Raw genomic sequence first — 94,678 nt, forward strand, 5'->3', positions numbered from 1 at the left:
ATTGCTGCAATTTGCGAACGCCTGCGAAATAACCGGCAAGAAAATCCGCATGCAGTTCCACCCGTTTGACGGTGGGCTGCCCATCGAGGAGAATTTCGTCCACCCCCACCTTCCACTGCAGGACATGTCCAAACTCGTGGGCGCAGATGCCGGCGACCGCGGCATCTCCCGCCTCGGGATCTGCCATCAATTGCTTCAGGAGCCGTTGGCCGAACAGCACTGTGCCATCGGTCCCGGCCACGCGCTTCTCCCGCAACGCAAAGGCATTCGGCGAGTCATGGTCGTCGAAATAGGCGAAGCTGGGCGTGACGTTCAGACAATCGGAAATCCGGACCAGCGTCTCCGCCAGCGCCCGGTCGAAATCCTTGTCGCCCGACTTGGGTATCGACGGCATCTCGCGCACGTTGCCGCCATCCTGCTTGTCGCCGAGAATGTTGCTGGCTTCGCTCGCAGTCAGACTGCAGCCATAGGACGGATTGTGGCGAGTGTCGGCGGCCCGTGCGCCAATGCCGCCGAAGAGAAGAAGGCCACAGCCCGCGATGCAACATCGTCGTGTCAGCATCTGCATGTCTCCCTAGCAGAGATTTGGAAACCGCTTACAAGCCTCGGAGGTGCCGCTGGTCTGGGGCGGGGGGTTCGCCGGCGGATTTGGCACGCTTCCGGGAGTCGGAGCCGCGGTTTGCGGAAGCGGCACGGGCTGGGCCGGCAGTTGCTGGGGCGTGGAGCCGATGTTGAAGTTCGCGTATTCGATCCGGTTGGTATAGAGGCTGATGCCCAAGAGCCAGGTCGACACCCCCTGCTGATGCTGCGCGACCATCGAATAGACCGGTCCCGCCGGGAGCTGAGTTTGCCCGCTCAGGACGACATTGGTCACCTGCCCGAGCTGAACCAGCGGCATGTAGACGCCGCTGTTGTTGGTCTGCATGGCGATGGTCTGCCAGAGCTGGGGACCGTACCAGGTTGGATTCGGCGTGCCCGTCTGCAATTGCTGGATGACAGCCGTCAGGATTTGCCGGGGATCCGCCTGCGCCGACGCCGTCCGCGTCACCGGCACCTGAAGCAGGCAGGCCAGCACCACCGCGATCAAGAACCGAATCGATCCCTTCAACATCATCTGCATTCCCCCTGACACTCACGCTGCGAAGCCAAAGCCGCCAAATGCTCGATGCCCCACCGGCACCTCGATCGGTCAGTCAGCCGATCACCTGTTGATCTGTCCGGCCGAGCTCCTGATATCCGGCACCGTCGGCGGCACGACGATCGGCCGCTCCGGGACTGGACGATCGACATCAGGGGCAATCCTGAACGTACTCGACCCGCCGCCCGTACCGGTTCCCGACCCAATGTCGGAGCATTGGATCCTGCACGCCATCTTGCTTCGGTCGCAGTTGCAGCCTTCGGCGATCCGGCTGGACAGCTCAGCGCGGGGCAGCGGAAGCGCGATCAGCGCCAGGCTGGCCAGCATCAGTGTCTTGCGTGTGCTCATCCTTCACTCCACAGGCCTCAATCGAACGCTCTTGAAACCGACCACGACCGGGCGCGGCAGCAGCGTATCCGGCAGCAGCACGTTCGACGTCGCGCGGCGCTCGAAGGCGATCGCCCCGCCGGGCGCATCGTTCGGGCCGGCCTGCGGCGTCGGAGCGGGGGGCTGCGGCTTGCCGTCGCCGCTTGCGCCTGCAGCCGCCGGGGCCGCCTCCGCTGCGGCCGCCGGCAATACAGCCTGCCGGTTCACCCCCACGTTCCCCCGCGTACTGCCATCCTCGCCCATGCTGGTTTGAATAGAGCGGGCCAGGAACACGCGGCTGACGAGCGCGAGCTCCACCGAGAAGCGCGGCCGCTCGACGCCCGTCGTCCGATCTTTCACCTTGTCGTCGATCCTCTTGCCGATCAGGATCGAAAGCTGCTTGCGCAATCCTTGCTGCGAGCAGAACCCTTTCGTTGCGTCGTCTTCGCAGAAGTCGAGCAGCCGAAGCTCCGCCGGCACCGCCGGAACGCCATAGGTCTCGGTGGCGGAAAACCTGACCTCGACCGTTTCGGTCGAGCTGGCGTCGGCACCGAACCCGCCGCTCAACAGCTGGGACATCGCGCTGGCGCTGCCGCTGGCCCGCTTCACATTGGTGATGGTGAAGCGCGGAAACAGCACGAGCGGAAGGGTGGTCCGGGTCGCGGGCGGCTTGAACAGCGATTCGGTGGAGTTCGCTTGCGGCCAGATCTGTCCGTCATGCTCAGGCCGCACGTTCGTGGCAGGAAACTGATAGACCGCCCGATAGGCCTCCTCGATTTCCGGAGTCAAATCGAGATGCAGCAATTTGATCGAGCGCCCCGCGAACGGCTCGTCCGTCGCCGAATCGCTGACCGCATCGTCGGAGATCATCGCAAAGATGTCGCCGACCTGGATGTCCTCGACGGGTGGATAGACCGGCTCGAAGCCGAGCTTCTGGATCGCCTCGTTCCATTGCTTCGCGACCGAAAGCTTGGGCTGCTCGCCGGTCCCGGTCCAACGCACCAAAGCGAATGTCGCGGCGGCCGCAACGATGAAGCCCGCCACCACAATCCAGCTCTTGCCAATCAAGGTCTTGAGACCCTTCTTTGCCGGGGCGGGCGCTTCGTCAGCCGGGGGAGTCACTTCGCCGGGAGGACCACCCATGATCCAACTCTCTATTCCGTGATGCGGCGCAGCCTGCGGCTGGAACGCCTTGCCAATACATTTTCAGCGAGCCCAGCCTTGCTGGTGCTCGCTCACGACGGCCGCTCCATCGACAATCAATCTCGTCTCGGGATGCCGCTTCGTTCGCGAAAAACACGCCTTCAAACAATACGCGTCACTAAACATGAAACCCGTGCTGGTTGCCACTGGCAATTCGCACAATTCCGGAATTGGCGATGCTGCCGCGCGGCTGGGCGCCGGGTCGTAATGACGCACACAGGACCAGCCGTCGTCGCGGCTGTATCGCCGGCCTGCAGGTCCCATCTCCGCGTGGGAAAGATGGGGGCTCCGCAACGATGCCTTGCCGGCGCGCACCGGCGGCAGGCGCCAAAGACGTTTGCCCGACGCCTGAAAACATCAGCCATTTCAATACGATCCATATCCATCCATGCCGGGCCGACATGGTCGGTCATTGCGCGGCGGCGCTAACATTCCGATCGACGGGCACTACATGTGAAAGCCCAATGCGCATCCCCTCACCGGTAGCCTCCCCATGATCCCCTTCTCCGTGCTCGACCTCGCACCGATCCGCCAAGGCGGCGACGCCGCGCAGGCGTTCCGCAATTCGCTCGATCTCGCCCGGCACGCGGAGACCTGGGGCTACAAGCGCTTCTGGCTGGCCGAGCATCACAATATGACGGGCATCGCGAGCGCGGCGACGTCGGTGGTGATCGGGCATATCGCGGGCGGCACCAGGACGATCCGCGTCGGCTCCGGCGGCGTCATGCTGCCAAACCATTCGCCGCTGGTCATCGCCGAGCAGTTCGGCACGCTGGAATCGCTCTATCCCGGGCGGATCGATCTCGGGCTCGGCCGCGCGCCGGGCACCGACCAGTTCACCGCGCGGGCGCTGCGCCGCGACCTTGCCACCACGTCCGAGAATTTTCCGCATGACGTGCTGGAGTTGCAGGCGCTGCTCGGCGACGTGCAGCCGAACCAGGCGATCCGCGCCGTGCCCGGCATGGGGACCAAGGTGCCGCTCTGGATTTTGGGATCGAGCACCTTTGGCGCGCAGCTTGCCGCGATGCTTGGGCTGCCGTTCGCCTTCGCCTCGCACTTCGCGCCGCAGATGATGATGTCGGCGCTGCGCGAATATCGCGCGCGCTTCGAGCCGTCGGCGCAGCTCGACAAGCCCTATGCGATGGTCGGCGTCAACGTGTTCGCCGCCGATAGCGACGCGGAGGCGCAGCGGATGTTCTCCTCGCTGCAGCAGCAGTTCATCAATTTGCGCCGCGGCACGCCGGGGCCCCTCCCGCCGCCGGTGGACGACATGGATGCGCTGTGGTCGCCGGGGGAGAAGGCCATGGTCGGCCAGTCGCTGTCCTGCTCCGCGGTCGGCTCGCCTGATGTAGTCGAGGCAAAGCTGAAGGCGCTGCTCGCCGAGACCGGCGCGGACGAATTGATCACCACGGGGCAGATCTACGACCACGCCGCACGGTTGCGCTCGTTCGAGATCGCGGCAGGGGTGCGGGATCAGCTGGCGAAGCAGCCGGCGGTGTGAGCGCGATCGAGCGCCCCGCCAGAAGTACGCCCTCTCCCGCAGGCGGGAGAGGGCGCGCACCGCGTTTGTGGCGACAATTCGAATTCTAATCCGGAAAGCCGAACAGCTTTGCCGGATTGTGGACGAGAATCTTCTCCAGCTCCGCCTGGTCGGGCGCGTAGCGGTACATCAGCTCGAGCAGATCGGCATCGTTCGGCGGCTGCTTGACGGAGACCGGATGCGGCCAGTCGCTGGCCCAGACGCAGCGGTCGACGGCCGCCTCGATATAGGCGCGCGCGATCGGGATCACGTCGTCATAGGGCGCGCCGGCCTTCGAGGTCTTCTCGCCGAGCGACAGCATCACCCAGAAATTGCCCTTCTCGAGCAGCTCCAGCATCTTGCGCAAATTCGGATCGCTCTTGCCGGCCTCCGGATCAGGGCGCGCCATGTGATCGATCAGCACGGGGACGTCGAGATTCTCGTATTTGGCGACGCTCGACATGATGCCGTCCTTCTCGGGCTGGATCTTGACGTACCAGCCGAGCTCGCGGATGCGGGCGATCGCACGGGCGAAATCGGCATCCGACAGCACGGCGCCGAGCTCCTGGCGGAAGCTGAAGCGCGCGCCGCGCACGCCGGCGTCATGCAGCTTGGCGAGATAGGCGTCGTTCGCCTCCGCGAACACCAGCGCGTTGGCGCAGCCGCGATAGTTCGGGCCCATCGCGGCGAGGCCGTCGAGCACGACGGCATGGTCCGCGCCATAGGTCGTGGTCTGCACGATGATGCCGCGCTCGATGCCGAGCGTCTTGTGCACGCGCAGCGCAGCCTCCCAGGTCGCGGTCGGCATGCGGTAGGCCGCGCCGGGGCGCTCCGGATATTTGTCGATCGGGCCCAGCACGTGGAACTGGCTGTCGACGGTCTTCGGCGGCGGGGCCTTGACCGGGCGGCGCGGATTGGGATCGAACGGCAAATAGGTCGGCATGCAACGCTCCTTCAGTCGATCACGGCGGTGAAGTCGCACTGCACCAGCGCGCCGCCGTCCATGTTGTCCATCGGCAGCGCGTGGCGCGCCGGGCGCGAATGCTCGTCCGGAAACATTTTTAGCCACTCGACATTGACCGGGCCGCGCTGGGTACGGTCCTTCAGCCAGACCGTCATCTTGATGATGTCATCCGTGGTGCCGCCGGCCGCCTCCACCGTCGCCTTCATGTGGGCGAACATGTTGGCGCATTGAGCATCCAAGCTCTCCGGCATCGCGTTGGTCGCGGGATCGCGGCCGAGGATGACGCCCGACATCACGAGATTGCCGATGCGGCAGGCGTTCGGAATCGGATTGACGTGCTTGAAGCCGCCGATGTGGATGCTCTTGCGCCGCGTGTGACCACTCATGGTGCGCTCCCTCTTGCTTATTGCTTCAGACGAACTGGCACGACACCGAGCCGAACGGGCCGTAGTCGGCATGGAACGTGTCGCCGCGGCGGATGTCGACAGGGCGCGTGAACGATCCCGCCAGCACGACTTCGCCGGCCTTGAGATGCTCGTCATGCGGCGCAAGGCGGTTGGCGAGCCAGGCGATGCCGCTGGCGGGGTGATTGAGCACGCCGGCGGCAAGCCCGGTCTCCTCGACCTCGCCGTTGCGGAACAGCAGTGCGCCGATCCAGCGCAGATCCGCATCCATCGGGCGGAACGGCCGGCCACCGAGCACCAGCGCGGCATTCGCCGCGTTGTCCGAGATCGTGTCCATGACCTTTCGCGTCTTGCCGGTCTCTGGATCGACGCGGTGCATGCGCGTCTCCAAAATCTCGAGCGCGGGCGTGACGTAGTCGGTGGCGTTGAGCACGTCGAAGATGGTGCAGTCGGGCCCACGCAGCGGCGCCTTCAGCACGAAGGCGAGCTCGACCTCGATCCGCGGCGCGTGGAAACGGTCGAACGGGATCGGCGTGGCGTCGGCATAGAACATGTCGGCGAACAGCACGCCGTAATCGGGCTCGTTGATGCCGACCGCGTTCTGCATCGCTTTCGAGGTCAGGCCGATCTTGTGGCCCTTGATGATGCGGCCGCGGCCAAGCTGCAGCTTGGTCCAGGCGTGCTGGACGGCGTAGGCATCCTCGATGGCGAAATCGGGATAGTCCTTCGTGAACATCGGGATCAGCGTCTTGGTGCGCTCGGCTTCATCCAGGCGCGCGGCAAGCCGTTCGATCGTGGCGGCATCCAGCATGGTCTACTGCTCCGCCGCGACGGTGTTGCGCAGCACGCCGATGCGGCTCGACTCGACCTCGACGACGTCGCCAACCTTCAGCCAGCGCGGCGGATCGAAGCGAACGCCCGCCCCCGTCGGCGTGCCGGTCACGATCATGTCGCCGGGCTTCAGCGTCGCGAAGGTCGAGAGATAGGAGATCAGATAATCGAACGGGAACATCAGCCGTTCGGTCGTGTCCTGCTGCCGCACCTCGCCGTTGACGCGCGTGGTGATGTCATGAGGCCCGCGCGGATCGAGCTCGTCCGACGTGACGATCCACGGACCGATGCTGCCGGAACGATCGAAATTCTTGCCTTGCGTGACGTTGAACTTGCCGTGACGCAGCCAGTCGCGGATGGTGCCCTCGTTGCACAGCGTCATGCCGAAGATATGCGACCACGCCTTCTCGCGCGGGATGTGGCGGCCGCCCTGCCCGATCACGATGACGAGCTCGCCTTCATAGTCGAGCTGATCGGAAACCTTGGGCTTCTCCAGCGGCTGACCGGAGCCCGATATCGACGACATGCTGCGCACGAACAGGCTGGGATATTTGGGCAGGTCCGAATTGTCCTTGTACTCGGCATTGCGCTCGGCGTAGTTGACGCCGATGCACCAGAGCTTTTCCGGCGCCAGCACCGGCGGCAGCAGGACGAGATCGTCGAGCGCATAGTCCGGCTTTTGTCCGGCGACCGCTTCCTGCGCATCGGACAGCGCGTTGGCCGCGATCAGTGCCTTCACGTCGGAGAAGTCACGGCCGATCCGCCTGGTCAGATCGACGACACCGCCTTCGACGGCCGCGCCGTAGCGCGGCTCTCCGTCCACGAGATAGCTCAGGAGTCGCATGGTCGTTCTCCAATGGGTATCGGGCAGCGCGGCGGGCGGCGCGCTCAGTCCTTCGATTTGGGCGTCTGGAACACGGTGTTCAGCGTCACGATCTCGCCGAGGCGGGCATAACGGGGACCGCCGATGCGCGCGATCGGATCGAGCGCCTTGGTTTCGACCTTGCCGTCGTTCACGAGGCCGTCGCGCAAATGGAACATCACGACCTCGCCGACGATGAGCCGGCTCTTGGCATCACCGAACTCGAGGCACTGGCGGAAGCGGCATTCCATCGCGACCGGCGCGGCGGCAAGCCGCGGCACCTTGATGCGCTCGCTCGCAAGCGTCTCCAAACCGAGATGCTCGACCTCGCTGATCTCAGGCGGATGCTCGACGGAACTGTCGTGCACTGCCTTCATGAGCGGCGTATCGGCGATGTGGATGACATATTCCTCGGTGTCGAGGATGTTATGCGCGGTGTCCTTGTAGTCGGCGCCCTTGCGGCCGACGCTGATGGCGAGCATCGGCGGCTTCTGCGAGACGAAGGTGAAGGCGCTGAACGGCGCGAGGTTGAGCACGCCCGTGGCTGACAGGCTCGTCACCCAGGCGATCGGGCGCGGCACCACGATGCCGGTCATCAGGCGGTAGATGCGCTCGGCGCCGAGCTCGGTGGGGTCGATCCGCATCGATCAATCCGCCTTGATGTTGGCCTTGCGCACCACTGGAATCCACTTGGCGTCCTCGCGCTCGAGATAGGCCTTGAACTCGTCCGGCGTCATCGGCGTGGCTTCGCCGCCGAGCTTTTCGAATTTGTCGACCACGGCAGGGTCCTTCAGGATCGCGACCAGCGTCTCGTGCAGCTTGTCGATGACGGGCGCCGGCGTGCCCGCGGGCGCGAACAGGCCCGTAAACGTCTGGCCATCGAAATCCTTGTAGCCGAGCTCGGCGAAGGTCGGCACGTCCGGCAGCGATTTCAGCCGGTGCGGGCTGGTGACGGCGAGCGCGCGGAACAGGCCAGCCTTGATGTGCTGGAGGCTGACCGTGAGCTGGTCGAACGCGAACTGCACCTGGCCGCCGAGCAGATCGTTGATCGCCGGCGCGTTGCCGCGGTAATGCGCGGTGACCCATTGCAGCTCGAGATTCGACTGCATCAGCTCGCTGAGCAGATGGTTGGTGGTGCCCGGGCCGGGCGAGGCCATCGTCAACTTGCCGGGCTCGCGCTTGGCGAGCTCGATGAATTCCTTGAAAGTGTTGGCCTGCACCGACGGATGCACCTCGAGCACCAGCGGTGTCATCGAGATGGTCGAGATCGGCATGAAGTCCTTTTTCCAATTATAGGCTTCGCGCTTGTTGATCTCGGTTGCGAACAGCACCGGGCCGTTGGCGCCGACGAACAGCGTGTAGCCGTCGGGCGCGGATTTCGCGAACGCCTCGCCCGCGATCATGCCGCCAGCGCCGGCCTTGTTCTCGATGATGAAGGGCTGGCCGAGCTTTTCCTGAAGCTTGTCGGCGACGATGCGCGCGGCGCTGTCGACGTTGCCGCCGGCCGGATAAGGCACGATCAGCTTGACGCTGCGCGCCGGCCATTGCTGGCCCGACGCAGGCCCTGCCAGCATCGCGGTGGCGGCAGCTATGGCAATCCAGATTAATCTCATGTTAACCTCCCGGCAGCGCTTCCAATTCCATGTCGCGTGCGGCGATGCGCGCGGCAGCTCGATCGGGCCGCAATCTCCAGATGCGCGCTTGTCCTGTCGAGTGAATTGTGGCGTTCTTGTCCATATTATGGACAGACCCAAATTCGCCCGTCACGCGACATCACCGCGGCAGGGCGCGCAGGCGATCCGGCGCGCGCTCGCCGTGCTGCGCATTCTCGCCGCAGGCCGCGAGGCCGGTGTGCCATTGGCCGAGGTGATCCAGGCGACCGGCCTCACCCGTCCGACCGTGCACCGCATCGTCCACGTGCTGATCGAGGAAGGCATCGTCGAGCGGCACGAGCGGACCGGCCGCTACGCGATCGGCAATCAAGTTCCGGAACTGGCGCTGGCACGGCCGCGGCCGTCGCGGCTCTTGATCGCCGCCAATCCGTCGCTGCAACGCGCATCCACCGAGATCGGCGACACGCTGTTCCTGACGGTGCGCACCGGCAACGACACGCTGTGCGTCGATCGCAGGATCGGAATCTATCCGATCCAGGTGCTGTCGATCGAGGTCGGCGCACGCCGGCCACTCGGCGTCTCCAGTGCGGGCGTCGCCATCCTCGCCGCGATGCCGGCGCAAGACGCGCGAAAGATCGTCGCAGCCAACGAAAAGAGGTTCGAGGCTTACAAGACCGATGTGGCGACGGTCCTCGGCGAGGTCACCGCCGCGCGACGGCTGGGATACGGCCTGAGGGAGACTGGCCTCGTGCAGGGCACGAAATCGATCTCGACCTGGATCAAGACCCCGGATGGACAGCCGGCCGCGGCGATGACGGTCTCCGCGGTGCGAACGAGGCTCGGCCCCCGCCGCGAGCAGGAGGTCGCGGAGATCCTGCTGCGGGAGGCGCGGATCATCGAGCAGGCGATCGGGGGCTAGCTTCGCTTCAATACCACATCGTCATGGCCGGGCTTGTCCCGGCCATCCACGCCTTTCCCCATGGCATTAGAACGTGGATGCCCGGGACAAGCCCAGGCATGACGACCTCTTGCGGTGAGCTGTCAATGGGCTGACTTCGTGCGCATTTTTATGGCACAACGCCCCCATCGCCGACCGACCAAACGAGGCCCCGCATGCCCGCGCCAAAACCGCCCGCCTTCGAGACCCTGAGCCTGCATGCGGGCCAGCATCCGGATCCCGCAACCGGGGCCCGCGCGGTGCCGATCTACCAGACCACGTCCTACGTGTTCCAGGATTCCGACCACGCTGCGGCGCTGTTCAATCTGGAGCGCGCCGGCCACATCTATACGCGCATCTCCAATCCGACCACCGGCGTGCTGGAGGAGCGGCTCGCGGCGCTGGAAGGCGGCGTCGGCGCGATCTGCACCGCGAGCGGCATGGCCGCGCTGCATCTGGCCATCGCGACGCTGCTGAGCGCCGGCGACCACATCGTGGCGTCGAGCTCGCTCTATGGCGGCACCATCAACCTGCTGGCGCACACGCTGCCGCGCTTCGGCATCACGACGACCTTCGTGAAGCCGCGCGATCTCGACGCGTTCCGCGCGGCGATCAAGCCCAACACCAAGCTCGTCATCGGCGAGACCATCGGCAATCCCGGGCTCGAGGTGCTGGACATCCCCAAGGTCGCTCAGATCGCACATGAGGCGAAGATCCCGCTGCTGATCGACAACACCTTTGCCACGCCCTATCTCAGCCGGCCCATCGAGCTCGGCGCCGACATCGTCATGCATTCGGCGACCAAATGGATCGGCGGTCACGGCATCGCGATCGGCGGCGCCATCGTCGACGGCGGCCGCTTCGACTGGCGCGGCTCCGGCAAGTTCGCCGTGCTGACCGAGCCCTATGGTGGCTATCACGGCATCGTCTTCGACGAGCAGTTCGGCACGGCGGCCTTCATCATGCGCGCGCGCACCGAGGGCCTGCGCGATTTCGGCGCCTGCCTGTCGCCCACCAACGCGTTCCAGCTGTTGCAGGGCGTCGAGACGTTGGGCGTGCGCATGGACCGCCACATGCAGAACACGCATCTCGTGCTGGAAGCCCTGAAGGCCAACAAGGCTGTCGACTGGGTGCTGCATCCCGCGCTGGAGACGCACACGGACTATCAGCTCGCAAAGCAGCTGCTGCCGCGCGGCGCCGGCTCGATCATCTCCTTCGGCATCAAGGGCGGGCGGCCTGCAGGACGCAAGTTCATCGAATCGCTGCGCATGATCAGTCACCTCGCCAATGTCGGCGATGCCAAGACGCTGGTGATCCACCCGGCGTCGACCACCCATCAGCAGATGGATGCCGAGCAGCTTAGGGACGCCGGCATCGGCGAGGAGCTGGTGCGGCTGTCGGTCGGCATCGAGACGGCCAGCGACATCATCGACGATCTGGCGCAGGCGCTGCGCATCTCGCAAAAGGTCTGACACCATGAAGCTCTCCGTCAACGGCCTTGATGTGTTCGCCGCAACCGGCGGCCGCGACTTCGACAAGTCGCTGCCCGCTGTCGTCTTCATCCACGGCGCCGGCTTCGACCATTCGACCTGGGCGCTGCACACGCGCTGGTTCGCCCACCACGGCTTTGGCGTGCTGGCGCCGGACCTTCCAGGTCACGGCCGCTCGGCCAGTCCCTCGCTCGGCAGCATTGCCGCGATGGCCGACTGGACCGCGGCACTACTCGATGCGGCAGGAGCCGCGAAGGCGCATCTGATCGGCCATTCCATGGGATCGCTGATCTCGCTGGAGACGGCGGCCCGTCACCCCGACAAGGTCTCGGCGCTGAGCCTGATCGGCACCGCAGCGACCATGACGGTCGGCCCGGATTTGCTGAAGGCCGCCGAGGCCAACTCACAGGATGCCAACGACATGGTCTCGATCTGGGGCCTCGGCTTCAACGCGGAGCTCGGCGGCAGCCTCGCCCCGGGCCTGTGGATGCATGGCGGCGCGCAGGCGGTGCTGAAGTCTTGCGAGCCGGGCGTGCTGTTCAGGGATCTCTCGGCCTGCAATGCCTATGCGAATGCGCTCGCCGCAGCCGCGAGCGTGAAGGTGCCGACGACATTGATTCTCGGCGAACGCGACATGATGACCCCGGCGAAGGCGGGCAAGGCGCTTGCGGCCGCCATCCCGCATGCGAAGACGGTCGTGGTGCCTGGCGCCGGCCACATGATCATGGCCGAGCGCCCGGATGAACTGCTGGCGGCGCTGAAGGGCTAGGACTCGCCCGGCCTCAGGACCCCGGCGTCCACTTCCAGACGATGTCGGAGACGTTGACCGGCTTCGGGATCAGGCCGAGCTTTGCAAAGCGATCGGCGACGGCCTGCTGGGTCTTGATCACCTCGGCGTCGAGCGGCACCACGCTGTAAGTCGATCGATTGACGAAGCGGCGGACGGCCTCGATGTCGACACCAGTCGCCTCGGACTGCGCCTTCGCGACCTCCTCGTGATGTGAGTTCGCCCAGGCGCCTTCGGAGGCGAAGCTGGTGTTGAGCCTGGCGACCAGCGACGGATATTTTTCGACGAAATCCGTGTTGGCGATGTAGTAGGCGTTCGGCTTGTGCACGTCCTTGTCGAACGCGATCACCCGCGCGCCCTCCTTCAGTTCGGCGAGCGCGAGATAGGGATCCCAGATCGACCAGGCGTCGACCGAGCCCTTGACGAAGGCCGCGGTCGCATCAGCCGGCGCGAGCGGTGCCGGCGTAATATCGGACCAGGACAGCCCCGCCTTCTCGAGCGATGCGACCAGCAGATTGTGCGCGCTCGATCCCTTGCCGAAGGCGACGCGCTTGCCCTCGAGATCGGCGAGCGTCTTGATCGCCGAATCCTTCGGCACGATGATCGCCTGATTGTCGCCTTCGGACTTCACAGCCGCGACGTAGCGGATCCTGGCGCCGCCCGCCTGCGCGAATATCGGCGGTGTATCGCCGACGAAGCCGAAATCGACGCTACCGACATTGATGGCCTCCAGCAGCGGCGGACCGAATTGGAAGTCGATCCACTTGACCTCGATGCCGAGCGGCCTGAAAGCGTTCTCGAGCGTCTGACGCTGCCGCACCGCCGGGAAGAAGCCGCCCTTCTGCGTGCCGATCCGGATTTCCGCCGGCTTGTCCTCGGCGTGCGCGGACACATTGAATGCGGTCGCGACGAGCAGCGCTGCGGTCAGAAGATAGCGTCGTGCAATCATGTTGCGTTCCTTTGCGTTGGATTCAGTTGGCGAAGAGTGAGGAGTTCGCGCGCCGGCTCCGCTCGGAGAGCACCGCGCGGGCCGCGCGCTCGGCCTCTCGCGCCGAGCGGAACTGACGGCCTTCGAGGCTGTCGAACAGGCGCTCGGAGGAGAAGAAGCGGAAGCCGCGGGCATCCCTCGTGACGATGCCGGCGGCACGGTCGTGGATCTCGATGATGTAGGCGTTGGACTGGGCCTGAGACATGACTGCTCGTTCGCCGGAATTCCGGCGCTCCTGACTTGCAAATTTGCGGTGTGGATGTTGCTAGGACGCGGTCAGCAACAGCAACAGGCGCCCGTCGCCGCCGAGAAACAGCGCCGCGTCATGCACGCATGCATGTCATTGGAATTGCGCTGGCGATCGGTTCTCATGGTGCGGCTTGGACTCGAGGAGCAGCTTCGATGTCGCAAATATCCGGCGATTGCCGCGATTGGTCAATGAAATGGCTATCCATATTTGCGGGCCGCGCGCGAGCGCGCTTCTCCCGTGACGAGCGGGGACAGCCGGATTCATCTCGCGCGATCAACGATCGTCGTCTGCGAGACGCCGGGCTTTCGTAGGGTGGGCAAAGCCGAGCGTGCCCACGATTTCTATCGCAGAGTTGGATAGGTGGTGGGCACGGCGCAAACGCGCCTTTGCCCACCCTACGATTCCGGACTTGCTGAGCGTACGGTGCTCACCACATCGTCGCAGCAGCCCGTTCCGGCCAGATGCGATCGTACTCTGCGCCGCCGACCTGGTTGTCGCTCATCTCGGCGAGGATCTGGCCCGGCGTCGGCAGCGTCTTCGGATCGATACGCTTGTCAGGATTCCAGAGGTCGGAGCGAACGATGGCGCGGGCGCACTGGAAGTAGATCTCGTCGACCTTCATCACCATGACGCTGCGCGGCGCCTTGCCCTCGACCTTGAACGAGGCCAGCAGCTCGGGATCGACCGAGAGATGGGCGCGGCCGTTGGCGCGAACCGCATTGCCGGAGCCGGGGATCAGGAACATCAGCGACACCCTGGGATCGCGCACGATGTTGCGCAAGGAGTCGACACGATTATTGCCGCGGCGGTCCGGCAGCATCAGCGTGTTGGGATCATGGATCCGGACAAAGCCGGGCAAGTCGCCCCGCGGCGAGCAGTCGATGCCTTCCGGCCCGATGGTGGCGAGCGCGGCGAACGGCGCCTTCTCGATGAAGATGCGGTAGAGCGGCGTGACATGGTCGGCGACTTTCACGGTCGAGGCGTCGTTGGTGGCACCGTAGATGGCCTCCAGCTGTTCGATCGTTTCGATCACCGACATTCCATTCTCCCTGCTGCAGTGGCTAATCGCGCCAGCCTTCGTTCCTGATCACGCGCACGAGCTGGCGGGCGTGATACTCGGCGCTGCCGGCATTGAGGATGGTGACGTCCGCCTGCGCCGACCTGTCGTCCACGCTGCGGTTGAGGCGTTCGGCGATATTGCCGTCGCTCTGTCGCGCGCGCGCGGCCAGCCGCGCGGCCAGCACATCCGGCGGCGCCGTGATCGCGACGACGATGACGTTGGCGTAGGTCTGGCGCAGCGCGCCGATCACCATGCGCGAGACGTTGGCGACGACCGTGCGACCGGCGCGGATATCCTCGTTGATGTCGAGCGGCAGCGCATAGGAATGCCCGTGGGCGTCCCAATGCACGGCGAAGTCGCCATGCTCGCACGCGCGGCGGAATTCGTCGAAGCCGAGCGCGACATTGTCTTCGTCGGCGGAGGATTCGCGCGTCACGATTCGGCGCGGGAAGACAATGCCGTGATCGTCAGCACAGGCCGCCTGCGCCAGCCGCAGCAGCGTGTCCTTGCCGGCGCCGCTGGGACCGACCACGAGCACGAGCCGGCCGGGACCGATCGCGCCCGCATCGTCCTGCGCCATGGCCGGGATCTCGTTCATGCGACGCGGCTTCCTTCGCGCCAGACGCTGCGGACGACGGGAACACTGCCGGCAACATGCACGCGAATGAGGTCGGCGCGCTTGCCGATCGCGACCTCGCCGCGGTCGGTGAGGCCCACCGCTTCCGCGGGCGCCTTCGTCACGGTGCGGATCGCCGCGGGAAGGCCGATGGCGGGCACATGCTCGGGCAATTGCAGCGCGCCCATCAAGAGGCTCGACGGAATGTAGTCCGACGACAGGATATCGAGCAGGCCCTCGCGGGCGAGATCGACGGCGGCAATGTTGCCGGAGTGCGAGCCGCCGCGCACGACGTTGGGCGCGCCCATCAGGATGTCGATGCCGGCCTCGTGCAAGCCGCGCGCGGCCTCCAGCGTGGTCGGGAATTCTGCCACCGAGACGCGGTCGCGTACGGCGTCCGCGACGTTCTCCTCGGTGGTGTCGTCGTGGCTGGCGAGCGGAATCTGGTACTGATGTGCCAGCGACACGATCTCGCGCATATTGGTCGCGGCATATTGCTTCTGGTACTCGAAGCGCTTTGCGAACAGCTCGTCGAGCTCGGCATCGGTCTTGCCGCCGTTCTTGCCGCGGTAATAGTCGCGCAGCTTGCCTTCATCGCGAAACTGGCGCTGACCGGGCGTGTGATCCATCAGCGACATCAGCTTGACGTCGGGGCGGTCGATCAGCTCCCTGGCCTCCTCGACCACGCTCGGCATCGGGATCTCGCAGCGCAGATGCAGGAAGTGGTCGGCGCGCAGCAGGCTGGCGTCACGCGCGGTCGTGATCGCGGCGGCGAGCACGCCGGCGCGGCCGTCCACTTCCTCGGCGCCGTCCTCGCGCCAGACCCGGAGCGAATCGAACACGGTGGTGATGCCCGACGTCGCGAGCTGGCCGTCATAGGAGATCACGGCAGCAACCGGATTCCAGAACACTTTTGGGCGCGGCACGTAATGGGCTTCGAGATGATCGGTGTGCAGCTCGATCAGGCCCGGCATGATCAAATCGCCGCCAGCGTCCTCGGCACCCGCAGGCGCCCTGCCCTCGCCGATCTCGGCGATGCGCCCGTCGGCAAGAGCGACCCAGCCCTGCTCGATCACCCGGTCGGCCAGCACGATCCTGGCGTTGGCGATCACAATGTCCTTCGGCTTGGCGTTCATATCCATTTCCCTCAGGCCGCGGCGGCGAAGCTGGTGACGTCGACGATGCGGTCGGCAATCAGATGACGGATTTCGTCGTCATGGACAATGGCGACCATGGCGACGCCCTGGCGTTTCTTCTCGGCGACCAGCTCGACCACGACGGCGCGGTTGGCGGCATCGAGCGAGGCGGTCGGCTCGTCCAGCAGCAGGATCGGCAGGTCCGAGATGAAGCCGCGCGCGATGTTGACGCGCTGCTGCTCGCCGCCGGAAAAGGTCGCGGGCGGAAGCTGCCACAGGCGCTCGGGGATGTTGAGGCGGTGCAGCAGGCTGCCGGCGCGCTGCTGCGCCTCAGTGCGGGCCATGCCGTTCACGATCAGCGGCTCAGCGACGACGTCGATGGTGGCCACGCGCGGCACCGCGCGGAGGAACTGGCTGACATAGCCGATGGTGGAGCGGCGGACGTTGAGGATCTGCCGCGGCTCGGCGCTGGCGAGATCGATCACCGCGCCGCGATGGCGGATGCCGATACGGCCGCTATCGCAGCGGTAGTTGCCGAAGATCATTTTCAGGATCGAGGACTTGCCGGCGCCGGATGGCCCGGAGAGCACGACGCACTCGCCGGGATTGACCTGGAAGGTCACACCGCTGACGACAGGCAATTCGATGCCGCCCTGCAGGTGCATGGTGAAGGTCTTGTTGGCGTTGGCGACGTCGATCATGGCGGTCATCGGGCGGCTCATCTGGGAAATCTCATGGCGGCAGAATCGAGGAGACGAGGAGTTGCGTATAGGGCTCGCGGGGATCGTCGAGGACCTGATCGGTCAGGCCGGTTTCGATGACGCGGCCGCCCCTCATCACCATCACGCGGTGCGACAACAGCCGCGCGACCGCGAGGTCGTGGGTGACGATGATGACGGCGAGCTGCAGCTCGGCGACGAGGCTACGCAGGAGGTCAAGCAGGCGTGCCTGCACCGACACGTCGAGGCCGCCGGTCGGCTCATCCATGAACACCAGCCGCGGCTCGGTGACGAGGTTGCGCGCGATCTGGAGACGCTGGCGCATGCCGCCGGAATAGGTGCGCGGCGCATCGTCGATGCGCGCGGTGTCGATCTCGACGCGGGTCAGCCAGTCGGACGCAGTCTGGCGGATGCGGCCATAGTGATTCCAACCCACCGCCATCAGCCGCTCGCCGACATTGGCGCCGGCCGAGACCGCCATGCGCAAACCCTGGGCGGGATCCTGATGCACGAAGCCCCAGTCGGTCCGGTACAGGAAGCGCCGCTCGGCTTCGCCAAGCGAGGCGAGATCGCGAGCGACACCGTCGCGCATCCGATAGGACACATGGCCGCCGCTGGCCGCGAGCTGGCCCGACAGGAGCTGCAGCAGCGTCGACTTGCCCGAACCTGATTCGCCGACGATCGCCAGCACTTCGCCGGGATAGAGCGAGAACGACACGTCGCAGCACGCGGCGATGCGGCCGAAGGATTTGCTGAGGGATTTTGCGACCAGCAGCGGCTCATCGGTCTCGCGCATGTCTTGATCAGCCATTTGATTCCCCCTGCGCCTTCTCCTTGTACGGCGCGGCGCTGAGGCTGCCGTGATGGCCGGCGGCCTGGCGGCCCTCGCAATAGTCGGTGTCCGAGCACACGAACATCCGTCCGCCCTTGTCGTCGGTGACGATCTCGTCGAGATAGGAATTTTCAGCGGCGCACAGCGCGCAGGGCGCGTTGAAGCGGTAGGGCTCGAACGGATGATCCTCGAAATCGAGCGACACCACCTGCGTATAGGGCGGGATCGCATAGATGCGCTTCTCGCGGCCGGCGCCGAACAATTGCAGCGCCGGGCAATTGTCCATCTTGGGATTGTCGAATTTCGGCGTCGGCGACGGATCCATCACGTAGCGCGCGTTGACCTTGACCGGATAGGCGTAGGCGGTGGCAATGTGGCCGAAGCGGGCGATGTCCTCATAGAGCTTCACATGCATCAGGCCGTATTCGGCGAGTGCATGCATGCGCCGCGTCTCGGTCTCGCGCGGCTCGAGGAAACGCAACGGCTCGGGGATCGGCACCTGATAGACCAGCACCTGGTTCTCGTTCAGTGTCGTCTCGGGGATGCGGTGGCGGGTCTGGATCACGGTTGCCTCATCCGTCGCCGTGGTCGTGGCGACGCCCGCGGTCTTGGCGAAGAATTTTCGGATCGAGATCGCGTTGGTGGTGTCGTCGGAGCCCTGGTCGATCACCTTCAGCACGTCCTGGGGACCGAGGATCGCAGCGGTGACCTGCACGCCGCCGGTGCCCCAGCCATAGGGCATCGGCATCTCGCGGCTGGCGAACGGCACCTGATAACCGGGAATCGCGATCGCCTTCAGGATGGCGCGGCGGATCATCCGCTTGGTCTGCTCGTCGAGATAGGCGAAATTGTAGGCGGGCGCGTTCATTCCGCGGCCTCCTTCATGGCGTCAGGCGCCTGGGCATCGGAAAATTCCTGGCGCAGCTTGCGGAGCAGGCCGAGCTCGGACTGGAAGTCGACATAATGCGGCAGCTTCAGATGCTCGACGAAGCCGGTGGCCTGGACGTTGTCCGAATGCGACATCACGAATTCTTCATCTTGCGCCGGGGCCAGTGCCTCCTCGCCCAGCTCGCGGGCGCGCAGCGCGCGATCCACCAGCGCCATCGACATGGTCTTGCGCTCGCTCTGGCCGAAGGCGAGGCCATAGCCGCGGGTGAAGCACGGCGCCTCCGTCGCGGAGCCCTTGAACTGGTTGACCATCTGGCACTCGGTGAGCTCGATCGACCCGAGCGGCACGGCGAAGCCGACGTCTTCCGCCAAGAATTCCACCTCGACCTCGCCGAAGCGAATCTCGCCGGCGAAGGGATGGTTGCGGCCATAGCCGCGCTGGGTGGAATAGCCCATCGCCAGCAGGAATCCTTCGTCGCCGCGCGCGAGGTTTTGCAGGCGCAGATCGCGATCCGCCGGGAAATTCAGCGGCTCGCGGGTGAGATCGCCGACGCTGGCGCCGTCCTCGGCCTGCGGCGAGGATTCGATCAGCCCGTCGCGGCCGAGAATGTCGGTCACGCGCGGCGTCGGCGCCGTCGACGCTTCCGCCATTGCCGGCGCCTCCGGCACAAAGCCTTGCGCGAGCGCGGGATCGAGCAGGCGATGGGTGTAATCGAAGGTCGGCCCGAGGATCTGTCCGCCTGGAATGTCCTTGAAGGTCGAGGACACCCGCCGCTGCACGCGCATGGCGCCGGTGTCGACCGGCTCGCTGGCGCCGAAGCGCGGCATCGTGGCGCGGAAGGCGCGGACCAGGAAGATCGCCTCGATCAGGTCGCCGCGCGCCTGCTTGATCGCGAGCGCCGCGAGCTCGCGGTCATAGAGCGAGCCTTCGCTCATGACGCGGTCGACGGCGAGCCCAAGCTGTTCCGAGATCTGGTCGAGCGTGAGCTCCGGAACGCCTTGGTCGCCGCGCCGCTTATCTGCGAGCAGGCGATGGGCGTTCTCGATGGCGCGCTCGCCGCCCTTCACTGCGACATACATGCTTCTAGCTTCCCTTGCTCACGATTCGCGTGGTGCGGGGGATCGCGACCACGGCGTCGTCGGCGACCAGCACCACATCGATGCCGCGCGGAAACAGCGCCTCGTTGACCCGCAGGCGCTCGAACAGATCGAACGGCTTGACCGACGCCTGGAGCATCGCGGCGCCGTCGATGCCGGGACCGCGCAGCTCGAAGCTGCGGCCTGCGTCGAGGCTGTCGACCTGGAGGATCAATGTGGTGGATCGATCCGGATATTCGCTGGTCCCGAGCGCGAAGCGTTCGAGCGGCGGCAGCGCACCGCCGTCACTGATCAGCGCAAAGCTCGCGATCGAGGAATCCTGCACCACCGGCGCGCCGGTGTGAAACTTCAGCCATTTCACCACGTCCGAGCTCTCCGCCATCCGCGCGTCGAGCCAGAGCGGCGTGTCGTGGTCGAACAGCGTCAGCGCGATCGCGGCGGTGCCGCGCATCATCGTATCCGGCTTTCCAGCCATCGGGACGATGCGCTGGACCGAGCCGGGCCGCGCCATCGCGTCCATCACCGAGCGAAAGGTCGATTGCGCCGACAGCACCTTGTCGGCGAAACCCGGTGGCAGTTCCGCAATCGTGGTCATGATCTCACCCCTCACCGCGCACCATGGTGTAGAAATCAACCTTCGTCGCAGCGGTCTCGGCCGCCGCCTGCTTGCGGCGAATCATAAGCTGCTCGCGCAACGGCGCGATTACGTCCCGCTCGACCGACGCGCCGAAATCGCGCGACTGCGCCAGCGCGTCGCACAGCGCGATCAGCCGCGCCTTCTCGCCGTCGCGCCCGAGCGTGTAGCCGAACCCGACCTCGCCGCTGGCCAGCCGGACCGCGGCGCGCGACACGGTCGCTTCGCCGAGATTGAAGGGCGCGCCGTCGCCGCCGACCCGGCCACGCAGCATGACGAGGCCGTTTTCCGGCGCCCGCAGGTCCTGATGGTCCGGAAGAGCCAAGTCGCGGAGGCGGGCGGCGATCTCGCCCGCCTCCGCGTGCGCCAGCACGGCCATGGCGGCCTGGCGCTGGGCTTGCTGGTTGTTGTGCTGGGTCACTTGATCTACCGAACTTTCCGACGAACTTGCCGCATCGAAGTTGTCTATGATAATAGACAACTTCATACGGAAGCGCCATGACTGTTTCGTGACAAAGGCGCGATTTCTGGGCTAGGCTGACCGGCGATATGAGCATGCAAGACACTGCGTCGTCCGGCGTCGCGCTATGGCGCCTCGTTGCCGACGGCATCGAGCGCGGCATCGCCGATGGCCGCTTTGCCGCCGGCGACAAATTGCCGGGCGAGATGGAGATCGCCGAGACTTATCGGGTGAACCGCCACACCGTGCGGCGCGCGCTGGCGGCCCTTGCCGAACGCGGCCTGGTGCGCGCCGAGCGCGGCAGCGGAACCTATGTCGAGGCTCAGAAGCTCGCCTATCCCTTGCGCTCGCGCACCCGCTTCTCCGAGATCGTCGGGGCCGGCGGCCGCGAGCCGCGCGGTCAGTTGATCGAGGCCACGGACGATGTCGCGACCCGCGAGCTGGCGCGCGAGCTCGGCTTGAAGGCCGGCGCGCCGCTGGTGCGGATCGAGGCGATCCGTCTTGCCGACCGCACGCCGATCTGCGTCTCCACCACCTGGCTGTCGGCGGAATTATTTCCAGGTGCCGGCGCCGTGTTCGCGGCGACACGCTCGATGACGAAGCTGCTGGAACATTACGGCGTCCGCGACTATCGCCGCGGCGCGACCCGAATCACCGCCGGCATCGTCGACGCAACCGACGCCGCCCGGCTCGATCTGGCGCTGGGACGACCGATCCTGGTGGTCGATGCGACCGACCACGATCTCGACGGCAAGCCGCTGATGACCAAGCATTCGCGCTTCGCGGCGGAGCGGGTTGAGTTTCTGGTGGAGCAGTAGGGTGGGTTAGCCTTGGGCTGCGCGAAGCGCAGTCCGGAGGCGTAACCCACCTCTTCTGTCTCCGCGGAGATAAACAGTGGTGGGTTACGCCTTCGGCTAACCCACCCTACGGCACCTTTGATCAGGCGACCGCCCTGCGCCCGATAATCGCAAAGCGCAGCTTGCCCGAGACGAAATCGATCGCGGCGACCGCGACCAGGATCATCAGGATCAGGAACGACACCCTCTGCCATTCCAGCACGCGGATCTGCTCGGCGAGCTGGAGGCCGATGCCGCCGGCGCCGACGATGCCGATGATGGTGGCCGAGCGCGTGTTGGATTCGATGAAATAGAGCACCTGGCCCGCGATCACGGGCAGGACCTGCGGCAACAGACCAAAACGGATCTCGTGCAGCGCGCTGCCGCCGGAGGCGCGGATGCCCTCGACCTGCTTCTGGTCGGCGCCCTCGATCGCTTCCGAGAACAGCTTTCCGAACGCGCCGAAATCCGACACCGCAATGGCGAGCACGCCCGCGAACGGGCCGAGCCCGACGACGTTGATCCACACCAGCGCCCAGATCAGCGTGTCGACGCCGCGGATCGAATCCAGGAATCGTCGCACGGGAAAGCGCAGGAGCTTCGACGGCACCACGTTGCGCGCGGCCAGCAGGCTGACGGGGAGTGCGAAGACGGCGGCGAGCGTGGTGCCAAGCAGTGCAATCGACAGCGTCTCGCCGAGTGCCTTCAGGTAGACTGGCAGCGACGAGCCGGGATCGGGCGGGATCATCATCAGGCTGATCCAGCCGAGCTGGCTGAGACCTGCGAAGAACCGCGACGGCGAGAAATCGAGATCGACCAGGCCGTAGACCAGGATCGCGAACGCCGCGACGATCATCGCCGGTGTGGCAAGCCGCGCCGAGGCCGGCCGGTCGAACACATCGGGGTAGCGCGCGCGAAGCGCTCGCGTGTCGACCGCTGGCTGCCTCGTCACGTCCGCGCCTCCTTGCCGAACAGGCGGCCGCGCAGCCAACCGGTGCCGATGTCGATGATGAAGACGGTGACGATGATCGTGAGCAGGATCGCGCTGACGTCGGAGTAGTAGAATTTTCGGATCGCGACGACGAGCTCCTGGCCGATGCCGCCGGCCCCGACGAAGCCCATCACCGAGGCCTCGCGGACGTTGATCTCGAAGCGCAGCAGGGCATAGCTGGCATAGCCCGCGGTCACCTGCGGCACGACGGCAAAACGCATGCAGGCCAGCCAGCTCGCGCCGGTCGAGCGAATGCCCTCGACCGGCTTCATGTCGGCGTTCTCGACGATCTCCGAGAACAGCTTTCCGAGCGCGCCGGTGGAATGGATCGCGATCGCCAGCACACCCGCCATCGGTCCGAGCCCGAAGGCGATCACGAAGATCAGCGCGAACACGATGCCGGGAACGGTGCGGGCAAATTCGAGCAGGCGCCGTACCGTGAAGCGCAGCCAGGGTGCGGGCGAGGTGTTCTCAGCCGCGAAGAAGTTCAGGCAAAATGCGAAGGTCGCGCCGATCAACGTGCCGACATAGGAGATCAGCAGCGTCTCGCCCAGCATCCTCAGCCATTTGCGCCAGCCCCAGAGCCACTCGCCGACATCGGTCCAGACGCGCTGGCCGTTGTCGAGCGTGAGGATGCGGTCGAAATAGCTGATGAAATTGCCGAAATAGGTGAAGAGCGTGCGCAGATTCACTTCCGCGCCGACCGCGGCGAGAAGCAGCGCGGCGGCGAACACCACAACTCCAAGCAGGAGACGGAGCCGCCTGCGCGCGACCGCCTGGCCATAGGCGGCGTTCAGCGCAGCCAATTGCTGCTCGGGGAGGATCGAAACCGCGATGGTCATTGGTCAAAGAGGACCCGTCAAAAGAGAAAGAGCCGGGTCCATCGACCCGGCTCCAGTGCGTCGTCCCAGAGAATCAGGACGCCTTCTTCTTGCGCAGCGCATCGACGAACTTGATCAGCTCGATCGTGCCATCCCAGTCCTTGGTGGTGGCGGGATGAAAACCCTTCTTCTGGCCGTCCTGGAGGCGATCGAAGGCCGCCTTGTCCTTGGCCGGCGCGTCGAAGAACGCCTTCGCGATCGCCGCCTTCGCCTCTTCGGGCAGGTCGGAATTGTAGGCGTAGGGGCCGTTGATGATCGGCGCCGACTTGTGGATGATGCGGAAGTCGTCCTTCTTCATCGCCGAGCCGTCGGCATTCTTCAGCATGCCCTTGGTCAGCATCTGCGCCAGCGTCGAATCGTCGTCGCTGGTCCACTGGTTGGCGGCGACGTCGACCGTGCCCTGCGCCAGCGCCAGCATCGCGTTCTCATGGCTGCCGGTGAACACGACCTTGCTGAAATAGGTGTCGGCATCCGCGATGCCCATCTTGTCCAGCTCGAAGCGCGGCACGTTGTTGCCGGAGGTCGAATTCGGGTCGACGAGGCCGAGGTTTTTGCCCTTGAGCTGATCGACGCTCTTGTAGGGGCTGCTCGCCTTGACGAAGAACACCGAGTAATAGCCGGTCGAGCCGTCGGCGTTGATGTCGTTGGCAAAGGCATCGGTCTTGACGCCGGTCAGGCGGGCGCGGGCGAACGAGGCCGAGCCGTAGCTCGCGATGTGGATGTTGCCCGCGCGCTGGCCCTCGATGACGGCGGCGTAGTCGTTGGCGATGCGCAGCGTGACCTTCACGCCCAATTCCTTGGACAGATAGTTCATGAACGGCGCCCAGCGCTCGGTGACGCCCGAGGCGTTTTCGGCCGGAATGACCGCGAAGGTCAGCTCGGGATATTTGGCTTTCCAGTCTTCGGCGAAAGCCGACGAGGCGAAGGCGAGCGCCGCGGCGCCGGCAAGAACGAGTCTACGAGTGATCATGATACCCTCTTCATCGGTTGGGGTCGGTTGACGCAAAAACTTGCAACTCAAACAGGCGCGGCTCAGGCGGCGGCCGCCGTTCCAAGTGCCGGGACGCCCGCGGGCGCCGGGACAGGCTTGGTGCCCATGACGTCTGCGGCTTCGAGATCGTAAAGCTCGCGCGCGACGTGGTCGGTCAGTGCGGCCGGCACGCCGTCGAACACCACCCGGCCCTGCGCCATGCCGATCAGGCGGTCGCAATAGCTGCGCGCCAGATCGAGCGAATGCAGATTGCAGATCACGGTGATGCCGAAGTGCTTGTTGATGCGCAGCAGCGCATCCATCACGATCTTGGTGTTGCGCGGATCGAGCGAGGCGATCGGCTCGTCGGCGAGGATGATGTCGGGCTGCTGCACCAGCGCACGCGCGATCGCGACGCGCTGCTGCTGGCCGCCGGAAAGCTGGTCGGCGCGCTGGGCGGCGAGCGATGCAATGTCGAACTGTTCGAGCGCCGACATCGCCAGCGCCTTGTCCTGCTCGGGCCACACTTGCGACAGCGAGCGCCAGGCCGGCATCGTCGCAAGCCGTCCCATCAGGACGTTGGTGAGGACATCGAGCCGGCCGACCAGGTTGAACTGCTGGAAGATCATGGCTGAGCGCGCCCGCCACTGCCGCAGCTCCTTGCCGCGCAGCGCGGTGACGTCGATGCCATCGAACAGGATGCGGCCCTGCGTCGGCGTCACGAGACGATTGATGGTTCGCAGCAGCGTCGACTTGCCGGCGCCGGACCGTCCGATCACACCGACGAAGCCGCCGGGGGAGACTTGAAACGAAGCGTCGTCCACCGCGGCTTTCGCGCCGAAGCGACACGTCAGACCTTCCACCACCAGCATGCAGGACTCCAGATTAGCTGGAGCCAACCGCTAACGCCCGTGCTTGACACTTGTGTGACACGGGCGTTGCAGTGCGGCGATGCTACACACCTCATCCCCTGTCATCACTGCGTCACGACGTTGTCATCAAGCCGCTCGAAGAGGAACGCCCGCCCTCGCACTTCCGGACGCAACATGGCCGCCAAAACTCTTTCGGTCCAGCCGACCATCGATCCCTCGGCCAAGCTGCATGAGACCAGGCTCGGCGCCTATACCGAGGTCGGCGCGCGCACCATCCTGCATGAAGTGGCGATGGGCGATTACTCCTATGTCGTGAACGATGCCCAGATCACCTACACCACCATCGGAAAGTTCTGCTCGATCGCGGCCATGACGCGCATCAATCCCGGCAATCATCCGATGCACCGCGCGACCCAGGCGCATTTCACCTATCGCTCGAGCGCCTACTTCGAAGGCGAGAATGACGACGCCGAGTTCTTCGAGTGGCGGCGCCAGCATCACGTCCATATCGGCCACGACGTCTGGATCGGCCACGGCGCGATCGTGCTGCCGGGCTGCAACATCGGCACCGGCGCGGTGATCGCGGCCGGCGCCATCGTCACCAAGGACGTGCCCGCCTACACCATCGTCGCCGGCAATCCGGCCCGCATCGTGCGGCGGCGTTTCTCCGAGGAGATCGCCGGACGGCTTGCGCGGCTCGCCTGGTGGGACTGGGATCACGACAAGTTGCGTGAAGCCCTGCCCGATTTCCGCAAGCTCGGGATTGAAGATTTTCTTGCGGCATACGAAGCACGGGCAAGCTCCTCAACCAGCAAACGAAGCGCGGTCGCGTGACAGACATTTTCCTTGAAGGCGGCCGGGCCCTGATCGGCACCGAGCTCGTCGAGACCTCACTCAGCGTCTCCGGAACGGACATTGCAGAGGTCGATGCTTCTCGCGGCCGGGCGCGGCTGACAATCGATTCGCGCAACCTGCTGGTGCTGCCCGGCATCGTCGACCTGCACGGCGATGCCTTCGAGCGGCAGATGATGCCGCGCGCCGGTGTCGACTTCCCGATCGACGTCGCGCTCGCCGACAGCGATCGCCAGGCGATCAGCAACGGCATCACCACCGTGTTTCACGCCACCACCTGCTCGTGGGAGCCGGGCCTGCGCAGCGCCGACAATGCGCGCGGCCTGATGGAGGCCATCGAGCGGCAGCGTCCGCAATTCGCCGCCGACACCCGCTTCCACCTGCGGCACGAGACCTACAATCTCGACGCCGAGGCCGAGATCAGCCTGTGGCTCGACGAAGGCCGCGTCGATCTGTTCGCCTTCAACGACCACATGGACGGCACCGTCGCCGACATGGCCAAGCCGCGCAAGCGCAACCGCATGGTGGAGCGCACCGGGCTGTCAGCGGAGGAATTCGACCGGCTGGTCGAACGCGTGGTCTCGCGCGCCGACGAGGTGCCGGCTTCGGTTGCGCGGCTGGCCGCCGTAGCACGCTCGGCCGAGGTGCGGATGCTCTCGCACGATGACGCAACGCCGGCGATGCGCCGGGAGTTTCGAGAGCTCGGCGCTGATATCGCGGAGTTTCCGGTCAACGAGGAGACGGCGCAGGCGGCGGCAAGCCATGGCGATGCCATCGTCTACGGCGCGCCGAACGTCGTGCGCGGCGGCAGCCACACCGGCTGGACCAAGGCCGCCGACATGATCGCCAAGGGGCTCTGCTCAGTGCTGGCGTCGGACTATTATTATCCCGCGCAGCTGCTCGCCGCGTTCCGCCTCGCCGCCGACGGCGTGCTGCCGCTGACGGAAGCCTGGAATCTGGTCTCCGCCGGCCCGGCGCGTGCCACCGGCCTTGCCGATCGCGGCGTGCTCGCGGAAGGTTGCCGCGCCGACATTCTGCTGGTCGACGACAGCGTGAAGCTGCGGCCACGGCTGATCGCGGTGATCGCAGGCGGAAAGCTGGTCCATCTCACCGATGCGGCGCGGCTGCTCACTGCTGTGGCGACGCCGCGCGAGGCTGTCGTCGCGGCCTAAATTGGTTATGCTGAGGCGATGACAGGTTTTCCCCGCTACGCGATCTATTTTGCCTCCGGCAGTGACAGCGCGCTGTCCCGCTTCGGCGCCGAGTTGCTCGGCTACGATGCCTACACCGGCAACGAATTGCCGTTCCCGCATGATGCGCTGCATGTCGCGCCGGACTGGCGCGACGTCAGCGCCGATCCACGCAAATACGGCTTTCACGCCACGCTGAAGGCGCCGATGGCGCTCGCATCAGACAGGACCGAAGCGGAACTGATGGCCGCCTGCGCCGCATTCGCCGGCAAGGCACGGCCGCGTCCCGTGATCCGGCCGATCGTGGATTCCATCAGCGGCTTCATCGCCGTCATTCCAGCCGAGCCGGTCGATGCGCTCCAGCGGCTCGCCGCCGATTGCGTCCGCGACTTCGATTCCTTCCGCGCCGCGCTGTCGGCGGACGATCGCGCGCGACGCAGACCCGAGAAACTCAGCGAGCGGCAGCGCGACTATCTCGACCGCTGGGGCTACCCTTACGTGATGGAAGAATTCCGCTTCCACATGACGCTGACGGGGCGGCTGGATGCCGAGCGCCGCGGACCGATCCTGGAGATGCTGAGGCCGCGGTTTGCGACGCTCGGTCTCGAGACGCTGACGATCGACCGCATCGCGCTGTTTCGGCAGGACGACGCGTCGGCAAGATTCCACATCGTCGACGAGTGGCCTCTGGCACAGTAGACCTCAGCGCCAGCTCGCGAGATTCAAGGCGAGCGCCACCGCGCCAACCAGAACGAGGCTGGCCGCCCAGACTGCATCCAGATTGAACCAGCTTCGCGAGACGAACCTCAATCCAAGATGGCGGTAGACCAGCCACGCCAAGCATCCGCCGGCGCCGACCATGGCGGCAACGTGCACCAGGGACACCAGCACCGCCATCCCCAGACTTGTCTTCATCAGCGCGCCCGCCGCCTCATGACCGGCATCGAATTCGAAGGCCTGGCAGAGCCCGAGATAGATCGGCACGAGCATCAAGGCGGCGCCGTGAGCAATGGCGACGGCAAATGACCAGAGCGCCAATTGCGTCGGCGGAATTCGTGCCAGCGTGCGCGGATGACGCCGCGCGATCAGCCGATAAACGCCGAAGCCGATGACGAGAAGGCTCGCGCCTGTCTGGATCGAACGCTGCCACTCGGCCAGCACGAGCAGGAACGCGAATGGCAGCAGCACGAGAAATGTTGCCAGGAGATGCCCGGCCGACAGGGCCCACAACGCACGAAAGAGCGCGCGCGGGCTCTTGTCCATGAGTCCGGCCGAAACGGCGAGCGGCCATCCCATCCCCGGATTGACTCCGTGATAGAGGCCGCTCGCAACAAGAGCGAGCCACAGCCAGCCAAGCGCCGGGCTCGCGTGCCCACCATCTAGACCGACGGGTAGCAAAAGGAGTCCGTCGAACAATCGCCGCCCTCCAGCCTGATCTGGTGCGCACGATAGCCGTCCGGGAAGCTCACGAAATAGTCCTTGTCGAGCTCGAGGCCGCCGTTGCGACCGACATTGGCCATGACCTCCACGCCCGGAACGCCATCGGGATAGAACTGGTCGTCCCAGGTGGAATAGAGCGAATTGGTCCAGTACACGCGCCGGCCGTCGCGGCTGATCTCAACCATTTGCGGGCCGGCCGCAAAGGACTTGCCATTCGGATGCGCTGTACGGCGTGCGATGCCGCCGATGTGGACGGAGCCCGCAAGCTTCGGCTTTCTGGGATCGGTGACGTCGTACTGGCGCATTTCACCGGTGCCCCAGCACGACACATAGAGAAACCGGTCATCCATCGACAGGTCGATGTCGGTCACCAGCGGCGGCACGGCGCCAAATCCCTGCAGCAGCGGCGGGAGCTTCTCCTTTGGCGCGGGCTCGGGCGGGATCGTTGCCGTCTTCTCGGCATGGAATTTCCCGCCTTCGCGCCACCAGGTCCAGATCGATGCTTCGAGATTGGTGGTGTCGACCACGACGCCCACGAAGCCGTATTCGCGAACCGGATCGTGCGCAGGCCGCACCTCCAGCGCCATCTGATGATTGGCGCCAAGGTCGATGGTCTGCACGTTGCGCCGGGCGCGAAGATCCCAGAAGTGGAGACGATGGCCATATTTATTCGCCAGCAGATCCTCCGGGACGATCCCGTTCTCGAACTGCGGCGGCAAGGCCCATTCGCTCGTCACCATGTAATCGCGCGGCAGATTCCACCAGAAGTCATAATGCAGCGTCTGCGGACCGCGGTCGATCTCCCATCGTCCAAGGACCTCGAACGTCTCGCAATCCATGATGAAGACGCCTGGCGGCCCGTTGGTGCCGTCCTTGCCGCCGCCACCCAGCGTGCTCACGTAAATACCGTCCGGCCCGCAATGGATGGTGTGCGGCCGCGAATAGCCGGTCTTCTTGAAGATTTCCTCGGGCTCGATGATCTTGTGGATCTTGGCTTTGGTCGGATCTGGCTTGGTATCGATGATGTAGATCCGCGACGAACGGATTCCGGGGATGATGAGATAGCGCCGCTCGATGAAGGCATGGCCGGCGAGCGGCGACAGAGCGGAAGAGCAGGCATTCCAGCCGAAGTGGTGAAACTCATCGCCCTTGTTGGGCATCGTCACGGTGTGGACGATCTGGCTGTAGGTCGGCGATCCCGGCTTGACGTCGATGACCGCGAGAGCATCCGGCTTCGAGAAATCCGGACTGAGCAGCAACGTGTAGGCGAAGTTCTCCGCAGGTGCTTCCATCGCAAGCCTGGGCGATGCGTGAAATGTGGGATCCGGCCTCATCGTCATGGCACTGCCTCCCTGTTCTGTCGGTTCGCGCAACCTGGCTCGGGATAACGGCATTATGAAGAGGTGTTACACGATGTCTCGAGATGCTCCGCGGGGCCTGGTTGGCGAACGTACCCTACTTCATCGCAGGGCTGCGGGAAACGGCCCGAACCGCGCTAATTCGACGCCTCCAGGCGAAATGGGCCGATGAGATGAGGCGAGCGCGCACCTCACCCTCCGTGTCGTCCCGGCCTAGTGCGCAATTGCGCACGGGGGGCCGGGACCCATAACCCCAGGGAGAGGTTATGAAACGAGCTGCCGACTCCAAGTCTTCGCCACACTTCTCCCTGTGGCTATGGGTCCCGGATCGGCGCGCGCTTAGGGCGCGCTTGTCCGGGACGACAGTGGGGCTTACTTCCCCCACCGCAGCGCCAGCGCGTCGCGCTCCTTGGCGAGTTCCAGCAAGCCCGCGCGCGTGGCCGGATGCAGCGGCTGCAAGGGATGGCGCACCGCGTCCGACTTGATCACGCCGCCGGCCTGCATCATCGCCTTGCAGGCGATCAGGCCGCATTGGCGGTTCTCGTAGTTGATCAGCGGCAGCCAGCGCTCATAGGCGGCCTTCGCTTCCTCGCGCTTGCCGGCGAAATAGGGATCGACGATCTGGCGGATGCCGTCGGGATAGCCGCCGCCGGTCATCGCGCCGGTAGCGCCGGCATCGAGATCGGCGAGCAGCGTGATCGCCTCCTCGCCGTCCCAGGGGCCCTCGATGTCCTTGCCGCCCGCCTCGATCAGGCTGCGGAGCTTTGAGGCCGCGCCGGGCACCTCAATCTTGAAATAGCGGATGTTGGCGAAGTCGCGCGCCAGCCGCGCCAGCAGCTCGACCGACAGCGGCGTGCCCGCGACCGGCGCGTCCTGGATCATGATCGGAATGGTGATGGCGCCCGACAGCACCTTGAAGAATTCGACGATGCCTTTCTCAGGGACCCGGAAGGTCGCGCCATGATAGGGCGGCATCACCATCACCATGGCGGCGCCCGCGGCTTCGGCCTGCTGGCTGCGCGCGGCGCAGACGGCCGAGCTGAAATGCGTGGTGGTGACGATCACGGGAACCCGGCCCGCGACATGCTCCAGCACCGCATGCATCACGGTTTCCCGCTCGGCATCGGTGAGCACGAACTGCTCGGAGAAATTGGCGAGGATGCAGAGGCCGTTCGAGCCGGCGTCGATCATGAAATCGATGCAGCGGCGCTGGCCCTCGAGGTCGAGCTCGCCGCGCTCATCGAAGATGGTGGGCGCGACCGGGAACACGCCGCGATAGGGGCGCGGAGCCTTGTGTGGGGTGACCGGCATCGAACTCTCCATCCCTGATATGTCTTACGTCTGGCGCCGCATAGGTGATGCGGCGGCACAGATGTAGCCGCCGGAGGGACCTGCGGCAATGCCGAACGCGCGACGTCAGATGGAGAAACTGATGCGAAACTACGCGGTCTTGACCGCGCCCAAAAAGCCCTCGACCGCGACGCGGAGGCGATCGGCGTCGGCCGACATCTTCTTGACGGATTCCGACAACACCGTGCCGGCGTTGCCGGTCTCCTGATTGAGCCTGGCGACGCTACCGATGGTGTCGGTGACTTCGCGGGTACCCTGCGCGGCCTGCTGGAAGTTGCGCGAGATCTCGGTGGTGGCCGCGCGCTGCTGCTCGACCGCGGCGGCAATCGCCGTCATCTTCTCGTCGATGCCGCTGATGGCGCCGCCGATGGCGCGGATGGCGGTCACGGCCTGACCGGTGGCGCCCTGGATCTCCTCGACCTGACGCGAGATCTCTTCCGTCGCCGTCGCCGTCTGGGCGGCGAGGTTCTTGACCTCGCCTGCGACCACGGCGAAGCCCCGGCCCGCTTCACCGGCGCGCGCGGCTTCGATGGTGGCGTTCAAGGCCAGAAGGTTGGTCTGGCCGGCGATGGCGTTGATCATCTTCACGACCTCGCCGATACGGCTCGCGGTCTGGTCGAGGATCTCGACCGTCGCATTGGTCTGCTCGGCCTGCGACACCGCTTCGCGCGCCTCTCGCGCACTCGACTGTACCTGCGCGGAGATCTCGCCGACGGATGCGGAGAGCTCTTCGGTCGCCGCCGCGATGGTCTCGAGATTGTTGGTGGCCTGCTCCGCGGCGGAGGAGACCGCCGCGGTCTGGCTGCTCGATTCCGACACCAGCGAGCGCACGCCGGTTGCGGTGGCATCGAGCTCCCGCGTCGAGGCGACAACGCTGTGGATCACCGCCTGCACGGTGTCGTCAAAACTGCGGCAGGCCTCGTCGACGGTACCGGAGCGGGCCAGCTGCAAGGCCTGCTGCGATTCGCGCTCCCGGCCCAGGCGCTCGGCGGTCGCCGCGCTCTCGCGCAGGCTTTCGAGCGCCGCGGCCATGGTGCCGAATTCGTCGGGATGCCGGGATTGCGGCACCGGCGTCGCGTAGTCGCGCGCGCTGATGCGGGCGATGGCGTCGAGGATGGCGCGAACCGGGCGCATCAGGCGATTGCGCACCACGTATACGCCGGCCATGGTCACCGCGAGCGCGAGCAGGAAGGCGAGCGACTGCACGACGAGATTGGTCAGAGCCTTGGCCTGAACGGCCTCGGCACGCGCGATCGACTGATCCAGCGCCTTGGTAGCGACGCCGACAATGAGCGCGAACGGCGACTGGCAGAGCGTATTCCATTCCGCCGCGGGGAGCGCCGGCTTGCCGCTGCCGTCGAAATTCCTGGTGAGCTCGTTGATCTGCTTGAGGACGCCGTCGGTCTTGGCCTTCGCGTCCGTCGCTGCCGTGACCAGTTCCGCCGACACGTCGGGCGCGGCCAGCAGCTCGGCCATGCCCGTCCAGGCGGAGGTGATGGTGCCGTCCCATTGCGCCACCGACCGCTTCTGCGCGTCGTCGAGCGGCTTGCTGCTGTTGACGTTCGAGCGCAGCGACGAACAATGGATGCCGTAGCGGTCGCGCACCTGCCAGGCGAAGCGGCGGACCTGGATCATGCGTGCGATATAGGGATCGTTCATCCAGGCGCGGTTCGACACCGCGGTGGAGGCGAGGTTCGCGGTGTCGATGACCTTGGTGACGGCATCGTACCAGGCGTTGGTCCGCTCAATCTTGCGCTCGGCGCGCGGACGCTTGGCCTCGTCGTAAAACAGCTGGAATTGCGGCGCGGCCTCGCCCCAGCGCTGCTTCAGCGTGCCGGCGAGCTCGTCGCGGCGGGCGAAGTCGACGGTCGAGAGCGCGGCGCCGACCGCCTCATAGCCGGCCTGCTCGGCCTTCTCCGCCGCTTCGAGCTTGGCGCGCGGATCATCCTCGCCGAGCAGCGCACTCTGCGCGTCGCCGCGATTGGTCCGCAGCGACAGCACCCCCTGGAAGATCGCCTTGTCGGCAGCGGCAAGCCGCTCGGTCTCGAGACTCTCGCTGTAGCGGCCGAAGGCGCCGGCCATCTGGAACGCCGTCGAGGCCAGCGCGCCGACGGCCAGCAGGGCCATCAGAGTCAGGAGAAGCGAGCTTACCGATTTCTTAAACATTGCCATTTCTTGGAGATTGCCGTGGGTCGGGGGCCTGCTCTTCACGAGCGACCACCTTGCATCGCGACATGCCAAGGTTTGGTTAAGACTTTAATCAAACACCTGCGGTTGTGCGCGGCCGCACCTCCCGGCAGGCCGCATCCCCTCACGCGACCCTGGTGAAATCGGGCGGACGGCGCTCGGCAAAGGCCGTGAACGCCTCGCGAGCCTCGGCGGTGCGCAGGCGCTGCGCGAACTGCTCGCCTTCGGCCTGCATCTGCGCGACCAGCGCCTCGCCGTTGCGCATCAGCTTCTTGGTGGCGGTGAGCGCGCCGGCCGGCTGGCGGGCAAGACGCTGCGCCAGCGCCAGCGCCTCGGCATCGAGCTTGTCGAGTGGCACCACGCGGTTGGCGAGGCCCCATTCCAGCGCGGCCTTCGCCGGCACGGTCTCACCCAGCGCGAACATCTCGTAGGCGCGGGCATGGCCGATGCGCGCCGGCATCAGCAGGCTGGAGGCAGCCTCCGGCACCAGCGCCAGGCTGACGAAGGGCGTCGACAGTTGCGCGTTGTCGGCGAGCACGACGAGGTCGCAATGCAGCAGCATCGTGGTGCCGACGCCGACGGCGCGGCCCTGCACCGCGGCAACCAGCGGCCGGGTGCAGCGCGCCAGCGACTGGATGAAACGCACGACGTTGCGGCTGCCCTCGGACTTGCCGGCTGCAACCGCGGCGAATTCGCCGACGTCGTTGCCGGCAGTGAACATGTCGCCCTCGCCGCGGATCAGGATCACGCGGGTCGACGGATCGAACTCGGCGGATTCGATGGCGTCGGCGAGCGTGCCGTACATCGCATCCGTCAGCGCGTTCTTCTTGTCGGGACGCGCCAGCGTGAGGGTGAGGATTCCGCCATTGTTCTCGATCCGGACGTGCTCTGTCATCGATCTCTCCTTTTATTCGTCTGAAGGTCTTGTTTCTGAAGATCTTGGAAACTTGTCCTGAATGCTGGTCAGCCAGCGCGCGACGATGTCGATCTCCGCAGCCGTGAATCCGTCCGTCAGCGCGGCGTTGACCTCGGCCGCGCCTTCTTTCGCCTGCGCCAGCGCGGTCCGTCCCTTCGGCGTCAGCCAGATGCGCCAGGCACGCCCGTCCTCGCGATCGGCCCGCCGCTCGATCAATTTCGCCGCCGCCGTGCGGTCGACGAGGCCGGAAATGCCGGCCGGCCCCATGTCGAGCGCCGCGCCCGCCTCGCCCATCAGCACGCCGTCCTGCCTGCCGAGGATGAACAGCAGCCCCGCCTGCGCCGGCGTCACCTCGTTTTCCGGCCGCGCCGCCATCCAGCGCTGCAAGCGGCGCTGCGCGACGCTGAGCAGGTAGATCAGCCGATGATGCCGCGCGTCGGCCGTTTTATTTCGCATGCGAAGTAGATAGCCGGGCGCAAGCTTGTTGTCAAACGGGCCGCCTCGTTTACGGCGCGCAGGTGAAGCTCGCCGCCTCCGTCACCGCACCCGTCTTGTAGTGCGGCCAGGCCGGCCAGCGGCACAGCGGCAGCGCGCGCAGCGTCGCGAATGAGGGTGCCTCGACCTTCTGCTCGGCAACTTCGAGGTCGCCGGGCGCCTTGCCTTTCTCGACCCAGTCGACCAGCACGCTCAACATATCGACATTGGCCGGTGCGCCGGAGCCGACATGGTCGACGCCGGGTGCGGTGTAGAGCCGCGCGAACTCCGCCGTCTCGGCCTTGCCGAGCTTGCGCTCGACGCTCTCGAAATAGCGAATGCCGGCATAGGGGCTCTGTGCGTAGTCGGCCATGTGCTCGAGCATGATCAGACGGCCGCCGCGGGCGCGGAAGCGGCCGAGATCGGGATCGGTCGAGTCCATCAGGCTGGAGACCTCGAGCAGCCGCGCCTTGTGCTCCTCCACCTTGTAGGTGGTGACATCGAGCTTGGGATCGCGCGCGAAGACATATTGAATGCCGCCGGCGCCGTAGATCCAGGCGATGCCGTTGTTGGGCGCAGGCGGCTGCGCCGGCGGCGCGGTGCCGAGCCACCACGCCACCCAGCCGCCGGTCGGGCCGATCGCCGGCGTATCCTCCCCCGACACGCCCCAGCCGGGATAGTCGTCGAGACCGTTGGCAAGCGTGAACGGGAATTTGTAGGTCCCGTGCAAGGTATCGATCGCCTTGATCTGCGCATCGGTCAGGCACTGTTCGCCGCTCTGGCCAGCCGCGCAACGCAGCGTCTCGACCTTGAATGCCGCCTTGCAGGCGACAGGGTCCTGCACCAGCGCATCGTCGGAGCCGTCGGCCTTGTCACAGGCCGCTCGCACGGCCTCGCCGACGAGCTTGACCTGCGCCGGATTGATCCAGCCCGCACCCATGGTGACGAGACCCGAACGCATGCCGGCATGTTGCAGGCCGACCCAGTTGATCACGGGCACGCGTGCGAAGATGCCGTCGAAATCATCGGGATAGCGTTGCGCCATGGTCAGGCCTTCGCGGCCGCCCTCGGACGAACCCATGAAATACATCTTGTCCGGCTTCTTGCCGTAGGCGCGCTCCATCAGCCCAACGGCCGCATCGCGCACCTTCTTGTAGGCACGGTGAGCAAAATTCTCGAAGGCTTCGTCATTCAGCGCAAAGACCTGCGGCGGCTCGCCTTGCCTGGTCTCGTGGCCCGAATCGGTGCCGTAAGTGACGAAGCCGCGCGCCAGCGGCGACGGCTTGTCGAACGGATAGGCCGGCGGCAGCGCAAGGCCGGTGATCAGCACGCCGTTGAAACCACCGCCGCCATATTGCAGCGAGCGGCCGTTCCATTCGACGGGAAGGTTGACCTGGAATTTGATCGGCGGCGCCTTGGAGTCGACCGGATCGATATGACCGAGCACCTTGCAGAAGCCGGGGTTGGCCGGCGTGACGCGCCCGGACGGCGTCGGCCCGCGTTCGGCGACGGCAATCGGCGTGGGCGCCTGCAAGGTCGCTGAGTCGATCTTCACGGCATCGGCGCCGCCGACGAGACCCTTGCAGACCGCATCGGCGTCCTCTGCCAGCGTTGCCGCCGACGCCGTGCCTGCACCCAGTGTCGCCATCGAGCTTACTAGCAATGCACACAGCTTCGCTTTCTTTCGCGTCATCGTTTCCACCCGGCTTTCTCGATTTGTTGCGTCGACGGCTGGCCGCATTCAATGCAACCTTCGCCCTCGCGTCAATCGCGCACGTCGAACCGTCCGTCAGAATGATCCGAGCACGCTCCCCAAGGCGATCACGGCCAGCAGCGCCAATAGCGACGTCACGATGCCCACCATCACAATGTCGAGATAGCTGTCGCGATGGGTCAGGCCGCAGATCGCGAGCAGGCTGACCACCGCACCGTTGTGCGGCAGGATGTCCAGCGTCCCCGAACCGATCACCGCAACGCGATGCATCAGCGCAAGGTCGATGCCGCTGCGCGCGGCAATCTCGACATAGGTCTGGCCGAGCGCGTCGAGCGCGATCGTCAAGCCGCCGGATGCCGAGCCGGTCAGCGCGGCCAGAATATTGGTCGCAACCGCGAGCGAGACCAACGGGCCACCTTCGATCGCGAGCACCCAGTCGCGCACCGTTTCGAAAGCCGGCAGCGCCGCGATGACCGCGCCGAATCCGACGAGGCTGGCGACGCTGAGCGCCGGCAGAACCGATGCATTGGCACCGGCGTCCATGGTCTGCCGCAGAGAGGGAAGCCGGGCCCAATTGAGAAAGATGGTCGTGGCGATGGCAGCGGCCAGTGCGGTGCTGACCGACCACACACCAGCGACCGCCGCCAACGATGTAGCGCCGAAGCGCTGCTCGCTCAGATACGAGACATCGAGCCGCGGCAACACCAGGAGCGACATCACCAGATTGACAGCCACGACGACGGCCAGCGGCAGGATGGCACTCACCACCGGAGCGGACATCTCGCTGCGCCGTCCATGCCGGATCTCGGCCGGATCGAACTCTCGTGCGGTGGTGGCGTATTCGCGGACCAGCTCGTCATCGACGGCACGTTCGGCCGCACCCTCCATGTCCCCGCCATAGCCTTCCCCCACACGGCGAGCCGCGGCTTCGGCGCGGCGCAACCACCATAATCCCGCGCCAACCATGATGAGGGAGGCGATGATGCCGAGTCCGGGCGCGGCAAAAGGCGTTGTGCCGAAGAACGGCATCGGGATCGCGTTCTGGATCGATGGCGTGCCCGGCAAGGCCGACATCGTGAAGGTCGACGTGCCCAGCACGATCGTAGCCGGAATCAACCGCCGCGGAATCGCGGCGGCACGAAACAGCGAGCGGGCCATGGGGACGATCACGAAGAATGCGACGAACAGGCTGACGCCGCCATAGGTGACCATCGCGCCGGCGAGCACGACCGCCAGGATCACGCGGCGCTCGCCGAGCCGTCTCGCCATGAAGGTGGCAACCGACGTGACCGCCCCGCTATCGTCCATCAGTTTCCCGAATACGGCGCCAAGCAGGAAGATCGGGAAGAACTGCGCCAGGAATCCCGCGGCATTCACCATGAAGATCTGCGTCAAGTTCGCAAGCAGCGGCTCGCCGCCGAACAGCGCCGCGACGAGCGCGGCGAACGGCGCCAGCAGGAGAACGCTCCAGCCGCGGAAGGCGAATAGGACGAGAAGGCCGAGCCCGACGAGAATGCCGAGAAGCCCCACGTCTCAGCACTCCGACAGCAGGATGTCGAGATCGGCGGTCGAGCGCTGACCGATATCCGCGCCGTGCTCGTCGAGGAACGTTTCGGCCGCCCGACGTCCTTCGCCGTGCAGCATCGAGACGAATTCCCATTCGGCATTGAGCTTGGAGGAGGCGCCGAACTTCGCCAACATGTCGCTCTTGACGCGGTGGGTCCGCATCTTCGCCCAGCGCGCGCCCTCGCCGCTCCCCGGGTCCGCCGCCTGACGTAGCAACGCGATCATACGCAACTCCTTCATCAGCGGTGAGTTGAACGAAATCTCGTTCAGCCGATTGAGGATCTCCGCAGCAGTCCGCGGCTCTTCCTGCTTTTCGGCCGGATTGATCTGCACCAGGATGGTGTCGTGCGCGTCGCTTTCGCGAATGAGCGGTGTGATGGTCGGGTTGCCGGCAAAGCCGCCATCCCAATACGGTTCGCCGTCGATCTCGATCGCGCGGAACATGGTCGGCAGGCAGGCCGACGCGAGCAACACGTCAACCGTGATCTCCGCGTTGCGGAAGATGCGTCCTCGCCCGGTGCGCACCCGCGTCGCAGTGATGAACAGCTTGATCGGCGAGCGCGCGAGGCGCTCGAAATCGATGCTCTCGGCCAGCACCGCATGCAGCGGATTGTAGCCGGTCGGATTGAGGTCGTAGGGGGAGAGCACCCGCGACATCAGGTCGGTCAGGATGTAGGCCGGCGACGTATCGAGCGTCCAGCGCCCCATCAGCCGGTCGAGCGGCGAGCGCTGGAGCGGGCTGAAGGCCGCGGCCTTCGAAACGCGGCGCCAGTATTGTTCGAGCGCGTCACGCGCACCCTCGGCGCCGCCGGCCGTCCACCCATCCGCCAGCACCGCTGCGTTCATCGCGCCCGCGGACGTCCCGGAGATCGCGGCGATCGTAAGCCGCTTCTCTTCCAGCAGGCGGTCGAGCACGCCCCAGGTGAAGGCGCCATGCGAACCGCCGCCTTGAAGCGCGAGGTCAATCAGTACGGTGTCCGGTTCCATCGCGGCACTCACGCAACTGAAGCTCAAATTCGACGCGATTTGTCACGTGCGCGTCGAAGTCGATGGCGTAGTGTAGAGAGCCTTGGCGGCGGAATGCAACCGGAACGTGGGCCCCTCGCCGTCTAAAGCGCGATGCGATTAGGATGAATCGTCATCGCGCTTTAGGTCGTTGTTTAAGCATGATCTTTTCGGAAAACCGCTGCGCACTTTTCCGGATCATGCTTTAGTGCTCGAACACCAGCCGCGCGCCGACCGTGCCGTCGAGGCTGCGGATCTGCTGGAGCAGCGTTGCGGAATCCTGGCCGCCGAGATCGGCATCGAGCACGACGTAACCGAGATCGCCGGCCGTCTCCAGATATTGCGCGGCGATGTTGATGTCACGCTGGAGGAAGACCTCGTTGAGACGCCGCAGCATGCCGGGCACGTTGCGATGGACGTGGCTGAAGCGCGCGCCGGAGGGACGCAGATGCAGCTGCACTTCGGGGAAATTCACCGCGCCCATGGTCGATCCCGTGATGAAATAGTCGACCAGCTTGCGCGCGACCTCGCCGCCGATGCGCTCCTGCGCCTCCTCGGTCGAGCCGCCGATATGCGGTGTGAGGATGACGTTCTCGAGGCCCTGCATGGGGCTCTTGAAACGGTCGGAGTTCGACGACGGCTCGACCGGAAACACGTCGACGGCGGCGCCGGCAAGATGGCCGTCCCGCAAAGAGCGAGCGAGCGCATCGAGATCGACCACGGTGCCGCGGCTGTTGTTGATCAGGAACGAGCCCGGCTTCATCGCCCGCAGCTCCTTCTCGCCGATCATGCCTGATGTCTCCGGCGTCTCCGGCACATGCAGGCTGACGACGTCGCTTTGCGCCAGCAGCTCTTCCAGCCTCTCGACCGGCTCGGTGTTGCCGTGGCGGAGCTTGTCGGTGCGGTCGAAATAAATCACGCGCATGCCGATGGCCTCGGCGAGCGTCGAGAGCTGCGAGCCGATATTGCCGTAGCCGACGATGCCGAGGGTGCGGCCGCGCACCTCGCGGCTGCCGGTCGCCGATTTGTCCCAGCCGCCCTCATGGGCCGACACCGAGCGCGGGAAGATCCGCCGCAGCAGCATCACGATCTCGCCGATCACCAGCTCGGCGACGCTGCGCGTGTTGGAGAACGGCGCGTTGAACACGGGAATGCCGCGCTTACGCGCTGCCGCAAGATCGACCTGGTTGGTGCCGACGCTGAAGCAGCCGACGGCGAGAAGCTGGTCGGCGGCCGCGAGCACCTCGTCGGTGATCTGGGTGCGCGAACGGATGCCGAGCAGCGACACGCCCTTGAGCGCGCGCCGCAGGTCCTCGCCATCCAGCGCCTTGGTCAGCCGCTCGACATTGGTGAAGCCCGCGCCCTTGAAAAGGTCGACAGCGCTGTCATTGACGCCTTCGAGCAGCAGCGCCTTGGCACTCCGCTCAGGGCTTTGGCCTGGGGCTGGCATGGTGTCTCCATAGATGATGAGCTTTGCCGCAGCTCATAGACCGTGGACGGTGCGCGGCACAATAGGGGTCGGATACGGGGAGAAGATGGCGGGTGGTAGATGTTTACAGCGCCGGGCCGCGGCGGCCGTCCCGTCATCCTGAGGTGCGAGTGGCGCGATGCGCAGCATCGCGCCGGGAGCCTCGAAGGATGGACGGCCCCGATACAGCCGCGCGGAGGGAGCCGGGCCGTCGCCCTTCGAGGCTCGCCGAAGAGGCGAGCGCCTCAGGGTGACGGATAACACCGTCAAATCACATAGAACCCGTGCGTACCGTCACGGCGGAGCTGCTCGACTAGGCCGTATTCCCAGTCGAGATAGGCCTGCATCGCGGCTTGCGCGACGTCGGTGCCTTCATAGGGCCGGCGGTAGCGGTGGGTCGGATCGGGCTTGGGCAGCACGCGCGGCGGGCCGATTTCGAGCGCGGCGTCATAACCGCCCTCGCGCACATAGACCTCCCAGCCCATCTGCGCCAGCCACGACGCCGTCATGTCGGCACGGACGCTCCTGTCGTCGGTCAGGAGAATGCGCGCGCCGCGCACGGGCGCGGCCATGTCGGTCTCCTGCACCAGTTGGCCGCCGGGATAATGCCGAAAGCCCGGGAGATGGCCGGCCGCATACTCCTCGGCGTCGCGCACGTCGAAGCGATAGAGCGTACGGTCGGTCTGCGCGACAAGCGCAGCCATCTCGCTCGCGCCGATATGGCGAACGCCGGCGCGATAGGCGACGTCGCGCGCATTGGCCGGGCCGCTCTCGAACGAGCCGATCGCGCCGCGCCTGTCAGCGCCGTGATCGAGCGTGTGTCGCGCCAGCGTCCAGCCGATGGTGCCGTTGCGCAGCGCCCGGACCTTGTTGGGCACGCCGGCATTGATCAGCGACTGAGTGCCGATGATCGAGCGGGTGCGGCCGGCGCAATTGACGATGATGGTGGTTTCAGGATCGGGTGCGGCCTGCCCTGCCCGCAGCACCAGCTCCGCACCGGGCACGCTGACCGAGCCCGGAATGTTCATGGTCGCATATTCGTCGAAACGGCGGACGTCGAGGATGGCGATGTCAGCCTTGTCCGCGATGAGTTTCGCCACCTCGTCGGCGCTGAACGAGGGCGTGTGCCTGCGCGCCTCGACCAGTTCGCCGAACGCTTTGGAATAGGAATTGACGTCCTCGAAGACCTCATAGCCCGCCGCCCGCCAGGCTTTCAGCCCGCCTTCGAGCGCGCTGATATCGGTGTAGCCGAGCGCGGCAAGACGCTCCGCGCCGGTCGCGACAAGTCCCTCGACGTCATCATAGAGAACGATCGGCACGTTCTTGCGCGGCAGCCTCGTCTCGGCCTCGATCGCGATCCGGTCGACGGCCATGTTGGCGGAGAACAGCGGATGCCCCGTCGCAAAGCCTGCCTCGTATCTGAGATCGAGCAGCGCGATCTCCTCGCGCAGCAGCAGTGCGCGGCGGATATCGGCGGGGGTGACGGTCGGAAGCTTCATGGCATGGACCTCGAGAAGAGAGCCGTGAGCTTTTGAACCATTGCGGCGGCGTTGGCCAGCGATATTGGAGAACACGAGATACGCTCGGAGATCAGGCTAATCGCATTCGTATGTGGCGACGACCCGCGAGAAGTCGCGTTGAGCAAGCGCATCGCGGTCGATCCAGAAATGAAGCACGCCGCCGATATCCGAGTGCCAGTTGAAAAAGGCAAGATCACCCTGGATCTGAAGCAGCAACATGTCCTCCAGGTGCTCCTCCGTCGCATCCTGCGGCCCGCTGCCATATCCCAGCATCTGATGAATCGCCGTTCTGAAATGGCGGCGCTGCCCATCTTCCGCGGTCGGCGTCGTCCAATGATTTTGTCGCGCGAGATTCGCAACGTAGCTCAAAGGCGCGTCGTCGGGAGCGTCGACATCATGCGTCGCCATGCAGCGGATCGTATGGTTGATGGCATTGCCAAGGTCTCCCGCGATTTCACCCGCATAGGTGCCCACCTGCCCTTTCATCCTCTCGTAGGCCTGCACGATGTCGAACCACCAGGACCTGAAGGCTGCCTTCGTGTCCGCATCGACATCATCCATTGGGGTCAACGCCCGACACCGCTCGAGCCACCCGATCGCAGCGGCGCGAAGACGTTTCAATTCCACGGCTGCTTCGTCGGTGAGCGGCTTGCCGCAATATCCAAGCTTCAGATCGCGCTGGACGAACGATAGTACGGACCGAACCACGCAAGCGACCAGCAGCCAGTTGAAGGGCCAATCCTCGTCCTTCTCGTACTCGGGCACGCTTCGAAATTGAAGCAGATCATTCTCCGGCCGCTCGCCCGGCCCCAGCGCCTTACATAATTCCTTGATCATGAGCTCGCCTCCGACGGCATCCTCGCGGAAATAGAAGTCGCGGAACGGCCGGAAGGACACCGGATATTTGAATTCGACCTTGGAATGAAAATCGAGGTTCGGGTCGAGCCATTTCACCTGGCGGTCACCTTCGTTGCCCGCCAACGGCATCAAATCCGGCGGTGGCGCGCGGTCGGGATACGCATTGCCGTCCGTCGGGCTATAGAGGACGCGACAGGGTGGATGTCTCTCGCCAACGAACACGGAGCTGCAGAAGAAGTAGAGCGTGCCCCGCGTCGGAAGTGGCGACCAGCCGGCACCCGGCACTTCAGCCAGGTCCATCTGGGCCACGAATGTCAGCGCAACGGTCTCTAATGTTTCACAGGCCGTGACGTCTGCCGTCGGCCAGTCGACATGCGGAGGCAATTTGGGAAGCCCCCCGAAGAAACTTCGCGCCGGGTGAGCCAGCGGCACGGGCAGATCACTGCGTCTGACGAGCACCGCAGGGAGCGCCGTCTCTTCAAGTTCGTCTCGTTCAGACATTGCTGGAGAAGTCTCCCACCGACCTGAGCGTGTGGAGAGGATCGAACCATTCCAGAGCGTCCCAGACAAGAACTTCTTAGGCCGCAATGGGACGCCTTGGAGTATCCAGGCCTCGACCGAAGAGACGAGCTGTCTTCAGGCCTCTCGCCGGCCGCCTCGCCCGCTCACTCGCCGGGAACGAGCCGTCCGAGCGGCTTCTGTGCCGGACGCCGCAACCTGCGGCGCGACAGATAGAGCAGGATGCCGGTGACCGCGAACAACGGCATCAGAATCGCGGCCATCATGAAGGCGAGCTTGCCGGGCCAGCCCAGGATCGCGCCGCGATGGATGTCGTAAATGGCCGCAACGATCTTTTCGCCGAACGTCTTGTCGGCATAGCGCTCCGCGGAAACCAGCTGGCCGGTGACGGCGTCGATACGGAATTCGTCGCGCGTGGCTTCGAGCGTCATATCTTTTCCCCACGACCGGATCCGGATCACCGTGCCCGGGCCGCCCGGCAGCGTCAGCAACGCCCTGGAGAAACGGCCACCCTCCTCGCGCTGGAACGTCGTCCATGCGTGATCGAATCCGATCGGCTGAGTCGGCTCGGGACGGCCGGCCGCACGCGGCGGCTTCGCAGGCATCTTCGCAGCAGTGACTTGCGGCCGCGCCAGCAGCCAGGTCACGCCGTCCTTGTACCATTCGAAGGAGAACGATGGCCCGGTGAGCGCCATCGTCAGATAGATCGGCAGGACCCAGGTGCCGATCACGGTGTGCAGCGACCGGTGCAGTCCGCGGCCGCTGAGCCCGAGATTGGGCCTTAGCCACATCTTCACGCTGCCGGCCCGACGCGGCCAGCGCAGCACGAGGCCCGACACCAGCATGACGATCAGGCCGAGCGCGATCGTGCCGGTGATCGGACGTCCCCAGCCCTTGCCGTCGCCGGGAATGAGCAGCCAGCGATGCAGCCGGCGCACGGTCGCGAAAAACGCTTCGCCGCGCGGCGAGCCGAGCACGTTAGCGTCATAGGGATCGACATAGAGCGAAGTCGGCCGGTCGCCCCGATCGTCACGGGCAAAGCGGACATGAACCGCCGCAGATGGATCGCTCGACAACGTGACAGCGGCGACCTTGCCGAGGTCCCGCGCCGCCTTCAGCCGCACTACAAGTTCGTCCGGCATCAGCGCCGGCGTCTGGCGCGGCGCGACCTGCATGATGCCGGCGTTGAGATGATCGACGATCTCGTCCTCGAAACTCATGATCGCGCCGGTCAGCGCGATCAGGGACACCAGCAGCGCGAGAACCAGGCCCACGATGGAATGGACCTGGAACAGGACCGCCTTGATCGCGTGTCCCAGCCGCGCTGCCATGGCTAGAACTTCACCGTGGCCGACAGTGACACACGCCGCGCATCGCCGATGGCGACATTGAGGGCGTTGCCGGTGGTGGATGTGTAGTAGACCTTGTCGAACAGGTTCTTGACGTTGAACTGATAGGTCACCGGCAGATTGTCGACCTTCGTGTCGTAGGTCGCAAAGATGTCCGCGACGGTATAGGCCGGCATGAAGAACGTGTTGGCGGCGTCGCCCGGCCGGTCGCCGACATAGCGCGCGCCGCCGCCGAGCCGCAGACGTCCGGCGAGCGCGTCGCCGAAATCGTAGACGAGATAGAGTGAGGCCGTGTTCATCGCGACGTTCAGCAGTTTTGCGTTGCCGACGACGGGATCGTTGATCAGGCGTGCGTCAGTGTAGCCGTAACTTCCGATCATGCTCCACTGGTCGGTCAACTTGCCGGTCACGTCCAATTCGACGCCGCGCGACCGGGCCGCGCCGGAGGTGCGCGCCGCCGACTTGCCGTTGCCGATATCATCGAGCACCAGCACGTTCTTCTTCTCGATGTCGTAGACCGCCAAGGTGCCCGACAGCCGCTTGTTGACATCGAACTTCAGCCCGGTCTCCCATTGCGTTCCCTCTTCGGGCGCAATGGTGGAGTCGACGACGAAGCCGGTGGTGAACGCCGCGATGGTCGATGTCGGCTTCAACGACTGCGTATAACTCACGTAATAGGAGAGCTGATCGCTCAGCTTGACGATGACGCCGCCGAGCGGCAGCACCTTGTCGCCGGATAGGTTGGTGTTGGTGACGAAAAGAGGCCGACCTTTGCCTGCGAGCTGCTCGTATTCCATCCAGCGCACGCCGCCAACCACGGACAGCCAGTTGGTCAGATGGAACGTGTCCTGGGCGAAGAAGCCGCGGGTGCCGAGCTTGTCGGTCTGCTCGCTGTCGGTTGCCGAAACGGTCGTGCCCGGCACGACCAGTCCGTAGACCGGGTTGTAGAAATTGAAGCTCGGCGTCGCATGGCGGATCAGGTCGTGGCGATCGATGGTGCGATAGAGCGCCTCGCCTCCGAGCAGGATCTCGTTGCGGAAGCCGCCGACCCAGACGTCGCCCTGCAGATACGAGGTGCCGTAACTGGCATTGCTCAGCGAGTTGCGGGTGCCATCGTTGCTGCGGGTCTCGACGCCGGTCGCAGCGTTGACGCCTGTGATGCGGAGCTGATTGGCGCTGAAGGTCTCGGTGTTGTAGCTGTAGGCCGCGGTGACCTTCCAATTGTCGTCGAGCTTCTGCTCCACCGAAGCCTGCACCAGGTCGGAGGTGCCCCACATATTGTTGAAGGGCTCGTCGAGCCGGCGCGTCGCCGGGATCGCCAGCGGCGCCCCCTTGACGAAGGACGTGCCGCGGTCGAACGGAGTGATGAACTCGCGGTGCTCATAGGTGAGCTGAACCGTCGTCGTGTCGCCGTACCAGGCCAGCGACGGGTTCACCAGCATTTCCCTGTGCCGGCCGAAATTGCGCCAATAGTCCTCGCTGACGCCGTAGCCGACGAAGCGATAGGCGAGACCGCCGTCGCCGATCGGGCCGGTGATGTCGAGCGTGCCGTCGGCGCCGCTGCGGTTGTTCGCGTAGGTCGAGCCGAGCAGCGTGACCGAGCCGTGCTGGTACAGCTCCGGACGCTTGCTGATGGTGTTGACGATGCCGCCGGGATCCATGATGCCGTAGAGCAGCGAGGCCGGTCCCTTCAACACCTCGACGCTTTCGACCGCGGCATTGAGGCTGCGCCCCTGCACCAGCGGCATGCCGTTGCGCATGATCGAGCCGTCGCGATTGTCGCCGAAGCCGCGGCGGATCACGGCGTCCTGGGTGCCGGCGAGCGTGTTGGTCTGGGTGATGCCGCTGATATTGATCAGCGCATCGTCGATATTGCGCGGCAACTGATCCTTCAGCACCTGCTCGGGCACGACATTGACGGACTGCGAGGTGTCGAGCGGCGAGGCGCCATTGCGCAGCGTGGTCGCGCTCGGCATCGCGCGGTAGCCGAGCTTTGCGGCCTGCTGCGCGGCGGCTTCCGCCGCCGCGCGCTCCAAAAGCGTCGGCGCTGCGGGTGCAGGGGCACGATTGGGCTGGCGCACGGCGGTCTGCGTGCGGCGTGACGGCTGGTCGGATGCACGCACCGGCTTCGGCCGCTGCGCCGGCGCCTCAACCGTCACCGGCGGCAGGGCCGATTGCGCCTGCGCGGTCGTCATGTTGGAGGGGCATTCGGCGAGCAGCACGGCTGCTCCGATGAGAAGACCCGCACGGCTCTTGCCGGCATGATTTCGATGGCTGCTAACGCGTTGGCCATCCAGATGAGCACGCACGTTCGATTCACTTCCAGGTCAGACACGGCATTGAAGCTGGCGCGTCTAACAGTCGCGGCGATTGAAGAGAACCGCAGGAAGAGTTGAATCGCTCTAGTGTTGAATCGTTCTAAGTAGGGATCGGCACCGGACGGCAATCTCCAATTGCCGGCCTGCCGGCCGCAACACGCAACGCGCGAATTTGCGGCGGCGTGCCGCGATCTCGCGCGGGCTCACGCGATGGCAGGAGCCGTCAACTCGTCGAGCTTCCGCTTGAACGCGGAGCCGTCGGACGATGCGCGGAGCGGCGGGCGCACGCGCAGCCAGGCTGCATCGCCGGTCTGTGCCGCCAGGATCGCTTTCAGCGTCGCGGTGAACGAGGGCGTCTTCAGCACGACGTCGATCGCAGCCTGCATGCGCGCCTCGACAGCCTTGCCCTCGACCATGCCTTTGACCAGCTCGGGCACGACATTGGCCATGCCGCAGATGGTGCCGGCGCCGCCGGCGGCGATGGCGCGGGCGATATCGGCCTCATTGCCGACGGTGATGGCGAGCTCGGGAGCCGCGGCACGGAAGGCCTGGAACTGCTTGAAGTCACCGCTGGAGTCCTTCAGGCCGGCAATCACCTTGCCGTAACGCTTGCGCAGGCTCGCGGCGACCGCGGTGGGGATCGCAACGCCCGACATCTGCGGGATGTGATAGAGATAGGCGCGCAGCCGATCGTCGGCGACGCCGTCGATGATCGCGGCAAAGGCATCCTCGATGCCCTCAGGCGCGACGCTGCGGTCGAAGTAAGGCGGCAGCACCAGCACGTGGTGCAGGCCGAGACCGAGCGCGGCGCGCGAGAGTGCGATGCTGTCGGTGATGGCGGGGAAGCCACCGCCGATGCCGATGCGTTCCGGCGCAATTCCAGCTTTGAGCACGGCTTCGATGGTCGCAATGCGCTCGCTGACATTGAACGAGGTGCCCTCGCCAGTGGTGCCGAACAGCACGACGCCGTCGACCCCCTTGCCGAAGAGCTGCTTGGCGTGAGCCGCGAGCTTGGCCGAGTCCACGCTGCCGTCGGCCGCCAGCGGCGTCGCCGATGCCACCCAGAACCCGCGAATTGCCTCCGTCATCTCACCACCCTCTAAGCTGCGACCTCGGACCAAGCCCCTGATCTCGCAATGGATCTCAAAGGGCTTTCCGAGCCTTGTTTTTGCTTTACTTTCCATCTTGTACCTTACATACAAGAAAGAGGCAAATCCTTTCCACCGTCACGGCGCGCGTAGGCGCGGCCAGATTTAGGGAGGTCTCGCATGAACATGGTGACCCCGGTCAAGCGGCCCGACCAATTGCTCGGCGCCCTGCGCGACAAGCTCGGCGCAGCCGCCGTCCTGATCGGCACCGACGTGCCTGCCCGCAATTGCAACGACTGGAGCGCGAGCCTGCCGCAGACGCCGCTTGCGGTGATCCGCCCCGTCGATGCGCAGGGCGTGGCCGATGCGATTGCGACCTGCCGGCAGGCGCGTCTGCCGTTCGTGCCGCAGGGCGGGCTGACCGGGCTGTGCCGTGGCGCTTCGCCCGAAGCAGGCTGGGTCGCGATCTCGCTCGAGCGGATGAGCGGCATCGAGGAGATCGACCGCGCGTCGATGACGATGACGGTGAAAGCAGGCACGCCGCTGGAGACGATTCAGAAGGCGGCGGATGAAGCCGGCTTCTTCTTTCCGCTCGACCTCGGCTCGCGCGGCTCCTGCGCGATCGGCGGCAACCTCTCGACCAATGCCGGCGGCAATCGCGTGATCCGCTACGGCATGACGCGCGAGCTGGTGCTCGGTCTGGAAGTCGTGCTGCCCGACGGCACCATCATCACTGGCCTCAACAAGCTGATGAAGAACAATGCCGGCTACGATCTGAAGCATCTGTTCATCGGCTCGGAAGGCACGCTCGGCATCATCACCCGCGTGGTGCTGCGGCTGTTTCCGAAACCGCGCTCGACCATGGCCGCGCTCTGCGCGCTGAAGGACTATGCCGCGGTGATCGCGCTGCTCGATGCGGCGCGCAGCGGGCTCGGGCCGCTGCTGTCGGCGTTCGAGGTGATGTGGCCGGACTATTGGGACGTGATCACGAATCGTGCCGGCGTTAAGCCGCCGGTCGCCGCAGGTCACGGCCTCTATGTGCTGGTCGAGGCGCAGGGCACCGACGAAAGCCTGGACGCGCCGCGCTTCCAGGCCTGGCTCGAGGAGCTGATGGAGCGCGGGCTGCTGGCCGATGCCGCGGTGGCGCAATCGCTGGCGCAGACGCAGAGCTTCTGGCGCGTGCGCGACATCTGCGCCGAATTCGGCCAGGTGCTGGGCCCGCACATCTCCTACGACATCGGCCTTGCGGTTGCCCGGATGGACGAATTCGTCACGCGCTGCAAGGCGGCACTCGCTGACGGCATCGCTGGCTGCGAGAGCGTCTATTACGGCCATATCGGCGACGGCAATCTGCACCTGGTCTCCTGGGTCACCGGCCTCTCCGTCGAGCAGCAGCCGAAGGAAGAGATGGACACGATCATCTACGGTCTCGTCCGCGAGCTGGGCGGCAGCATCTCGGCCGAGCACGGCATCGGCACGCTGAAGAAGAAGTGGCTGGGCCATGCCAGGAGCGATACCGAGATCGCGCTGATGCGGACGCTGAAAGCCGCGCTCGATCCTGATCATCTGCTCAATCCCGGCAAGGTCGTCTGAGACAGCGAATGCGGTCACTCAAGCTCGATACGCCGAAATCGCTGTCGCAGCGGGTGATGCAGCGGCTGCGGCAGGCGATCATCGACGGCGAGTTCGCGCTGGGCGCCGCCATCTCCGAGGAAATGGTGGCGAATTCCTTCGGCGTCAGCCGCACGCCGGTGCGCGAGGCGATGGGCCAGCTGCAGGCGCAAGGCCTCGTGGTGATCCGCCCGCAGGTCGGTAGCTTTGTGTTCACGCCGAGCGCGGAGGACATCAACGCGCTCTGCACCTTCCGGATCGCACTCGAACCCAAGGCCGCCGAGCTCGCCTATCGTTGCGATCGCGACGGTGCGGTCGCCGCGATGAGCGAGGCCATCGCGGCGATGGAGCCGGCGGTCAATGCGAAGGACAACATCGCCTATGGCCGCGCCGATGCGGCCTTTCACGAGGCGCTGTTCACCCATTGCGGCAATCGCTACCTCGCCGAATCCTATCAGCTGGTCTCCGGCCGCGTCGCGGCGCTCCGCACCAATCTGACCTCACCGATCGACGTGCGGACCCGCACGTCGTTCGACGAGCATCGCAGGCTGCGCGATTTGTTCGCGCGCGGCGAGTTCGCCGCCTTCGAAGAATTGATGACCACGCATATCACCAATTCGGGCGTGGTTTACGCCAGGGCGTTGAAGGTGGAGGCACTGAGGGTGGAATGAGGGCTTCTAGCGCCCTTCCCTCGGTCCCGGCCTGTCCAGAAAATCCAGCGCGGTATTGATCTGCTCGAGCTGGTGCTCGATCCTGTCGCGGTCCTCGACCGATGGCACCTTTTCGAGCTGCTCCACGAGCTTCTGCTTTCGCAACAGCAGGTTCTCTATGACTGTACTCACAGCTCCCCCATCGCCAGAGGCGAACATCGCGAGCGCGCGCGAGGCGGGCTCGCGGCAACCTCCATCAGAATGTCCACGAAGGCCGATGGTTCCTGCGGGTGAACCCGGACGCATGCGGATGGAACTAGCGGCGCAAACTGGCCCAGACGCCACCCAAAATCAGCAAGCCGCCGAAAAGATGGATCAACTGCGGCGGTTCGCCGAGGATGGCGAAAGACAATAGCGCGCTTGCGACCGGCCCGAGATAGAGCACGAGCGAGGTCCGCACCGAGCCGAACTTGCCGCCGAGCCAGGCAAAGCCGGCATAGGCGAGCAGGCCGGGAACGATCCCGGCGAAGACATAGGCCGACAGCGCCTTGGTGCTGAAGACCTCCGCCGGCGTCGCCCACATCTCCATGGCCGCGAGCGGCAGCGAGAACAGGGCGCCGGCGCCCGAGAACAGGCTGATGCGTGCCAGCAGCGACGCCTTTGGCGCGGCGCGCGATTGCAGCAGCGTGTAGCCGGACCAGCCGAGCATCGCGATCACGACGAGACCGTCGCCCGCCGCGGTCTGCAGCTCGATCAGTGTCTGCGGATGGCCGCCGGAAATGATCAGCAGCGCACCTGCGAGCGCGAGCGCCGTTCCGAGCCATTGCAAGGGACCGACATGCTCGATGCCGCGCAGGGCCGAAATCAGCAGCACCGTGATCGGCGACAGCGCCATGATCAGCGCGATGTGGATCGCCGTCGTCGACACGCCCGCGGCATAGACCGGACCGCCGCACAGGAACATGCCCATGAAGCCGGCGGCGAGGATCGGCCAGATGTTTCGGCCGAGCGGCACGCGGCCGCTCTGGATCTCCTTGAGTGCGATCGGCGCCAGCCCGATGGCGACGATGCTCCAGCGGAAGAAGGCGAGCGCGAAGGGCGGGACGGAGCCGGCAAGTCCGCGCGCCAGAATCTGATTGGAGGCCTGCGCAGTCGCCACCAGGATGAAGCCGATCAGCGCGATCGCGCCCAGCCAGGCGCCCGTGGACGGCGATGCGCCGCCGACCGCGCGATGACCGCCGTCAGAGGTTTCCTTGCCCGTTTCCTTGCCCATGGATCAATCGGATATCCGATGACGGCCGCGGTGAGAACCCCGAGGACGGCTCACCGACATGCATATGCGGCACGCGCATCATCCCGGGGGGCGCGGCGATGCTCGCGAGCAGCACCGGCACGACAGGGGTGCGGCTGAGCGAGACCGAGAACACCGCCAGCAGCGCGCACAGCATGCAGAGCCTCATCCGCACCGTCCGGCGATCGGTGATCGGCAGGAACAGGAAGAACAACATCGACAGGATCAGCAGCGCATCGACCAGAAACATGGGGCTCTCCTTCAAGACTGGAGAGAGCATGACGCGACGGCACCGGTCGGACTGTGGGGGGCGTCACACCCCCATGGCTGGCGCGGGTCACGCTGGGAGAGGACGAAGCGGCACGCGCTCGACCCGATAACGCGACCCGACTGCGGCCCGGGAACCTCGATCTTTCACGCGTCCGTCGGTTGTATTCAGGAGCGTGGAGTCCTATGCGTAGGCGCCATGGACACCCAGATGATCACCGCCGCAAAGCCGCTGATGGCCAAGGCGCAGCCGCGCAAGCCGGCACCGTTCCTCCCGATGAGCCGCGCCGAGATGGATGCGCTCGGCTGGGACGCCTGCGACATCGTGCTGGTGACCGGAGATGCCTATGTCGACCATCCGAGCTTCGGCATGGCGATCATCGGGCGCTTGCTGGAGGCGCAGGGCTTTCGGGTCGGCATCATCTCGCAGCCCGACTGGCACTCGGCCGAGCCTTTCAAGGCATTAGGCAAGCCAAAAGTGTTCTTTGGCGTCACCGGCGGCAACATGGATTCCATGGTGAACCGCTACACCGCGGACCGCCGCATCCGCAGCGACGATGCCTATACGGCGGGCGGCGAAGGCGGCAAGCGGCCCGACCGCTGCACCGTGGTCTACGCCCAGCGCTGCCGCGAGGCGTTCAAGGATGTGCCGATCGTGCTCGGCGGCATCGAGGCCTCGCTGCGCCGGATCGCGCATTACGACTACTGGTCCGACAAGGTGCGCCGCTCGGTGCTGGCCGACGCCAAGGCCGACCTACTGCTGTACGGCAATGCCGAACGCGCCGTGGTCGAAGTGGCCAACCGCATCGCGGCCGGCGAGACCGCGCGCGAGCTCGACGACATCCGCGGCGTCGCGCTGTTCCGCAAGGTCCCCGAGGACTACACCGAGCTGCACGCCGACGATCTCGATTCCGCCGACGAGGGCGCGACGCGCCAGAAGGGCAGGGCCGTGATCCGCCTGCCGGCACTTGAGCAGGTCGAGCAGGACAAGGAGGCCTATGCCCGCGCCTCACGCGTGCTGCACCGGGAGAGCAATCCCGGCAATGCGCGGCCGCTGGTGCAGCGTCATGGCGATCGCGACCTCTGGCTCAACCCGCCGCCGATCCCGCTGACCAGCGAGGAGATGGACGCGGTCTACGACCTGCCTTACGCGCGCGCCCCGCATCCGTCCTACGGCGAAGCAAAAATCCCCGCCTGGGACATGATCAAGTTCTCGGTGACGATCATGCGCGGCTGCTTCGGCGGCTGCACCTTCTGCTCGATCACCGAGCACGAAGGCCGCATCATCCAGAACCGCTCGGAAGGCTCGATCCTGCGCGAGATCGAAAAGATCCGCGACAAGACGCCGGGCTTCACCGGCGTGATCTCCGACATCGGCGGCCCCACCGCCAACATGTACCGGATGGCCTGCAAGGACCCGAAGGTCGAGGCGGCGTGCCGGCGGCCGTCCTGCGTCTTCCCCGAGATCTGCCCGAACCTCAACACCTCGCATGACGATCTGATCCGGCTCTATCGCAAGGTGCGCGAGACCAAGGGCATCAAGAAAGTCATGGTCGCATCCGGCGTGCGCTACGACCTCGCGGTCGAGAGCCCCGAATACATCAAGGAGCTCGTCACCCATCACGTCGGCGGATACTTGAAGATCGCCCCCGAGCATACCGAGCGCGGTCCGCTCGACAAGATGATGAAGCCGGGCATCGGCGCCTACAACAAGTTCAAGCGGATGTTCGACGCCGCGGCCGAGCAGGCCGGCAAGAAATATTACCTGATCCCCTATTTCATCGCGGCGCATCCCGGCACGACCGACGAGGACATGATGAACCTCGCGCTCTGGCTCAAGAAGAACCGCTATCGCGCCGATCAGGTGCAGACCTTCCTGCCCTCGCCGATGGCGACCGCGACCGCGATGTACCACACCGGCGTCAATCCGCTGCGCGGCGTGCGCCATGGCGGCAGCGACAAGGTCGAGGCGATCAAGGGCCTGCGCCAGCGTCGCCTGCACAAGGCCTTCCTGCGCTACCACGATCCCGACAATTGGCCGGTGCTGCGCGAGGCCTTGATCGAGATGGGCCGCCGCGACCTGATCGGCTCGCAGCCCCACCAGCTCGTCCCCGCGCACCAGCCGCCCGGCACCGGCAAGGCCGCCGGCACGCGGCGCCCGGTGCGTCCGGGCGAGAAGACCCAGCGGTTCACGACCAAGGGCCTGCGGGTGATGAAGTAGCGGGCGCCGCTCGCCTGCTACAGCGCGAGCACCACTGCCCCTGACACGGCATCAGTCACACCGCGTCCGTTGCCCTGGTCTTCGAGCACCGACCTGAAACTGTCGAGGGTCTTGATCATCGCCGATCGTGCCGCGACCATTGCCTCCTGGCTGGCCCAGGTGCCGATCAGGCAGAAGGTCTGCTCGCCGGTCTTGATGATGACGCCGTGCTCCAGGCCAGGCCATTTCGCCTTGCCGTTCCGGTGCGCGTCGAGGAAGGCGGCCTCCTCACCCGGCTTCACCTTGAACCTGACCACATTATAGACGTGCATGATGCGCCTCCCAAAAATGGACTGATGAAAACGGGCGCCGCGCGAGGGACAGGACGAAAAATCCATACGGTCGCCCGGGCCAGATGGTGCTCCTCGCGCGCAGGGGCGTCACCGTGACAAATCGGCATGGCGACCTCGGTTGCTTGGGACTGCCAGAACAAAAATGTCGAAAACAACCCCATGCACAGTAGACGGCATGAGCGGGATCAATGGCTTAGGGGACGTGCGAACGCTCGATGCGCGGCGCAAAGGACAGGTTGCTCCGTCGGGCAAAACAGGGGCATGGCGGGATCATCGGAAGCTACGTGCGTAGGCTCAGCAAAGTCGCTTGACCTTTTCGTCATCACGTAACATATAAAGTTACATGAAACGAGATTCCCGCCTTTCCGGCGTGCTGCACGTTCTCCTCCACATGGCGCAGCAGCCTGGGCCGTTCACGTCCGAGACGCTGGCGAAGGCCATGGACACCAACCCCGTGGTGATCCGCCGTATCATGGCGGGTCTGCGGGAGATCGGTTACGTGCGCTCCGAGAAGGGGCATGGCGGCGGCTGGACCATCGCCTGCGACCTGTCGAAGGTGACGCTGCGCGACGTCTATGCCGCGCTCGGCAATCCTCCGCTTCTGGCGATGGGCAACCGGACCGAGGCGCCCGGCTGTCTGGTCGAGCAGGCCGTCAATGCCGCGCTCGATCAGGCCTTTGACGATGCCGAGGCGCTGCTGCTGGCGCGGCTCGGCGAGGTGACGCTGGCGATGCTCGGCGAGGACCTGCGCAAGCGGATCGGGTCTCGAAAGATCCACGACATCAGCGCGCATCGCGCCTGAACGGCTCCATTCACGGGGACAACATCATGACGGACATTCAAGCCGCATTCTCCGATCCGCAATTCGTGGCGAGATACACGGAGGGGCCGCGGCGCTTCGTGCCGGGCTATGACGCCATGCAGTCCATGACGGCGATTCTGCTCGCCGAAAGTGTCCCCAGCGATGGGCAGGTGCTCGTCCTCGGCGCCGGTGGCGGCCTGGAGCTCAAAGCGTTTGCGCAAGCGCATCCCGGTTGGCGCTTCGACGGCGTCGATCCGTCCGCGGCGATGCTGGCGCTGGCCGGGCAAACCCTGGGATCGCTCGCACCACGTGCGCGCCTTCATCAAGGCTATATCGATGATGCGCCGGAGGGACCGTTCGACGGTGCCACCTGCCTGCTGACCCTGCACTTCGTCGGCGTCGAGGAGCGGCGCCGCATCGCCTCGGAGGTCCGCCGCCGCCTCAAGCCGCGCGCACCGTTCGTGGTCGCGCATCTGAGCGCGCCCAATGGCGAGCAGGAGCGCCCGCTGTGGCTGGCGCGCTACTCCGCGTTCCTGGCTGCGTCCGGCGTCGAGCCCGAGCAGGCGGCAGCCGCGCGGAACGCCGTCACCAACCATCTGGAGATTCTCGCACCCGCGCAGGACGAGGTGATCCTGCGCGAGGCCGGCTTCACCGATCCCACGCTGTTCTACACCGGCTTCGCCTTCCGCGGCTGGGTGGCCTACGCCTGAGGCGCCACCACGCCGGGCAATCATGCCAGAGCCGGATGCGGCAGGGTCTGTGGACATGATTCATTGCTCCGCAAATTGGGCGGTGTTCGCTTTGCCTTCAAAACCGGACATGGCCGGTTTGCCCCTGCCGGCAAAGGGCAAGAAACGGACATCCCGATGCCGTCCAACCTTGGTCCGTGACGAGCCAGTCAGCCGCCATTCTGGCGCTTGAGGCATAGGACAGATAGGGGCCCAGAAGCGGACCCCATCGAGGTTACGGTCGTTGGACGGCGGGGGCAGAGCGAACATGCTCCGCCCTTCCGCGATTGGCTGCTAGCGTCAAAACAGATTCATGCAGGTCGCAATTCGTCGTTCGGCACCACGGGATGCTTCAACCGCGCTTGGCTCTCGATACGTAACCGGCGGTAACCTCATCTTTGTGGCTGGCGAACGCAGCCAGCACTTCGGTCTTCTCGCGCTTCGGGACCTTGGCGAAGTCAAGTGTCCGCCCGAGTTCAGCAGCGACCTCGTCGAATTCCGCCGGGGAGATCCGCAACGCCCGGTGCGCCTCCTCAAGGCCAAGGGGCGTCGTCCCCGGCCTGGTGGCCTTGAACTGGAACGGCCCACCCGAAACGTCACAGACCCAAAGTGTTCGCATGAACTTGAGACCAGGCAAGCGTTTCAGATTTTTGGTGTGCCATTCCCTCAACTGCGGATTTTTTGACTTCTGACCGACGACGGCGTTCTTTACGACAGCGTCGCTGAAGTGATCCACGACCGCTGCAATGGCGAAGACGCCGCCAAGTCGTTCATACAGGCTTTGATCCGGAGTGGTTTGCTGGGCCTGCGCACGCACTTGATTGGCTCCAGCCAAAGCGACGGGGGCGGCTGTCAGCGCCAGTCCTGCGACCACACTTCGTCTGCTGATGGAAGTCGAACGAGGCCTTGCCATGGGTACCTCCTTACATCGGTTTCCTGAGGCATTGCAGCCAACATCCCGCGCAACTGCCGCCGTGCGCGCGTTGCCGTCCGGAGGCGCTGCCGGTGATTGCGGCACTCCCGTTGGATGGGTCGGAACGGAAATGGTTCCCGGAAGTTTTGAGCTAGACGCAGACCCATGCGCACCAAACTGCGAAGAACTTGGTATGAGCAAATCTAGTCCGCCATGCCCCTGAGAGCTGACGTCGAGCCAAGCGTCGAACGCGGACGAAAAGGGCCAGAAGCGGTCTCACAAGCTAATCGCACCATCCACTGCCGGATCGCTTCGCTTGATATGCAAGCGCTTCAGCAGATACCTCGTCGTATTGAGTTTTGCTGATCGGGAACGAAGCGAGCCGCCGAATGCCATCTTCCATAGTGTAGATTACGACCGTGTACTCTCGGCACCATCGATTTGGTGAGCCAGGGACAGCGATGTAGTGCCGGCCTTCGCTGCGCCTCCCTAGGAAGACATCGAGCACTTGGCCCACTTCGACCTTGCCCCTGAGAGCCTCCGTGACCTTCAGACGGGCAAACCAAATATCGTTAGTGCAACCCTCGCAATGACGGCCACCCATAAAAAACACAGGTTGCTGCAATCGGACCTTCGCGACCACAACGTCCCTAGCGTCGGGGGGCAAATCCGTTAGTGCTTCTTGAAGTGCGCTTGGCGGCCCTTCAGAAAAGTACGCAATAGGAGCGCTCTGATCGTTCGCCGCAGAAAGGGGCAAACCCAAAGTGATCGCGCTCATCACCGCAACAAGAGCCAGACTTCGCTTTACAAGTTTCATGCAGGTTGCTGCGCTTAGCGGTTGCACCATCAATCTAACCCAATCTGGCGGAATTGAATAGAGAAGGTCCGCCTTGGGTCAAACTGCGAAGAACTCTGGCCGAGCAAATCCCGTCCGCTGTGCCAACATGAGCTGACCTCAGCGCCCAGCGGCGTCACTTCGCTTTCAGGGTCAAAGCTACCATCGGACCACCATGGCCCATCGGTCCAGTCTGACTCGGGAAGCGGACCCCCGCGCGCTGGGCTGAAGTCAGCCACTGGCCACTTCCAGACGCCCGCATTGCAAAAGGAAACGCTATGCGGTCCTCAGCGGTGCGGTGAGCGCCAGCGCAGCCACGGCATCCGCTATTCCCGGCGAATCTGCATAGGTAACCATGTGACCGGCATCCTCGACCAGATGTAGCAAGGAGCGGGGCAACGCCTCGTGCAGGCGGCGCGACTGGTCGGCCTCGATGAGCCGGTCACCCTTTCCGTGCAGGATCCTAACGGGACACCGGATGCCATGATACTGAAGCTGCAATTGCGCGGCAGCTGGAATAAGGAACGCGCTCTCCTCGGCGGCCGCCCTCAACTGCTTGGGCCGGAGAGCCAACGAGATCGGAAATTCATTCTTGAATTTCGGCGGAATGGCACGCGGCGCGAACAGCGTGCGCATCAGCTTCGGCGCAATAGCCCACGATATGATCGGCGAGATCGTGTAGCGCATCAGATCCCCGAGCAGCGGCAGTGCCGGACCTGACATGAGCCAAAAGTCCATCCTTGAGGTTGGAAAATAGTAGCCGGACACAAGCACGAGCCCACTCACGGCATAACCGCTTCGCAGAGCCAGCGCGATTGCCACCAGCGTTCCCCAGGAGTGGCCGAGCACCACGGGATTGCGCGCTCCAAGCTGAGCAAGAGCCTTCGCGAACAAGGAAGCTTGCGTTGTGGGCGTCCAGATGCGCGTGCGCGGACGGTCGCTGTAGCCAAACCCTGGCCGGTCGAAGCAAACGACGCGATAGTCGTGGGCCAGGCGGTCGACCAAACCGCTCAGGACGAGATCCTGAATCATGGTGCCGTTCCCGTGAAACAGGACCACGCAAGGCGCAGCGGCATCGCCCCGTTCGATATAGTGAAGGCGCACTCCGTCGCAATCCGTAAAGACGCCGATAGGCGGATTCTTTCGCTCCGCTGTCACCTGAAACGCGATGTTGCCGAGGATCAGGACGACAAGTCCCGCCAAAACGATCAGCAGAACGGCTTCTGTTGTGGACATCGTGTCAGCCTACATTCCTGATCGCGGGTCCCTCGGATTGGCGGCACCGAGCCCGCTCTGGGTTGTTGTGAGCCGCGCTCCCCAGCCGAAAGCAAGCAACCGTGATCGGCGCGTGCGTGATTCGCGTTTGCGTCCATCCTTTGCCGCAGCGGGTACGGCTTGCAGTTATCGTCCCGGCAGAGCCGTGAGCTCTGGGGCCGGCTTGATGCGCCAGAACGGATAGGCCGCCAATTCCTTCGAATGCTGCCCGAACATCTCGGCCCGTCTGCTTGTAAACTCGGTAATGACGGCGAAAAATTCAGTTGGTGACCCGATTGTCGCAAGTCTCAGGCCGAAATCAAAAGTAAACTGCACGTTGGCCTGGGCTATCTCAAGAAGCTTTGCTTGGTACGCCTGCATGTTTGCCGTGGCTAAAGCGAAGCCTTTCATTGGATCGCTGTCGATCATTCTCTGACTGAGGTCATCTGGCAAAGCATCCACCCGAGGCTCAATGATAGGAACCTCGTGTCCAGGATCATCGTGAAGCTTAGGAGGCGGTTCAATCGAGTCTGCCGCAACAGAGCGAAGAAATTCCTCTTTCGGGCTTCTAACAACGGCCTGCTTGTTCCGTTGGGCCCGCGCGGCCATTTTCGGATTGCGGGCGCGCTTTGACGCTGGTGCCGGTTTGCGTTTGCTCATCTGGCGCTCCAAGAACATGAGGGTGCGACCACAACGGTCATTTCTGAACGGACAACAGGCTTCGTGATGTGGCGTTCCAAACCCGCGCATTGTTGGAGACCCGCATGAACTGAGATCAATCGCACGTTCTGCGACTGGACGATGATTTCAGGTAGCAACTCCAACCAACAAACGTCTAGCTGGCGATCTTCCAGACCTATGTTCGACGGGCGTTGGCCTGAGAACAATTAGCTCTTCGCTCGTTGTGCTCTCCAAAGACCGCTTTAAGTTGCGGCGACTACGCAAGCAGTCATGCCTTGATCGCGAGACTTCCTCGAAGCGAACCTTCGGAGGTCAGCATCGGCCCTTGATAGACCGCATCGCTGGAGCAATTTGAATGCTCTGGTCACTAGCAGTTCGTGGTGAAGGCGAGAGGAAGGGCACGACGTCATCCGTGTGACTGACGGCCAGGGCATGGTGCGCGCGGCGAGCCGCCGACGTCTCATCACGGACCTCAAGCTAAACGGGGCATTGACGGATGGCAGATCGCCGAACGTTGCCGGGAGGATGATCCCAAACTCCCGGTGATCTTTGAGACCGATTTCTCGCCCGTCGCGCCCCGCCCGGTACCCCCTGATGTTGCGGCAGCCCTATCGTCCGGAGGACGTTGTCGGTGCCGGTAGCTTCGGATCGGGCGGTGAAGCCAGATTACCCACCGAGCGAATGCTCGAGGAAGAAGCGCAGCATTTCCCTCGTCGCATCCGGCCCCTGCGGATCAGTGTAGGTCCCGGCGGGACTGCCGCCTGACCACGCGTGTCCAGCGCCATCGATGTTCCAGTGTTCGGAGATCGCCCGACCGGCCCCGTCGATCAGGACGGTGCGAGTATAGGCATGGCCGTGGGGTACGCGTCCGCGAAGTACCTTCGTCGTCGGCCTCGTTGCCCTGGTCGACTGCTCGATTATCTGATCGCCATTCTTTGGATGCACCGTGGTGTCGCGATCGCCATGGAAAACGATGGTCGGCACAGAAGTTTTGCCGTCCGCAATTGCCTTGGAGCCGCCTCCCTGCCGCATGGCGACGAACGCGGAGGGAAGATCGCTCGCGGCTCCGCACGCGAGGCCTGAATGAATACCGACCGCCGCGTACAGGTCGCTATACGTTGCGCCCATGATGGCGGCGGCGGCCCCGCCGGCCGACAGACCCGCGACGTATACGCGCTTCGGATCGATCGCATGGTCGCGCATGATCTGGCGGGTAATGCCGGCGATCATCGAGGGCTCGCCCCCGCCGCGGCGCTGGTCGCCCGTGCGAAACCAGTTCCAGCACTTCGATGGGTTGGCTCCGTTCGGTTGCTCAGGATAGACCACGAAGCAATTCTGCTCTTCCGCCAAGAAGTTCATCCGGGTGCCGGCCGCGAAATCGTCGGGCGACTGGGTGCATCCATGAAGCATGACGATCAGCGGAAGCCGTCGTCCCTCACAGCGGCTTGGGATGAACAGCTTGTAGGTCCGGCTTCCCGCGGCGTTACTGAAGGTACCGGCGATAAACCGTGTGCCCTCGGGCACCATGTCCGACGGGGACAGAGGAGCGCGTGCGATCGGACTTCGCAGGCCGAGCCCGGAAAAATCCCGCATGCCGTCGAGCGGTGAGGAGCGCCTGCGTCGCTGATCAGAGCGGGCCGGCGAGATCTGCGGAGCTTCCCGCTCCTCGACGACGTCGGCCGTAGCGTCGATGGTAAGCGGATCGAGCCCCGGGAGCCGAGCCTGAGCGGCGTTGCGATGCTCTGGTTTTGGAGCGCTACCGCCGTGGAGCATGCGCTGCAGGAGCGCGGTGGCCTCGACCAGTTGGCCGGCACGCGTGAGGCGGGTTGCTTCGCGGATTATGACTTGATTCAGCATCGTTCACCTCGTTCTGTCGGCGAGAGCGGCCTTGACCGCGGGAGTGGCGTGAAGGGCCCCCAGCACCGAGACCGACGCGATTGTGGCGCGAGCCAACTCGGGAGTGACGTCCTGGGCGATGGTGGCTAAGCCCAAAACATTGATCTGCAGCATTTCGCCGGCGCGCCGCGCCGCTTCGAGATCCTCGCGAGTGTAGTTGCGCAGCCCGAGGTCCAGGTTCTTCCGGGCCGTGGATTGTCTGACGACCTCTACGTGGCGCTCGAGCTGGTTCCGGATTGCTGTCCGGATAAAATCGGTCCGGTTCGAATAGAACCCTTCCTGCACCATGAGATCGACATGACCGAGGTCGACATAGCCAAGGTTGATCGTGATCTTCTCGGTGTCGGGGGCCTTGGGTCGCAGCTCGCGCACATTATCGGCCATGGGTACATCCATTATTACCATCCCCTTGGATGGTCTATGGATGTTATCTAGATGCTCCCGGGCGCCTTTCAAGGGCGTGGCGAAGGACCGCTTTGGGTCACAAGCAGCGCCCGCCTATTTGGTCAGGCGGCGTCCGGCTTCCCTCAAACAGGAGACATGACGATGGCTCTCTTTGTGCTCAGGTCGCGGCCGCGAACACACCATTTTCCGACGACGAAGTACGGTCTGCAGAAGCAGCACCGACGTTAACCCTGTCGGCAAATGATTCGCCGGAGATCGGCAATCGCCGACAAGTTGCCTTATTGCAGCGGAGAATTTTGAGCGGCACTAACCCCGGGTTAGAGGCGCTTTATGCTGAAAATGGCGTTGTTGGGCCTCCTCATCCTGTTGAGCGCAGGCGTGCTGTCGGCAATGGAGCTGAGCGCTCCACCGCGTCGCGCCGTCGCGATCGCCCCGCCGCTTGCCGAGCAGAGCGCAAGCGTCTCTGCGTCACATGACGCGTTGCCGAAGGCCGATCGCCTCGAGGTTGCCGCTGTGAGCAGCGCGATGCCGACACAAATTGCTCCGGTCGAGAACCCCGTTGCTCCGCAAGACATCCAAGTCGATTCGACCGCGCCGAAACCGATCGTCCGTCATCGGCGCGATGCGAAGACGATCGCGACCGCCGAACGTCCCAAGCCGAAGCCAAAGGCAATTGTTGCCAAGCGAGCTGCCAATGCTCAGCGTGCAAAGGCCGCCGGCGAGACCGAGCCCTGTCGACTGAAGGCGTTCGGCGGCCTACTCAAGGCATTGAATTTGACCGGCTGCGAAATCTGAGGCCGCTTCCCCGGTACGGCAGATCGAAGTCGAACGACCTGACGTCGTGGTGCGAACCCGGGCCTGCTTCCTCCTAGAGGCACTTACGGACACACGCCTTGCCGCCATTTTTCCCTCGGCCAGCGTCTCGCAAATTCTTCCGGTCATGCATACCTAGCCCTCATGAAAAAGATCGGATTCCTCTCCTTCGGACACTGGACCCCCTCGCCGCAATCGCAGACCCGCTCGGCCGCAGACACGCTGCTGCAATCGATCGAGCTTGCGGTCGCGGCCGAGCAGCTGGGCGCGGACGGCGCCTATTTCCGGGTGCATCATTTCGCGCGCCAACTCGCTTCGCCCTTTCCGCTGCTCGCGGCGGTCGGCGCCAGGACGAGCAGGATCGAGATCGGCACGGCCGTGATCGACATGCGCTATGAGAACCCGCTCTACATGGTGGAGGACGCTGGCAGCGCCGATCTCATCGCCGGCGGCCGGCTGCAGCTCGGCATCAGCCGCGGCTCGCCCGAGCAGGTAATCGACGGCTGGCGCTACTTTGGTTATCGGCCGGCCGACGGCCAGAGCGATGCAGACATGGGCCGGCGCCACGCGGAAGTCTTTCTCGACCTGCTCCGGGGCGAGGGTTTTGCCGAGCCCAACCCGCAGCCGATGTTTCCCAATCCGCCCGGGCTGCTCCGTCTGGAGCCGCATGCGCAAGGCCTGCGCGAGCGGATCTGGTGGGGCGCCGGCTCGAACGCCACTGCGGTGTGGGCGGCAAAGCTCGGCATGAATCTGCAAAGCTCGACGCTGAAGAACGACGAGACCGGCGAAGCCTTTCACGTGCAGCAGGCCGCGCAGATCCGTAGCTTTCGCGCCGCATGGAAGGAAGCCGGCCACGCCCGTGAGCCCCGCGTCTCCGTCAGCCGCAGCATCTTTGCGCTGATGGACGATCGCGACCGCGCCTATTTCGGCCGGGGCGGCGAAGGCGAGGACCAGATCGGCTTCATCGACCCGCAGACCCGGGCGATCTTCGGCCGGAGTTATGCCGCCGAGCCCGATGCGCTGATCGAGCAGCTGCGCCAGGACGAGGCGATCGCGGAGGCAGATACGCTGCTGTTGACGATCCCGAACCAGTTAGGGGTCGATTACTGCGCGCATGCGATCGAGGCGATCCTGAAGCACGTGGCCCCGGCGCTGGGGTGGCGGTGAGGCGGGCGGCAGTCCGATCATCAAGACGATTCACAAGAACCGGGCCGATCAGAGCGCGTCAAGCTGGCGCCTCTGACCTGCGCACGAGCTTGTTCGGGTTGCTCTTTTCCAGATGAGTTCAGCCGCCGCCGAGGCTGTGGCTGATCCGCGTGACAACGCGGTCCCATTGCCGCTTTTCGGCCGCGGGATAATTGATGAGCACGCAGTGCACATAGCCGCGCGAAAAATTGCAGCGGTCGTACCAGATCTTGTCGCGCTTGATGCTGGAGACGACGAAGAAATTCGGGGCGACACGCTTGTAGATGATGCCGGACGGCGGACTCTTCGTGGCCAGGAATGCAGCCGGCGAAAGACCCTGGCTGTTGGAAACGGCCTGTACGGTGAGATCGGCTCTGCCGTCGGAGGTGCGAAATTGCTGGCCGAAGCCGTCGGGCTTGCCTGCCAACTCCGTGAAGAGCGAAACGGGAATGTCCACCGATGTTCCGGACTCGGCGATGCGGTAGGCCGTCCAGCTCTCTGCCTGGGCGGCAGACAGCGTGGCAAGGAGCGCTGCGACAGCTGCGAATGTCGACTTCATGTCCACCTCATCACTCGCGCGGCACCAGTCGCAGCTCCATCAAGGCGATCCTTTGCAGGTTGGCGACGTTGCGCTCGCCCGCGGCGGCCGTGCGCAGGATGGATTCGGCGAGCATGTTGACGTGCGAAGCTTGCACGGGCTCCGGCAGGCTCGCAACCGCGGCTTCCAGGGCGCCCGTCATGATCGCGATCACCTCGGGTGAAAATTCAGCGTTGGAGAAGTTCTTCATCGTGCGGAGCCGGCCGTTTGTGCGACCCGCGAGACCAACGCCGGGAAAAAGTGGAAGTTCCTGAGTCAAAGCGTTTAGGTGTGCGCGCCTGACGCTGAGCTACGCCACGGACTGGTAGCCGGTGAGCTGCTCGATTCCCGTATCCTCGCGGGCGACGGCCTGCATTCTCACATGGCTGCCGATGACGAGGCCCGTGAGCGAGAGCATGAGCCCCAGCGCGAGCGGCGCGAACAAGGCCTCTTCCTGGAACAATCCGTTGAGCAGCACGACCATGACGCCGAAGCCGGCGAGACCCTGCGTCAGATATCCCGACGAGGCGTAGAGGCGCCAGGCCTTCAGCGCCATCGCGAAATAGAAGGCCAGCAGCACGAAGGCGCCAACGCCCATCTGGTACAGGAGCACGCCGATCGCGCTCTCAACCGCGCCATCAATCGTTCCGGCCGCCTGGGCGGCGCTCCAGTCGATGGAAAAGTAGCTCTCCGACAAATTGCCACCAATGCCGAGGCCCCGGCCGAAAGGTCTCTGCACAAATCCGTCCAAACCACCCATCAGTCCAATGACGTGATAGTCGCCGATCTGCAGCCCGAGGCGGATCGCCAGAACCGCAAAGGCGATCATGCCGAGGAAGCCGAGCAACAACGTCAGCACGGCGCCGATCAGACGGGTCGCGATCCAGGCCGCGACGACGAAGATCACCACGATGAGCGCGCCCTTCACGCTGCAGAAAACCAGCAGCGGCAACGCCGCGAGGGCCAGCAGCGGCCGTCCCACCGAGAACAGGAACAGGGCGAGGAAGCCGATCCCGTAAGCGAAGCTGATCGGATGCATGTTCGGACCGTTGATGCGCAGCATCTTCGAGAGGCCGAACCCTTCGAGCAGGGGCGTGTTCAGAAAGTCGAAGCTGAAGCGGTCCTTGAGGCCGACGGGCACGTTGCCGGTGGCCCTCATCTGGGCTTCCCAGACACCCGAATGAGTCGCCTTGAGCTCGTCGAAACCCCAGAACGTATAGCTGTTGGTGATGGCCAGCCAGACGTCGCGGAAGACGAGCTCGACATAGCCGCAACCGACGATGATGACCGCGAGCGTCACCAGGAACGGCGTGATGCGCACCTCATAGGTCGCGGCCGTCAGAAGCGACAGCTGGAACAGGAACAGCGGCAGCACGATATTGCGCAGATAGACCGCCGCCGGCTGTCCGTCCTGGATGAAGCCGATCGCGAAATACAGCGACACCACGGCGAGGGTGACGACACCCCAGCGCATGATCCGGTTCACCTCAGCCGACTGAGTCCTCTGGCCCAGCACGTAAAGGCCGAACGTCGCCAGCCACATGACGGAGCAGACGAGGAAATTGTAGCCCTTGATGAAGTCGAGATCGGACGGCAGCGGCACCAGCGGCGACAGGATCGAGACGAACAGGTTCTGGAAGAACAGGACAAAGATCGCGATCGCGGGCGCGTAGGTCGGGACCGCCACGACGATGGCGATGCCGACGAGGACCTCGACGGCAATGGCCAGAGCCGGATTCGCCAGATGCAGGACCGGCGCAAACCCGATCGTCGCCACGGCGATGCAGAACGTCGCGGCCAGCTCGCGCCAGGCCGGCGGCGATGTCGTGGCCTGCCCGCTGTGAACCTGCAGTGAGTCCCCGGCGCTCATCGATCGTCCTTTGGCATCGCGCGGCGATCACGATAGCGGGGCGATGGGCAAGGAGTCGTTAACGATACCGAACCGGCCCGATCTCAGCGCCGGCCGGGCCGGGGCGCACCGAGCAGCGCCCGCATCACGTCGGGATCGGGCCTGCCGGTGCTGTTGTCGACGAGGCCAAAACCCTGCGCCAGCTCCCAATGCGCCCAGCCCCAGCAATGGTCGCGGGCATAAGCGGTGACATCCGCCAGCCAGCGCAACCGGCTCTGTCTGGGGGCACCGGCTTTCAGCACACCGAATTCGTTGACGATGATCGGCCGCTTGAACTGCTGCTGCCATGCGAGCGCGGGCGCGAGCCAGCGATCGGCGCCCGGCTTGTCCTTGGCCGCGGCAATTGCAGTGTCGAGCATGCCGAGCGCCTTGGTCGCGCCCCTCTCCTGCAGATCCCGGCGGATCGCCCGAACCTTGGGATCGCCGGCGTTGATCGGATAAGGCAGGTCCATGATGTCGTGCAGCGGATCCTGCGCATCCCAGTGGCCCTGATGGGTGAACACCATGGGATCATAGAAGTGGATGGCATAGACGATGTCGGGATCCTCCAGCGGACGAAACCGCGGCAGCGAATCCGCGCGCTGCCAATTGACCGGACCGACAATGAGGGTGGTGGCGGGAAGCAACTTGCGGACGAAGCCGGCGAGCGTCTCGACCTGCCTTTGCCATGTGTCGGCATCGACATCGGGCTCGTTGAGCAGCTCGGCGAAGACGCGGTCGGCCGGATAGGAGCGAATGACCTCTGCAAGTCCGCTCCAGGCGTCCTGCATCTCGCGCAACGCCGCGTCGGGATCCTCCTTGTGCAGGCGATTGAAGCGCTCGCCGGGATGAAGATCGACCGAAATGGCGTAGCCGAGCGCGGTGAGCTGCTTCAGCGCCGTGTCGAGCACGCGCAGCGTCTCGTCGCGTTCGGCCTTCGCGGCGAAACGAGGCATCACGCGCTCGGCCGGCACCGGCAGCCGGACGTGGCTCATGCCCGCCTTGCGCAGCTGCTGCAGCAGCTCGCGGCTTGGCGGCGCACCGTTGATCCAGCCATCGGCATTGAAGCCGCGCGACAGTGCGGCGAGCCTCTCCGGCGCAACCGTCTGCGGCACGGGCACGCAAGTGCCGGCGAAGGCCGGCGGTCCGAATGAGATCGACAGGAGCATCGCAGCAGTCAGCAGACGACGGCGCGACGCAGTCATCGTCAAACCGCAAGACCCAATGCGCCGCCCTCGGGGTACGGCGCCTGCGAACCCGCAGGCGCGTGATTGACGACGAGCCCCGTCGGCACGGTCTCATACCGCGACAGCGCCGCGGTCACGCGGCGCATCGCCGCCGAACCGAGCTCGCCGGCGCGCGCCACGAGGACGATCAGGTCCGCATGCGCAGCCAGCGCGATGGCGTCGGGCTGCAAGGCGAGATTGCCGGCATGGACGATGATCAGATCGAACTCCGAGCGAATATCGTCCTCGGGACTCGCATCGGCCTTTCGGCCGGCACTGAGAAGCTCGTCGATCGACTGAAGTCCCGCCGTGGTCGAGCCGTCGTTCCATTCGGTCACCGGCGGCTGGTGGCCTGCGAATTCCGGCTGCAACCGGATCAGGACGCTCATCATGCCCCTGTTCACGGCGGCGCGGTTGAGCGAACGCGCGACGGTGTTGCCGCCGGCGCTCTTGCCGACCGACAGCACGAGGGCGACCTTGCAGCCGCGCACCGGCACGCGATCGATCCGCTCGAGCAGCGGCCGCAGATAGGCGCCGAGATCGAGCTCGGCCGGGGCGGCAATCGGTTTTTGCCAGACGGTGTTGGTGTTGGTCGCAGTCCCCTGCGCCAGATCGGGAATGCGGGCCCAGACGGGAAGCCGCGGCATCGCCTCGGGCCGGGGCGCGGCCGCGACGGAAGGCGGGATTTGCGCTTGGGCCTGCTGCTGGACTTGCCGGCCTTGCATGTCCTCTGCCGCCGCGTGCACGGCAGCCTCGGCAGGCGCGGGCCCGCCGGACATGCTCGTCATCGCAGCAATTGCGGCAGTCGATGTCAGCAGCGAGCCGATCGCCAGCGCCGCCAGCAGCAGAGCGAGCGGCGGACGGGTCGAGCGCAGCGGCGGAATGGCGGACGACGCGATCTTGGTCTGGGAGTTTTGCAGCTGACGCTGCTCACTGGTCGTCTTGAACCGCGACAGGAACTGCTCGTAGATGTTCCTGTTGGCATCGGCGTCCCGCTGCAGCTCCTGCAGCTTCACCAGCGCCTGGCCGTCGACCAGCATCTGGGTCTCGACCGTCTTGAGCTGCTTTTCCAGCGCGTTCTGCTGCTCCAGCTGAGCCTCATATTCGGACTTGGCCGTATCGATGTTCTTCTTCCGCTCGACCTCGATCTGCCGGTTGATATCCGCCAGCTGGCTGTAGGAGATCGCGAGGTCGGGATGGCGCTCGCCGTACACCGCCTTCTTCTGCGCGATCTGGTCGTTCAGCGTCGAGCGCTGCGCACGCAGCATGCTCAAAAGGTCCTGCTTCACGGGACCCTCGACATTGGCCTTGAGATCGCGTTGCACCTGCTCGTAGCGCGCCTTGGCTTCCTCGGTGCGAAGACGGGCGGCGGAGACCTGCTGATTGAGATCGGTCACCCGCAATTGCTGCGTGGTTGAATCCTTGCCGGCATTGAGGATCTTGTGCTCGAGCCTGAAGGCGGCGACGGCGTCTTCCGACGCGCGCAGCCGTTCGTTCAACGTCTTCAGCCGGTCCTTGAGCCAGTCGGCCGCCTCGTCCGTGGCCTCGGTGCGGACACGGCCCTGGCTGGCAACGAAGGCCGCGGCGATGGCGTTGGCGTAGTAAGCGGCGCGCTCGGAGCGGTTCGAGGTGAAGGAAATCGCAATGACGTAGGTGAGCCCGCGCCGCGTGATCTCGAGACGGTTGCGGAATTTTTCGAGCAGGCGCGTCATGTCGGTATGACCGCCCGCGATGTCATCGTCATCAGCGATCTTGAGCTGCTCGATCAGGGGGCGGAGAAAGCCGTCCGATTTGGCGATCTCGATCTGGCTCTGAAGCGCCGCGGCGTCCTGGCCGATGCCCGGCAGCACCTCCTGATCCGAGGTCACGCGCAGCTCCCGGGGATCGAGCACGACCAGAGCCGTCGCGGCGTACCGGACCGGCAGAACCATCAGAGCGACGACGCCGAGGGCGAACAGCGCCAGCGCCAGCGTCAAAATCCGCCGGCCGTTCTCGCGCAGGAAAGACAGCACGCCGGTAACGGTCAGCGATCCCTTGATAAGTGCCGGCGCGGCGCCGTCGGGTTTCATCCGCGCAGCCCGCGGCGCTTCCCACGAAGCCGCAGGCTCCGTCGGGGCGATGCTTCGCGGAGTTGCGCGGCTACCGAACGCCATGGGCTCGACTCGAAATCAACTGACAGACGAAATTCAGAGGCTTTCGACACCGTAAATATCCATGGTTAACCGGCGGTTACGGCCGGGGTGCGAAGCCGTCATGGCAAAACCTGCGAATAGGCTCGTTCAGGCGGAAAAGAACGGCTTGGATGGTCTGCGTGCCGGCCTTGCCGCACTGGCGGCCAGCGGCGCCCTCGGCGCGGCCGGCCGCGCGTGCTCGACATCGCCAAGCAGGCACGACCGCAAGGTTTCGATCTCCGGACAATCTGCGGTGCCGAGCGGGCCGATCAGGAAGCCGCTCTGCAGGGGCTCGCATTTGTAGCCGGGACAGCGCTGCACCCTGTCCGCAATCACGACGTCGACCTTGCCTTCGAGCAGCTCGTGCAGCCCCGCCGGCTGGCTGATGCGAATGGCGAGCTGGGGCTCGGCCCGGCGGAACTGCGCCAGGCGCGCCCGCAACGCATCGATCGCAAAACTGGCGTGGAGCCCGATATGCAGCAGGCTTGTGACGCCCTCGGGCTTGAGCTCGGCGGTGGCCTCGGCAAGGCAACGAAACGCCTCCCGGACCCGCGCCAGATAGGTTTCGCCGGCAGAGGTCAGAATGATCTGCCGTGTCCGCCGCTCGAACAGCTGCACCCCCAGCCGCTCCTCCAAGAGGCGGACTTGCTGGCTGACGGCACCGGCTGTGACGTGCAGCTCGTGAGCGGCCTGCTTGAAGCTGAGATGACGGGCGGCGGCCTCGAAGGCGCGAAGGGCATTGAGTGGCGGCAGCAGATACGTCATGGCCGGCTCCGGGCGATGCGGGAAGGCCGGCAGGATGCATGAGTTTCGCTCGCCCGACAAAACAGAAATCCTGCTTTGTCGCCGGCGGCGGCGAGCGATACCCCAGGGCCGGTCTCCATGCAGCCCGAGGAAACCCGCCGCAGTGCCTGACATGCCGTCGATCGAAAATTCCTATTCCTGGATTCGCCTCACCGTCTCCATGGCCCTCAGCACACTGGGCTGCGTCGGCATGTGGTCGCTGGTCGTGGCGTTGCCAGCGGTGCAGGCCGATTTCAACGCGCCGCGCGCCGAGGCGACCCTGCCCTACACATTCGCCATCATCGGCTTCATGATCGGCGGCATCGTTATCGGCCGCCTGACAGATCGCTTCGGCATCCTGCCGCCGCTGGCCGGGGGCACGGTCCTGATGAGCCTCGGCTACGTCCTCACCGCCTTCGCTCCGAACCTGTTCGTGTTCGCGATCATCTCAGGCGTCACGATCGGGCTCGGCGGCGCAGCCAGCTTCGCGCCCCTGGTCGCCGACGCCTCGCTGTGGTTCGACAGGCACCGCGGCCTTGCGATTTCCCTGGCGATGGCCGGCAGCTCTCTTGCCGGCGTGGTCTGGCCACCCATCGTCCAGCATGCCATCGCCGCGCATGGTTGGCGGCAGACCCATATCGGCATCGGCCTGTTCTGCCTCGCAACGATGCTGCCGCTTTGTCTGGTTCTGCGGCGACGGCCGGTCTTCCACAAGGCTGCGCGCGAGGCGGCGAGCCGCGGCAGCACAATACAGGCGATCGGCCTGTCTCCCAGCGTCACCCAGGGCCTGCTGGCCCTGGCCGGCATCTGCTGCTGCGTCGCCATGGCGATGCCGCAGGTCCATCTGGTCGCCTATTGCGGCGACCTCGGCTACGGCTCTGCGCGCGGTGCCGAAATGCTGGCGGTCATGCTCGGCTTCAGCGTGGCGAGCCGCTTTGTTTTCGGCTGGCTGTTGAACCGCATCGGCGGCCTGCCGACCTTGCTGCTGGGCTCGGCGATGCAGGCCATGGCACTCGCGCTCTACCTGCCGTTCAACGGGCTGGTCTCGCTCTACGTCGTATCCGCCATTTTCGGCCTGGCGCAGGGCGGCATCGTGCCGAGCTATGCGGTGATCATCCGCGAGCTGTTCCCGGCGCGGGAAGCCGGCTTTCGCGTCAGCCTTGCCATCTCGGTCACGCTCGCCGGCATGGCGCTGGGGGCCTGGATGGCCGGCGCGATCTACGACTGGACCGGCTCCTACGCGTCGGCGCTGGTCAACGGCATCGCCTGGAATGTCGTGAACATGGCGATCGCGGCCTGGCTGCTGCAGCGCCAGCGCCGACGTATCGTCGGCGCCTTCGCTCCGGCCTAGCTGATGTTCAGCAGGATCCGCCCCGAGGTGCCGCTGCGCATCAGGTCGAGCGCATCGTTGACGTCGTCGAGTGCGAACTCGTGGGTCACGATCCCGCGGTAGCTCACCTTGCCGGCGTCGCTCAGGCGAACGAGACGCGGGATGTCGCGCGCGGGCTGGCATTGCCCGCCTTCCGAGCCCTTCAGCACCTTCTCGAAGTGTAACGGCAGCGTGTAGATCTCGGCCTTCTCGCGGGGAACGCCGACCAGGATGCAGCGGCCTTTCTTCGCCGTAATCTCGTAGGCGAGCTCGATCAGATTCTTGACGCCCGTGGTCTCGACGACCTTGTCGGGTCCGTCGGCCCCGGTGATGGACCGAACCGCGGCAGCGACATCCTTGACCGCTTCTGAGTTGATGGTGTGAGTGGCGCCGAAATCCTTCGCCATCGCCAGCTTGTTGTCGAGGCGGTCGATCGCGATGACGGGATAGGCGCCGACCATCGCGGCGAACTGCACGATGTTCAACCCGACGCCGCCGACACCGAACACGACGACGGCTTCGCCGATGGCGATCTGCGCGTCGTTGTTGACGACGCCGAGCGCGGTCGTCACCGCGCAGCCGAGCAGCGGCGCGCTGGTGCGGTCGATCGAGGCCGGAACGGGCGTGACACGGTTCTCGGAGACCACGGCATATTCGTTGAAGGTGGTGACCCAGCCCGCATTGAGGCGCTTGCCGCGCCAGGAATAAGCCGGCGTATTGGACTGGATGCCCTTGCCGGGCCGCCAATGCATGACGACGGTGTCGCCTTGCTTGCAGGAGACGACGCCGGGTCCGGTTTCGACGATCGTGGCCAGCGCTTCGTGCCCCAAAAGGTGCGGCAGGAATTTGTCGACGCCTTTGACGGCGTCGATCTCGTTGATTTGCGCGCCGCAGATGCTCGACGTGTGCACATGCGCGAGCACCTGGCCGTGTTCGAGCCTGTCGGGCAAGGTGAACTCGTCGACGATCAGCGGCTTGCCCGATTCGACGAGAATGGCTGCCTTGGCAGTCTTGATGTCCATGAGGAGCGCCCGATCACTCGAAATAGATGAATTCGTAATCGCCGGTGTAACCGAGCTTGCCGTACAGCCAGATCCATTCCGACGTATGCAGGATGGACTCCGCCGTCAGCGCCCAGCATTCGAGGTTGTGCAATTCGGCGACGTTCCGGTAGCCCTCGACCATGACGTATTTGTTCTTGCCGACCCGCTCGACCTCCTTGAGCGCCGCTTCGAGCTCGTAGAGCCGGAGATTGTGCAGGGTGCCGAGCGAGATCACGAGGTCGAAGCTCTTGTCGCCATAGGGATAGATGTCCTGGGCGCGGTAGTTGAAGAGGTAGGGCTTCACCTGCTCGTGCGCATTTTCGAGGCCGTGCTTGGAGATATCGAAGCCGACGACCTTCAAGCCCGGCAGGATCTTCTGCATCTCGTACAGCAGAAAGCCCTTGCCGCAGCCGACGTCGAGCACGCTGGAGCCGTCCTTCAGGCCGTAGGTCTCGATCAGCGCCTTGGCGACCGGCGCCCAGCGCCCCTCGATGAAACGATAGCCGCCATAGCCGAAGCGGCGGTCGCCGTCCCAATAGTCGGCCTCGTATTCCCGCGCCTTCAGCGAACAGCCGATCTTGTCGTCGTTCATGCGGCCCATGTAGTCGCGCTTCGTCGCCGTATGCAGCGGCGTCACGATATTCAGTAGTCGTCCCATTGAGCCCTCAGATTCCAACACGCGCTGCGATTGCCGCGACCGGCTGGGGAGCCCTGAGTCGCGACTTGCGAGTCGCTCTAGCATTGGTGATCGTGATCATCATTGCTTCAGATCAATGATGGGGGATCCTGAGACGGGACCGTCAGCCGCCGGCGGAGGTTCCGTTGCTGGCGGCTGAGCCGTGGACTCTGCAGCTCGCATCGCCGCCAAATCAAAGACTGCCGGCGACGGTTCGATCGCTCGCGACTGTGCGGTTTCGCCGCAATGTTGTCAGTGAAATGAATCACTATAGTAAGGACGTCATGGCATACGTCGTCGACATAGATGCGCGCACCGCGCGCTTTGGTCTTCACGCCGGCCGCCTCCAAGCAGGCGGTTAGCCGGACGGTGTTCGCGCCGTCCGGGCTCTTTTCCAGCTTTCGTGACCTCCATCCGAGAGGTCGTATTGAAGCAGAAGGAGTGTGCCGTGCTGCCTCTTCCAAAAATCGCGCTCACCGCATCGGACTATCCGCGACTCGAACAGCTTGCCCGCCTTGCCGCCCAAAAAGGCGACCTGGACGGGATATTCCTCATAAGTGAGATCAACCGCGCCGACATCGTGCCGAACGATTGGGACGATCTCCGTTCGCGGGTGACCGTGGGATCATGGGTCACGTATTGCACGAATTGGGGCGTTCCGCGTCGCATCGTGCAATTGGTCTGGCCCGAGGAGTGTTGGTCGGATCCCGCCCGCATTTCGGTCCTGACACCTTTGGGGGCCGCTTTGATCGGCCTGAGGGTTGGCGACCAAATGCCATACCTCCTCGCCGGCTGCCTGAACGTCGTCAGGGTTCAGAGCGTCACCCGATCAAGCCCCAACGTCGTCCCTCTCTTCCGGGCTCATCGGCGAAGCAAGCCGCTCGATGACGATCCCGGACCAACTGCAGCATAGGAGACATCAAATGCACAACTTCGAAGCCGAGATTCGGCGCGACCAGCCGGCGTTGCCACCGATCAAGATCACTGAAGACGAATCGCGGCGTCTCAGCTCGCTGGCGAATTCGACCATGGATCTGTTTCCCCGTGTCGCCCAGTTTCTGGCGCGCGAGCTGGAGCGCGCGTCGGTCGCCGCAGAGAGCGATTTGCGCGGCGTGGTCAGGATGGGCTCCAAAGTGACCTATCGCGATGACGAGACGGGTGCGAGCCGGGAGATCATGCTGGTCTATCCGCACGAGGCGAATATCGAGCTCAACCGGATCTCGATCCTGACGCCTGTTGGAGCGGCCCTGATCGGCCTCTCAATGGGGCAGCGGATCGAGTTCGAGACGCCCGACAAACGCGTCAAGAGGCTGACCGTCCTCGCCGTCTCCGAATGAGGAAGGCAGATACGACGGAGCATAACGCTCGTGCGATAGCGGCACGCCGCCGGATGGCGGGCCGCTGAATCGCCGGTGATCTCGTAAGAGTTCCACGGACGACCCGTGGCGGAAGTTGTTGCCGCGCAAGTTGCTTCCGAGCTTCGTCAGGCATGCTCCGGCAGAGCGAACTCGAACGAGCACGGCGCGGAGCGGCGGCGTCACAAGAACACCGCCTCGCGTCCGCAATTGGCTCTCGCCAGGCAGACAACGGAAACCGCCATGAAAAACATCAGTGCCGGCCAGATCGCCCTGTTGGTCGCTCTCGGAGCCATGTTGATCCTCACGGGCGTTTGGGGATTTTCAGTCTGGGGAGCCAGCAGCGGGGTCGAAATGGGCAAGCATGGCTGGATCGCGCTTGGCCTCGGAGCTTTCTTCTCCCTGCTCATCGGCTGCGGGCTGATGGCCCTGATGTTCTTCAGCAGCCGCAGCGGTCACGATGATGTCGCCGATCCCTTCCGCCGGCGTGACGGTGAGGATAGCTAGGAGCAAGGCGCGCTCGCGCGACGTTTCGTATCCTCCAGGGACCTATCTGGGCTACGACGGTCTGCGTCACTCCTGCCCATAATGGGCACGCGGCAATGTGCTCTCCGAGGGTCTCAAAAGCGATTCATGCGCGGCTCGCTATTGCACCTCGATGTTGGCGTCCTTGACCAGCTTGCGCCAGCGCTCCTCCTCCTGCCCGACATAGCGATCGAGCTGTTCCGGAGCGCCGCCGACCATGATCAGGCCTTCGTTGGCCTCCAGTTTCTTGAAAGCACCGGACTGAACCGCCTTGGCGATCGTCTGATTGAGACGCGCAATCACCGGAGCGGGCGTCCTGGCCGGAGCGTACAGTCCGTACCAGGACTCGGCGGCGTAACCGGGAACCCCGGCCTCGGCGACCGCAGGCAATTGCGGAAATGCCGCCGAACGTTCGGCGGACGTGACAGCCAGCGCCCGGAGCTGGCCTGCAGCCACCAGCGAGGCCGCGCTGGCCACCGTGGTGAACATCACGTCGATCTGTCCACCTAAGAGATCGCTGATCGCAGGCGCGGCGCCCTTGTAGGGCACAGCCGTCATCTTGACCTTCGCCATCGCATTGAACAGTTCGCCCGCGAGATGAGCCGAGGTGCCGGTGCCGAACGTTCCGAAATTGAGCTTGCCGGGATTGGCCTTGGCTTCAGCGATCAAATCCGAGATCGAGTTGATCTTGGAGGCCGGATTGACCACGACGATATTGAAAGACCGCGCGATCAGCGAGATCGCCGCGAAATCCTGGTGCGGATCGAACGGCAGCTTCTTGTACAGGCTCGGGTTGACCGCGTGCGCGAAGGTCGCCATCAGAAGCGAATAGCCGTCGGGCTCGCTGGTGGCCACCGTCTGGGTCCCGATGATGGTCCCGGCGCCCGGCTTGTTCTCGATGATGACGGACTTGCCGAGGTCCGTCTGGATTTCCTGCGCGGTCGTTCGCGCGATGATGTCGGTCCCGCCGCCGGCTGCGAAGGGCACCACGATCTTGATGATCTTGTCGGGATATTCGGCGCGCGCCGGCGTCAGTCCGAGCCCCGCGACGACAGCGCAGGCGAGGATGGCGAGACCTCGCCGACGCCGCATGGCGCAACCGTTTCCGCGAGCTCGGTCGTGCTTGATGATATCGCCACAGGCCATCTAAAACTCCATCCGATTTTGTTCAGACATCGAGAACAACCAATCCGTCGGCCGCCTTCACGCCCTGGCCCGCCGGCAATACGAACACCGGATTGATCTCCGCCTCTGAAAGTCGATCACCGAGCTGCGCAACCATGCGCGAGAAAGCGACGACCGCTTCCGCGAGCGCTTCGACATCGCATGTCGGCCGGCCCCGAAAACCGTCCAGCAACGGCCAGGTGACGAGATCGCGCGCCATCGCTTTCGCCTCGGACAGGCTGAGGCCGCCTTCCGGCCGAAGCAGGCGCATCGTCGTGTCCTTGAACAACTCGGCCGCGACGCCGCCCATGCCGAGAAGGATGGCCGTTCCCAGGGGATCGCGATGCATTCCGAGAATGATCTCGACGCCGGCTGAAATCATCTCCTGAACCAGGAATTGGGCGGGCCGCGTCCCGGCCCTGGCCTCGACCTCATCCGCCATCGCCGTCAGGCGGCTGCCGATCGTCTCGGCAGTCAGGTTGACCGCGACGCCGCCGACATCGCTCTTGTGCGCGATCTCGCGCGAGAGAATCTTGAGCACGACCCGGCCGCCGAGGTCGCGCGCCGCCTGCTCCGCTTCCCGCGCCGTTGCGACCACTTTCTCTGCAGCGACAGGAATCCCGAAGCGGGCGAACAGCGTCTTTGCCTGTGCTTCATCGAGCGAACCAGTCGGGAAGTCGCTGATATCGGCCGTCGTCAGGGGCGAGCTGGATGTCTGGACCTGCTCCGGCATTCCGGCCCGCAACAGCCCGTCGAGCGCAGCAGCGCAGCTCTCGGCGGAGGTGTAAGCAGGGACGCCGCGCCGGGTGAGGACGGAAACCACCTCGGGCGCGTGAGGACTCACATAGGCAATGACCGGCTTGTCGCTGAGCGGCAGGCAGTCGTGGATGGCATCGGCCATCAGGCCCGGCGATCCCACCGCTGACGAGCCGGCAATGACGACCAGCGCATCGTAGGACGGACTTGCCAGCAGGATGCGGATCGCGGCACGAAGCAGATCCGGCTGCAGACCGGCCAGGGTCACATCGATCGGATTGCGATCGAGATTGGCCTGCGGTCCCGACTGCAAGGCGCGCAATTGCGCGGCCGTCTCTGCGTCGGGGGTGGGCGTTGCAAAGCCGGCGATGCCGAGACTGTCTGATACGATCGTGCCGGCGCCGCCGGTCGAGGTGAGGATCGCAACACGCCGGCCAGACAGCTTCCGTCCCACGCTGAGGGCTGCGGGAATGTCGAGCAGGTCTTCGAACGTCCTGGCGCGGATCACGCCGAGTTGCCTGAACAAGGCGTCGTACATGCGATCGGAACCGGCCAGCGCGCCGGTGTGCGACACGGCCGCTTGTGCGCCTGCCTCCGATCGACCGATCTTGAAAGCGACGATTGGCTTGCCGGCGCGTCGCGCTTTCAGGACCGACTCGCGAAAGCGAGATGGATTGCGGATCGCCTCGACATAGAGCGCAATGACGCTGGTTGCGCTGTCGCCGGCGAGAAAGTCGATGAAATCAGCGAGCTCGAGATCGGCTTCGTTGCTGGTCGATACCAGCTTCGACAGCCCTACCCCGCGCGCCGCGGCGCGCGACAGCAGGGCGCCGAGAATGCCACCGCTTTGCGAGACCAATCCGATGGACCCTGCCGGGAAGTCATCCATCGCCAGCGCGCCCGACGCCGAAAGCACGATATTGTCAGTGAGATTGACGAGGCCGATCGTGTTCGGCCCGAGGATGCGCATGGAGCCGGCGGCCTGCATGAGCTGCTTCTGGCGCGCGGCGCCTTCCGCCCCTGTTTCGGTGAAGCCGCTGGCGAGAACGATCGCCGCCGCGGCCCCCCGCTCGGACAATTCGCGCACCGCGACGTGCGCGCGTTCGGCGCCGAGCAGGACAAGGCCGACGTCAGGCACATCAGGCAGAGAGGCGATGTCGGGGTAGCAGGTCAGACCGCCGACGTCCGCGACCCTCGGATTGACGGGATAGATCGCACCCGTAAATCCGTGCTTCCGGAGATAGGACACCGGCCGCCCCGACGTCTTGCTCGGGTCTGCCGACGCACCGATGACAGCGACGCTGCGGGGGCGGATCAGGCGTTCGATCGCATCCATCGCTCAATCCTTCGACGCGGATTGCGCAAGGAACGCCGTCACGGCGTCGCGATGCTCTGCGCTGGTGTAGCAGATGGCCTGCGCCTGGCTGCCGAGACTGAAAATGTCGTGCGCGGAATGCTCGAACGTCTCGTTCAGGATCTTCTTGCCCAGCGCAAGCGCAGTGGGAGAGCCCTGAGCCAGTTCGACCGCCCAGGCCTGCGCTGCCGACAGCAGCTCCGTTGAGGCCACCTTGCGATCGACGATGCCGAGCGCGAGCGCTTCGTCGGCCTCGACGACGCGCCCGGTGAAGATCAGCTCCTTGGCCCTGGGAAGCCCGACCCGGCGGGGCAAGAAATACAGGCCGCCGCCGTCGGGGATCAAACCTCGCTTGATGTAGGACCAGGTGAATTTCGATCGTTCCGTTGCCATCACGAAGTCGCAGGCCAGCGCGGTATCCGCACCGAGACCCGCCGCGGCGCCGTTGACGGCGGCGATCGTCGGTTTCGGCAGGCCCAGCAACAGCGATTGCACGTGGTGCACGCCCTGCTGACGGCTCCATCCGTTGAATGCAACCTCGCCCTGCGGCGCCGCGAGCCGGCGCTTCATCCCGCTGATGTCGCCGCCGGCGCAAAACGCGCTGCCGCGCCCCGTCAGCACCAGAGCCTTGATGGCCCTGTCGCGAGCCACGGTTTCGAGCGCACCGACGAACTCGGCGCGCATGTCGTCGCTCATGGCGTTGCGCCGGTCTGGCCGGTTGAATGCAATCGTCGCGACACCGGCCTCGACGGAAAATTCGATGAGCTGATAGGACATGGCAGGCTCCGTTCGGGCTCCCGAATGCCGATTTCGGGCCGTACCGTTTCCTCGTTGGGCCCCAGCGCGGCCGGGCATTCTTCTTCCCGGTGCTGTAGCGGCTTGCGCCCCCCGGAACATCCCCCTATTTCCACTTAGTGGAAATGACGGAGGACCCGGATGGCGCGCAATTATGCGGGCGGGGTTAATGGCAACCGCTCACTCGAACGGGGCATCGAGATCCTCCGGGCGTTCCGGCCCGGCGTCGACACGCTGGGCAACGGCGAGATTGCGGAGCGAACAGGATTGCCACGATCGACGGTCAGCCGGCTGACGCGAACGCTGGTCAATTCCGGGATGCTCGACGAAGTCCTTAACCAGCGGACCTATCGCCTTGCCGCGTCCGTCATCAGCATCGGTCACGCGATGCGAACGGGGTCACCCGTGCTCAACGCGATCGGAGCGATGATGCGGGCCGAATCGGCCAAGCGCCGGCTCAACGTCGGGCTCGCGACCGCGGATCGGGCCATGATGGTCTATCTCGAGTCGATCCGCTACAGCCCGCGCGCGGCGCTGCGCAACGTGGTTGCCGGCCAGCAGGTCCCGATGGAGTTGACGTCGCTGGGTCGCGCCTATCTGGCCGGCATTGCCGAGGCCGAGTGCGAGCGGTTGCTGAAACTATTCAAACGGCGCAGCGCTGCGGCCACGAAGGCGCTGCTTGCGGACGTCAGGACATCGATACGCTCGGTCGAACGCAACGGCTATTGCGCGGTGTCGTGGCAACCCGGCGTTCTCGCCGTTGCCACGCCCATCGTGCTGGACGGGCTTCCGGTCTACGCGCTCAACATGAGCCTGCAGAATGTCGATCGGTCCGAGGCGCTGGCCAGCGAGATCGGCGCCTACCTCAACGCCTTCGCGGCCAAGTGCAAGGAGGCGCTGGCGGGCCGGTGAAGCCGGTCGGCCGCGGCGTAGGCGCTTGGCCAGTCGCCTATCGGAAGAGATCACCCGGCGCCGTTACAATTTTCCATAGACCCTCCCCGCGACCGCCTTCAGGCGCTCGACCGAGCCGGATTCCGGATGCGGCTTGACCGGCGCGAACAGGATCGAAGCCTGCCTGCCGTTCTTCCAGACATAGATGGTGACGGCGTTGCCGTTGCCCTTGGTGCAGGAATGCTCGCCGAACGCTTCACTGCCGAGCTCTTGTATCGCCGCGTGCTTGCAGGGGCCTGCGCGTTTCATCATGCCGATGGCGGTGTCGCGCGAGGTCGCGATCACCGCGACAGTCATGGTGTTGGCCTCGCGATCGAACATCATGCAGCTGCCCGCGCCGGTGCGCTGGACCGTCAGCGTGCTTGTGTCGAGAAAGCCATCGGCATCCGCGGCCGTGAGCCACTCGCAATTGCCGAACCGCTCGCTGCTCTTGCTCACGCTGGCGATGGCAACGCGCGCGGCTTCGGTGAGCGGCCCGAGCAGCGCATCGTCGGCACGCCGGCCGATCGGATAGACGGTGATCTGCAGAATGTAATCGCCGGACAAGGCGACGACCGAGGCCTCCTGGCGCTCTGCGCCGGCCGCGCTCGTTCCGCCCTGGCCTTCGTCGCCGATCCCCGCGACTGCGTTGAGCGGCATGCGCTCGGCCAGCGTCTTGACGAAGGTCGCGTACAATTCCCTGGCGCGGTCCTTGTCGGGATTGCGGAACACGGACAGCATCATCGTGTCGCCGCGCCCGGCCTGGTAGATGCAGCCGCGGCCGTCCTGATTTGAAATCAGCGACCATTTGAGCGCCGGCATCGCACGAGCGAGCTCCTGGGCGCTGATGAACGGGCAGGTCTCGGCCGCGGCTGCGGGAAGCACCGGGGCGGCTGCGATGGCAAGGAGCAGAACGAGGCAGGAGAACAGACGATCAATGGTGCGCATGCGACGTACTTACTACCGAAATGGCGCCCCCGGAACGGCGCGAACGGCGCGGGCCGTCGTCACTGCCCGTTATATTCGGCCCAGCAGTCCGCCGTCTCATAGACCCGGACGGCCGACAGCTGCCGAAGGCTCGGCTTCAACCGGTCCCAGATCCAGATCGCAATATTCTCGGCGGTCGGGTTCTCGAGGCCTTCGACCTCGTTCAGGCAGTGGTGGTCCAGTGCGCCCATGATGTCGGCGAAGCTTTTTTCGATGTCGAAGAAATCCGCGACGAAGCCGGTGTGCGGATCGACCGGTCCGTCCAGCTGGACCTCGACCCGATAGGAATGACCATGCAGCCGCCGGCATCGGTGGGTCTCAGGCACGTTCGGCAGCCGATGCGCCGCCTCGAACTTGAACGCCTGCGATATCTTCATTCCGCTCCTCACACGGCGTAGCCATCCGGTCTCGGGCCCGTCTGGCGACCAGATGCTGCTTTGTCCTGACCTCTCGTCGAAGAATGGCGCGCCCGGAACGATTCGAACGTCCGACCCTCAGATTCGTAGTCTGATGCTCTATCCAGCTGAGCTACGGGCGCGTTTTTCGCGAACAGTGCGGACCTAAGCCCGCAGGCAGCCTCCGGACAGCGCCGGAGGGGTGCGAAAGAGCGCTCTGACTAACCGCTCTTGCCCCGATTGGCAAGGTCCGGGATGGGGAGATTTTGCAAGGAAATGACGGGGGTCGGTGTCATTCCGGGATGGCCCAATGGGCCAGGCCCGGAATTCCTAACCCCGGCTAGTGGCTATGGATTCCGGGCTCGCGACGTCGTCGCGCCCCGGAATGACGGATAGATGGGGGCTCCAGACCCCGGAATGACGGAAGAAACTCGGCCTCTGGCCGACTACGCCCGCTGCCGCTCGTTGCGGATGGAGAGAAGCTCCACGGGGCGGTCGGGGATGACGATGCGGAAGGTGGCGCCGATGGTGCCTTCGACCAGGTGGATGTCGCCGCCATGGGCGCGGACCAGCTCGGCGGCAATCGCAAGGCCAAGGCCGCTGCCGCCGGGGCGGCCGGAGGTCTGGAACGCCTCGAACAGGTGCTCCCGGGTCTTCGGGGGGACACCGGGGCCGGTGTCGGAAACCTCGAGAATTGCGACGGCGCCCTCGCGTTTTCCCGTGATCCGGATCTGCTGCACTCCGCCCTCGCCGGAGGCGTGACTTTCCAGCGCCTGGGCGGCGTTGCGGACGAGGTTGAGCAGCACCCGGAACAGCTGATCGGGATCGGCATCGATCGCAAGCCCGCGATCGATCGCGGCGACCCAGGCGATCGAGGCGTCGGAGGCGAGGCCCGCGGTCTCGCGCACCTCCAGCACGACAGGCTCGATCAGGATCATGCGGCGGTCCGGCGCAGCCTCCTGGGCGCGGCCGTACGACAGCGTTGACTGGCAGAAGGCGATGGCGCGCTCGAGCGAACGCACCAGCTTTGGCGCAAAGCGCTGCACCCGCGGATCGGGCACGCTGGCGAGCTGATCCGACAGCAGCTGCGCCGAGGCCAGCAGATTGCGCAGATCGTGGTTGATCTTGGACACCGCGAGGCCGAGCGCGGCGAGCCGGCTCTTCTGATGCAGCATCGACATCAGATCGCGCTGCATGTCCGACAATTCGCGCTCGGCGACCCCGATCTCGTCGCTGCGCTGGCTCGGCACGATGATTCCGGCCGAGCTTTCGGGGTTCTCGTGGAAGCCGACCAGGCTCGCGGTCAGCCGCCGCATCGGGCGCACGAAGAGATAATGGAGCGCGAGATAGACGAGGCCCGCGGTCAGCGCCGCGATGATCAGCGCGACCACCACGACGTTGCGGGAGAACCGGTACATCTGCTGCCGCAGCGGCAGCTCGTCGGTCACGATCTCGATGAACTGGGCCGTGCCGACGCCGGGCCCGACGATGCGGATGGCCTGGTTGCCGGTCTCCAGCATCATCCGGAACGAGCCGGTGATCGCCTCCCACGCCGTCATGTCGCGCAGGTCGATGTCATGCTCGATGGCGGTCGGCAAATTGTCGCTGGCGAGCAGCCGGCGCTGCTGGCCCATCTTGATGGCGACGGCGCGGGCATTGATACTTTTCAGGATCTGCCGCGACAGCGAATCGGGAACCATGCCGAGCGGCGCCGCGTCCAGCACCAGCGCCGCCGTGTTGGCGGCGGCGACGCGGTCGTTCAGCCGGTTGACCCAGAAGTTGGCGATGGCGGGCACATAAAGCAGGCTGGCCGCGATCATCACCAGGGGAATGGTGAGCAGCAGCAGCTTGCCTGACAGCCCAAGCCCACGCGTCCCGCGGGGGCGCATCGCCGGCGGGTCCGGCTGATCCTGATCCTGGACCGGCTGGAGGTCTGTCGCTGCCACGAAATACGCCCTCGCTGCCTTTGGCGGGTGAAGGATTGGCGGGTATGAAGATGCGGCCCGACCCCGGTCCGGTCAAATTACGGATCGCTAATCTGCCGAGGTGGGATGTAAGCGCTGATATCGCGAGTCGCCACCTCAAGGGTTAAAAACCCCGCACAAACAGCGATATTCACCGGAATCGTGCGCTTGTGCGGCGTTGACGAAAACAAGGCGCTCGCTTATAAGCCGGCCAAATTGTCCGCGATGACCCGGTGCGACACCGGGAGCGGCTCTCTTGGGGCCGGAAACGGCCCGTTTTGGGCCGCATCTTCCGGACTTTATCATCAATTCTACAGGCAAATTGCCCGGTCAGCGGAGAAAAACCCGTGAAGCGGACTTATCAACCCAGCAAACTGGTGCGCAAGCGCCGTCACGGCTTCCGTGCCCGTCTCGCCACTGCCGGCGGCCGGAAGGTTCTCGCCGCCCGCCGCGCCCGCGGCCGCAAGCGTCTGAGCGCCTGAGCCGGACCCCCTTTTCCGGGATTTCATCATGGATCGGCTGAGGCAGCGGGCGGATTTCCTCGCCGTTGCCAATGGCGCGCGGGTGAACAGTCCCGCGTTCGTCCTGCAAAGCCGCCCCCGCGATGACGGCGGCCCGATCCGTATCGGCTTCACCGTTACCAAAAAGAACGGCAACGCCCCCGCGCGCAATCGTATCCGGCGCCGGCTTCGCGAACTGGTGAAGCGGCTCGATCCGGTGTCGATGCAGCCCCATCATGATTATGTCCTGGTCGGCCGAAGGGACGCGCTCTCGCGCGACTTCGCCACCATGCTCGACGATCTGCGCATGGCGTTCACGAAGCCGGCGCGGCATACGCACAAAGGGCAGCCCAAGGCACCGTCGGAGCGACGCGGCCAGAGGCCAAGCCACGCTCCTGCGACCAGCCGCAAACCGGATTGATGACGAGACCCCAGAGATGACCGACAATCGCAATACCATCCTCGCCGTCATTCTGTCGGGCCTCGTCCTGATCGCCTGGCAGTATTTCTACAACGTGCCGGCGATGGAGAAGCAGCGCGCCCAGCAGCAGACGCAGGCCGAGCTTCAGAAAAACACGCCGCAGCCATCGGCCTCCGCGACGCCGGGCGCGGCGCCGCAGCAGCCGGGCAACGCCGCTCAGCCGGCAACGCCGGGCGCGAACCAGCAGGCCCAGCCGGTGGTGGCGCGCGAGGCCGCGATTGCAGCCAGCCCGCGCGTGAAGATCGACACGCCGCGAATTGCCGGCAGCATCGCGCTGAAGGGCGGCCGCATCGACGACATCGCGCTGGTGCAATACCGCGAAACGGTCGACCCGAAGTCGCCGCCGATCATCCTCTATTCGCCCTCGGGCACCGCGGAGCCCTATTACGCCGAATTCGGCTGGGTGGCGGCGACGGGCGTGACGGCAAAGATGCCTGATGCCCAGACTGTCTGGCAGCAGGACGGCAGCGGCAGCCTGACGCCGACGACGCCGGTGGTGCTGAAATGGGAGAATGGCGACGGCCTCACCTTCCGCCGCACCGTTGCGGTCGACGACCATTATCTCTTCACCATCAAGGACGAGGTGAGCAATGTCGGCAATGCACCGGTTACGCTCTATCCGTTCGCGCTGATCTCGCGCCACGGTGCGCCGCAGGTCTCCGGCTACTACATCCTGCATGAAGGCCTGATCGGCTATCTCGGCGACCAGGGCCTGCAGGAATACGCCTACAAGAAGATCGACGAAGCCAAGAAGGTGGACTTCAAGACCACCAACGGCTGGCTCGGCATCACCGACAAGTACTGGGCCTCGGCGCTGCTGCCGGATACCAATGCCCAGCTGCAGGCGCGCTTCTCGTCGAACCCGGTCGGCAACGTCCACACCTACCAGACCGACTACCTGCTCGACCCCGTCACCGTCGCGATCGGCGGCACTGCGACCGCGAATGCGCGGCTGTTCGCGGGCGCCAAGGAAGCCGGCGTCGTCGGCGTGTTCCCGTTCGCCGGCCTCGGCGGCTACAACAAGGAGCTGGGGCTGAACCATTTCGATCTCTTGATCGATTGGGGCTGGTTCTACTTCATCACCAAGCCGATGTTCCTCGGCCTCGACTTCTTCTACCGCTTCTTCGGCAATTTCGGCATCTCGATCCTGCTCGTGACCGTGATCGTGAAGCTCTTGTTCTTCCCGCTGGCGAACAAGTCCTACGCCTCGATGGCGAAGATGAAGTCGATCCAGCCGCAGCTTCAGGCGCTGAAGGAGCGCTATCCCGACGACAAGGTGAAGCAGCAGCAGGAGATGATGGAGATCTACCGCAAGGAGAAGATCAACCCGGTCGCCGGCTGTCTTCCCGTGGTGATCCAGATCCCGGTGTTCTTCTCGCTCTACAAGGTGCTGTTCGTCACCATCGAGATGCGGCACGCGCCGTTCTACGGCTGGATCAAGGACCTCTCCGCGCCGGATCCGACCAACCTGTTCAACCTGTTCGGGCTGATCCCGTTCGATCCGACCACGATCCCGGTGTTCGGTCACTATCTCGCGCTCGGCATCTGGCCGATCATCATGGGCATCACGATGTGGTTCCAGATGAAGCTGAACCCGACGCCGCCGGACCCGACGCAGCAGATCATCTTCAACTGGATGCCGCTGATCTTCACCTTCATGCTGGCGGGCTTCCCGGCGGGTCTCGTGATCTACTGGGCCTGGAACAACACCCTCTCGGTGCTCCAGCAGAGCTACATCATGCGCCGCAACGGGGTGAAGGTGGAGCTGTTCGACAATCTCAAGGCGACGTTCGCGAGGAAGGCGACGTAGCAATCGTCATTGCGAGGAGCGAAGCGACGAAGCAATCCAGACTGTTTCCGCGGATGCATTTCTGGATTGCTTCGCTTCGCTCGCAATGACGAGGTAAACAACTGAAAGCCTTCGCATGACCGACGACAAAGATGCGAAGCTGATCGAGGCCGGGCGAAAGCTGTTCGCGCGCGACTGGCAGTTCATCTGGGCCTCGCCCTCGATCCAGACGCTGCCGCCGATGGCGGGGCTGGAGATCGCCTTTGCCGGCCGCTCCAATGTCGGCAAGTCCAGCCTGATCAACGCGCTGACGGGCCGCAACGCGCTGGCGCGCACCTCGCATACGCCGGGCCGCACCCAGGAGCTGATCTTCTTCGAGGTCCCCGGCAAGACTGACCTGCGCCTCGTCGACATGCCCGGCTACGGCTACGCCAAGGCACCCAAGAGCCAGGTCGCGTCCTGGACCGAGCTGATCCACAAATTCCTGCTGGGACGCGCCTCGCTCGCGCGCGTCTACGTGCTGATCGACGCACGGCACGGCCTCAAGGACGTCGACCTCGAAGTCCTCAAAACGCTCGACCGCTCCGCGGTCAGCTACCAGATCGTGCTGACCAAGGCCGACCAGGTGAAGGCCTCCGAGCTGCAATCGCGCATCGCCGAGACCGAGGCGGCGCTGGCCAAACATCCGGCCGCGTTCCCGAACGTGCTCGCGACCTCGTCACGCAGCTCGACCGGCATGGAGGGCTTGCGCGCCGCGATGGCGAAGCTGCTGGAAGAGCGAGCCTCGTGATGGTGGCGCAGCGCCTGCTGATCGGGCTTGCCGGCTTGATGGGCGCCGCCGGCGTCGCGCTGGCTGCCGCCTCGGCGCATGGCGGCGATGCGAGCCGGCTCGCCACGGCGAGCGCCATGCTGCTGTTTCATGCAACTGCCATACTTGCAGCTGTAGCCCTGCTCGCGCGCGGCCTTCTGCACGGCGGAATTGGCCTCATCGGCGCATTCGGCTTCGTGATCGGCGCAGCGCTGTTCGCGGGCGACCTCACCTTGCGGCAATTTGCCGGGCACTCGCTGTTTCCATATGCGGCACCGACGGGCGGGACGGTGATGATCGCGAGCTGGCTGGCCGTGACGCTGACCGCGGTGGTCGCGAAGAAGTAGGTCTCGTGTCCCGGACGCGGTGCGGCACGCGGTGACGCTCCGCAGAGCCGGGACCCAGAAAGCCATAGGGCAAGTCGCGGATGGATGGGCCCCGGCTCTGCAGCGCACCGCTGAAGAAGCGCTGCGCAGCGTCCGGGGCACGAAGAGCACTTTGCGCCGCGCCCGCCAATCGGATAGAACGCGCACCGACAGTCCCGCCAGCGAGATCCGCGACATGACCGACATCTCCCCGCTCGACCAGGCCCGCATCCTGTCCGAAGCGCTGCCGCACATGCAGCAGTATGACGAGGAAACCATCGTCATCAAATATGGCGGCCATGCCATGGGCGACGAGGAGACCGCAAAGAATTTTGCCCGCGATATCGTGCTGCTGGAGCAGACCGCGATCAATCCTGTGGTGGTGCATGGCGGCGGGCCGCAGATCGCGACCATGCTCAAGCGCCTCGGCATCGTCTCGGAATTCGCAGCCGGGCTGCGCATCACCGATGCGGCGACCATCGAGATCGTCGAGATGGTGCTGGCCGGCTCCGTCAACAAGCAGATCGTCGGCTACATCAACGAAGCCGGCGGCAAGGCCGTGGGGCTCTCCGGCAAAGACGCCAACATGGTGAAGGCGACGAAGACGACGCGCACCATCATCGACCCGGACTCGCATATCGAGAAGGCGGTCGATCTCGGCTTCGTCGGCGACCCCGAGAAGGTCGACCTCACGCTGCTCAACCAGCTGATCGGCTACGAGCTGATCCCGGTGCTGGCACCGCTCGCGACCTCGAAGGAAGGCCAGACGCTGAACGTCAACGCCGACACCTTTGCAGGGGCCGTCGCCGGCGCGCTGAAGGCCAAGCGCCTGCTGCTGCTCACCGACGTGCCCGGTGTGCTCGACAAGTCGAAGAAGCTGATCCCGCAGCTTTCCGTGAAGGACGCGCGCAAGCTGATTGCCGACGGCACCATCTCCGGCGGCATGATCCCGAAGGTCGAGACGTGCATCTATGCGCTGGAGCAGGGCGTCGAGGGCGTCGTCATCATCGACGGCAAGATGCAGCATGCGGTGCTGCTCGAGCTCTTCACCAACACGGGCACGGGAACGCTGATCCACAAGTGAGAGACGAGAACACGAGAGGCGCCGTCATGGCCGGGCTTGTCCCGGCCATCCACGATCTTTCGTCTCGCAGCAAGAACGTGGATGCCCGGCACAAGGCCGGGCATGACGGATCGAGAGCGAAGCACCGCCGCTCACCCCTCGCCCGTTTCCTGATGGCGCTGCCGGCCGCAGCCGTCTCGTTCGTATTCTCCTCGGTGCCGGCCTTCGCCGATCTGAAGATCTGCAACCGCATGTCCTATGTCGTCGAGGCCGCGATCGGCATCGACGACAAGGCGGCGACCGCGACGCGGGGCTGGTTCAGGGTCGATCCCGCCACCTGCCGTGTGGTGGTGCAGGGCACGCTGACCGCCGACCGCATCCTGCTCAACGCCCGCGCGCTCGGCGTCTATGGCGCCTCCCCGATTCCGCAGAACGGCAGCGACATGCTGTGCGTGGCGCAGGACAATTTCGTCATCGCGGCGGCCCGGCAATGCCGCAGCGGCCAGACCCAGGCCGCCTTTACGCAGGTGACGCCGGCGCAAGGAGCCGACGGCAACCTCATTGCCTATCTCGCCGAGGATTCCGAATATGACGACGAGCAGGCCCGCCTCGCCGGCATCCAGCGGCTTTTGGTGATCGCGGGCTACGACGCCGCGCCGATCGACGGCGTCGACGGGCCGAAGACGCAGGCAGCCCTGGCCGCGTTCCTGAAGAGCCGCGGCTTGTCGTCGGACATCGTGGGCTCGCAAAACTTCTTCAAGACCATGGTCGATGCGGTGCAGACGCCGTCCGCGACCGGGCTCACCTGGTGCAACGACACGCCGCACAAGGTGATGGCGGCAATCGCGACCGACGACGGCAAGTCCGTGACCAGCCGCGGCTGGTATCGCATCGATCCCAAGACGTGCCTGCACCCCGACGTGACCGGCCAGCCGAAACAGATCTTCAGCTTCGCGGAAGCCGTCGACGCCGACAACCGCGTCGTCAAGCTGAAGGACCGGCCGCTGAACTGGGGCGGCGACAGGCCGCTGTGCACGCGCGAGACCAAGTTCGAAACCGTCGAGCAGACCGATTGCGGCGCGCGCGGATTCGCGGCCACCGGCTTTGCCGCCGTGGACATGTCGAGCGGCGGCAAGACGCTGCGCTTTGCGGTGCCGTGATTGATCGTGATGTCGCAACACTTAACGCTGTCGTCCCTGCGAAAGCAGGGACCCATAACCTCAGGATTGGCTGTGGGGCGAGATGCTGGCTGTCAGTCTTCGTCAAACTAATCCCTGTGGCTATGGGTCCCGGATCTGCGCTTCGCTTGTCCGGGACGACAGCGGAGAGTTGGGCGGCGCTTGCGTTCAATGGATAGAGATTTGATATGACATCCCCCCGCACCTTTGCCCATGTCGACACTTGGGTGTTCGACCTCGACAACACGCTGTATCCGCATCACGTCAATCTGTGGCAGCAGGTCGATGTGCGGATCACCGAGTTCGTGTCGAGCTGGCTGCAGGTGACGCCGGCGGAAGCGCGAAAACTCCAGAAGGATTATTACCTGCGCTTCGGCACCACGATGCGCGGCATGATGACCCTGCATGGCGTTTCCGCCGACGATTATCTCGCCTATGTCCACAAGATCGACCATTCGCCGCTGGAGCCGAACCCTGCGCTCGGCGCAGCCATCGCAAGACTGCCGGGGCGCAAGCTGATCCTGACCAATGGCTCGGTCGACCATGTCGATGCCGTGCTGGAGCGGCTCGGCTTGGCCACGCATTTCGACGGCGTGTTCGACATCATCGCCGCCGAATTCGAGCCGAAGCCGGCGGCGCAGACGTATCAGAAATTCCTCGCCGACCATGCGGTCGATCCGGCCAAAGCCGCGATGTTCGAAGACCTCGCCCGCAACCTCACCGTCCCGCACCAGCTCGGCATGACCACCGTGCTGGTGGTGCCTGACGGAACGAAGGAGGTGGTGCGGGAAGATTGGGAACTGGAGGGCCGGGACGCCGCCCATGTCGACCATGTCACGGATGATCTGACGGGGTTTTTGGCGGGGCTCTCGCCCCTATAACCGCCGTCGTCCCGGGCAAGCGTAAGCGCCGACCCGGGACCCATAGCCACAGGATTTGGTTGTCGCGCCGGATTGGTAACTCCGAATCTTCGTCAAACCACTCCTGTGGCTATGGGTCCCGGATCGGCGCTCCGCTTCGCTGCGCTTGTCCGGGACGACAGCGGAGTATGGACGACGGCGGAGTATGCCTTGACTCCGCCCGCCCAAATCCCGAAAAAGCGCCCAATCCCATCAAAATTCCCGATCCCCAGAGGAAATCCCGATGTCTCTCCAAGCCCTCGAATCCACCATCAACAGCGCCTTCGACGCGCGTGACGGTATCTCGACCTCGACCAAGGGCGAGGTCCGCGAGGCCGTGGATCATGCGCTGGAGATCCTGGACAAGGGCGAGGCGCGCGTCGCCGAGCGCGGCGGCGACGGCAAGTGGAAGGTCAACCAGTGGCTGAAGAAGGCCGTGCTGCTGTCGTTCCGCCTCAACGACATGGGCGCCATTCCCGGCGGTCCCGGCAAGGCGACCTGGTGGGACAAGGTGCCCTCGAAGTTCGACGGCTGGGGCGAGAACCGTTTTCGCGACGCCGGCTTCCGCGCGGTCCCCGGCTCCATCGTGCGGCGCTCGGCCTTCATCGCCCGCAACGTCGTGCTGATGCCCTCCTTCGTCAATCTCGGCGCCTATGTCGACGAGAGCACCATGATCGACACCTGGTCCACCGTCGGCTCCTGCGCGCAGATCGGCAAGCGCGTGCACATCTCCGGCGGCGTCGGCATCGGCGGCGTGCTCGAGCCGCTGCAGGCCGAGCCCGTGATCGTCGAGGACGATTGCTTCATCGGCGCGCGCTCCGAGGTCGCCGAGGGCGTGATCGTGCGCAAGGGCGCGGTGCTGGCGATGGGCGTGTTCCTGGGCGCCTCCACCAAGATCGTCGACCGCGAGACCGGCGAGGTCTTCATCGGCGAAGTGCCCGAATATTCGGTGGTGGTGCCCGGCGCGCTGCCCGGCAAGCCGATGAAGAACGGCCAGATCGGCCCGAGCACCGCCTGCGCCGTCATCGTCAAGCGCGTCGACGAGCGCACGCGCTCCAAGACCAGCATCAACGAGCTGCTGCGGGATTGATTGGGGCGACGTACCCAACTTTATCCCCGTCACCCTGAGGTGGCCGCTCCTTCAGCGGCCCTCGAAGGGCGACGGCCCGGCTATCGGCGGCATCGCTGGCCGCTCATCCTTCGAGGCTCACCATGGGACGCGTCGCGTCCCATGCCTCGCACCTCCAGCGACAGCGGCTTCGCCGCTGCGCGGGGATGACGGATTTAGCACCCTATCGAACCCACCCTCCCTCCATCGCGACCAATTTCCGGGTGGCACTCCCGCCCGGAGCCCTTCGCATGGACTGGACCCGGTATCTCTTCCGCTTCGACGGCCGCCTCAACCGCGCCCTGCTGTGGCAGGCGCTGCTGATCGTCGCGCTGCTGGCGGCTTTGCTGGGCGTGATCGGTCAGGTAATCCACCTCCTCAACGTCGACGGATCGTTGAAGCTATCCATCAAGCTCGATTTCGACTTCGGCCTCGACGACCTCTTCAAGCTGGTCGATCCCCGGACCTATCGGTCGCTGGCCTCCTTTGACCGCACGGATCTGATCCTTAAGTCGTCCGGCCTTTCGCTGTTCTCATGGATTTTCCTGGCGACGGCCATCAAGCGGCTGCACGATCGCGACAGGAGCGGCTGGTGGATCGTTCTGTTCTTCTTCGTGCCCGGGCTGTTCAGCCAGTTCTCGGACCTGCTGCCCGACGCCAATTGGGTGCTTCCCTTCAGCCTCGCCGCATCCGCCCTGTGGCTGTGGGGCCTCGTCGAGCTGTTCATCGTGCCCGGCACTGCGGGCCACAACCGCTTCGGCCCCGATCCGCTCGCCGACTTCGACGACGGCTCCGCATCCGCCGCTCCCCCTGCGAAAAGCTGGGACCAGAGCCGCGAGATCGAAATTGTCCCGCCGCGCGCTAGCCCACCCGGCGGCATGCATGTTAAGCGGGGCACATGACCGATGCCCTCTCCATTGCCCGCGATCTGATCCGCTGCCCCTCGGTAACCCCGGCCGATGCCGGTGCGCTCGGGGTGCTCGAAAAAGCCCTCAACGCCGCCGGCTTCACTTGCCACCGCGTGACGTTCAGCGAGGAAGGCACCGCCGACGTCGACAATCTCTACGCGCGGATCGGCAGCGAGGGGCCGCACATCACCTTTGCCGGCCATACCGACGTGGTACCGCCCGGTGACGAGAGCGCCTGGAGCGTCGGTGCGTTCTCCGGAGAGGTGAAGGACGGCGTCCTGCACGGCCGCGGCGCGGTCGACATGAAGGGCGGCATCGCCTGCTCGGTGGCCGCGGTGCTGGAGCATCTCGCCGCCAACGGCGGCCAGCCGCGCAGCGACGGAAAGGGCTCGATCTCGTTCCTGATCACCGGCGACGAGGAAGACGTCTCCATCAACGGCACCATCAAGCTGTTGAAATGGGCCGCCGAGCGCGGCGAGAAGTTCGACCATTGCGTGCTGGGCGAGCCCTCCAATGTCGAGACCCTCGGCGACACCATCAAGGTCGGCCGCCGCGGCTCGCAATCCGGCACGCTTTATGTCGACGGCGTGCAGGGCCATGTCGCCTATCCGCATCGGGCCTCCAATCCGGTGCCTGACATCTCCAGGCTGATCGTGGCGATCTCCGACGAGCCGCTCGACCATGGCAGCGCGCAATTCCAGGCCTCCAATCTCGAATTCACCTCGGTCGACGTCGGCAACAAGGCGAGCAACGTCATCCCCGGCGAGGCCCGCGCAAAATTCAACATCCGCTACAACGACAACCACACCCAAGCGAGCCTGCGCGACCTGGTCGAGACGCGGCTGACAAAAGCCTGCGGCAACCGCATCAAGGCCCGCATCGTCTGGGAGCCCTCGAACTCCAACGTGTTCGTGACCAAGCCGGGTCCGTTCACCGATCTCGCGGTCTCCGCGATCGAGGAGGTGACGGGCCGCAAGCCGGAGCTGTCGACGAGCGGTGGCACGTCGGATGCGCGGTTCATTTCCAGCTACTGCCCGGTGATCGAGTTCGGCCTGGTCGGCCAGACCATGCACCAGGTCGACGAGCGGGTGCCGGTGAAGGATCTGGAGAAGCTGACGCAGGTGTATCGCGGGATTTTGACGCGGTATTTCGGGTAGGTGCGGCCGCCCCCCACAAACACAGCTGTCATCGCCCGATTTGATGTTTAGACCGGAGACATA

General features: G+C 65.1%; 95 protein-coding genes and 1 tRNA gene (1 of these 96 running past the window's edge). 31 read left to right on the forward strand and 65 right to left on the reverse strand.

What is annotated here, in order from left to right; genetic code table 11:
- From AABA84_RS28445 to AABA84_RS28460, 4 genes are all read right to left on the reverse strand, one after another.
- On the reverse strand, positions 1-568 hold the 5' portion of the coding sequence (locus AABA84_RS28445; protein WP_338313807.1) for a M48 family metalloprotease. 197 nt of this gene lie to the left of the window's left edge; 568 of the gene's 765 nt are visible here — the first part of the coding sequence; it begins with the start codon at positions 566-568; its stop codon lies beyond the left edge, outside the window.
- A gap of 6 nt (positions 569-574) precedes the next feature.
- Positions 575-1,114, reverse strand: a complete 540-nt coding sequence (locus AABA84_RS28450; protein WP_212246005.1) for a hypothetical protein — start codon at positions 1,112-1,114, stop codon at positions 575-577.
- An 87-nt stretch (positions 1,115-1,201) separates the two neighbouring features.
- Positions 1,202-1,486, reverse strand: a complete 285-nt coding sequence (locus AABA84_RS28455) for a hypothetical protein (RefSeq protein ID WP_338313808.1) — start codon at positions 1,484-1,486, stop codon at positions 1,202-1,204.
- A 3-nt stretch (positions 1,487-1,489) separates the two neighbouring features.
- On the reverse strand, positions 1,490-2,647 hold the full coding sequence (locus tag AABA84_RS28460) for a hypothetical protein (RefSeq protein ID WP_338313809.1): 1,158 nt from the start codon (positions 2,645-2,647) through the stop codon (positions 1,490-1,492).
- A 553-nt stretch (positions 2,648-3,200) separates the two neighbouring features.
- On the opposite strand from AABA84_RS28460, the gene AABA84_RS28465 reads away from it, so the two are divergent.
- A complete protein-coding gene (locus AABA84_RS28465) occupies positions 3,201-4,208 on the forward strand; it encodes an LLM class flavin-dependent oxidoreductase (protein ID WP_338313810.1) in 1,008 nt (335 codons plus the stop codon).
- An 85-nt stretch (positions 4,209-4,293) separates the two neighbouring features.
- Here AABA84_RS28465 and AABA84_RS28470 read toward each other — a convergent pair whose 3' ends face one another.
- The 6 genes from AABA84_RS28470 to AABA84_RS28495 are packed head-to-tail and all read right to left on the reverse strand — an operon-like array spanning position 4,294 to position 8,900.
- A complete protein-coding gene (locus tag AABA84_RS28470; RefSeq protein ID WP_338313811.1) occupies positions 4,294-5,169 on the reverse strand; it encodes an amidohydrolase family protein in 876 nt (291 codons plus the stop codon).
- Between the two features lie 11 nt (positions 5,170-5,180).
- The gene (locus tag AABA84_RS28475; RefSeq protein ID WP_018321243.1) at positions 5,181-5,576 is read right to left on the reverse strand and encodes a RidA family protein; all 396 of its coding nucleotides are present in this window, start codon (positions 5,574-5,576) and stop codon (positions 5,181-5,183) included.
- A 25-nt stretch (positions 5,577-5,601) separates the two neighbouring features.
- Positions 5,602-6,405 carry a 2-oxo-hept-4-ene-1,7-dioate hydratase gene (gene hpaH, locus AABA84_RS28480; protein ID WP_338313812.1) on the reverse strand — a complete coding sequence of 268 codons (804 nt, stop codon included), beginning with the start codon at positions 6,403-6,405 and terminating at the stop codon, positions 5,602-5,604.
- Positions 6,406-6,408: 3 nt separating this feature from the next.
- Positions 6,409-7,269, reverse strand: coding sequence for a fumarylacetoacetate hydrolase family protein (locus AABA84_RS28485; protein WP_338313813.1), 861 nt, complete (start codon positions 7,267-7,269; stop codon positions 6,409-6,411).
- Positions 7,270-7,313: 44 nt separating this feature from the next.
- Complete coding sequence (locus AABA84_RS28490; protein WP_212246019.1) at positions 7,314-7,931, reverse strand: flavin reductase family protein; 618 nt, start codon at positions 7,929-7,931, stop codon at positions 7,314-7,316.
- 3 nt (positions 7,932-7,934) lie between these two features.
- On the reverse strand, positions 7,935-8,900 hold the full coding sequence (locus AABA84_RS28495) for a Bug family tripartite tricarboxylate transporter substrate binding protein (protein ID WP_212246020.1): 966 nt from the start codon (positions 8,898-8,900) through the stop codon (positions 7,935-7,937).
- A 127-nt stretch (positions 8,901-9,027) separates the two neighbouring features.
- Between AABA84_RS28495 and AABA84_RS28500 the strand changes: the two genes are divergently transcribed.
- The 3 genes from AABA84_RS28500 (at position 9,028) to AABA84_RS28510 (ending at position 12,096) form a co-directional block, all read left to right on the forward strand.
- Positions 9,028-9,819: an IclR family transcriptional regulator gene (locus AABA84_RS28500; protein ID WP_338313814.1), complete on the forward strand. Its 792-nt coding sequence runs from the start codon at positions 9,028-9,030 to the stop codon at positions 9,817-9,819.
- A 194-nt stretch (positions 9,820-10,013) separates the two neighbouring features.
- A complete protein-coding gene (locus AABA84_RS28505) occupies positions 10,014-11,309 on the forward strand; it encodes an O-acetylhomoserine aminocarboxypropyltransferase (protein ID WP_338313815.1) in 1,296 nt (431 codons plus the stop codon).
- Positions 11,310-11,313: 4 nt separating this feature from the next.
- Positions 11,314-12,096: an alpha/beta fold hydrolase gene (locus AABA84_RS28510; protein WP_338305804.1), complete on the forward strand. Its 783-nt coding sequence runs from the start codon at positions 11,314-11,316 to the stop codon at positions 12,094-12,096.
- Between the two features lie 13 nt (positions 12,097-12,109).
- On the opposite strand, the gene AABA84_RS28515 is transcribed toward AABA84_RS28510, so the two are convergent.
- The 11 genes from AABA84_RS28515 to phnG form a co-directional block, all read right to left on the reverse strand.
- Complete coding sequence (locus AABA84_RS28515) at positions 12,110-13,063, reverse strand: aliphatic sulfonate ABC transporter substrate-binding protein (RefSeq protein WP_338305805.1); 954 nt, start codon at positions 13,061-13,063, stop codon at positions 12,110-12,112.
- A 22-nt stretch (positions 13,064-13,085) separates the two neighbouring features.
- The gene (locus AABA84_RS28520) at positions 13,086-13,307 is read right to left on the reverse strand and encodes a hypothetical protein (protein ID WP_212246025.1); all 222 of its coding nucleotides are present in this window, start codon (positions 13,305-13,307) and stop codon (positions 13,086-13,088) included.
- A gap of 472 nt (positions 13,308-13,779) precedes the next feature.
- Positions 13,780-14,391 (reverse strand): pyridoxamine 5'-phosphate oxidase family protein, encoded by a 612-nt coding sequence (locus AABA84_RS28525; protein ID WP_338305807.1) that lies wholly within the window; start codon positions 14,389-14,391, stop codon positions 13,780-13,782.
- A gap of 22 nt (positions 14,392-14,413) precedes the next feature.
- Positions 14,414-15,010 (reverse strand): phosphonate metabolism protein/1,5-bisphosphokinase (PRPP-forming) PhnN, encoded by a 597-nt coding sequence (phnN, locus tag AABA84_RS28530; RefSeq protein WP_338313816.1) that lies wholly within the window; start codon positions 15,008-15,010, stop codon positions 14,414-14,416.
- On the reverse strand, positions 15,007-16,164 hold the full coding sequence (locus AABA84_RS28535; RefSeq protein WP_338305810.1) for an alpha-D-ribose 1-methylphosphonate 5-triphosphate diphosphatase: 1,158 nt from the start codon (positions 16,162-16,164) through the stop codon (positions 15,007-15,009). Before AABA84_RS28535 ends, phnN begins: the two co-directional genes overlap by 4 nt.
- Positions 16,165-16,175: 11 nt before the next feature.
- On the reverse strand, positions 16,176-16,874 hold the full coding sequence (gene phnL / locus AABA84_RS28540) for a phosphonate C-P lyase system protein PhnL (protein ID WP_338313851.1): 699 nt from the start codon (positions 16,872-16,874) through the stop codon (positions 16,176-16,178).
- Between the two features lie 22 nt (positions 16,875-16,896).
- Positions 16,897-17,694, reverse strand: coding sequence for a phosphonate C-P lyase system protein PhnK (gene phnK, locus AABA84_RS28545; protein ID WP_338313817.1), 798 nt, complete (start codon positions 17,692-17,694; stop codon positions 16,897-16,899).
- Positions 17,687-18,583 (reverse strand): alpha-D-ribose 1-methylphosphonate 5-phosphate C-P-lyase PhnJ, encoded by an 897-nt coding sequence (locus AABA84_RS28550; RefSeq protein ID WP_212246033.1) that lies wholly within the window; start codon positions 18,581-18,583, stop codon positions 17,687-17,689. The genes phnK and AABA84_RS28550 overlap by 8 nt, the downstream gene beginning before the upstream one ends.
- Complete coding sequence (locus AABA84_RS28555; RefSeq protein WP_212246035.1) at positions 18,580-19,683, reverse strand: carbon-phosphorus lyase complex subunit PhnI; 1,104 nt, start codon at positions 19,681-19,683, stop codon at positions 18,580-18,582. Before AABA84_RS28555 ends, AABA84_RS28550 begins: the two co-directional genes overlap by 4 nt.
- Positions 19,684-19,687: 4 nt before the next feature.
- A complete protein-coding gene (gene phnH / locus AABA84_RS28560; RefSeq protein WP_338313818.1) occupies positions 19,688-20,296 on the reverse strand; it encodes a phosphonate C-P lyase system protein PhnH in 609 nt (202 codons plus the stop codon).
- A 4-nt stretch (positions 20,297-20,300) separates the two neighbouring features.
- Positions 20,301-20,714: a phosphonate C-P lyase system protein PhnG gene (gene phnG / locus AABA84_RS28565; RefSeq protein WP_445083429.1), complete on the reverse strand. Its 414-nt coding sequence runs from the start codon at positions 20,712-20,714 to the stop codon at positions 20,301-20,303.
- A gap of 170 nt (positions 20,715-20,884) precedes the next feature.
- Between phnG and phnF the strand changes: the two genes are divergently transcribed.
- Positions 20,885-21,613, forward strand: a complete 729-nt coding sequence (phnF, locus tag AABA84_RS28570; RefSeq protein ID WP_212246041.1) for a phosphonate metabolism transcriptional regulator PhnF — start codon at positions 20,885-20,887, stop codon at positions 21,611-21,613.
- 121 nt (positions 21,614-21,734) lie between these two features.
- Here phnF and phnE (AABA84_RS28575) read toward each other — a convergent pair whose 3' ends face one another.
- The 4 genes from phnE (AABA84_RS28575) to phnC all read right to left on the reverse strand — a co-directional run bounded on the left by phnE (AABA84_RS28575) (position 21,735) and on the right by phnC (position 25,345).
- Positions 21,735-22,583, reverse strand: coding sequence for a phosphonate ABC transporter, permease protein PhnE (gene phnE, locus AABA84_RS28575; RefSeq protein ID WP_338313819.1), 849 nt, complete (start codon positions 22,581-22,583; stop codon positions 21,735-21,737).
- Positions 22,580-23,464, reverse strand: a complete 885-nt coding sequence (gene phnE / locus AABA84_RS28580) for a phosphonate ABC transporter, permease protein PhnE (RefSeq protein ID WP_338313820.1) — start codon at positions 23,462-23,464, stop codon at positions 22,580-22,582. Before phnE (AABA84_RS28580) ends, phnE (AABA84_RS28575) begins: the two co-directional genes overlap by 4 nt.
- Positions 23,465-23,537: 73 nt before the next feature.
- The gene (gene phnD, locus AABA84_RS28585) at positions 23,538-24,473 is read right to left on the reverse strand and encodes a phosphonate ABC transporter substrate-binding protein (RefSeq protein ID WP_338305817.1); all 936 of its coding nucleotides are present in this window, start codon (positions 24,471-24,473) and stop codon (positions 23,538-23,540) included.
- 62 nt (positions 24,474-24,535) lie between these two features.
- Entirely contained in the window at positions 24,536-25,345 is an 810-nt protein-coding gene (phnC, locus tag AABA84_RS28590) for a phosphonate ABC transporter ATP-binding protein (RefSeq protein ID WP_338305818.1), read from the reverse strand.
- 174 nt (positions 25,346-25,519) lie between these two features.
- Between phnC and AABA84_RS28595 the strand changes: the two genes are divergently transcribed.
- The 3 genes from AABA84_RS28595 to AABA84_RS28605 are packed head-to-tail and all read left to right on the forward strand — an operon-like array spanning position 25,520 to position 28,086.
- Positions 25,520-26,179 (forward strand): transferase hexapeptide repeat family protein, encoded by a 660-nt coding sequence (locus AABA84_RS28595; RefSeq protein ID WP_338313821.1) that lies wholly within the window; start codon positions 25,520-25,522, stop codon positions 26,177-26,179.
- Positions 26,176-27,369, forward strand: a complete 1,194-nt coding sequence (locus tag AABA84_RS28600) for an alpha-D-ribose 1-methylphosphonate 5-triphosphate diphosphatase (RefSeq protein WP_338313822.1) — start codon at positions 26,176-26,178, stop codon at positions 27,367-27,369. The genes AABA84_RS28595 and AABA84_RS28600 overlap by 4 nt, the downstream gene beginning before the upstream one ends.
- Before the next feature lie 18 nt (positions 27,370-27,387).
- Positions 27,388-28,086: a DUF1045 domain-containing protein gene (locus AABA84_RS28605; RefSeq protein ID WP_212246054.1), complete on the forward strand. Its 699-nt coding sequence runs from the start codon at positions 27,388-27,390 to the stop codon at positions 28,084-28,086.
- 3 nt (positions 28,087-28,089) lie between these two features.
- Here the strand turns inward: AABA84_RS28605 and AABA84_RS28610 are convergent, their stop codons facing one another.
- The 15 genes from AABA84_RS28610 to AABA84_RS28680 form a co-directional block, all read right to left on the reverse strand.
- Positions 28,090-28,683 (reverse strand): hypothetical protein, encoded by a 594-nt coding sequence (locus tag AABA84_RS28610; RefSeq protein ID WP_338313852.1) that lies wholly within the window; start codon positions 28,681-28,683, stop codon positions 28,090-28,092.
- A gap of 83 nt (positions 28,684-28,766) precedes the next feature.
- Positions 28,767-30,167, reverse strand: coding sequence for a selenium-binding protein SBP56-related protein (locus AABA84_RS28615; protein ID WP_338305823.1), 1,401 nt, complete (start codon positions 30,165-30,167; stop codon positions 28,767-28,769).
- A gap of 390 nt (positions 30,168-30,557) precedes the next feature.
- Positions 30,558-31,496, reverse strand: a complete 939-nt coding sequence (locus AABA84_RS28620) for a dihydrodipicolinate synthase family protein (RefSeq protein ID WP_212246056.1) — start codon at positions 31,494-31,496, stop codon at positions 30,558-30,560.
- A gap of 129 nt (positions 31,497-31,625) precedes the next feature.
- Positions 31,626-33,707, reverse strand: a complete 2,082-nt coding sequence (locus tag AABA84_RS28625) for a methyl-accepting chemotaxis protein (RefSeq protein WP_338313823.1) — start codon at positions 33,705-33,707, stop codon at positions 31,626-31,628.
- A gap of 139 nt (positions 33,708-33,846) precedes the next feature.
- Positions 33,847-34,617 (reverse strand): enoyl-CoA hydratase, encoded by a 771-nt coding sequence (locus tag AABA84_RS28630; protein ID WP_338313824.1) that lies wholly within the window; start codon positions 34,615-34,617, stop codon positions 33,847-33,849.
- Between the two features lie 12 nt (positions 34,618-34,629).
- A complete protein-coding gene (locus tag AABA84_RS28635) occupies positions 34,630-35,094 on the reverse strand; it encodes a MarR family winged helix-turn-helix transcriptional regulator (RefSeq protein WP_338313825.1) in 465 nt (154 codons plus the stop codon).
- Between the two features lie 49 nt (positions 35,095-35,143).
- Positions 35,144-36,760 (reverse strand): tannase/feruloyl esterase family alpha/beta hydrolase, encoded by a 1,617-nt coding sequence (locus AABA84_RS28640; RefSeq protein ID WP_445083427.1) that lies wholly within the window; start codon positions 36,758-36,760, stop codon positions 35,144-35,146.
- A 141-nt stretch (positions 36,761-36,901) separates the two neighbouring features.
- Entirely contained in the window at positions 36,902-38,356 is a 1,455-nt protein-coding gene (locus tag AABA84_RS28645; RefSeq protein WP_212246063.1) for a GntP family permease, read from the reverse strand.
- Positions 38,357-38,359: 3 nt separating this feature from the next.
- On the reverse strand, positions 38,360-39,379 hold the full coding sequence (locus tag AABA84_RS28650; protein WP_212246065.1) for a patatin-like phospholipase family protein: 1,020 nt from the start codon (positions 39,377-39,379) through the stop codon (positions 38,360-38,362).
- A 223-nt stretch (positions 39,380-39,602) separates the two neighbouring features.
- Positions 39,603-40,847 (reverse strand): phosphoglycerate dehydrogenase, encoded by a 1,245-nt coding sequence (gene serA / locus AABA84_RS28655; RefSeq protein WP_338313827.1) that lies wholly within the window; start codon positions 40,845-40,847, stop codon positions 39,603-39,605.
- A 284-nt stretch (positions 40,848-41,131) separates the two neighbouring features.
- Positions 41,132-42,364 (reverse strand): rhodanese-like domain-containing protein, encoded by a 1,233-nt coding sequence (locus tag AABA84_RS28660; RefSeq protein ID WP_338313828.1) that lies wholly within the window; start codon positions 42,362-42,364, stop codon positions 41,132-41,134.
- A gap of 96 nt (positions 42,365-42,460) precedes the next feature.
- A complete protein-coding gene (locus AABA84_RS28665; RefSeq protein WP_338313829.1) occupies positions 42,461-43,744 on the reverse strand; it encodes a DUF1963 domain-containing protein in 1,284 nt (427 codons plus the stop codon).
- A 164-nt stretch (positions 43,745-43,908) separates the two neighbouring features.
- Entirely contained in the window at positions 43,909-45,093 is a 1,185-nt protein-coding gene (locus AABA84_RS28670; RefSeq protein ID WP_338313830.1) for a PepSY-associated TM helix domain-containing protein, read from the reverse strand.
- A 2-nt stretch (positions 45,094-45,095) separates the two neighbouring features.
- On the reverse strand, positions 45,096-47,333 hold the full coding sequence (locus AABA84_RS28675) for a TonB-dependent siderophore receptor (protein ID WP_338313831.1): 2,238 nt from the start codon (positions 47,331-47,333) through the stop codon (positions 45,096-45,098).
- A gap of 299 nt (positions 47,334-47,632) precedes the next feature.
- On the reverse strand, positions 47,633-48,517 hold the full coding sequence (locus AABA84_RS28680) for a dihydrodipicolinate synthase family protein (RefSeq protein WP_338313832.1): 885 nt from the start codon (positions 48,515-48,517) through the stop codon (positions 47,633-47,635).
- Positions 48,518-48,697: 180 nt separating this feature from the next.
- Here AABA84_RS28680 and AABA84_RS28685 point away from each other — a divergent pair, with 180 nt between their 5' ends.
- Together AABA84_RS28685 and AABA84_RS28690 are read left to right on the forward strand one after the other, a co-directional pair.
- A complete protein-coding gene (locus AABA84_RS28685; RefSeq protein WP_338313833.1) occupies positions 48,698-50,110 on the forward strand; it encodes an FAD-binding oxidoreductase in 1,413 nt (470 codons plus the stop codon).
- Positions 50,111-50,118: 8 nt separating this feature from the next.
- On the forward strand, positions 50,119-50,799 hold the full coding sequence (locus AABA84_RS28690) for a GntR family transcriptional regulator (protein WP_338313834.1): 681 nt from the start codon (positions 50,119-50,121) through the stop codon (positions 50,797-50,799).
- 6 nt (positions 50,800-50,805) lie between these two features.
- Here AABA84_RS28690 and AABA84_RS28695 read toward each other — a convergent pair whose 3' ends face one another.
- From AABA84_RS28695 to AABA84_RS28705, 3 genes are all read right to left on the reverse strand, one after another.
- Positions 50,806-50,970 (reverse strand): hypothetical protein, encoded by a 165-nt coding sequence (locus AABA84_RS28695; RefSeq protein WP_162832268.1) that lies wholly within the window; start codon positions 50,968-50,970, stop codon positions 50,806-50,808.
- A gap of 124 nt (positions 50,971-51,094) precedes the next feature.
- Entirely contained in the window at positions 51,095-52,051 is a 957-nt protein-coding gene (locus tag AABA84_RS28700) for a DMT family transporter (protein ID WP_338313835.1), read from the reverse strand.
- Positions 52,020-52,319, reverse strand: coding sequence for a hypothetical protein (locus AABA84_RS28705; protein ID WP_212246083.1), 300 nt, complete (start codon positions 52,317-52,319; stop codon positions 52,020-52,022). The genes AABA84_RS28700 and AABA84_RS28705 overlap by 32 nt, the downstream gene beginning before the upstream one ends.
- Before the next feature lie 216 nt (positions 52,320-52,535).
- Between AABA84_RS28705 and AABA84_RS28710 the strand changes: the two genes are divergently transcribed.
- Positions 52,536-54,557 (forward strand): YgiQ family radical SAM protein, encoded by a 2,022-nt coding sequence (locus AABA84_RS28710; protein ID WP_338313836.1) that lies wholly within the window; start codon positions 52,536-52,538, stop codon positions 54,555-54,557.
- Between the two features lie 17 nt (positions 54,558-54,574).
- Here AABA84_RS28710 and AABA84_RS28715 read toward each other — a convergent pair whose 3' ends face one another.
- Positions 54,575-54,868 carry a DUF718 domain-containing protein gene (locus AABA84_RS28715; RefSeq protein ID WP_212246087.1) on the reverse strand — a complete coding sequence of 98 codons (294 nt, stop codon included), beginning with the start codon at positions 54,866-54,868 and terminating at the stop codon, positions 54,575-54,577.
- Between the two features lie 364 nt (positions 54,869-55,232).
- Between AABA84_RS28715 and AABA84_RS28720 the strand changes: the two genes are divergently transcribed.
- Positions 55,233-55,691 (forward strand): Rrf2 family transcriptional regulator, encoded by a 459-nt coding sequence (locus AABA84_RS28720; protein WP_038947373.1) that lies wholly within the window; start codon positions 55,233-55,235, stop codon positions 55,689-55,691.
- A gap of 26 nt (positions 55,692-55,717) precedes the next feature.
- On the forward strand, positions 55,718-56,401 hold the full coding sequence (locus tag AABA84_RS28725; RefSeq protein WP_212246110.1) for a class I SAM-dependent methyltransferase: 684 nt from the start codon (positions 55,718-55,720) through the stop codon (positions 56,399-56,401).
- Positions 56,402-56,771: 370 nt separating this feature from the next.
- On the opposite strand, the gene AABA84_RS28730 is transcribed toward AABA84_RS28725, so the two are convergent.
- The 6 genes from AABA84_RS28730 to AABA84_RS28755 all read right to left on the reverse strand — a co-directional run bounded on the left by AABA84_RS28730 (position 56,772) and on the right by AABA84_RS28755 (position 62,382).
- Complete coding sequence (locus AABA84_RS28730) at positions 56,772-57,332, reverse strand: group I truncated hemoglobin (RefSeq protein ID WP_338313837.1); 561 nt, start codon at positions 57,330-57,332, stop codon at positions 56,772-56,774.
- Between the two features lie 283 nt (positions 57,333-57,615).
- Positions 57,616-58,149, reverse strand: a complete 534-nt coding sequence (locus tag AABA84_RS28735; RefSeq protein WP_212246113.1) for a hypothetical protein — start codon at positions 58,147-58,149, stop codon at positions 57,616-57,618.
- A 294-nt stretch (positions 58,150-58,443) separates the two neighbouring features.
- Positions 58,444-59,403, reverse strand: coding sequence for an alpha/beta fold hydrolase (locus tag AABA84_RS28740; RefSeq protein WP_338313838.1), 960 nt, complete (start codon positions 59,401-59,403; stop codon positions 58,444-58,446).
- Positions 59,404-59,568: 165 nt separating this feature from the next.
- On the reverse strand, positions 59,569-60,081 hold the full coding sequence (locus AABA84_RS28745) for a phasin family protein (RefSeq protein WP_338313839.1): 513 nt from the start codon (positions 60,079-60,081) through the stop codon (positions 59,569-59,571).
- Between the two features lie 687 nt (positions 60,082-60,768).
- Positions 60,769-61,959: an extracellular catalytic domain type 1 short-chain-length polyhydroxyalkanoate depolymerase gene (locus tag AABA84_RS28750; protein ID WP_212246119.1), complete on the reverse strand. Its 1,191-nt coding sequence runs from the start codon at positions 61,957-61,959 to the stop codon at positions 60,769-60,771.
- Between the two features lie 3 nt (positions 61,960-61,962).
- Positions 61,963-62,382, reverse strand: coding sequence for a CopG family transcriptional regulator (locus AABA84_RS28755; protein ID WP_028140806.1), 420 nt, complete (start codon positions 62,380-62,382; stop codon positions 61,963-61,965).
- 351 nt (positions 62,383-62,733) lie between these two features.
- Here AABA84_RS28755 and AABA84_RS28760 point away from each other — a divergent pair, with 351 nt between their 5' ends.
- Both AABA84_RS28760 and AABA84_RS28765 read left to right on the forward strand, forming a co-directional pair.
- Positions 62,734-63,198, forward strand: coding sequence for a hypothetical protein (locus AABA84_RS28760; RefSeq protein ID WP_212246121.1), 465 nt, complete (start codon positions 62,734-62,736; stop codon positions 63,196-63,198).
- Positions 63,199-63,360: 162 nt separating this feature from the next.
- Positions 63,361-64,383 (forward strand): LLM class flavin-dependent oxidoreductase, encoded by a 1,023-nt coding sequence (locus tag AABA84_RS28765; protein WP_212246123.1) that lies wholly within the window; start codon positions 63,361-63,363, stop codon positions 64,381-64,383.
- A 118-nt stretch (positions 64,384-64,501) separates the two neighbouring features.
- Here AABA84_RS28765 and AABA84_RS28770 read toward each other — a convergent pair whose 3' ends face one another.
- The 6 genes from AABA84_RS28770 to AABA84_RS28795 form a co-directional block, all read right to left on the reverse strand.
- Positions 64,502-64,960 carry a hypothetical protein gene (locus AABA84_RS28770; RefSeq protein ID WP_212246125.1) on the reverse strand — a complete coding sequence of 153 codons (459 nt, stop codon included), beginning with the start codon at positions 64,958-64,960 and terminating at the stop codon, positions 64,502-64,504.
- Between the two features lie 10 nt (positions 64,961-64,970).
- Entirely contained in the window at positions 64,971-65,189 is a 219-nt protein-coding gene (locus AABA84_RS28775; protein WP_212246126.1) for a hypothetical protein, read from the reverse strand.
- A gap of 99 nt (positions 65,190-65,288) precedes the next feature.
- Positions 65,289-66,848 carry a hypothetical protein gene (locus tag AABA84_RS28780; RefSeq protein WP_338313840.1) on the reverse strand — a complete coding sequence of 520 codons (1,560 nt, stop codon included), beginning with the start codon at positions 66,846-66,848 and terminating at the stop codon, positions 65,289-65,291.
- A gap of 83 nt (positions 66,849-66,931) precedes the next feature.
- On the reverse strand, positions 66,932-68,071 hold the full coding sequence (locus AABA84_RS28785; protein ID WP_338313841.1) for a glycoside hydrolase family 5 protein: 1,140 nt from the start codon (positions 68,069-68,071) through the stop codon (positions 66,932-66,934).
- A gap of 2 nt (positions 68,072-68,073) precedes the next feature.
- Positions 68,074-70,245: a GumC family protein gene (locus AABA84_RS28790; protein ID WP_338313842.1), complete on the reverse strand. Its 2,172-nt coding sequence runs from the start codon at positions 70,243-70,245 to the stop codon at positions 68,074-68,076.
- Between the two features lie 126 nt (positions 70,246-70,371).
- The gene (locus tag AABA84_RS28795) at positions 70,372-71,028 is read right to left on the reverse strand and encodes a LysR family transcriptional regulator (protein WP_338313843.1); all 657 of its coding nucleotides are present in this window, start codon (positions 71,026-71,028) and stop codon (positions 70,372-70,374) included.
- 151 nt (positions 71,029-71,179) lie between these two features.
- Here AABA84_RS28795 and AABA84_RS28800 point away from each other — a divergent pair, with 151 nt between their 5' ends.
- Positions 71,180-72,397 (forward strand): MFS transporter, encoded by a 1,218-nt coding sequence (locus AABA84_RS28800; protein ID WP_338313844.1) that lies wholly within the window; start codon positions 71,180-71,182, stop codon positions 72,395-72,397.
- On the opposite strand, the gene AABA84_RS28805 is transcribed toward AABA84_RS28800, so the two are convergent.
- Both AABA84_RS28805 and AABA84_RS28810 read right to left on the reverse strand, forming a co-directional pair.
- Positions 72,394-73,437 (reverse strand): zinc-binding dehydrogenase, encoded by a 1,044-nt coding sequence (locus AABA84_RS28805; RefSeq protein WP_338313845.1) that lies wholly within the window; start codon positions 73,435-73,437, stop codon positions 72,394-72,396. The two genes, AABA84_RS28800 and AABA84_RS28805, sit on opposite strands and share 4 nt — an antisense overlap.
- Positions 73,438-73,450: 13 nt before the next feature.
- The gene (locus AABA84_RS28810; protein WP_246550051.1) at positions 73,451-74,116 is read right to left on the reverse strand and encodes a class I SAM-dependent methyltransferase; all 666 of its coding nucleotides are present in this window, start codon (positions 74,114-74,116) and stop codon (positions 73,451-73,453) included.
- A 445-nt stretch (positions 74,117-74,561) separates the two neighbouring features.
- Here AABA84_RS28810 and AABA84_RS28815 point away from each other — a divergent pair, with 445 nt between their 5' ends.
- The 3 genes from AABA84_RS28815 (at position 74,562) to AABA84_RS35065 (ending at position 75,996) form a co-directional block, all read left to right on the forward strand.
- Positions 74,562-75,047 (forward strand): GreA/GreB family elongation factor, encoded by a 486-nt coding sequence (locus AABA84_RS28815; RefSeq protein WP_212246133.1) that lies wholly within the window; start codon positions 74,562-74,564, stop codon positions 75,045-75,047.
- Positions 75,048-75,057: 10 nt separating this feature from the next.
- Positions 75,058-75,471: a nucleoside diphosphate kinase regulator gene (gene rnk, locus AABA84_RS28820; protein ID WP_212246135.1), complete on the forward strand. Its 414-nt coding sequence runs from the start codon at positions 75,058-75,060 to the stop codon at positions 75,469-75,471.
- A gap of 105 nt (positions 75,472-75,576) precedes the next feature.
- Positions 75,577-75,996: a hypothetical protein gene (locus AABA84_RS35065; protein WP_433960967.1), complete on the forward strand. Its 420-nt coding sequence runs from the start codon at positions 75,577-75,579 to the stop codon at positions 75,994-75,996.
- 138 nt (positions 75,997-76,134) lie between these two features.
- Here AABA84_RS35065 and AABA84_RS28830 read toward each other — a convergent pair whose 3' ends face one another.
- From AABA84_RS28830 to AABA84_RS28840, 3 genes are read right to left on the reverse strand one after another with little or no spacing between them, the layout of a single operon-like run.
- Entirely contained in the window at positions 76,135-77,160 is a 1,026-nt protein-coding gene (locus AABA84_RS28830) for a tripartite tricarboxylate transporter substrate binding protein (RefSeq protein ID WP_445083428.1), read from the reverse strand.
- Positions 77,161-77,182: 22 nt separating this feature from the next.
- Positions 77,183-79,270 (reverse strand): acetate--CoA ligase family protein, encoded by a 2,088-nt coding sequence (locus AABA84_RS28835; protein WP_338313846.1) that lies wholly within the window; start codon positions 79,268-79,270, stop codon positions 77,183-77,185.
- Positions 79,271-79,273: 3 nt separating this feature from the next.
- Positions 79,274-80,065 carry an enoyl-CoA hydratase/isomerase family protein gene (locus AABA84_RS28840; protein ID WP_338313853.1) on the reverse strand — a complete coding sequence of 264 codons (792 nt, stop codon included), beginning with the start codon at positions 80,063-80,065 and terminating at the stop codon, positions 79,274-79,276.
- 159 nt (positions 80,066-80,224) lie between these two features.
- On the opposite strand from AABA84_RS28840, the gene AABA84_RS28845 reads away from it, so the two are divergent.
- Positions 80,225-80,995 carry an IclR family transcriptional regulator gene (locus AABA84_RS28845; protein WP_338313847.1) on the forward strand — a complete coding sequence of 257 codons (771 nt, stop codon included), beginning with the start codon at positions 80,225-80,227 and terminating at the stop codon, positions 80,993-80,995.
- Between the two features lie 63 nt (positions 80,996-81,058).
- On the opposite strand, the gene AABA84_RS28850 is transcribed toward AABA84_RS28845, so the two are convergent.
- The 4 genes from AABA84_RS28850 to AABA84_RS28865 form a co-directional block, all read right to left on the reverse strand.
- Positions 81,059-81,961, reverse strand: coding sequence for a hypothetical protein (locus AABA84_RS28850; RefSeq protein WP_338305860.1), 903 nt, complete (start codon positions 81,959-81,961; stop codon positions 81,059-81,061).
- 59 nt (positions 81,962-82,020) lie between these two features.
- Positions 82,021-82,377 (reverse strand): 6-carboxytetrahydropterin synthase QueD, encoded by a 357-nt coding sequence (gene queD, locus AABA84_RS28855; protein ID WP_212246146.1) that lies wholly within the window; start codon positions 82,375-82,377, stop codon positions 82,021-82,023.
- A gap of 84 nt (positions 82,378-82,461) precedes the next feature.
- Positions 82,462-82,538, reverse strand: a tRNA-Arg gene (locus AABA84_RS28860).
- Between the two features lie 303 nt (positions 82,539-82,841).
- A complete protein-coding gene (locus AABA84_RS28865; protein ID WP_212246148.1) occupies positions 82,842-84,341 on the reverse strand; it encodes a sensor histidine kinase in 1,500 nt (499 codons plus the stop codon).
- A gap of 365 nt (positions 84,342-84,706) precedes the next feature.
- Between AABA84_RS28865 and rpmH the strand changes: the two genes are divergently transcribed.
- The 11 genes from rpmH (at position 84,707) to dapE (ending at position 94,615) form a co-directional block, all read left to right on the forward strand.
- A complete protein-coding gene (gene rpmH, locus AABA84_RS28870; protein ID WP_008542748.1) occupies positions 84,707-84,841 on the forward strand; it encodes a 50S ribosomal protein L34 in 135 nt (44 codons plus the stop codon).
- Positions 84,842-84,869: 28 nt separating this feature from the next.
- A complete protein-coding gene (gene rnpA / locus AABA84_RS28875) occupies positions 84,870-85,280 on the forward strand; it encodes a ribonuclease P protein component (RefSeq protein WP_338313848.1) in 411 nt (136 codons plus the stop codon).
- Between the two features lie 16 nt (positions 85,281-85,296).
- A complete protein-coding gene (yidC, locus tag AABA84_RS28880; protein ID WP_212246158.1) occupies positions 85,297-87,150 on the forward strand; it encodes a membrane protein insertase YidC in 1,854 nt (617 codons plus the stop codon).
- A 115-nt stretch (positions 87,151-87,265) separates the two neighbouring features.
- Entirely contained in the window at positions 87,266-87,919 is a 654-nt protein-coding gene (gene yihA, locus AABA84_RS28885) for a ribosome biogenesis GTP-binding protein YihA/YsxC (protein ID WP_212246160.1), read from the forward strand.
- Positions 87,919-88,284 carry a DUF423 domain-containing protein gene (locus AABA84_RS28890; protein WP_338313849.1) on the forward strand — a complete coding sequence of 122 codons (366 nt, stop codon included), beginning with the start codon at positions 87,919-87,921 and terminating at the stop codon, positions 88,282-88,284. Before yihA ends, AABA84_RS28890 begins: the two co-directional genes overlap by 1 nt.
- 214 nt (positions 88,285-88,498) lie before the next feature.
- On the forward strand, positions 88,499-89,386 hold the full coding sequence (argB, locus tag AABA84_RS28895) for an acetylglutamate kinase (RefSeq protein ID WP_212246162.1): 888 nt from the start codon (positions 88,499-88,501) through the stop codon (positions 89,384-89,386).
- 152 nt (positions 89,387-89,538) lie between these two features.
- Positions 89,539-90,525: a DUF1036 domain-containing protein gene (locus AABA84_RS28900; protein ID WP_212246233.1), complete on the forward strand. Its 987-nt coding sequence runs from the start codon at positions 89,539-89,541 to the stop codon at positions 90,523-90,525.
- 206 nt (positions 90,526-90,731) lie between these two features.
- Entirely contained in the window at positions 90,732-91,424 is a 693-nt protein-coding gene (locus AABA84_RS28905; protein ID WP_212246166.1) for a pyrimidine 5'-nucleotidase, read from the forward strand.
- A gap of 262 nt (positions 91,425-91,686) precedes the next feature.
- Entirely contained in the window at positions 91,687-92,532 is an 846-nt protein-coding gene (gene dapD, locus AABA84_RS28910; protein WP_212246168.1) for a 2,3,4,5-tetrahydropyridine-2,6-dicarboxylate N-succinyltransferase, read from the forward strand.
- Between the two features lie 122 nt (positions 92,533-92,654).
- Positions 92,655-93,452 carry a DUF805 domain-containing protein gene (locus AABA84_RS28915; protein WP_246550052.1) on the forward strand — a complete coding sequence of 266 codons (798 nt, stop codon included), beginning with the start codon at positions 92,655-92,657 and terminating at the stop codon, positions 93,450-93,452.
- Positions 93,449-94,615, forward strand: a complete 1,167-nt coding sequence (gene dapE / locus AABA84_RS28920; RefSeq protein ID WP_212246171.1) for a succinyl-diaminopimelate desuccinylase — start codon at positions 93,449-93,451, stop codon at positions 94,613-94,615. The genes AABA84_RS28915 and dapE overlap by 4 nt, the downstream gene beginning before the upstream one ends.
- The last annotated feature ends 63 nt before the right edge of the window (positions 94,616-94,678 follow it).

The organism is Bradyrhizobium sp. TM239, assembly GCF_036247985.1.
GTDB lineage: Bacteria > Pseudomonadota > Alphaproteobacteria > Rhizobiales > Xanthobacteraceae > Bradyrhizobium > Bradyrhizobium ottawaense.

Coding starts and splice junctions, on each gene's coding strand:
- AABA84_RS28505 (WP_338313815.1), top strand. CDS start 10,014: ATGCCCGCGCCAAAACCGCCCGCCTTCGAGACCCTGAGCCTGCATGCG.
- AABA84_RS28730 (WP_338313837.1), bottom strand. CDS start 57,332: ATGGCAAGGCCTCGTTCGACTTCCATCAGCAGACGAAGTGTGGTCGCA.
- AABA84_RS28810 (WP_246550051.1), bottom strand. CDS start 74,116: ATGGGACGACTACTGAATATCGTGACGCCGCTGCATACGGCGACGAAG.
- phnE (WP_338313820.1), bottom strand. CDS start 23,464: ATGACCATCGCGGTTTCGATCCTCCCCGAGCAGCAATTGGCTGCGCTG.
- AABA84_RS28830 (WP_445083428.1), bottom strand. CDS start 77,160: ATGGCCTGTGGCGATATCATCAAGCACGACCGAGCTCGCGGAAACGGT.
- AABA84_RS28745 (WP_338313839.1), bottom strand. CDS start 60,081: ATGAGCAAACGCAAACCGGCACCAGCGTCAAAGCGCGCCCGCAATCCG.
- AABA84_RS28475 (WP_018321243.1), bottom strand. CDS start 5,576: ATGAGTGGTCACACGCGGCGCAAGAGCATCCACATCGGCGGCTTCAAG.
- AABA84_RS28550 (WP_212246033.1), bottom strand. CDS start 18,583: ATGAACGCGCCCGCCTACAATTTCGCCTATCTCGACGAGCAGACCAAG.
- argB (WP_212246162.1), top strand. CDS start 88,499: ATGACCGACATCTCCCCGCTCGACCAGGCCCGCATCCTGTCCGAAGCG.
- AABA84_RS28795 (WP_338313843.1), bottom strand. CDS start 71,028: ATGACGTATCTGCTGCCGCCACTCAATGCCCTTCGCGCCTTCGAGGCC.
- AABA84_RS28845 (WP_338313847.1), top strand. CDS start 80,225: ATGGCGCGCAATTATGCGGGCGGGGTTAATGGCAACCGCTCACTCGAA.
- AABA84_RS28555 (WP_212246035.1), bottom strand. CDS start 19,683: ATGTATGTCGCAGTGAAGGGCGGCGAGCGCGCCATCGAGAACGCCCAT.
- AABA84_RS28595 (WP_338313821.1), top strand. CDS start 25,520: ATGGCCGCCAAAACTCTTTCGGTCCAGCCGACCATCGATCCCTCGGCC.
- AABA84_RS28770 (WP_212246125.1), bottom strand. CDS start 64,960: ATGAAGTCGACATTCGCAGCTGTCGCAGCGCTCCTTGCCACGCTGTCT.
- dapE (WP_212246171.1), top strand. CDS start 93,449: ATGACCGATGCCCTCTCCATTGCCCGCGATCTGATCCGCTGCCCCTCG.
- AABA84_RS28470 (WP_338313811.1), bottom strand. CDS start 5,169: ATGCCGACCTATTTGCCGTTCGATCCCAATCCGCGCCGCCCGGTCAAG.
- AABA84_RS28760 (WP_212246121.1), top strand. CDS start 62,734: ATGCTGAAAATGGCGTTGTTGGGCCTCCTCATCCTGTTGAGCGCAGGC.
- serA (WP_338313827.1), bottom strand. CDS start 40,847: ATGCCAGCCCCAGGCCAAAGCCCTGAGCGGAGTGCCAAGGCGCTGCTG.
- AABA84_RS28535 (WP_338305810.1), bottom strand. CDS start 16,164: ATGAACGCCAAGCCGAAGGACATTGTGATCGCCAACGCCAGGATCGTG.
- AABA84_RS28640 (WP_445083427.1), bottom strand. CDS start 36,760: ATGGCGACACTGGGTGCAGGCACGGCGTCGGCGGCAACGCTGGCAGAG.
- AABA84_RS28715 (WP_212246087.1), bottom strand. CDS start 54,868: ATGCACGTCTATAATGTGGTCAGGTTCAAGGTGAAGCCGGGTGAGGAG.
- AABA84_RS28650 (WP_212246065.1), bottom strand. CDS start 39,379: ATGGAACCGGACACCGTACTGATTGACCTCGCGCTTCAAGGCGGCGGT.
- AABA84_RS28450 (WP_212246005.1), bottom strand. CDS start 1,114: ATGATGTTGAAGGGATCGATTCGGTTCTTGATCGCGGTGGTGCTGGCC.
- phnN (WP_338313816.1), bottom strand. CDS start 15,010: ATGAACGAGATCCCGGCCATGGCGCAGGACGATGCGGGCGCGATCGGT.
- AABA84_RS28915 (WP_246550052.1), top strand. CDS start 92,655: ATGGGACGCGTCGCGTCCCATGCCTCGCACCTCCAGCGACAGCGGCTT.
- AABA84_RS28900 (WP_212246233.1), top strand. CDS start 89,539: ATGGCGCTGCCGGCCGCAGCCGTCTCGTTCGTATTCTCCTCGGTGCCG.
- AABA84_RS28840 (WP_338313853.1), bottom strand. CDS start 80,065: ATGTCCTATCAGCTCATCGAATTTTCCGTCGAGGCCGGTGTCGCGACG.
- AABA84_RS28750 (WP_212246119.1), bottom strand. CDS start 61,959: ATGCTGAATCAAGTCATAATCCGCGAAGCAACCCGCCTCACGCGTGCC.
- AABA84_RS28805 (WP_338313845.1), bottom strand. CDS start 73,437: ATGGACATCAAGACTGCCAAGGCAGCCATTCTCGTCGAATCGGGCAAG.
- AABA84_RS28690 (WP_338313834.1), top strand. CDS start 50,119: ATGCGGTCACTCAAGCTCGATACGCCGAAATCGCTGTCGCAGCGGGTG.
- AABA84_RS28665 (WP_338313829.1), bottom strand. CDS start 43,744: ATGTCTGAACGAGACGAACTTGAAGAGACGGCGCTCCCTGCGGTGCTC.
- phnH (WP_338313818.1), bottom strand. CDS start 20,296: ATGACCACGATTGCGGAACTGCCACCGGGTTTCGCCGACAAGGTGCTG.
- AABA84_RS28780 (WP_338313840.1), bottom strand. CDS start 66,848: ATGAGCGCCGGGGACTCACTGCAGGTTCACAGCGGGCAGGCCACGACA.
- AABA84_RS28630 (WP_338313824.1), bottom strand. CDS start 34,617: ATGACAGAGCACGTCCGGATCGAGAACAATGGCGGAATCCTCACCCTC.
- AABA84_RS28835 (WP_338313846.1), bottom strand. CDS start 79,270: ATGGATGCGATCGAACGCCTGATCCGCCCCCGCAGCGTCGCTGTCATC.
- AABA84_RS28620 (WP_212246056.1), bottom strand. CDS start 31,496: ATGCCGGTCACCCCACACAAGGCTCCGCGCCCCTATCGCGGCGTGTTC.
- yihA (WP_212246160.1), top strand. CDS start 87,266: ATGACCGACGACAAAGATGCGAAGCTGATCGAGGCCGGGCGAAAGCTG.
- AABA84_RS28785 (WP_338313841.1), bottom strand. CDS start 68,071: ATGACTGCGTCGCGCCGTCGTCTGCTGACTGCTGCGATGCTCCTGTCG.
- AABA84_RS28705 (WP_212246083.1), bottom strand. CDS start 52,319: ATGTTTCTGGTCGATGCGCTGCTGATCCTGTCGATGTTGTTCTTCCTG.
- AABA84_RS28765 (WP_212246123.1), top strand. CDS start 63,361: ATGAAAAAGATCGGATTCCTCTCCTTCGGACACTGGACCCCCTCGCCG.
- AABA84_RS28460 (WP_338313809.1), bottom strand. CDS start 2,647: ATGGGTGGTCCTCCCGGCGAAGTGACTCCCCCGGCTGACGAAGCGCCC.
- AABA84_RS28610 (WP_338313852.1), bottom strand. CDS start 28,683: ATGGGATGGCCGCTCGCCGTTTCGGCCGGACTCATGGACAAGAGCCCG.
- AABA84_RS28890 (WP_338313849.1), top strand. CDS start 87,919: ATGGTGGCGCAGCGCCTGCTGATCGGGCTTGCCGGCTTGATGGGCGCC.
- AABA84_RS28720 (WP_038947373.1), top strand. CDS start 55,233: ATGAAACGAGATTCCCGCCTTTCCGGCGTGCTGCACGTTCTCCTCCAC.
- AABA84_RS28670 (WP_338313830.1), bottom strand. CDS start 45,093: ATGGCAGCGCGGCTGGGACACGCGATCAAGGCGGTCCTGTTCCAGGTC.
- phnF (WP_212246041.1), top strand. CDS start 20,885: ATGAGCATGCAAGACACTGCGTCGTCCGGCGTCGCGCTATGGCGCCTC.
- phnL (WP_338313851.1), bottom strand. CDS start 16,874: ATGACCGCCATGATCGACGTCGCCAACGCCAACAAGACCTTCACCATG.
- AABA84_RS28710 (WP_338313836.1), top strand. CDS start 52,536: ATGGACACCCAGATGATCACCGCCGCAAAGCCGCTGATGGCCAAGGCG.
- AABA84_RS28465 (WP_338313810.1), top strand. CDS start 3,201: ATGATCCCCTTCTCCGTGCTCGACCTCGCACCGATCCGCCAAGGCGGC.
- phnD (WP_338305817.1), bottom strand. CDS start 24,473: ATGATCACTCGTAGACTCGTTCTTGCCGGCGCCGCGGCGCTCGCCTTC.
- AABA84_RS28490 (WP_212246019.1), bottom strand. CDS start 7,931: ATGCGGATCGACCCCACCGAGCTCGGCGCCGAGCGCATCTACCGCCTG.
- dapD (WP_212246168.1), top strand. CDS start 91,687: ATGTCTCTCCAAGCCCTCGAATCCACCATCAACAGCGCCTTCGACGCG.
- phnG (WP_445083429.1), bottom strand. CDS start 20,714: ATGGCCGTGCTGGCGCACGCGGAGGCGGGCGAGATCGCCGCCCGCCTC.
- queD (WP_212246146.1), bottom strand. CDS start 82,377: ATGAAGATATCGCAGGCGTTCAAGTTCGAGGCGGCGCATCGGCTGCCG.
- rnpA (WP_338313848.1), top strand. CDS start 84,870: ATGGATCGGCTGAGGCAGCGGGCGGATTTCCTCGCCGTTGCCAATGGC.
- AABA84_RS28685 (WP_338313833.1), top strand. CDS start 48,698: ATGAACATGGTGACCCCGGTCAAGCGGCCCGACCAATTGCTCGGCGCC.
- AABA84_RS28615 (WP_338305823.1), bottom strand. CDS start 30,167: ATGACGATGAGGCCGGATCCCACATTTCACGCATCGCCCAGGCTTGCG.
- AABA84_RS28700 (WP_338313835.1), bottom strand. CDS start 52,051: ATGGGCAAGGAAACGGGCAAGGAAACCTCTGACGGCGGTCATCGCGCG.
- AABA84_RS28455 (WP_338313808.1), bottom strand. CDS start 1,486: ATGAGCACACGCAAGACACTGATGCTGGCCAGCCTGGCGCTGATCGCG.
- AABA84_RS28605 (WP_212246054.1), top strand. CDS start 27,388: ATGACAGGTTTTCCCCGCTACGCGATCTATTTTGCCTCCGGCAGTGAC.
- AABA84_RS28680 (WP_338313832.1), bottom strand. CDS start 48,517: ATGACGGAGGCAATTCGCGGGTTCTGGGTGGCATCGGCGACGCCGCTG.
- AABA84_RS28485 (WP_338313813.1), bottom strand. CDS start 7,269: ATGCGACTCCTGAGCTATCTCGTGGACGGAGAGCCGCGCTACGGCGCG.
- phnC (WP_338305818.1), bottom strand. CDS start 25,345: ATGCTGGTGGTGGAAGGTCTGACGTGTCGCTTCGGCGCGAAAGCCGCG.
- AABA84_RS28790 (WP_338313842.1), bottom strand. CDS start 70,245: ATGGCGTTCGGTAGCCGCGCAACTCCGCGAAGCATCGCCCCGACGGAG.
- AABA84_RS28515 (WP_338305805.1), bottom strand. CDS start 13,063: ATGATTGCACGACGCTATCTTCTGACCGCAGCGCTGCTCGTCGCGACC.
- AABA84_RS28905 (WP_212246166.1), top strand. CDS start 90,732: ATGACATCCCCCCGCACCTTTGCCCATGTCGACACTTGGGTGTTCGAC.
- AABA84_RS28850 (WP_338305860.1), bottom strand. CDS start 81,961: ATGCGCACCATTGATCGTCTGTTCTCCTGCCTCGTTCTGCTCCTTGCC.
- AABA84_RS28735 (WP_212246113.1), bottom strand. CDS start 58,149: ATGAAACTTGTAAAGCGAAGTCTGGCTCTTGTTGCGGTGATGAGCGCG.
- AABA84_RS28525 (WP_338305807.1), bottom strand. CDS start 14,391: ATGTCGGTGATCGAAACGATCGAACAGCTGGAGGCCATCTACGGTGCC.
- AABA84_RS28520 (WP_212246025.1), bottom strand. CDS start 13,307: ATGTCTCAGGCCCAGTCCAACGCCTACATCATCGAGATCCACGACCGT.
- AABA84_RS28660 (WP_338313828.1), bottom strand. CDS start 42,364: ATGAAGCTTCCGACCGTCACCCCCGCCGATATCCGCCGCGCACTGCTG.
- AABA84_RS28725 (WP_212246110.1), top strand. CDS start 55,718: ATGACGGACATTCAAGCCGCATTCTCCGATCCGCAATTCGTGGCGAGA.
- rnk (WP_212246135.1), top strand. CDS start 75,058: ATGCACAACTTCGAAGCCGAGATTCGGCGCGACCAGCCGGCGTTGCCA.
- AABA84_RS28625 (WP_338313823.1), bottom strand. CDS start 33,707: ATGGCAATGTTTAAGAAATCGGTAAGCTCGCTTCTCCTGACTCTGATG.
- phnK (WP_338313817.1), bottom strand. CDS start 17,694: ATGGCTGATCAAGACATGCGCGAGACCGATGAGCCGCTGCTGGTCGCA.
- AABA84_RS28635 (WP_338313825.1), bottom strand. CDS start 35,094: ATGCGAAATAAAACGGCCGACGCGCGGCATCATCGGCTGATCTACCTG.
- AABA84_RS28500 (WP_338313814.1), top strand. CDS start 9,028: ATGGACAGACCCAAATTCGCCCGTCACGCGACATCACCGCGGCAGGGC.
- yidC (WP_212246158.1), top strand. CDS start 85,297: ATGACCGACAATCGCAATACCATCCTCGCCGTCATTCTGTCGGGCCTC.
- AABA84_RS28755 (WP_028140806.1), bottom strand. CDS start 62,382: ATGGCCGATAATGTGCGCGAGCTGCGACCCAAGGCCCCCGACACCGAG.
- hpaH (WP_338313812.1), bottom strand. CDS start 6,405: ATGCTGGATGCCGCCACGATCGAACGGCTTGCCGCGCGCCTGGATGAA.
- AABA84_RS28800 (WP_338313844.1), top strand. CDS start 71,180: ATGCCGTCGATCGAAAATTCCTATTCCTGGATTCGCCTCACCGTCTCC.
- AABA84_RS28495 (WP_212246020.1), bottom strand. CDS start 8,900: ATGAGATTAATCTGGATTGCCATAGCTGCCGCCACCGCGATGCTGGCA.
- AABA84_RS28510 (WP_338305804.1), top strand. CDS start 11,314: ATGAAGCTCTCCGTCAACGGCCTTGATGTGTTCGCCGCAACCGGCGGC.
- AABA84_RS28740 (WP_338313838.1), bottom strand. CDS start 59,403: ATGTCCACAACAGAAGCCGTTCTGCTGATCGTTTTGGCGGGACTTGTC.
- AABA84_RS28775 (WP_212246126.1), bottom strand. CDS start 65,189: ATGAAGAACTTCTCCAACGCTGAATTTTCACCCGAGGTGATCGCGATC.